The sequence below is a fragment of the Proteiniclasticum sediminis genome (assembly GCF_018128025.1).
Lineage (GTDB): Bacteria > Bacillota > Clostridia > Clostridiales > Clostridiaceae > Proteiniclasticum > Proteiniclasticum sediminis.
Genome location: NZ_JAGSCS010000001.1, coordinates 1 through 115343 on the forward strand (window position 1 = coordinate 1; position 115343 = coordinate 115343).

The following is a 115343-nucleotide window of genomic DNA, read 5'->3' on the forward strand; positions in this document are numbered from 1 at the left end:
ATTTCGACGGGTTCATCATCCAAGTCCGTCTCAAAATAGTAATTGGTGACATCATAGAAGACCAAGGCCCCTGTGCGGCCGATCTGCTTCGCGATCGCATGGTGCATCTGCAGCTGGATCTCTTCACTGAGCACACAAAGGGTGTCCAGGGAACGGTAAATCTCTTGCGGGGACAACGCAAAGTCGCCGAAAAGATCGCCTTGGGTTTGCACGCTCTTCCACTTGCTTTGCGGATCCAGGATTCTCTTCACCGTCAAGAGCCGCAAGGCCTCGTTCAGGTCGATTTTTGATTTGGTCTTCTTCTGGTGCCGGCTCAGCACGTTCGAGATGCCCAGACTTTTGTATACCTCGTCCAGGAGAAGCCAACCATAGTTTTGGAGAGGAGCAGAGATTTTTTGGTTTAAATCCAGGGTAAGGAACAGAGTTTCTGGTTCCGGTTGAAATTTTCCTTCCTTGACGCTCTCCTTTAGTTCCGCAAGATAATTAGGATTTCCGGCTTCCAGATCGGTTAGCTTTCCCAGGGATTTTACGGTTCGGTGTTTGACCTTGTCTTTGTCGCGGTAGCCTTCCACAATCGAAACATACTGAATGCCTTCGCGATTCTTGGTTACTTTTACAAACATACCTTATTATATCATATACAACCGTATACAACAATAGAAATAATAAAAAAACCCCTGATTTTCTTTGGGATATCAGGGGGTTTGTCGCAGATGTCTTAAAGAAACTGTCAAAGTCGGGAGGGGGCCACAGACTCGCCAACAGTAGTCCAGGCCTGTAAATATTCCAAAAAATACGTCTCATCCAGTTCGTTGATCCCGATCAGCTTAATTTTAATCACCCTGTTTTTGTTGATAGGAGTTATTATAACAAATAATACGGGAGATGAAATCCGGCGTAATCCATTTCAGAAAAATTTCATTTTTCTTGGGCAATCTTTGTTATAATATTCATTAGGCAATGATCCCCCGAAAAGGACATCATGATGCCCCAATCCATGGTGAAGGAAATGTGAATACTATGCGTAAAATTGTCATGACCGGCGGAGGTACAGCGGGACATGTGAACCCGAATTTAGCCCTCATGCCGAAATTGGAAAAATTGAAATATGAAATTGTCTATATCGGGTCGAAAACCGGCATTGAACGGGAGATCATCGGCAAGACGGCCATACCCTATCATGCCATCTCCTCCGGAAAGCTTCGGCGTTATCTGGACGTGAAGAACTTCACGGATCCCTTTAAAGTGGGGGCAGGATTTTTCCAGGCCCTGGGTATTCTTCGAAAGGAAAAGCCCGATATCGTCTTTTCCAAGGGGGGGTTTGTCAGCGTCCCCGTGGTGGCTGCAGCCCGCGTGCTGAAAATTCCGGTCCTGGCCCATGAATCGGATCTGACGCCGGGACTGGCCAACAAAATTGCCGCCCGATTTGCAGACAAACTTCTGGTCACCTTCCCGGAAACCCTGCCCCATGTGGGGGAGAAGGGGATCCTGGTGGGCAGTCCCATCCGAGAGGAACTCTTCACCGGGGATGGGGAAAAAGCCAGGACCCAGGCGGGATTCTCCGCCGAAAAGCCGGTGATCCTCGTCATGGGCGGCAGCATCGGTTCCGTGAAGATTAATGAGGCCCTGCGCAGTCTGCTGCCGGAACTTCTCGAAAAGTACAGCGTCTTCCATCTCTGCGGCAAGGGAAACCTCCAGGAGGAGCTGGGGGATCTCCCGGGATACGTCCAGATGGAGTACGCGGGAAAAGAAATGCGGGATCTTCTTCAGGCAGCGGATCTCATCGTCTCCCGGGCGGGAGCCAATGCCATCTTTGAATTTCTCGCCCTGCGCAAGCCCAATCTCCTGATTCCCCTGTCCCTGGCGTCCAGCCGGGGGGATCAGATCCTCAATGCCGAAAGCTTTGAAAAGAAAGGGTATTCCAAGGTGTTGAAGGAGGAGCTCATGACCCCTCAAACTCTAAAGGCCTCCCTGGAGGATTTGTACCTTCACCGGGCAGACTATGTGAGGGTCATGGAAAAATCCGGGCTGGACAATGCCACAGACAAGATTGTGGAGCTCATCGAACGCTATGCGGCGCAAAAGCGCTGAAGGAGTGAAGGGTATGCGTGACTGGAAAAAATCTCTAAAACTTCGTCCCTGGGATCTTTTCATCCTGACGTTTTTTGTCCTCCTTAGCTTTCTTCCCACCATTCTTTTTCGCCAGTTTGCGGGAGGGACCACGGGGCAGAAGATGGTGAGCATTGTCAAAGATGGTGTGGAAATCTTCCGGACGGAGCTGCGGGATGACCGCACCGAAACCTTGTCCTTTCCCTTCGTCCATGAGGGAAAGTCCTATACGGGGATATTGGAGATGAAGGATGGGGCGGTGAGGCTTCACCGGCTGCCGGAAGACATCGTCCCCCTAGGCATCCATGAGGATATGGGGTGGATTCGGGAGCCCTTTGAGATCATTGTGGCTTTGCCGATTAAGCTCTATGTTTCGGTGGAATCCGAAGCCCCCAGCGATGTGGATATTATGGTTCAATAAGTATTTCACCCGGCAGGCCATGGCCTGCCGTTTTCTTTTCGAAAAAACATGGCGAATGTTAACAAAAAGTTCTGTCAATTCTTGGTATAATAGGAGAAAGAAGATTTTTCAAGGGAGGGGTATTATGAGGATCGAATTTTCAGGCGCTGCGGGAACGGTCACCGGCTCCAGCCATCTGCTTCGGGTGAGGGACCAGCGGGTCCTTTTGGACTGCGGCCTCTATCAGGGCAAGGATGAAAAGGATCGGGGCAATGACGTGTTTGCCTATATTCCCAGCACGGTGGATTATCTGCTTCTATCCCACGCCCACATCGATCACAGCGGCCGGATTCCGCTTCTCTACAAACGGGGATTCCGGGGAAAAGTCATGGCCACACCGCCCACGGTGGCCCTTTGCAAAATCCTGCTCACCGATTCCGCCTATATCCAGGAACAGGATGCCGAATGGGAGAACAAGAAACGGGAACGAAAGGGACTGGATCCCGTGGAACCCCTCTACACCGTGAAGGATGCGGAGGAAGCGCTGAAACATTTCGTGGCCGTGGACTTTGATGTGGAGACCACGCTCTTTGAGGGATTCCGCTTTGTGTTTCGGGAAGCCGGGCACATGCTGGGGGCAGCCATAACGGAGATGTTCATCAGCGAAGAGGAGCGAAACTTCAAATTGGTGTACACCGGCGATTTAGGCAATCAGGGGATCCCCCTCATGAAGGAGCCAAAAACCGTCAGTGAAGCGGATTTTCTGATTATGGAATCCACCTACGGCAATCGCCTTCACCCCGACAGCAGCAGCGAGCATGATGAACTGATCAAAATCATCAATGACACCTATCGACGGGGCGGAAATGTCATCATTCCTTCCTTTGCCGTGGGAAGGACCCAGGAACTGCTCTATGTGCTCAATGAGTACCGGGAATCCGGGAAACTGGAAAGAGGGGTGAAAGTGTATGTGGACTCGCCCATGGCGGCCCAGTCCACCACAGTTTTCAAGGAGTATTCCCGCTATTTTGATGAGGAAAGCCAGGAACGCATGCGCAAGGGCGATGATGTGCTGGATTTCCCCAATCTGTTCTTCACGGAATCCGTGGCCGATTCCCAGGAACTGAACCATACCCGGAAGGGCTGTGTCATCATCTCCGCCTCCGGCATGGCCACCGCTGGCCGAGTCCGGCATCATCTGAAGCACAATCTCTGGAGAGGGGAGTGCAGCATCGTCTTTGTGGGGTATCAGGCGGAAGGTTCCTTAGGACGGATCATCCAGGAAGGGGCGAAAACCGTGAACCTTTTTGGGGAAGAAATCGCCGTTCAGGCCAAAGTATTCAGCTTCAGCGGTCTTTCCGGACATGCAGACCGCAAGGGACTCTACAATTGGGTCAAAGCCATCAAGAAAGGACCCAAGGAAATTTTTCTCACCCACGGGGATGCGGAGGCAGCAGGGGCCATGAAAGAGCTTCTTCAGCAGGATGGGTATAACGTTCGCATCGCCAAGAGCGGGGACATTGTTCCCATCAAGGATTATGTGAAGCTGACGCACAGAGTCGATGAATTCCAGATGGAAAAAAGTACAGTTGAGGCAGCTCTGCGCAAGCTGAAAAAGAAGGAAGAGCTCATCCGATGCATTGAAACCCTTGATTTTGATGGGGAAAGCGAGGATCAGATCCTCCAGAAGCTCGCCACCATCGTAAAAAAACAGTGAAGACGTTTTTTTGCTAAAATGTGCTATTTCGATTGGTAAAAACGGTCTCAGTATTGTATAATATTCCTGTGTCGTTTGAGTATAGTGAATGAAATGAGTTCTCTATACTCAAATTCATGCGCTGAACCCCTCTACGGAAACGTAGGGATCCCCTGGAAGATCTTTAGGCCGGATTTTTCGGGAAATATATTGTAAGGAGAGGTATAGACATGAGAAAAACAAAAACCATGGATGGAAATATGGCTGCATCCTACATCTCGTATGCATTTACAGATGTATCAGCGATATTCCCCATCACACCCTCGACCACGATGGGTGAGAACGTTGACGAATGGGCATCCAAAGGTGTCAAGAACATCTTCGGACAGCCAGTGAAAGTCGTCGAAATGCAATCGGAGGCTGGCGCTGCCGGTGCGGTTCACGGATCACTCCAAGGCGGAGCCCTGACCACCACCTACACGGCATCCCAGGGACTCCTGCTCATGCTCCCGAACATGTACAAGATCGCCGGCGAGCTTCTTCCCGGAGTTCTCCATGTCAGTGCACGAGCTATCGCAGCCCATGCACTGTCCATCTTCGGAGACCATCAGGACGTCATGTCCGCACGTTCCACCGGTTTTGCCATGCTGGCAGAGTCCAATGTTCAGCAGGTCATGGACCTGGCTGGTGTTGCGCACTTGGCCGCCATCAAGGGAAGAGTTCCGTTCCTCAACTTCTTTGACGGATTCCGAACATCTTCTGAAATTCAGAAAGTGGAAGTCCTCGAGTACGATGAACTGGAAAAGCTCATCGACCAGGAAGCTCTGGCTGAATTCCGTAATCGCTCCCTCAACTCTGAGCGCCCCGTAACTCGCGGAACCGCACAGAACCCCGATATATACTTCCAGGGAAGAGAAGCCTCCAACCGTTTCTATCTGGCTATCCCAGAGATCGTTGAAGGTTACATGGAAGAAATCAACAAGCTGACCGGCAGAAACTATCAGCTGTTCAACTACTATGGCGCACCGGATGCTGAGCATCTCATCATCGCCATGGGCTCCGTTTGCGACACCACCGAAGAAGTGGTTGACTTCCTGAACGCCAAGGGTGAGAAGGTTGGTTTGGTGAATGTTCACCTGTACAGACCGTTTTCCACCAAGCATTTCCTGAATGCCATCCCCAAGAGCGTCAAGAAGATTGCCGTTCTGGACAGAACCAAGGAACCCGGATCTGCCGGAGAACCGCTGTACCAGGATGTCCGCAATGCCTTCTACGATGTGGCTGATCGTCCCGTCATCGTGGGCGGAAGATATGGTCTGGGATCCAAGGATGTTACTCCTGGACAGATCCTGGCCGTTTACGAGAACCTGAAGTACAACGAAGTCAAGAATGGCTTCACCATCGGTATCGAAGACGATGTGACCTACACCTCCCTGCCTAAGCATGAGGAGATTGACACCACAGCAGCTGGAACCGTACAGTGCCAGTTCTGGGGACTGGGTTCCGACGGAACCGTAGGCGCCAACAAGTCTGCCATCAAGATCATCGGTGACAACACCGACATGTATGCTCAGGGCTACTTCTCCTATGACTCCAAGAAGTCTGGCGGAATTACCGTTTCCCATCTGCGATTCGGTAAGAGCAAGATCAGAAGCCCATATCTCATTCTGAACCCTGATTTCGTGGCTTGCCATAATCCTTCTTATGTCAAGAAGTATGACATGACCAAGAACCTGAAGGAGAATGGAACCTTCCTTCTGAACTGCAGCTGGAACCTGGAAGAGCTCGGCGAGCACCTGCCTGCCAAGATGAAGAGAGACCTGGCCAAGAAGAACATCAAGTTCTACACTGTGGATGCCCAGGCCATCGCATCAGAGATCGGACTCGGAACCAGAATCAACATGATCATGCAGTCTGCCTTCTTCAAACTGGCGAACATCATCCCTGTGGAAGATGCCGTGAAGTACCTGAAGGACTCCGTAGTTAAGTCCTACGGCAAGAAGGGCGAAAAGGTCATCAACATGAACAATGAAGCCATCGACCGCGGAGTCAACGCTCTGCACAAGGTGGAAGTTCCTGCAGAGTGGGCCAACGCTGAAGATGTGGCTGCAGCTGCTGGAAAGAATGTTCCGGACTTCATCAAGAATATTCTGGAACCCATGAACGCTCAGGAAGGAGATTCCCTGCCGGTATCCGCATTCCTCGGAAGAGAAGACGGAACCTTCCCCATGGGAACTTCAGCCTTTGAAAAGCGCGGTATTGCCGTGAACGTTCCCGAGTGGAATATCGACAACTGTATCCAGTGTAACCAGTGTTCCTTTGTCTGCCCCCACGCTGTTATCCGTCCCTTCCTGATCAACGAGGAAGAAATGGCTAACGCTCCTGAAGGGTTCCAGGCGAAGAAGGCACTTGGTGGAAAGGCCTTCGGTGACATGCAGTACAAGATTCAGGTTTCTGTCCTTGACTGTACCGGATGCGGAAACTGTGCACAGGTTTGTCCTGCACCCAAGAAGGCTCTCGTCATGAAGCCCATCGAGACACAGATGACCGAGACTGCCAACTGGGATTACGCTCTGACCCTTTCCCACAAGATCAACCCCATGAACAAGAACACCCTGAAGGGCAGCCAGTTCGAGCAGCCTCTCCTGGAGTTCTCCGGAGCATGCGCAGGCTGTGGAGAAACCCCCTATGCCAAGCTTGTGACCCAGCTGTTCGGTGACCGCATGATGATCGCCAACGCTACCGGATGCTCATCCATCTGGGGCGGATCCGCACCGGCCTCCGTATACACCACCAACCATCTCGGACAGGGTCCGGCATGGGCTAACTCCCTCTTCGAGGACAATGCCGAGTTCGGTCTGGGCATCTACCTGGGCCACAAGGCACAGCGTGCGAAGCTCCTGCCTGTAGCCGAAGCCCTCGTGGCCAACGCTGAAGCATCAGAAGAGCTGAAGGCTGCCGTCCAGAACTGGATCGACAACTATGACAAGGGCGAAGAGTCCAAGGCTGCTCGAGCCGCACTGGTTCCGCTGCTGAAGAACTCCGAGCTGGCAGAAGCCAAGACCCTCTACGCTGAAAGAGACTTCCTCACCAAGAAGAGCCAGTGGATCTTCGGTGGAGACGGATGGGCTTACGACATCGGTTACGGCGGACTGGACCACGTGCTGGCCACCGGCGAAAACATCAACGTTCTCGTCATGGACACCGAAGTTTACTCCAACACCGGCGGACAGTCCTCCAAGTCCACACCGACTGCGGCCATCGCGAAGTTTGCCGCTTCCGGCAAGCGAACCAAGAAGAAGGACCTGGGCATGATGGCCATGAGCTATGGCTATGTCTATGTCGCTCAGATTGGTATGGGTGCAGACAAGAACCAGGCCATCAAGGCCATTTCCGAAGCCGAAGCTTACGATGGACCATCCCTGGTCATCGCTTACGCTCCGTGCATCAACCAGGGCCTCAAGCTCGGTATGGGCTTCAGCCAGGAACAGACCAAGCGCGCAGTGGAAGCCGGATACTGGCAGCTGTACAGATTCAACCCCGAACTCAAGGCTCAGGGCAAGAATCCGTTCACGCTGGATTCCAAGGAACCCACCAGAAGCTTCAGAGAGTTCCTCGAGAGCGAAGTACGTTATGCTTCCCTCCTCAAGGCTTACCCAGATCATGCTGAAGAGCTCTTCGCCAAGACTGAGCAGGATGCGAAGGAAAGACTGGAATCTTACAAGAGACTGGCTTCCTACGAGTACGCCAAGACTGAAGAGTAAAAATAGACCTGAAAATGCCGCCATGGTTTCATGGCGGCATTTCCTATTGGCGCTGATTTTTTAGGACCTACATCTTGAAGAGGGTCCACTGATCCGTGTCCTTCTCATACTTCAGCTCAAAGAGAACCTCCTGATCATTCACCATTCCCCGGCAGAGGAAAATCTGCATATGGTTGCCCGCCAGCTTTTCCCGCTTCCGGGCCTGAATGCTCCGGATATGGATGGTTTGGTATTTCCCCTCCTCATTGATGAGCCGAAATCGGATGGGGTGGATGAGGCCTTTGAAATCAAACCAGGCAATCATTTCGATGGGTTTGGCAAGAACTTTCATCGGTGTTGCGAAGGACGCTTCCTTCGCTTTCCCTCCTTTAGACTAAAGATAACTGTTCATGAACACATAGTCCTTTTCCTCCACGCCTCCGGAAAAAGCCTTCACCGGAGAATTGACAAAGGTGGCCCGGATCACCGCATCTCGGCCAAAATCCGTTCGCAGACGGTCAATGAGAGCATCCAGGCGTTTTCCCTTTTCCAGCCGGGGATCCTGAAAGAGGGAAAGCTGCTGGACATCCTTTTCCTCTAGCTGGGCAAAGGAAATGCCCAGGTGACGGACGGGATCGCCATTCCAGAGCTCATCAAAGAGCTGGCAGGAAACTTCCATGAGGACACTGGTGGAGTCCGTGGCAAAGGACAGGGTGGTCTGGGTGCTGGTGGTGGCGAAATCACTGGTTCGGATGTGAATCGAAATGGTTCGGGCCAGTTTCCGGGCTTCCCGGAGACGGGGCACCAGAGTTTCTCCCAGGGAAAGCAGCACATTGTGGCAGGAGATCCGATCGGTGAAATCAAAGGGAAGGGTGGTGGAGTTTCCCATGCCCTTCATCCCCACGGTGCCTTCATTGCGAACCAAAGAGGAATCCATGCCCCGGGCGTAGGCAAAGATGACGTAGCCGTGCTTTTTCAGCCGCTGGTGGAGAAATTCCGGATCGCTCCGGGCCAGATCTCCGATGGTGCGGATGTTCATGTCGCGGAGTTTTTTGGCGGTCTGGGGCCCCACCATGAAGAGTTCCTCCACGGGCAAGGGCCACATTTTTTTCTCAATTTCCTCCCGGTACAGCGTATGGACCCGGTCAGGCTTTTGGAAATCGGAACTCATCTTGGCCAAAAGCTTTCCCGTGGAAATTCCGATGTTCACCGTGAAGCCCAGTTCATCCCGGATGCGCTCCCGGATGCGGTTGGCTGTTTCCCAGGCATCCTCCCGAGTGCGCTGCCCCATATCCATGAAGCACTCGTCGATGGAATAGCGCTCGATGATGGGGGAGTATTCCCGGAGGATCTCCAGCATGGCATCACTGGCCTTCAGGTACATGCTGTAACGCGGAGGCACAATTTTGAGATCCGGGCATTTCATCAGCGCCGAAAAGAGGGTTTCTCCGGTCTTGATCCCAAACTTCTTGCTGGGAATGGATTTTGCCAGGACGATGCCGTGGCGGCTTTCCGGATCGCCGCCCACAATGGAGGGAACCGTGCGCAGGTCCAGAGTTTTCCCATGCTGCAGATCCCAGACGGCATTCCAGGAAAGATAGGCGGAGTTCACATCCACATGAAATATGATTTTTTCCATCTTCATAGCACCTGACTTTCATGTTAAAAAAGAACATGCATTCTCTTTTCAGCTTCATTATAACAGAACACACGTTCGAAGTAAAGGCGGAAGAAAAAGCGTCCTTCCGACGAAGGACGCTTCTCAAAATGCAGAGACTAAGAAGGGGGCAGATTCCCCGGGGTAAAATGCATGCGGGGATAAACGATATTGAGGAACCGGGTGATCTCTTCGTCATAGCGCTGGGGATCTACGGCCATGGCCGTGCTGTGCTCTCCACCTTCCGCCAAGTACAGGAATTTGTTTTCCACTTTGAAGGCGTACATGGCTTTGGCCATCATGGGGGGGATATAGGTATCCTGGGTTCCATGAATGAAGAGAATGGGTTTTTTAATCGAGGGCACTTCCTTCACCGGGGACACATCCTCGATGCTGAAGCCTGATTTTGATTTGATAAACTGATTCACCAGCTGCAGCAGTTTTTTGCTCTTAATTCCGCTGTCCTGCTTCAGTTTCAGGAGCAAAAGCTCCGATAGGTCCGAAAATGCGCAGTCGATGATCCCAAACTCCACCCGGGGATCCATCCCCATATGGAGAATGGAAATGGCGCCGCCCATGGATTCGCCGTGGACGCCGATATGGATGTCCTGGCCGTAGGTGGTGTAGAGGTAATCCGTCACTGCGGAAAGATCCCACTTTTCAAAATGACCGTAGGTGGTGTTGGGGCCTCCCGTTTGTCCATGATTGCGGAGGTCAAAGACCACCACGTTGAACCCTTTGGAATAAAAGAAGGGGAGGTATTTCAGGGCACCATAGATGTTCATGGTGATGCCGTGGACCAGGATCACAAAGTTTTTCGAGGGAGCGGGATAGACCCGGCCATAGAGCAAATAGCCGTAAGGCGAGGGGATTCGAAATTCGTTATAGGTGAGGGATTCCAGATAAGCTTCCGGGAAATAACCCTGCCGGCGGATCTTCTCTTTGGCCGATTCGTAGGTACGGGTTTTGGGATAGAGGATCCGGTTCACGTAACGGATGCTGATATAGACCAGTACCAGAAACAGCGCAGCCAAAAGACCCAGGAGGATGTATAGCCAGTCATTCATGAAAAATACCTCCATTCATGGATTATATTTTTATTATACGGGATAAACCGTGAAATCTCAGTGAACGAATCTGTGGAAATGATGCTAAACTGCAAAAAATATATTAACAATTCATAGCGTCACTGCATATCAAAATTATTGAAGGTATAATATTCTCAAGACACTGACAAATGTCAATGGAGGAGGGAATCACCATGAAAATTGAAGTGGACAACCTGGTTAAAAAAGGAGAAGAACTACGTAAAAAAGGTGAGGAACTGGCCAAAGAAGTCCTTCCGAAAGTCAAGGACGCCACCCAGGATTTAAAGGAATCCGTGGTTAATCTCGTGGAAAAAGGAACACAAGGGGCTCATAACCTATTCGAGAAAAAGGAAGAGTCGAAAAATGAAGTGGTCCAGCTTGTGTCCGATCATAAGGAAAATTTGAAAGGGGATGCAGGCAAAGTGCTAAAACCAAACAGCAGCAAGAAGAACACCGGCAAAATCGTCGCAGGTGTGGCTGCGGCTTCCTTGGCCGCCACCGCTTATGCGATCTACCAGAAGAACAAAATGAAGAATGAAAAGCTGAAAGCCGAGTATGCCGAAAAGCTCACCCGCTGGGCTGATCTTGATCCGACGCAGCTGGAGACGGAAACGGGTGACTTTGGGGAACCCGTAAAAATCACCCCGAAGAAAATCTATAAGGAAGGCGCCAATGCCAGCATCGATAATTTGGTGATCCAGATCACCCAGCCTTCCGAAGCCTTTGCCTTTGACCCGGAGGAAACCTCCAAGCCTTTGGCAGAGCTGGATTTCAAGAAAAAACTGAAGGAGAAGACCGCCACCATTCGGGAGAAGATTCTCAGCCGTCTGGAGGAAGGGAAACTTCAGACAAAACTGGGCACCATGGAAGCCAAGGACAAATATGTGGAGATCAAGGATCTGGCCGAAGAAAAGGTGGAGGAGCTGAAATCCAAAGTGGAAACAGAGCTGACCCCTAACATCAAGGAGGCCGTCCAGGAAGCCAAAAAACACACCGAAGAGAAATTTGAGACCGTAAAGAAGAATCTCACCGAAGATCTGGGTGAGCTGAAGAGCAATGACATGGCCTTCGAGGATCTGAAGAAAAAGCTCACGGACCTGAAAGACAAAGCCGAAGACAAGCTGGAGGACCTGGGCGAGGATGCCAAGGAAGCCTTCGGCAAGGTCAAGGACAAGGTAGAGGATGCCGCAGAAGACCTGAAGGACAGCGACCTCAAGGAAAAAGCCGAAGGCTGGAAAGAGAAGATCACGGAGAAAGCCCAGGATCTGAAAGAAGATGCGGAGGAAGCCGTGGACAAGCTGAAAGACAAATTCGGGGAGCTGAAGAAGAACGACATGGCTTTTGAAGACCTGAAAAAGAAACTCACGGATCTGAAAGACAAAGCCGAAGACAAGCTGGAGGATCTGGGCGAGGATGCCAAGGAAGCCTTCGGGAAGGTCAAAGACAAGGTGGAGGATGCTGCAGAGGACCTGAAGGACAGCGACCTCAAGGAAAAAGCCGAAGGCTGGAAAGAGAAGATCACGGAGAAAGCCCAGGATCTGAAAGAAGATGCGGGGGAAGCCGTGGAAAAGATTAAAGACAAGATTGAGGATTTGAAGAGCAACGACATGGCCTTTGAGGATCCAGAGGAACCGGATGAACCCTTTGGGGTGGAAGAGCTCATCGAGGATGCCAAGGAAGGCGGCGAAGGCCTGAAGGAAAAGGTCAAACATCTGGCAGAAACCGCCAAAGCCAAGGTCATTCCGGGAGAAAAGCCTCCCCACGACGAAGAGCTGGTGGAATTTGTGGTGACCATTCACAATAAGGGCGAAGAGGACTATCTCTTCAATCCCATGCAGCTGCAGCTCTATGATCTGAACCGCCGTTCAGTGCAGATCCGAGCCAAGCATGAAGACGGAACCACTTTGGGCAAGATTCTCCTGAAGCCCGGAGAGACCTATACAGGAAAACTCTTCGTCAAGAAGGATCAGAACCGCAATGAAGGGATCATGTTCTTCAAGGATCTATCCCTGGAGTATGGCGTGCTCTTTCTGGTGGACAAGGGAGACCCCGTGAAGGCGGATCCCGAACCGCACCTGGAAGAGGACTATCTCTACGGGGATGAGGAAGTGCTGGCGGAACAGATGGACTATAAACGGCAGTAAAACAGAAAAAAGAAGCAGGGGATGGCGAAAGCCATCCCCTGTATATTGCAGATTTCAGATTCTATTTCTTGATTTTCTTATAGGCCAGGACAACGGGCACGCTGATGAGCACAGAAAGCACAGCCTCGGGAATTCCGTTGGTGGCGGCTATGGACAGGAGGCCTAGGGTGGCCGCTTCCCGGGTAAAGCCCAGGGCCTTGGCGAAGGCCTCAAAGTAGATGAGATAAGCTAAGCCCAGCACTCCGACGGTGTTGGTCATGGAGCCCAGAAAGGCGGAAACCGCAATGCCGCTTTTTCGATTTTTCAGCGCCCGGTACAGGTAACCTGAAACTACACCGATGAGGATTCGAACACCCACGGAAATCAGCGGATTCCAGAAGATAAAGCTCGTCACGGTGGGCGTGGTGAAGGCGCGGATCATGCTGGTGAGACCGAAGATGGCTCCAATGAGGGCACCCACAAGAGGCCCTTCGATGAGTGCGCCGATGATGACGGGGATGTGCATGATGGTGGGGCTGATGGGGGGGATGGGAATGAACCCCAGGGGGGTCACCGACAGCAGAATGGAGATCCCGGAAAGGAGTCCCACCATCGTCAGTTGACGAGTTTGAAGACGTCGTTTAGGTGTAGCGGTTTGCATAGATTTTTCCTCCGTTCTTATTCCTGATGGGGATATAATTCGGAACCGGTATGGTTTTGAATTATGTTCAGTTTCGCATCGAATACTGACAAACTAATTTTAGCATGTGCCGTTGAAAAGTAAAGAGCAACGGGCCAAAGGACCCGCAAGAATTCGTGGGGAAGGAGCACGGGATAAGAGGAAGGAAGCTGGGGCAAGATGTGGTAAAATGGAAACAAGTATACCAAGATTGGAGGAGTCGGTTATGAAGGTGATAATTATTGGTGCTGTGGCCACAGGGCTCAGCGCCGCATATCAGGTCCGGCGTCATCTTCCGGAGGCGGTGGTGACCGTGCTGGAAAAGCAGGAGGACATCTCCTATGGCGCCTGCGGATTTCCCTATTTCATCGAAGGACTCATCCGGGAAGAAAAATCCCTCATTGCCCGGGACAAGGCCCGGGTGCTTCAGGACGGCATCGATCTTCGGACGGGATGGGAAGTGACGGCGGTAGATGTGCAGAAGAAAACCGTCACGGCAAAAGTGGCGGGGGAAGATGCGCTGCAGCAGCTGCCCTATGATCGCCTGGTCATTGCCGTGGGCGGAAAAAGCAAAAGAATTGCCGGACTGGCGGGGATGAAAGGCGTTTTTCCCCTGAATACCCTTCAAGATGCCCGGGAAATCAAGGCCTTTATCGAAACCCGAAAACCCAAGAGTGCCGTGGTCATCGGCGGGGGCAATAAAGGGGTGGAGCTGCTGGAAGCCCTGATCCACCGGAAAATCAGCGCCCGGCTGGTGGAGTACCTTCCCCGGATTCTGGGATTCTACGATGAGGAGGTGAGCCGTCTTTTACTGGAAAGACTCCAAAAAGAAGGTCACGCCCTCCATACAGGAGAAAAAGTGCTCCAGGGGAAAACAGACCAAGAGGGGTATGTCACCGCCATCCTCACCGATCGGGGAGAATACCCTGCGGAGCTGGTCATCGAAACTGTGGGGGTGGAACCCAACACGGATTTCCTCGAAGGAACGGGAATCAACCGGGAAAAAGGGGCCATCATCACCGATCTCTATGGTCGGACCAATGTGAAGGATGTGTATGCCGGGGGTGACTGCGCTATGATCTACAATGCCCTGGAAGGGCGAAACATCTATATGCCCCTGGGAACCAATGCCAATAAGGCCGGAAAGCTCATCGGCCTCGCTATCGCTGGAATCGAACCGGGATTTCGGGGGAGTCAGGTCAGCTCCATGGTCCGCTGCTTTGGTTATGAACTGGGCCGAAGCGGCGTCAACGACGATGCGGCGGCAGCTTTGGGCTGGGTCACGGACAGCGTATTGGTTCGGACAAAGAATAAATCCAGTTACTATCCCGGAAGTCAGGAAATGTACGTGAAGCTCACCTATCTGAAGGAGGACGGAAAGCTCGTGGGGGCCCAGGTTTTCGGTCCGGAAGGGACTGCCCTCAGGATCCAGGGGCTGGCGGTGGCCATATATGCCGGCCTCAAGGTCCAGGACCTGGAATATCTCGATTTTGGCTATATCCCGCCGCTGAACAGTCCCTGGGACTCCATCAATGTGGCCGCAGGGAAAGCCACCGCAAAAATGAAAAGGAAGTGACCTATGGAACGTCAGCATTCATCCATCGTTGAAACTCCAGGAAGCCCGGAAGAAATCCAAACCCAGCTCCAGATCATGGACCGGTTCCTGGCCACGGGACGAACTCGCAATTTGAATTTTCGGGTGGCGATGCTGGAACGTCTCTCGCGAAGCATCCGCCGTCATGAGGAGGAGATCCTGGAGGCCCTACGCAAGGACCTGGGAAAATCCACCGCAGAGGGGTATACCACGGAAGTGGGGATCCTCTATGAGAACATCCGGCATTTCCAGAAGAATCTCCATTTCTATGCCCGAAGAAAACCCCTGCGCCGTCATAAGACCAACTTCCTTTCCCAGGGGTATCTCTACAAAGAACCCTATGGCAAGGTCCTCGTCATCTCCTCCTTCAACTATCCCTTCCAGCTGGCGCTGGAGCCCCTCATCGGCGCCATTGCTGCAGGAAATACAGTGGTACTGAAACCTTCGGACCAGGCGGGGTATACGGAGGCTGTTCTTCAAAAAGTTCTGGCCGAAGCCTTTCCCCCCAGCTATGTGCGCGTCCTCACGGGAGGGCCGGAAGTGGTGGAAGCCCTGACCCAGGCGCCCTTTGACTATATCTTTTTCACGGGGAGCACGCGAACGGGAAAGCGGATTATGGAGAATGCGGCCCGGAATCTCATTCCGGTGACCCTGGAACTGGGCGGAAAGAGTCCAGCCATCGTGGGTCTTCGGGCGAATCTTAAAAACGCTGCCCGGAAGATCGCCTATGGGAAATTCATCAATGCGGGGCAGACCTGTATTGCCCCGGACTATGTCTTTGTCCACGAAAAAGTTCAGGAAGAGTTCCAGGAGGAGCTGAAGAAAACCCTGAAACGGTTCTATGGGGAAGACCCCCGGCTGTCGCCGGATTACTCCCGCATTATCAACCGAAGGGCATTTCAGCGGCTGGAGAAGATTTTGGAAGCCGATGGGGCTCATCTTATTTATGGCGGAGCCACGGAGGTGAAGGAAAACTATATTTCGCCCACGCTGCTGACGGGAAACTTCCATGAGCTGACCTCCATGGAGGAGGAAATCTTTGGACCGATTTTGCCCATCATCCCGTATCGGGAGATTCAGGAGGTACTTCGGCTCATCCAATCCAGGGAAAAACCCCTGGCACTCTATGTCTTTACGGAAGACCGGCCCCTGGCCGATGCCATCATTCGACGCCTGTCCTTTGGCGGGGGATGCATCAACGATACCCTCTTCCACATCACCTCGCCCTACATGCACTTCGGCGGTGTAGGAAGTTCAGGCATGGGACGATATCACGGGAAGGCGTCCTTTGACACCTTCACCCATGAAAAATCCGTGCTGAAATCCAGCAGTGCGCTGAATATGCGCCTGAATGAACCTCCCATCGGGAAACTCAAAGAAAAAATCATCCGGAAAGTTCTGCGCTGAGAATGGACAGGGAGAGTCTGAAGTCCCCATTGGCAGCCTACAGTTGACATCAAGGAGGAAACATGGAGATCTACAAGGTTCTCAAGAAATATTTTGGTCTGGATTCCTTTAAGAAGGAACAGGCGGAGCTCATCAAGGAGATCCTCCGCGGAAAAGATGTGCTGGGCATTCTGCCCACGGGCTATGGGAAATCCCTTTGCTATCAGGTGCCGGCGCTGATGATGCGGGGCTCAACGCTGGTCATTTCGCCCCTGATCTCCCTCATGAAGGATCAGGTGGATGGGCTTCTGGATCGGGGGATTCCCGCCACCTTCCTGAACTCCTCCCTGGATCTGGAAGAGTCTCGCCGCCGCCGTCAGGACATTCAGCGGGGGATGTACAAACTGATTTATATTTCGCCGGAGTCTCTGAAATCTCCGCGGATCGCCGGAATCCTCCGGAACTTGGGGTTAGCCCAGGTGGCCGTGGATGAAGCCCACTGCATCAGTATCTGGGGCCATGATTTCCGGCCTTCATACCTGGACATCCGGCATTTCATCGACACTTTGCCCAAGCGGCCCGTGGTCACCGCCTTCACGGCCACGGCCACCGAGGCGGTCATCGAGGATATTCTCATGCTATCGGGCCTTCAGGACCCTTTTCAGATTCGGGGGAATCTGGATCGCCCCAACATCTTTTTCAGCGTGGTGAAGCCCCAGGATGATCTGGAAGAGCTGATTCGGATCATGGACAAGCGCCGGGGCCATCAGGGCATCATCTACTGCCAGCGGAAGAAAGAAGCGGAGGCGCTATCGAGAATTCTAGAGCATCGGGGCCACAGAACGGGACTTTACCATGGGGGCATGGACGATGCCCAGCGGCATAAGGTCCAGGAGGATTTTGCCTTTGACCGCATTCAGGTGGTGGTGGGAACCAGCGCCTTCGGCATGGGCATCGACAAGTCCAATGTGCGCTTTGTTATCCATATGGGCATTCCCATGAACCTGGAGTCTTTCTACCAGGAAGCCGGCCGGGCCGGCCGCGACCAGGGTTACAGCGAAAGCTACCTGATTTATCGGGAACCGGACTTCCAGCGCCAGCTGGGCCTCCTGCAGCATAATCTTCAATCGGAGGATCGGCTCCTCATTGAACGGGACAAGCTCGTCACGATGGACCGCTATGGCCGAGGGCGGAAGTGTCTGCGCAGTTATCTTCTGGATTACTTCCACTCCAATCCCAGGCAAGGAATGCTGGGGGAGAAGGAGGAAAGCGTTCCCTGCGGAAGCTGCTCCGTCTGTGCCCAGCAGGGGATACTCCCTTCAAAAGTCCTGGATCCGCTCATCCTACAGAGCATGGAAACTCTCCCGCAGCCGGTATCCCGGGAAAGGCTCCTGCTGCTCTTCCAGGAGGAAGAACTCCAGACTGGAGGACTTAATCCCCTGGCCCGTTATCCGCAGGAAAAACTTGCGGAACACCTGGAGGAACTGGTGGTCCAGGGACAGCTTCTCGCCTCTCCCCAGGGCTATGCCCTGACCGCAGAGGGGAAACGATGGGCGGAGAGAATGCTGCCGGAAGACGAGCAGGCGCCGGAGGAAACTCAACCCGAAACTCCCACCCAAGAGCTCTTCCAACAGCTCAAGGAGATCCGGAAGGAAATCTCCTGGATGGAGAACATTGCGCCCTATATTATTTTCCATGATGAAACCTTAAAGGACATCATCCGCCGCTATCCCCGAAACCGCAGTGAATTTATGGAAATTCGCGGAGTGGGGCGGACCAAGGCCATGAAATATGGGGAGATCTTCATTGAAGCTCTTCGGGCCTTTGAAGAGAAGAACCCCCAGGTGAGAAAGAAGCCCCTGGTTCTGCCTGAAGCTTCCCCGGAAGGGGAGGAGGGTTTTGTGGATGCCTTTGAACTCCATCAGGAAGGCAAGACCGTGGAGGAAATGGCCCGCATTCTCGGGGTGGTCCCGGGGACTGTGGTGGACCGGCTCATTCGGGACCATGCCAAAGAGCGCCCCGTGGATCTTCAAAGGATCTTCAACGCCGCGCTGGAAAAGGATATACTGGACAGCATCCGCCGCCATGGACCGGAGAAGCTGAAACCCCTGAAGGATGACCTGGAAGCCCAGGGGAAATCCGTGGAGTATCTGGATCTCAAAGTAGTGCTCTACAAGCATTTTGGGATCCGAAAAAAATAACACAAAAATCGGGAGCCGAATGAAGAAACGGCTCCCTTTCAGGTGAAGGAGGAACGGAAGGTCTAGCCTTCCAAGTATTTGTAGCCTTTTCCCCAGACGGTTTTCACCAGTCCGCGGTAGGGCCCGAGTTTGCGCCGCAGAGACTTGATATGGGTATCGATGGTACGGGAATCCCCCAGGAAAGAATACCCCCATACTGCTCGGATAAGCTCATCCCGGGACAGGGAAATTCCTTCGTGAAATTTCATGTAGATGAGGAGGTCGTACTCCATGGGGGTAAGGGAAAGCAGATTTTTCTTCAGATAAACCACCTTATTCCGATAATCAATGGACATGTCTTTGTATACGGAGGTGGCGGAAAGGTCGGTGGAAATCCGGACCAGACTGGAAAGAAAACTGACAGTCAGGGGATGTTCCCGGATGACGTATCCATTGAAGGGAACTTGCTCGATTTTCTCCAGAAACTTGGATCGGGTATCTTTTTTCATCATAAATATATTCAGGTCTTTATCATTTCGAAATAAATCATTCAACTCGGTCTGATGTCTTCGATAAAAGCTCTCATGGACAATGACGACATTCGCCGGTGTCTGAAGGCTGGACCGGATGAACTCGGGGGTCGTGGAAAACGATAATTCGAAATCCTCCCAGATGGCGGGAAGTTCGTCCACGACGGCGTCATGGGGGAAACCCGCTAAGATTATCCTGTGCATCTCATCACCTCAACCTGTATCTTAGCATTTAGATTTGAAGTAGATTTAAAGAAAAGCCAGAAAAACCGTGAATTAAGAAAATCTTCATGAATGGAATTTCCCCGAGGAAAAAGGATAATTGTACACCTTATACGCCGGGTGTGCTATAATATAGAAGAATAGAAGAGAAATCATAGGCAAGGAGGAACGCAAATGAAGTGCTGCAAGCTTTTGGTCGTGTCAGCGGTTTCCCTGGTGGCAGGAGCGCTGATTTACAAGACCGTTGTGGACCATAAGGAAGAGATTGATTCTTTTGTCAACGAATACGGCGAGTTCATCGAAGATGATGTCATCGAGCCGGAACTACTGGAAGAGGAATAAAAACAAACGACGGCTGCTGAGCAGCCGTCATTTTTTTGAATTAAATTTAGTTTTAGATTCAAATAAATTTCGAGTAAAATTCAATATTTTTTCAGAGAACGGAGAAACGCTCTCTTTTCTGTTTCTCAGTCGTAAATGGTGATGGAACCGTCATCCTCGAGATAGAAGACGATCTTGTGGGCCTTCAGGGTATCCACCGTATGCTGGTAGAGGGCCTGTTTGCCTTCCAGAATTTGCTCCGCTTTTTCATTCAGCTGCTCCCGCTGGGTTGTGGTCCAGGGGATGTCCTTGATTTCCTGGGTATAGAGAACCCAAGCCACCAGCTGGGTTTTCAGGTTTCCATAATCCCCATAAAGCGGTTCCAGAAGTTTATGATGGTATTTGGGGGGAGTATCCAGGTCCTGCACCTTCACTTCCAGGAGGTTCAAGGGGATGCTGATGTCTTCTCCCGCCATTTTGCGGTCCAGGAGCTGCAGCAGTTCCTTTTCGGACTCTTCGAAGGGGATGAGGCATTCCGTGACAAAGAAGGTGTAATAAAAGGAGGTTTTGCTTCGGACGTGAGGGGGTCCAAAGGGAAGATTTTGGCTGCTTCCGGTGACCCAGCCCAGGAGACTCCCGGCCATCCCGGGCACCAGGGTGAACAGGAAGGTGACGAGAAGCAGCAGCGAGAGAAATCCGATCAGCAGTTTTTTCATCCTCTTCCTCCTTTCGCGCCAATCAGCGGTGTTCGTCCTGATAACGCTGGATCTTATCCTCGTAACATCGGCGAATTTTTTGGATTACCGGATTTTCCGTACTGGAGAGCGTCCGGTCGTCAATGCTTCGTATGGGCAGGACCTTGGGGGAGGTGCCGGAAATGAAGGCCCCATCCCAGGTGGGAAGATCCGTCAGGGGGACGGGAACTTCCTCCACGGGAATCCCGTTTTCCTTGCACAGGTCGAGAATCCGCTGCCGGGTAACACCGCCCAGGACATCCTTCAGGGGAGGGGTCAGCACCTTGGCTCCCCGGACAAAGAAGAGGTTGGATTTGGAGCCTTCCGTAATGCATCCTTCAGGATTCACCAGGAGTGCCTCATAAATGTTTTTCTCTTCGATGAAGGCGGTCACCGCCGCTTTATACCGGGCATCAATGACCTTGGCGTTGGGGTTGTGGCGCACAATGGCCATGGTCGCCGTGTCCACGCCTGATTCATACAGTGCGTCCCCAGGATAGGCATGGGGGATGAAATAGAGATAAATATCCGGCGCAGCACCGTTGATGAGAAGCTTGATGTTTCCATTTTCCACTTCATTCTTCTTGATCAGAAGGAGGAGCAGATTTCGGATCTTTTCCGGGGTTTCCGTAAGTCGCATGCCCTGCAGAGCGAGGGAGGAGGTCATGCGGGAAAGGTGGTCCTCCAGAAAAAGAGGGATTCCGTCAATGACGCGAATGACTTCGTAGACATTCTGCGGGTTCAAGGTGAAGGAGAAGTCGGCGGCATCCGCGAACTTTCCGTTCTTCATAAAAAAACGGCCAACGATTTTTTCCATAGTTACCTCCAGAATAATACCGGGTATTTGGGGTTTCGCTTGCGGTAGTTAATGAGGAAAGGTTTCCCCACAATCTTTAACAGGGGTTCATCGCTCATGGAGTCGGAAAACATATAGGACTCGGCATAATCCACATCCTGTCCTTCCAGCGCCGTATAGAGCCTCAGCACTTTCTCCGCGCCTTTATTGTTTTCGCCCTCCATGATCCCCGTGAAGCGGCCCTCTTTTACCTGAAAACGGGTGCCCATGACAAGATCTGCCTGGCAGATGGTCTTCAGCTTGGTGATATAGAATTCAGGCGATGCGGACGTTAGGATGATGGTGTACCCTTTTTCCTTGAGCTCGGCAATTTTCTCCAAGCCATCGGCATAGAGAAGGGGAATGAGACGCTTTTCGAGAAACTCCTCACAGAGGGCATCCAGGCGCTCCATGGGCATGTCCTGCAAAAATGCAAGAAACATTTCCTTTGTTTCTTTTTCCTTGATCATCCCCAACTGATACAGCCCACCGCTGGCAGCGGCCTTGGGCAGATGCCGGAGATAGGCGGGGTGTTTGCGAACGAGAAAAGCATAAAAGGCGATGAGAGTTTCTTTTCGGGTTAGGGTGAAATCCACATCGAATAATGCCAGTTTCATGGAAATACCTCCAATAAAGAAAGCCTTGAGTGGTCCCCAAGGCTTTCAAGTGTGTGGTGTCTTACTGAAGTTCTTCGGAATCTTCCAGGGCTGCATAAGCCTCGGATACCTTTTCGAACTCATCCTCACCGAGGAATACCAGTTCTCCGTCTTCGCCTTCCACTCTCAAGGGGGTGACGGACTCATCGTCGTTCATGACGAGGACATAGACATTTCCTTCAAATTCAAATTCATCCACAATGGGATATTCTTCCGTGGTGCCATCTTCATTTTCGAAGGTGACGACGGGGGTGTGCTCATGGTCATGCTCGTGGTCATGGTCATGATGATGATGCTCGTGGCCGCAGCCGCATCCTTCCTCTTCAGTCTCGTTGTCTGCGCAGCAGCAGGCCTTGGTGTCCTTTTCCTCGGCGGTGTTTTCACAGCAGCAGCTGTTGTCTTCGCAGCACTTGTTGTTTTCATTTATTGTGTTTGTCATGTTGTTCCTCCAGAATTTATTTCAATACATCTTATTCTATCACATTTTCCTTGAGAAGGAAGTTAATTTTGCACTTGGAGATTACCGGGTAATCACCGCGGAAATGGGCGGAATGACCTGCTTTTTACGGGAGAGGATTCCGGGGATGTACACGGAATTGTCTGTGAGTTCCACGTTAAAGGCTTTGCTGACCAGATCCTTGTGTTTACCCACCACAATGAGTTCAGAGCCTTCTTTGTAGATGTCCGTGACAATGAGGAGCTGCAGGCTGAAGTTATGCTCCGCGGTCATGTCTTCCATGGCGGCGAGAATGGGGGCCTTCAGATCCTTCAGGGACTGGGCATCCATGGTGTACACCTGGGATACGCCGATGCGGGCATTGTCATAGGTGAAGATCTTGAAGTCCTGCTTCAGGATTTCCTCCGGGGTCTTGCCGGCGAGGGATGTGCCGTAACGGAACATTTCCAGGGCGAAATCTTCCACATCGATGTCGGCGATCTGGGCCAGCCGGTCCAGGACAATCCGGTCGATGTTGGTGGAGGTGGGGGATTTGAAGAGCAGGGTGTCGGAAATGATGGCTCCAGCCAGGATCCCAGCAGTCTTCTTCGAAGGTCGGATTCCATTTTCAAAGAAAATGTTCGCCACGATGGTGGAAGTGCTCCCCACGGGTTCGTTGCGGAAGAAGATGGGGGTGGTGGTGGCCACATCAGCCACGCGGTGATGATCGATAATTTCGGTGATCTCCGCTTCATTGAGTCCTTCCACGGACTGACCCTTTTCGTTGTGATCCACCAGGATAACCTTTTTCTTCTTGCCGGAAATCAGGTGGAAACGGGAGATGGTGCCGATGACCTTGGAATCGTCATTGACCACGGGGTAGCTTCGGTAACGGGTTTCCGCCATGATTCCGCGGATGTCGCCGATGTAGTCATCGGAGGAGAAATACACGATCTTCTCCTTGCTCATGACGTACTTCACCGGCACCGCCTGGGTGATGAGCCGCGAGGTGGTGTAGGTGTCGTAGGGCGTATTGATGACGGTAATTCCATTCTCCTTGGCTTTGGCCAGAAGATCCTCGTCCATCTTGCCGTTGCCGGTGATGATGATGAGGGAGACTTTCTTCTCCACCGCCACTTCCAGGAACTCTTTCCGGTCCCCGGAGATGACTACATCGCCTTCCTCAAGGGTTACGCCGATCTCCTCCGGCGCGGCGGAGAGGGAATAGATCTTGCCGTAAAAATGGCGTCGGTCTTTGACGCTGTTGATCATCTGTCCTGTCAGCGTGTCCAGGATATTATTCACCGTCACTTTGGATTTTCCCAGAATCATGTTGTCCCAGACATCCATGTAGCTTTCCGTGACATTGGAAACAGAAACGACGCCGCAGAGGCGCTCATTTTCATCCACCACGGGAAGGCTCTTGACGTTGTTCATCCGCATGATGTTCCACGCCATTTTCAAGGTGATGTCCGAGGAAATGGGGGCGATTTTATCAATATTGAGGTCGCTGACCTGCAAGCGGACGTTTTCGATATACTGGGGAGGCTCCACCCCGAAATACGCCAGGATGAATTGCGTTTCCCGGTTGATGTCCCCCAGCCGAACAGGAATGTAATCTCCGTTGCCGGTTTTGTTTTTGAACTCCGCATAGCCTAAAGCTGCGCAGATGGAATCGGAATCAGGATTCCGGTGGCCGGTGATGTAAACTGTATCCTTCATAGTTGCCTCCAATCACATATTATTTTCGTAGGAAAGGGCGTTCCTTGCCCTTGGAATCCATGACTTCACCTTAAATAAGAAACAAGTCTGCAACACGAAGAAGCAGACTTTGAGGATTTACTTTCTTTTATACTGAACCTGACGCTTGGGCATAGGGGCATCGATCTTGAAGAGATCCTTGCGGGTGGTGGTGTTGCGGATATTCTTGATTTCCAGAACATCGCTGTTTTCTTTTCCCTTCTTGCCCTTCAGTGCCTGAAGCAGAATGACATTGCCCTGGCTCACCGCGATAAACTCGGGTTTCTTAAACCATCTTCGGGCTTTGTACTCTGAACGGACGACATTTTTGGACCCTTCCGGCTTCAAAATGATCGTGGCTTTCAGAATATGGAAGATCCAGAGAATTTTCTTCTCTTCCACCTTTACGGAAAGAACCGTACCGTAGGCTTGTGTGATGCGGTCTCCGTACTTTTTGAGATAATTGTCTGCATAAAATTTCTGCAATTTATCCTTAAAACCCATTCCATAAACTCCTTTATAATCCAATGATTGCTACACAATATTATAACATAAACCCTCGAAAAGTATACTTGAAATTCCCGGACCAGCCGGGAGAAATAAAGGTTTACCGTGAACGATTTTATCATGAAGGCGAGAAAGTGAAAAGTCTTTTTTCTGTCTTGGATTTCGGATGGATTTCCGCAACCTGGCGCTGGGGGGAAAGTGGGCTTTATCCTGGACGGAGAAATCCGGGCAGATGGTTATCAGCGCCGGGGAAATATGGTAAAATGAGGGGGAAAAAGAGGAGGTTGAATTATGAATAAAAAGACACTCGCCCAGTATATCGACCATACCCTGCTGAAACCCGACGCCACGGAGGCCGAACTGGTGAAGCTTTGTGAAGAGGCCCGGGAACATGGGTTCTTCAGTGTTTGCATCAATCCCTGCAACATCGCCAAGGCCAAGGAACTCTTAGCCGGCACGGAGACCAAGGTCTGCACCGTGGTAGGATTCCCCCTGGGGCAGATGACCACCGAAGCGAAAAGCTACGAGACCAAGGAAGCCGTTTTCCTCGGTGCCGATGAAATTGATATGGTCATCAATGTGGGCAAACTCAAGGATCAGGATTACGAGTATGTGCTGGAGGATATCCGCGCAGTGGTCCTGGCCGCTTCCGGTACGCTGACGAAGGTCATCATTGAAACCTGTCTTCTCACTGATGAGGAAAAGGTGAAGGCCTGCGAACTGTCCGTGGATGCCGGAGCTGATTTCGTGAAGACCTCCACCGGCTTCTCCAAGAGTGGAGCCAAGAAAGAGGATATCGCCCTCATGCGTAAAACCGTGGGTCCCGATCTCGGGGTGAAGGCTTCCGGTGGAATTCGCACCCTGGCCGATGCCATGACCATGATCGAGAATGGGGCAACCCGTCTGGGACTTTCGGCCAGCGTGGCCATTCTGGGCGAACTGGACCAGTAGAATCTGGATTCCAGGGAGAAAGGGAGAACGCCATGTATCGTGACATCATCGACGGAAAGGACTTAAGCCGTCTTCTGCCCGACCTCCCGGAAGAGTTCCGAAGCATTCGGTTGGAGATCTTCATTCGGGAGTATGCCGATGAATATGCCAAAATCGAAGAAGCCCTGCAGAAGATCAAAAAAAAGGTGTCCCGTTCCGCATATCTGGGAAAAGAACAGGAAGTGTTTTTCTTTGAGGGGGACGAGCTGGAGGAAGACTTTCGAAAGCCTCTGCTGTCGAAACTCAAGGAACAGGGATATCAGTGCGACATGAAAGACGGTGCCCGGGGTACCGTGGTGATCACCGTCCACTGGAAAAACGCATAAAAGACTTGGAAGCACAAGACCTTCAAGGGTCCTGGCAGCTTCCAAGTCTTTCCTTTTCCCGCAAAGTTATGCGGTTTTCTTCCTTTGTCGGCGATCAAAGAGCAGGTTGGCCAGCACATTTCCCACCATGACCGCAAAGACCGTCAAGGCGAAAATGAAGTAGGCCAGTGGAAGAAAGCCCTCCAGGTTGCCGAAATACATGTTATAGACCAAATAAGGGATCAGAAGGAGAGAAATCAGCGAGGGCAGATACCGGAGAACCCAGTTCTTGGTAAAATAAGATAAAAGCAAACTGTAGGCTGCACCTCCGGCCAAGAAGAGCAGGAGATAAAGAAATAGTCTCAGCGTTCCGTTGTCCATATGATCAACTCCTGTTCGTGTGAGAGCTTAATGCTTCTCTACTTTCATTATACGCAAAGAGTATTCCGGATTCATTTTTAACGCAAACTATTCATATAATATTAAACAATTCGCTAAACCAGGCATGAATCTGTAGGGTAAAATGTAACGTAACAAAGGACAGGGGAGGTGGCGGGATGAACGACAAAGAACTGAAACGGATGGAAGGACGGTGGTATCTGCAGTATTCGGGATGTCCCCTCTGGAAGAGAGGAAGCATCGACACAATCTCCTTTAACTATGATGTCCAGCATAAGGGCGAGGAGCTGGTGCTTCATGAACAGGTGGAATACCGGAAGAATGGAAAAATGAAAATGAAACGGGGCTTTGAAATCCCGGTGGAAGGGACGGAAAGCTTCAGCTGGAAAGGCGCAGGGATGAACCGGATCTTCCGGAACGGTTCCCGGGTGCTTCATCTGCAGGAAGGGATTCTTGTCCTATGGTTTGAACGGACCATGTCCACCCCGGAATCCATCGACGTCCTCACCCGAAAAAAGCATCTCAATGCCCAGGAAAGCACCCATATCCTTCAGCTGGTGGCGAACTTGCCTGATGCAGCACCGTATCTGGCAGATTTGGAATCGGTGAATATCCTGTAAAGGCTTACAGAGTCCTGGAATGAAATTTGCGCTACTAAAATAGAGTGAAAATTTAGTTAATTGAGCGCCAGGGCTTGAAAAGCCTAGGTGCATCCTTTAAAATAGAATTAACACAAGATCAATACAACAAGGGGGCATAAACCATGAAAACCTATATTTATGCAAGAAACATTACTCTTACACCGGGATTAAAGGAGGCTGTAGAGAATAAGTTAAGCAAACTTGATAAATATTTTGGACTCCCCGTGGAAGCCCGCGCCACCCTCAGCGTCACGAAAACCGATCAGATTTTCGAAGTGACCATTCCCTTTGGAAATGTTCTCCTAAGAGCTGAGGAGTCCAGCGATGACATGTACAAATCCATCGATCTGGTCCAGGACAAACTGGAACGACAGATCCGCAAATACAAGACAAAGATCGAACGAAAGCAGGGGGAGGAATCCATCAGGTTTAACGAAAGCGCCTTTGTTAAAGCTCCGGAAGGAGAAGAAGAGCTTCTTGGTGAAGAAGCCCCAAGAATTGTCCGCACCAAGAAGATCCCCATGAAGCCCATGTCCAAGGAAGAAGCCGTGCTTCAAATGGAGCTTCTGGGTCACAGCTTCTATGTCTTCGAAGATGAAGATGGAGAAACCGGTGTCGTCTACAAACGACGAGACGGAAACTATGGTCTCCTGGAGCGTGAAGAAGAATAACCGATTTTGGGAATAAAGACTGGGAGCATCGGAGGATGCTCCCTCTTTTAATTGGGAGGGATTTTGGACTAGGCTCTTCAGTTAATGGGATTTTAAAGAAAGTCCGGTAATCTGATTACGGACAGAACCAGAAATCCCCGTCTTCCCGGTTGTTGATATCAAAGCGCCAACAGTGCTATAATGATATTTGTGCAAATCTATCCTGACGGCGCTTCAGGCTCGTCCTGGCCTGTCATGGGGAACATCCCCGGAAGAATGAACGGAAATAATGATTTGGAGTTGAAAAGATGGGAATATTTGACAAGGTTTTCGGAACCTACAGCGAGAGAGAAGTAAAACGGGTCATGCCTCTCGTGGACAAGGTGGAGGCATTGGATGAAGCTTATCAGAAGCTCACCGATGATGAACTGAAAGCAAAAACCGCAGAATTTAAAGAACGATTGAAAAATGGAGAAACCCTTGACGATCTTCTGCCGGAGGCTTTTGCCACCGTGCGAGAGGCTTCCTGGCGCGTCCTGGGCATGAAGCACTTTAAGGTGCAGCTCATCGGCGGCGTGGTGCTGCATCAGGGCAGAATCGCCGAGATGAAGACCGGTGAAGGAAAAACCCTGGTAGCCACCCTGCCTTGTTATCTCAATGCCCTGGAGGGGAACGGCGTCCATGTGGTCACCGTCAATGACTATCTGGCTTCCCGTGACCGGGACTGGATGGGACAGATCTATGAGTTCCTGGGCCTCACCTGCGGAGTGATCATCCACGGGCTCACCAATGAGCAGAGAAAGGATGCCTATGCTTCCGACATCACCTATGGAACAAACAATGAGTTCGGCTTTGACTACCTCCGAGACAACATGGTGGTGTACAAAGAACGACGGGTACAGCGGGAGCTGAACTTCGCCATCGTGGACGAGGTGGACTCCATCCTCATCGATGAAGCCCGAACACCGCTGATCATTTCCGGTCAGGGGGAGAAATCCACAGAATTCTATAAAGTGGCGGATTTCTTTGTAAAAGGCCTCCAGAAGGAAGAGCACTTCACCGTGGATGAGAAGGCCAAGTCCGTGGTTCTCACGGAAGAAGGCGTTAAGCGCGCGGAAAATACTTTCCACTTGGACAACTTCGCCGATCCCAAGCACATGGAGCTCCAGCATCATGTGACCCAGGCCCTGAAGGCCAACTTCCTCTTTAAGGTGGACAAGGACTACATGCTCAAGGATGGAGAAGTCGTCATTGTTGACGAGTTCACCGGACGACTCATGGAAGGACGCCGCTATTCCGACGGACTTCACCAGGCCATTGAAGCCAAGGAAGGGGTCAAAGTGGAGCGGGAATCCAAAACCCTCGCCACCATCACCTATCAGAACTATTTCCGTATGTACAAGAAGCTATCGGGTATGACCGGTACCGCCCAGACCGAAGAAGCGGAGTTCCGCCACACCTACGGACTGGACGTCATCGTCATCCCCACCAATATGCCGGTGCGCCGGGAAGACAATCCGGATCTCATCTACCGTACGGTCCAGGCCAAGTACAAGGCCGTTGTCCAGGAGATCAAGGAATCCTATGCAAGACGCCAGCCGGTCCTTGTGGGCACCACCTCCATTGAGAAGTCGGAATATCTGTCCGCGCTGCTCAAGAAGAACGGGGTTCCCCATGAAGTGCTTAACGCCAAGTACCACGACAAGGAAGCAGAAATTGTTGCCCTCGCCGGAGAACTCGGTGCCGTCACCATCGCCACCAATATGGCCGGTCGAGGAACGGACATTAAGCTGGCCGAAGGCGTGGTGGATTTGGGCGGTCTTCGCATCATCGGCACCGAGCGCCATGAGTCCCGTCGTATCGACAATCAGCTCCGTGGACGTTCCGGCCGTCAGGGCGATCCGGGAGAGTCCCGTTTCTATCTGTCTCTGGAAGATGACCTCATGCGGATCTTCGGCTCTGAGCGTCTCTTCGGCATGATCGACAACATGGGCCTGGGTGATGATGCCATTGAGTCCAAGATGGTCACCAAGTCCATCGAGAGCGCCCAGAAGAAAGTGGAAGGCAATAACTTTGACACCCGTAAAACTCTGCTGGGGTATGACGATGTCATGAACATGCAGCGTGAAGTCATCTACGGCCAGCGCTCCATGGTGCTGGAAGGCAAAGACCTGAAGGAAAATATCCGGGCCATGATGAACAACGTGGTCACCCGGGCGGTGGAAATGCACCTGGCCAACGGCAATGACCGGGAAGAAGGCCTGGAAGCCCTCATCACCTACATGGAAGATGTCTATGTTCCCCATGGTCAGGTGACCTTGGAGGACATCCAGGGACTGTCCAACGAGAAGCTCATCGATTTCTTCTATGAGATTGGTGTCGAGCTCCATGAGGCCAAGGAACGGGAAATCGGCGAGCAGATGCGTGAAATCGAACGCGTTATCCTCCTGAAGGTCGTGGACACCAAGTGGATGGACCATATCGACAACATGGACCACTTGAAGCGAGGCATTGGACTGCGCGCCTACAAGCAGCAGGATCCGGTCCAGGCTTATCAGTTCGAAGGTTCGGAAATGTTCGATGAGATGATCGAGTCCATCAATGTGGACACCATCAAGTACATTCTCCACATTGTCATCCGTCAGGAAGAGAACATCGAGCGGGAACAGGTGGCCAAGGAAACCGCTACCAATTCCGACAACACCCTGAAGCGCAAGCCAGCGGTGAAAGACACCCGCATCGGACGCAACTCTCCCTGTCCCTGCGGCAGCGGCAAAAAATATAAGAACTGCCACGGCATTGGCCAATAATATGCTGAACAATAGACTTGGGCGACCAAGTCTATTTTCCCCTGAAGATGAAAATTTACTTTAAAGGAGTGATGACCATGTTGCCAAAACTTATGGAAGCAGCCAACGAGCTCAAGGGCTTCAACGAATCACTGGAAGAAATCCGGGTGTCTCTTTGACATCGCCAGTTTGGAGCGCAAGCGGGAAGAGCTGATCTACAAAATGCAGGCTCAGGATTTCTGGAATGACCCGCAAAAAGCCAAGGAAGTGACCCAGGAAGAAAAGTTCATCGAGAACACCATCGCAGAATACAAATCCCTGGTGAGCCGGGTTGCCGACACCCAGGAGATGATGGATCTGGTGGAGGAAGATGAGTCCCTGGAAGAAGAGGTTCTCCAGGAGGTTCGAAGCCTTCAGAAAGAAGTGGAGGCCATGCATCTTCGGGTGCTTCTCTCTGGGAAATATGATGGCAACGATGTGATCCTGACGCTGAAAAGCGGCGTAGGCGGCACCGATGCCATGGACTGGACGTCCATGCTGCTGCGCATGTACACCCGATGGGCAGAGAAAAAGGGATATCAGGTGGAGCTCATGGAGCTCAATGAAGGGGACGAAGCAGGTATCCGGGATGCCTCCCTGAAGATCGCCGGCCCCTATGCCTATGGTTACCTCAAGGCGGAGAAGGGGATCCACCGGCTGGTCCGGATCTCTCCCTTCAACTCCAGCGGCAAGCGGCAGACGAGCTTTGCGTCTGTGGAAGTCATCCCCATGCTGAAGGATGAGGAAGAAGTGGTCATCAAGGATGAGGACCTGAAGATCGATACCTACCGAAGCACCGGTGCGGGCGGACAGCACGTGAATACCACGGACAGCGCCGTCCGGATCACCCATCTGCCCACGGGCATCGTGGTTACCTGCCAGAATGAGCGAAGCCAAATTCAGAACCGGGAAACGGCCATGAAGGTGCTGAAAGCCAAGCTGGTGGAAATCAAGGAAAGACTGAACAAGGAAAAGATCGAGGACATCACCGGAGAGATGAAGGATGTGGGCTGGGGAAGCCAGATCCGCAGCTATGTGTTCAATCCCTACAATCTGGTGAAGGATCACCGTACCCTGGCGGAGGATGCCAATGTGGGCAGCGTCATGGACGGCGATCTGGACCTCTTTATCAGCGCTTATCTGAAGACATTCGGACAGGGCGCGAAGGAATAGGAGAAAGTATGAACATCAATGAAAAGTTAGCCCAAGAACTCAAGATCACCGCTGCTCAGGTGGAAGGCACCGTGAAGCTCCTGGATGAAGGCGCCACGGTTCCCTTCATCGCCCGTTACCGAAAGGAAGCCACGGGCTCCCTGGAAGATCAGGTGATCCGCCAACTGGCGGAACGGCTGGAGTATCTTCGGGGACTGGAAACCCGTAAAGCAGATATTCTGCGTCTTCTCCTGGAGCAGGAAAAGCTGACGCCGGAACTGGAAAAAGATATCCAGAGGGCGGAGACCCTCACCCGGCTGGAGGATATCTATCTGCCCTTTCGGCCGAAAAAAAGAACCCGGGCCACCATTGCCCGGGAAAAAGGCGTGGAGCCCCTGGCGCTGCATCTTCTCAGCGGGAAAGGCCAGCTGAAGGAAGAAGCCCAGAAGTACATCACCGAAGAGGTTCTAAGTGCCGACGAGGCCTTGAAACTCGCCGGCGACATCATTGCCGAGACCATGGCGGAGGATGCTGACCTGAAGGGGATGCTTCGAAATGTGGCCGTCCAGACGGCGGTGATCAAAACCACCGGCGAGCAGGAAAACACCCCCTATGAGATGTATTACGACCGCAGTGAGGAGGCTTTGAGAATGGCTTCTCACCGGGTGCTGGCTATTAACCGCGGAGAAAAGGAAGGCATTTTGAAAGTAACGGTGACCATGGATGAAGACCGGGCCCTCCGGGCCATCCTCGGCAAATACCGCACCGGCAGAGAGGAAAATGATGCGCTGATTGATCTTGTGGCTCAGGATGCCTACAAGCGCCTGATTTTCCCGGCGCTGGAACGGGAGCTTCGCTCCACCCTCACTGAGCGGGCCGAGGATTCCTCCATCCATGTGTTCAAGGAAAACCTCAAGTCCATCCTCATGCAGCCCCCCATCAAGGGTTACCATGTCATGGGTTATGATCCGGGTTTTCGAACGGGCTGCAAAGTGGCGGTGCTGGATGATACGGGAAAATACCTGGAAAACGCCACAGTCTATCCTACGGTACCCCGGCAGGATATCGCGGGAACGAAACGGGTTCTGAAAAACCTGGTGAAGAAGCATCAGGTGGGGGTCATTTCCCTGGGCAACGGCACCGCCTCCCGGGAGTCGGAGCTGGTCCTCATGGAGATGATTGAGGAGCTCAAGGCCGAAGGCGTGGAGCTTTCCTACGTCATCACCAATGAGGCAGGCGCCTCTGTATACAGTGCATCGAAGCTGGCCAGCGAAGAGTATCCGGATCTGGATGTGACCATCCGGGGCGCAATTTCCATCGCAAGGCGACTTCAGGATCCCATGGCGGAACTGGTAAAAATCGAACCCCGATCCATCGGTGTGGGACAGTACCAGCACGATATCAGCAAAAAGAAGCTGGATGAATCCCTATCCGGTGTGGTGGAGGATGCGGTGAACAAGGTTGGCGTGGATCTCAATGTGGCCACTCCGGCTCTGCTGGCCTATGTGTCCGGAATCAACAAGACCTTAGCCGAAAACATTGTGGCTTACCGGGATGAGGCCGGGAAGTTCACTTCCCGAAAAGAGCTGAAAAAAGTTAAGCGCCTCGGGGACAAAGCCTACGAGCAGTGTGCCGGATTTCTTCGGATCCGGGACGGGAAGGAACTTCTGGACAATACGGGCATTCATCCCGAATCTTATGACATGGCCCATGTGCTCCTGAAAGAGCTGGGCTATGACCGGAAAAAGCTGACGACAACGGATCTCGAGGACATCGAAGAACGGGCAAAGGCCTATGGCATCGATAAGCTGATGACCATCACGGGTCTGGGCAAGCCCACCATCCAGGATATTCTAAAAGAGCTGAAGAAACCCGGACGGGATCCCCGAGAAGAGCTGCAGAAGCCCATGTTCCGCAAGGGAGTCATGGAACTGAAGGACTTGGCCGAGGGGATGATTCTCACGGGCGTGGTCCGCAATGTGGCAGACTTCGGCGCCTTCGTGGACATCGGCGTCCATCAGGACGGTCTGGTCCATAAGAGCGAGCTCAGCAACACCTACGTGCGAAATCCTTTGGATTACGTTCGATCGGGGGATGTGGTGGAGGTCCAGGTGCTCAGCGTGGATCTGAAGCGCAAACGCATCAGCCTCACCATGAAGGGGCTCAATAAGGATAAAAAACAGTAGAAAAAGTAAAGGCCGGGAAATCCCGGCCTTTACGGCGTTTACTGTATTTCGTTGCCTTTATACCGCTCCAACTCGGAGAGGATATGGAGAAATTCGGTTTTGTCGATGTTTCCCAGTTTTCCGCGAAAACTGTTCAGGTATCCCACAAACTCTGCCGAGGACGGTTCCTTATCCGCCTTCATAAAGGTGATGAGGGAGCGGAGCCATTTGGAAAGATCGTCGTAGGTGCTGGAGTAGACGGATTCTTTGTAGATTCCGTGGGGATAGCGGATGGTGAAGGTCTCCAGGAGCTCTTGGCCATCGCGAAGAAAGCTGTCGTACGTTGTGGATCTCATGAAAATTCCCCCTTAAACGGCATAAACACATCAATTGAAAACCGTTTCTTCTCTTGATTTCTTACTTTATTGTAGCATATCTCCAAACATATTGACAGAATATTAACGGTGTGCTACGATGAATTTGTAATTAAATAGCATCTTCAGGGCGGGGTGTGATTCCCCACCGGTGGTATAGCCCACGAGCCGCAAGGTTGATTCGGTGTAACTCCGAGGCCGACAGTATAGTCTGGATGGAAGAAGATAGATTGTTTTAGCGTTCACGCCCTGATTTCTTTGAAGTCAGGGCTATTTTACTAGGCAATCTTCTGGAGATGACAAATCTTTAGGAGGGTTTACAATGGTAAACGTATCAAAAAAAACCAACACACTCGTCAAGGCGGCATTTCTTCTGACTTTGGGATTTCTTCTCACCTACTTTGAGTTCCCCGTGCTTCCCGCCTTTCCCTGGCTGAAAGTGGACCTCTCGGCAGTGCCTGTGCTTCTTTCCGGCTTTGCCTTCGGACCTTTAGTGGGCGTCGGTGTGGAAGTGCTGAAGAATCTCCTGATTTTTACCTTGAAGGGCAGCTCTTCCGGCGGTGTTGGTGAAATAGCCAACATCATCATCGTGGGCTCTTATGTGTTTACCGCTTCCCTGATCTTCAAGAAGATGAAGACTATGAAGGGTGCAATCATCGGAACGCTGGCAGGCGCTGTGCTGATGATTCCTTTAGCCATGCTGGCCAATCACTTCATCCTCATTCCCCTGTATTTCCCGGAAGGATTGGGCGACTTCTATGCCCCCTACATGTTCCAGGGTATTCCGCTGTTTAACCTGATCAAGGGTCTCCTGATCTCCGCTGTGGGAATTCTCTTCTACAGCAAGGTATCCGTTCTCATCAACAAGGAAGCCGGATTTCGACCAGGATACCGCAAAACTTCCAAAATCGCCGGATAAACGGTAAATTTGATGGTTTAAGACCGCAGTAGATAAAAAGACTCATCCCGTGAGGGGTGAGTCTTTTCGCTTAAATCTGCAGATTCATGACTAGGGCATCTTCTCCGTTAATGTAGTACCGGGGCCGTCGGCTCAAGGTGATGAAACCCAGGGAACGGTAGAGAAGCTGAGCGGGGAGATTGGACACTCGCACCTCGAGAAATACATTCTCCACATCCTTCTTCTTTAGAAGGTCAATGAGGTGGAGAAGTAGTGCCCGGGCCAAATGCCGCCGGCGAAAATCCGGGTGCACGGCAATGTTGATAAGATCGGCGTCCTCGTAGGAATACCAGCATTGAAGATATCCCGCCACCTGGTCATCCGCCAGGATCACCAGGTTAATCGCCATATGGTTTTGGATTTCCCGGCGCAGGTCCTCCTTGGACCAGGGGAGGGGAAAGGCAGCACAGCTGATGTCATAGACGGCGTCCAAGTGTTTTTCCTGCAGGGGTTCGATGATGAAATTCTCCATCATGATCGCAGTCCCTTCTTTTTCTCGTACTCATGCTCGGCTTGGCTTTTTCGAAGATATAGGGGAACCAGGGTATGGATATCCTCACTTTCTCCCCGGGCAATGCGCTCCTTTAGTAGGTAGGCCAGATTGGCGGCCTTAGGGATATTCAGCACAGGGGGAGCCAGGAGGACGTTCTCCTGGAAGCGGAGCACCTCCGGTGAAAGTTTTGTCTGGGCTTCTCCCAGGATCAGGATAGGCTGAGTTTCGTCCTTCAGCCTTTCCTTGAGTTCATCAAAGGTGAGAATCACCGGCTCCTGGTGCGTCTCTAGGTGTTCTTTATTGAAGCGGTAAATGCCGGTATAAAATCCGCCGCGGAGGGCGTCCACCATGGGAACAATGAGCCCCTGGAAGCCGAAAGCCCCATAAGCCAGCACCTTCAGGCTGTCCGCCGCATAGAGCGGCACCTGGAGGCCCGTGGCGATGCCCTTCATGGCCGCCAGTCCAATGCGAAGACCGGTGAAAGATCCCGGGCCAGTGGATACAGCCAAGGCATTGATGTCCTTCGCTTCCATGTCCAGCCGCTGCAACAGCTCCTCGATGAGGGGCATGAGGAGGGTGGAGTGCTGCAGGTTGTAGTTGATGTTGACTTCTCCCAGAAGGGCGTCTTCCGTAACCACCGCCAGGGAGCAGTTATTGGAGGAGGTATCGACGCAGAGTATTTTCAATTATTCCAGCTCCTTTAAATAGTCGTATTCTTGGCCTACCCCGCGGATGGTAATCTTACGTTCATCGGGATTTTCCGTTTTCTCCAGGTTCACATGGATAAAACTGTCGGGGAGGATGGATTCGATGAGATCGGCCCACTCGATAAGGGTGACGCCCTGACCAAAGACGTACTCCTCAAAACCGATATCCAGGATTTCATCAGCATCATGGACCCGGTACACGTCAAAATGATAAAAGGGGAGACGTCCCTCGTGATATTCATTGACGATGGTAAATGTAGGGGAGGTGATGTGGTCGCGGATGCCCATGCCTAAGGCAAAGCCTTTGGCAAAATGGGTTTTCCCGGTGCCCAGATCTCCGGTGAGGCAAATGGTGGTGCCTTTTTCCACGCGTTTCCCCAGAGCTTCTCCCAGGTGCATGGTTTCAGCCACGCTGGCGGTATATTTAATCATAAGTATCCCTCTTTTAGTTCCTTTATTATCCTGTTATTATAACGCAACCAAGGCGTTCTGAAAAGCGCGTCAGCCAATGGATGGCCTGGCTAGACAAGAAAACAGATAACGCCCGCAGCTCTGAAGGCAGAACAGCGGGCGCCGATGACGTTCGATATAGAGAAGATCCTTATTATGCAGCCTTCTTCAGATACGCGGTCAGATTCATGGTGAAATGAAGGTTGTCCGCATAGGGATCCAGCGGGAGGAAGCCCACATGCTCAAAGAGATTCACCGAGCGGTGGTTTTCCGTTTTAATTTTCGCATTAACCGTATTGAAACGGTGGGTGAAGAAAGCTTCCTGCAGCGCCAAAGTCAGCGCTCTTTTCCCAAAGCCTTTTCCCCAAAGGGATTTATCGCCGATGGTGATGACAATTTCATGGAAGCCGGACTTACGGATGAACTTCACATAGCCGATGGGGGCATTGTCATGACAGATGAGATAGAAGGGTCCTCGGTTATTAAAGGTTTGATTATAAAGGGGCATACGGGTCGTCAAGACCAGATTGCGGATGGAATGGCTAATTCCGAGATCCTCATTCAGATAGCGGAGAACATCTTCATCTTCCAGCCAGTCTGCGATGCATAAGGCATCGTCCAGAGAGATGTCCTGTCGTAGTGTGATCATGGCTCCTCCTCAAGGGGTTTTTTCCGAAATGAAGATAGCGCTTCAGCCGGAATATCTCTCCGTATTTTAAGATGAAACGCCAAATACTTCAAAGGCCAAAACGAGCGGTTTCCGGGGGAAAAGCACTTTACCTGAGTTTCCCTCGGTTTCCCTCGACTTTTGGATGTTTTACTGTAGAATCCCCATAGATTTTGATATTTCGGCAATAAAAAGAGGATATTTTTGCTTAACATCAGAAATATTGAAGAAACTTCGGAAAACGGGATTTTAAGTGAGGTTTAATTGGGAAAAGGGAAATTCGCTTTAGCGCTTCTCGTGAAATAACAAGGAAAAGAAAAAGCCCTGCACATCGTGCAGGACCTTGTTGGCAGGGGTACAAGGATTCGAACCTTGATTTACGGTTTTGGAGACCGTTGCTCTGCCGTTGAACTATACCCCTAGAGTATTTGATTGCCCTCAACTGGGCTACATTGCTCATTTTAGCATCTTCCGAAAGGAGTGTCAACTGTTTGTTCACATGTTTCCTCGGGGTCTTTGGGTAAGCCAATTGCAAAACAAAATTCTACCCCTAATGGCATATTTCAGTCCAAGAGTCTGCGTCCACCGTCGAAGATCTGTTAAAGCAGGACAAACCGAGGGGGCCGAGGGAAATAAATAGCTCTTTCCGGAGAAGATATGATAAAATCAAGTTGAATACAAATTTGTCCTCAAGGGCCAGGAAAGGAGGTGCGCGGATGCTGCAGGAAATGCTAAAGATGGATAAGTTTCGGAATTATGCCCTGGTGGGTGCCGGTGGAAAAACCACCTTGATCCGCCGTCTCACGGAAGGTCTTCGGAAAAAGAAGAAAATCTTGGTGTCCAGTACCACCACTTTCCTCAAACCGGGATTCCGGGTCTACGATTTTTTGGACTATTCCTATGTCCGGGATTATGACCTAGCTTCTGTGGATCATCCCGGCGTCTACATCATCGGCAAAGGCAAGAATCAGGAGGATTTGATGCTGGGCCTGGAAAGCGAAGACATTGCGGCGATTTCCGAAGCCTTTGACAACAGCATCATCGAGTGTGATTTCTCCAATGGCAGGCGACTGAAGGGATTCCGGGATTTTGAACCGAGAATTCCCCCTTCCACGGATGTGACCATCGGGATTGTGGACATCCAGTCCCTGGGGCTTCAAGTCAATGCCGCCAACATCCACCATCTGGATAAATTCATTGAACTCACGGGAAGTTCCATCGGCTCTTTGGTCACCATCGATAATCTCACCCGGATCATCGATGACCCCCGGGCGCTGTTTAAGGATGCCCAGGGAAAAAGAGTGCTTTTCATCAATAAAGTGGAGAAGGAGCTGGATGAAGCCCTTTCGGCAAAACTACTGGAGTCCATCGATCTTCAGCGGCTGCATCTGGTCATTGAGGGAAGCCTCATTGAGAATCGCTACCTTGTTCTCTACGAAGAGGGATTTATTCAAGATGGAGGAGTCGACCATGATTTATCTGATCGTCAGTGATATCCATTCCAATCAGCCGGCTCTGGATCAGGTGCTGGCGACGGAAAAAGCCGATGAGGTGCTTTTTCTCGGGGACATCATCGGGTATGGCGCTTCGCCGGAATACTGCTACCAAAAGTTCAGAGACCTGGGGGGTAAAGGGGTCATGGGTAACCATGAATATGGGGCCGTCCGACCGGACACCCTGGTTCATTTCAGTGAAAACGCCATGCTGGGGGTTCTTCACAGCATGAAGGTTTTGTCCAAAGAAAATCTGGACCATATGCAGCGATTGCCGGAAACCCTTAAAATCGGGGATCTTCTTTTGTGCCATACGATGCTGGGCCATCCCCTGGAGTTTCCCTACGTGTTCCCCCAGGACAAGGATTCCCTGTATCTAAAGGAGAGCTTCCAGCGCATGGCGAAGGAGGAGATCCAGGTCATTTTCACCGGCCATACCCACAAGCCCTGTATTTTCAAACAGCTTCCCGACGGCAGCATCGAAACTTATAAAACCGCCCAGGGGGAGCTTTTTCTCGATGAACAGCGCTATGTTATCAATGCGGGAAGCGTAGGACAGCCGCGCAACGGGAGCCCTTTAGCCCACTATGTTCTCTATGACACCAAGCTCCGAAAGGTTACCTTCCGCTCGGTTTCCTATGATGTGGATTTAGCGGCAAAGAAAATCCGAGAGGCGGGGCTGCCTGATTTTCTGGCAGATCGTCTCTACCGGGGGATCTGAAAAATTGCTGCATTGACAGAATCCATTGACTTATGATACAATTCGATTGAATACAATAGGATGAGAGGTACTAAAGATGATCGATGAACTGAAACTTGAAAATCAGCTCTGTTTTGCAGTGTACGCATTCTCAAGGGAAATCACAAAAATATACCGCCCATTTTTGGAACCGCTGAACCTGACCTACACCCAGTATCTGGTCATGATCGTGCTTTGGGAAAAGGACGGCATCTCGCTGAAGGAACTGGGCAGCAAGCTCAAGCTGGATTCGGGAACCCTGACACCACTCCTCAAAAAACTGGAACTGGATGGGAACATCGAACGAACGCGGGACAAGCGAGACGAGCGCAATCTCATCATCTATTTGAGCCCCAAAGGCCGAAAACTCATGGAAGAGGCCGAGAAGGTACCCAATAACATCGCCTGCAGTCTTCCCTTGGATCTGGATGGCATCGTGGGTCTGCGGGAGCAGATCAAGCTCATCCTGGATCAGCTGGAAAACCAGTCCAAGGATAATATCATCAAGAGTGAATAATACGCATTAAACAGCAGCGCCTGGATTGTAAAATCCAGGCGCTTTATTTCTTACGTGTCTTTCGATGGGGGCTGATCATCGCTCTCGTCATACTCCCGACCGTCGGTGAAGGTGAGGGGAAAGTCCATTTCCTCTTCCAGCTCCGTGGCGGCAAAATCCGTGGAAGGCTGATAGAGGGCAAACTTGACGGTGAACGTGGAACCCTTGCCCAAATTGCTGGTCACATCGATGGTACCGCCATTGAGCTTGACAAAGTTCTTCACAATGGTGAGGCCGATGCCGTTGCCTTCCACCAGTTCCCGGGACTTGTCCACCCGGTAGAACCGTTCAAAGACGTTGGGCAGATCCTCCTTGGGAATCCCGATGCCTGTGTCCTTCACCCGAATGTAGCAATAATCGTCGTCATTGCTGAGCCGAAGGGTAATGGACCCGTTGCGCGGGGTAAACTTGATGGCATTGTGCAGCAGATTTGAAATGACCTGATAGAAGGAGTGTTTGTCCGCTAAAATATGGACGGGGGTATTCTTGGAAAAGATGTACTTAAATTTAATGGCCTTCTCTTTGGTGAGGCCCTGGAAATTGTGGTAGATATCCTGGAGCACCTGACGCACATCCAGCACAACGATTTTGGCCACCATGCTTTCCGCTTCGAACTGTTTCAGGATATTCAGATTGTCGATGAGCTTTCCAAAACGGATGACCTCTGAGTTAAGTCCCTGGAGACGCTCCGGGGTGGCGGGAAGAATCCCGTCGATGATGGCCTCCAGATTGGTCTGCAGGACGTTTAGAGGATTTCTGAGCTCATGGGAGACATCGGTGATGAGCCGTTTTCGAAGCATATCCTGCCGGTCGAGTTTTTCGCCCAGGGAGTTGATGCTCTTTCGGAGGATCTCGATTTCCTTCACATCCACCGTGTCATTGCCCCGGGCGGACAGATCACCCATGGACAGACTGTAGGCCGTCTGGGAAATCTTCTCGATGGGATCTGACAGCTGCCGGGCCACAAAGAGGGCAATGAGGAGAATCACAAACACCGCAATGAAGGCACTGATGAGAATTCCCACGGTGATGGAATTCAGGAAGTTTTCGTCATCCTGGGAGATGACCAAAGGGGAAAACTGTCCGATGACCACATAACCCAGGATTTCATTCTCACTCTTGATGGGAAGCTCATAGGCCACATACTGATCCATGCTGAGGGTGGAATCGGGATTGATTTCCCGGTCCCGGGTCACCAAATTTAAGGGATCCATGGTCCAGATGGGGGTTTTGTCCCAGTTGAGGAGAGAGATGGTAAAGTTGGCGGATTCCGCTTCCCGTTCCACGGCTTTCCCTGATGTCCTTGTCCAGCGGTCATCCTTAATGTAGCTTTCCCGGAAATTGCTGATGATCCGTTCATCCCGTTTTTCCTGATTGATCTTGAGATAATCATTGAATCGGGTATTCAGGGAAAGGTTAATGACGACATAGGCGATGAGCAGGGACAAAAGGGCGCTGATGGCGATGGCAATGGTCAGTTTATACTTAATGGATCTCAACTATTGACCACCACCAAACTTGTACCCCAGCTTAAAGACCGTAATGATATAGGCGGGATTCTTCGTGTCCGCCTCGATTTTTTTGCGGATATTCTTAATATGGACGTCAATGGTCCGGTCCACGCCTTCAAAATCCGGGCCCAGAACCCGATCAATGAGGGTTTCTCGGGAAAGGACAATCCCGGGATTGCTGGAAAGGATGTTGAGGATATCAAACTCGATGGGGGTCATGGCCACTTCCTCGTTGCGCAGCTTCACTTCCCGCTTGTCCCGGTCGATGATCAGTTCGCCATTGTTGAAGGACACGACATTGGTGCTCTCGCTGGTATCCTTGATTCGTCGGAACAGCGCGTTGACGCGGGCCACGATTTCCCGGGGAGAAAAGGGCTTGACCAGATACTCGTCTGCGCCCAGATCCAGACCCTTGATCCGCTCTTCCAGGCTGGATTTTGCCGTGAGCATAAAGATATAGGTGCTGGAGGTTTTTCGGATGCGTTTGCAGATTTCTTCTCCGGAAATATCAGGAAGCATCAGATCCAGAATGACGAGATCAAAAGGGATTTCTTCAAAATACTCCAGGCCCCGGTAACCCCGTTCTGCCGTGTAGACTTCATAGCCTTCCTTGCGCAGATAAGCGGAGATGGCTTCCAGAACGGAGGGTTCATCTTCGATGATCAGGATCTTATTCAATGGATTCACCTCATTTCTTATGAAGTGATTATATCATTACGGCCCTGAGGAATGCAAAACATACGCACTTCTTTTGCCTTGTACCGATGATCTTCAGGAATTTGAATGGAAAATTCATCAATTTCAGCCACCATTCAACAATCCTCCCGGAAGGCGCAAAATATCGTGTTTACCTTGGGAGAATTACTCCGAGCAGATGCCATTTTGGGGAGAAGTTCGCAGAATCTTTAATGAACGATTAACTCCCTTCACAATTCTTTATAACTTCTTCATAAGTAATCGATATAATCCAATCTGTAATTAGTTTGTCATATGTTTATCCGAAACGATAAAACCTTCGGGAGGATGCCATGAAGATTGTAAAGAGCAAAGTGATCGCCGCAGTGCTGGCCACAACCCTATTGTATGGTACAGCCATGCCGGTATTTGCTTCCCCGCTGACCACCGCTCAGCAGGCTGAATTGGAAACTGTTCAGAGTCAGTATGACGCCATCCAGCAGAAAATGGGCGAGATCGATATGGAAATCTCCCTCATTGCCGATGACATCACCAACATCATGATTAAGATTCAAGAGAACGACAGCAATATCGCCCGCATTCAGAGTGAAATTGATGCCAAGGTCAGCGAAATCGCGGCCACCCAGACTCGGCTTCTGGAAAAGGAAGAGGAGTACGGCGACCGGCTGAGAGCCATGTACAAACAGGGCAATTCAGGACTCCTGGATACACTGCTGGGGGCCGAGAGCTTTGCGGATTTTATCGCCCGCACCGACGCCATCATTCAGATCGCCAAGCTTGACCGCCAGATGCTCGATGAGATCGAAGCCATCAAGAACGAACTGGAAACTCAGAAAGCCCAAATGGACGCCTCCATGGCTGAAGTTGTGGCGCTGAAAGAACAGAATGAAGCCAGCCTCAAGGAATTTGAGGGCAAGCAGGCGGAAGCCGATGTGCTCATGGGGCAGCTGGAAGCGGAAGAAGCCAAGATTGTCTCCAACCTTGCCATGGCCGAACTCTACTACATTGGCGACAACGATGACATCATCAATAACTCCTCCAGTTCCGACGAAGCCATTCAGGCAGCTGTCAACGCGCTGCGCGATATCCGAGGAAAGATCATCACCTCCACCACGGATCAAAAAGTCGTGGACCTCATCGAGAAAGGCAAGACCATCCTGAGACAGCGAGAGAGCGCTCGGCAGGCAGAAGCCTCCAAGAACAACAACTCTGGTTCCGTGAACCTTTCCGGTACCGGTGGCGCCGTGGTCTCCTATGCCTACAAGTTCCTGGGCGTGCCCTACGTATGGGGCGGAACTACTCCCAGCGGCTTTGACTGCTCCGGATTCACTTCCTATGTGTACCGTCACTTCGGTGTGAGCCTTCCCCGCACCACAGGCGGACAGGCCACCATGGGCACCAAGGTTTCCTACAATGATCTGAAACCCGGGGATCTGCTCTTCTTCGGAAGCGGAAGAATTTCCCATGTGGGCATCTATGTGGGCGGAGGCAATATGATCCATTCCCCACGCCCAGGTAAGAGCGTCAATGTAATTTCCATCAAGTATTTCAACTTCATCACCGCCCGCAGAATCTTCAATAATTAGTACGCAAGCCCGGTTACCCGGGCTTTTTCATGCAAATTTCAGAAATCTGCGGTATGATGGGAAAAATGAATGGAGAGAGAAGGAGAGATAGCCCGTGCTGGACGTGATGGATGTGGTCAAGGAAATTGTGAATAAGACGGAAGAGGAGATTAAAGCCATGGATCCCATCAATATTCTCCTCATCGGAAAAACCGGAGTGGGGAAAAGCACCCTGATCAACAACATCTTCCGGGAAAATCTCGCCATGACCGGTGTGGGACGACCGGTGACGGAGCATCTGGAAAAGATCTCCAAGGAGGGTATCCCCATTAATCTCTACGACACCCGGGGACTGGAGCTGGACCCTGCGGTCCAGAAAGCCGTTCGCAGCGAAGTGGATGAAGAGCTGGCCCAGATGGCGAAATATGGCGCAGAACGGGACCGGATTCATCTGGTCTGGTACTGCGTCAATACCGGAACCAACCGGCTGGAGTCCTTCGAGGAGGAATGGATCCGGGATTTGACGGCGAAGCTTCCGGTCATTGTGGTCCTGACCCAATCTTTGCAGCAGGAGAACATGGAGCAGCTGAAGACCTACATCGGCTCCCGAAATCTTCCCATCCAGGGGATTGTTCCCGTCATCGCCTCACCCTATGTCATCGGCGGCTTCAGTGTGCCGTCCTTTGGCCTGTCCGAGCTGGTGGATCTCACCCTCCGGGTGATCCCGGAAAATGCGGAACGGGCTTTTATCAACGCCCAGAAGGTGGATGTGCTGAAGAAGGCTGAGTATGCCAAAAAGTGGGCAAAGGGCTTCATTGCAGAAACCTTCATGGTGGGCTTTACCCCCATCCCCTTTGCCGATGCGCCTATTCTGGCCTCCAGCCAGATCGCCATGATCGCCAAGATCACCAGCATCTTCGGCGTTTCCGTGAACAAAGCATTCATCACGTCGGTGGTCTCTTCGGCCGCCGGGGTCAGCGGAGCCGTATACACCGGGCGTACCATCGTGTCCAACCTCCTAAAGCTGGTTCCCGGCGCGGGCACCGTGGTGGGCGGAATCATCTCGGGAGGTACGGCGGCGCTCATCACCACGGCCCTGGCCTATGCCTACATCAATGTCATGGTCCGGGTGGCCACGGCGGAATATCAGGCCCTTCCCATGAAAAACAGCGAAGTCATGGATCTCATGCGCAGTGAACTGAAAAAGCAGATTCAGCGGCTGGAGAAGGAAAAGAAAGAACCGAAAAACGAATAACCTGGACGGGGGGAAGGATATCCCCTATAATAGGTGAATGAACAGACCTGGATCCAAATCCAGGAAAAAGGGGACTAAAATCATGGCAATTACCGCAGAACAAAAGAAGAAACTACAGGAAATTATCGATCAGAAGAAAGCCAAGGGCCAGAAGAAAACAGCGCTGGACCGGCCGGACACCCAGATGGGTTCCACCCGTAAAGCTTTCAAGAATAAGAAGCACGGCGGTGTCTTCGACAAGTAAAAAAAATTCCCCGCAAGGAACCGGAAGCAGTGTAGCCTGCCTGGCCTTCGCGGGGCTTTTTTATGGAATGGATTCGAAATCTTCCACGGGAACTGCCGGTTCCTGGGTGAGCTTGACCACCTCGATCTGGTTGATGTTCATGAGCTCCAGGGCATAGTCGTCCAGGCGGTAATCGTCCAGATAGTAGATGGTCCGGATCCCGGACTGGATGAGGGCCTTGGTACAGTTAAGGCAGGGGAAATGGGTCACATAGATTTTGGAGTCCTTCAGGGAAATGCCTTCCCGGGCACAGTAGGCGATGCAGTTGATCTCCGCATGGAGGGTGGCGATGCAGTGACCATCCCGCATGACGTGGCCGATGTCATCGCACTGGGGAGTTTTGCTTCCCACACTGCCGTTGTAGCCCGTGGCGATGATCCGGTTATCCTTGTTCACGATGACCGCCCCCACATAGGCTCGGTCACAGGAGGAACGCTCCGCCAGCACCTGGGCGATGTTCATAAAATAAGCATTCCAGGACTGACGGATTCGGCGGGGTTTGGTGGACTTAACAATTTCATAGCTTTTACTCATTTACTTCACCTCTTCTTGCAGGATCATTTCCAAATGGGGGATATTGTCTTCCAGGTAGGGCGCTTTTGCCGTGGGCACAAAGCCATGCCGCGCATAGAATCCCTGGGCATAGCGCTGGGCAGAGATGCGGATGGGCATTTCCCCCAGGGAGCTTAGCACCCGGATGCTTTCTCCCATGAGCACATCCCCATAGCCCTGGGAACGATGGCGAGGACTGGTGATGACGCGGCCGATGGAGGCTTCCTCTCCCTTGATGCCCCGCGCAAAGAGACGGGCATAGGCGGCAAGATTTCCCTGATCATCATAAACGAGCACGTGGCGGGCCTTGGGATCATCGCCATCCAGTTCCTGATAAAGGCACTGCTGTTCCAGGATGAATACTTCAATGCGGAGCTGCACCAAATCGTGGAACTCGCCGAGGGTCAGGTCTTCAAAGGGTTTTACGGTAATTTTCATGGGTTTCCTCCCGATTGTTCGTCTAAAATTAATATATCATGTTTTGAATGTTGACAGAATCAAAATGTATCCGAGAAGCGGATATGGTAAAATAAAGCAAAGATTGAGGAGGTGTCCCATGGAAGAAGGCAACAAGGTAAAAAAGTACCTGAAAGAGAAGGAGGGCCTGGTGACCCGGCTGGGTTATCTGCAGCGGATCCTGAAAGAGTACAAGGTGCCGGTGATGATTCTTTTTGAAGGCGTCCATGCGTCAGGAAAAGGACGGCTGGCCAATGAACTTCTTCTGGCCCTGGATCCCCGGTACACGAGGTTCTATGCCACCCATAACCCCACGGAAACGGAGCTTCGCAAACCGTTCTTCTGGCAGTACTTCATCAACACCCCAAGCAATACGGAATTTGCCATCTATTACCGAAGCTGGTACTCCCTCTATATCGCCATGAAAAACAAAATGGTGGAAAACGAGCGCTACAACGGCAACAAAGTCCTCCTGAAGGAAATTCAGGCGTTTGAGAAGACCATGAAAGAGGATGGGGCAGTGCTCCTGAAGTTCTATGTGGAAATCAAGCCGGAAAAACAGAAGGAGAGGCTCCAGCGGATGTATGACAATCCCCGGACCATGTGGAAAGCCCAGGAGTATGACAAGGCCAATGACAAGCGTTACCAGAAGGACATGGAGGAGATCGTGGCTGAGGATGACTCCTGGCATAAAATCCCCTATGAACTCCGGGAAAAGGCCATTAACGATGTGCTTCGCATCGTGGTGGCCCAGTTGGAAGAACGGCTGAAGGAAGAGGAGAAAAAACGGGCAGAAACGCCTCCGCCCAACGACGGATTCTTTGATGGGAGTTTCCCGGATATTCTGACGAAGTATGAGACTTCGGGGGATATCTCCAAGGCGGAATACAAGGATAGACTGGAAATTCTCCAGAAAGAGATGCGGGATATCCAATATACCCTCTATGAAAAGAAAATCCCCCTTCTCATCGTCTACGAAGGCTGGGATGCAGCCGGAAAAGGGGGAAACATCAAGCGACTGGTGCAGCAGCTGGATCCCACAGGGTACGAGATTCACACCACCGCTGCCCCCACGGACATCGAAATCCGTCATCACTACCTCTGGCGATTCTGGCAGAATATCCCTAAAACCGGGCACATCGCCATCTACGACCGTTCCTGGTACGGACGGCTCATGGTGGAGAGGGTGGAAGGCTTTGCGAAAAACAAGGATGTGAAACGAGCCTACGAGGAGATCAATGATTTTGAAGAATCTCTGACCAACTTTGGAGCCATCGTCATCAAGTTCTTCATCCACATCTCCAAGGAGGAGCAGTTGAAACGCTTCCAGGAGCGCCAGGAAGACGAAAACAAGCTCTGGAAGATCACCGATGAGGACTGGCGCAATCGGGAGAAATGGGACCAGTATGTGGAGTCCATCAGCGACATGATCAACAAAACGGACACCGGAAAAGCCCCTTGGGTCATCATCAACGGAAACAACAAGCGCTATGCCCGGATCAAAGCCTTGGAAACCATTCGGGATCTCTGTTACAAGGAGTTTCTCAATGTTCCCTAAGGAAAATCACAAAAAAACAGATTTTAACAGAAGTTAAATTTTTCTGTCGAAAATCATGAACATTGAGAATTTCTAGCTTATTTTCCGAGAAGTCTTGCCATTTATTTTCTGTTCCCTTTATAATGGGACAAGAAATTCAGCAAGGGGCCGATGGTGCATCGAAAGGTTCTGCATCGGCCGAGGAGGAAAAGATGGAAAAAAACCGGGGGACCTGGTCCTCAAGATTTGGTTTTCTCATGGCAGCCGTGGGGTCTGCTGTGGGACTGGGAAACTTATGGAAGTTTCCTTATTTGGCAGGGGAAAACGGCGGTGGAGCCTTTGTGCTGGTGTATATCGTGCTGGTGGTCCTCTTGGGCTTCACCCTCATGCTGGCAGAAATGACCATCGGTCGTCGTGCCCAGTCTGACGCCTATGGCTCCTATCACAAAATCCGCAAGGGATGGGGATTTATCGGCGCGTTGGGGATCCTGGCCGGTTTCCTCATCTTATCCTACTACAGTGTGGTGGGCGGTTGGGTAATTAAGTATATCGTGGCCAGCTTCACCGGCACCGGCGCGGACAAAGCCGTTTATTTCGAGTCCTTCATTGGCGCTCCTGTGGAGCCGGTGATCTATCACCTGATCTTCATGGGGCTCACGGCCATCATCGTCATCCGGGGAATTTCCGGCGGCATCGAAAAGGCGTCCAAAATCGTCATGCCGGCTCTTTTTGGGCTGCTCCTCGTCGTCGTGTTCCGATCCGTGACGCTGGACGGGGCGAGTGTGGGCCTGGAATATTATCTTCGCCCCGATTTTTCCCAGATTACCCTGAAGGTGGTCATCGCGGCCCTGGGGCAGGTGTTCTTTTCCCTCAGCCTGGGCATGGGCATCATGGTGACCTATGGCAGTTATCTCAGCTCCCATGAGGATATGGAGAAGGATGCCTTCATCATCCCTAGCCTGGACTCTCTCGTGGCCATTCTCGCCGGGTTTGCCATCCTGCCTGCAGTCTTTGCCTTCGGCTTTAAACCGACCCAGGGACCCGGGCTTATGTTTGTAACCCTTCCTGCAGTCTTTGACCATATGCCCCTGGGCAGTCTGTTTTCCGGTCTCTTCTTCCTGCTGGTCTTCTTTGCCGCCATCTCGTCCTCCATCTCCCTGATGGAGGTCACCGTATCCTTCGGCATAGATCAGTTCAAGTGGAGCCGAAAAAAGGCTGTGCTCATCTTCACCACCCTCATGTTCCTCATCGGCATCGGGGCATCCCTGTCCCTCGGGGCATGGAAGGGCTTCCAGATTCCCTGGATCGACGGGAAAGCCTACGGGATTTTTGATTTCCTCGATGTGACCACCTCCTACTATCTTCTTCCCTTGGGCGGAATTCTCTGCGCCGTGTTCATCGGCTTTGTCTGGGGCATTCCTGCTGTGGTGCAGGAGATTAAAAAAGGCAGCGCTTTCCGCACAGAAAAATTTTGGACCGTGCTCATCAAGTATGTCGTTCCGGTCCTGGTTTTCCTCATTCTCCTGTCCACCACAGGACTTCTGGAGATAATTCTCAAGTAATTCCTTGTTTCGGATGAAAATGAAGTCCCCGCAAGTTTTGCCATAGTCTGGCAACTTGCGGGGACTGCTGTTTTAGGGAAGAAAGCGGACATCCAGGGTCAGCTTGAAGATGCTGCGGAATTTGGGGAGATAGCCCTTCAGCTCCTCCATCTTGAAGATGGGGTCGGAGGGAGTCTTGCATTCCATGAGCATTCCCGTATCCGTAAGGGTGATGCTCACAATCTCCGTGGCACCGGAAACCCCATGATTCAGGGCTTCGGCGATTTTTATGAGGATCCCCAGCATTTCGATGATGCGCATATCCCGGGTGGAGAGGATCTTTTTGTGGAAAAACTCTTTGAGCAGATCGTTGGCGGAAAATACCGAAGCCGAGGAGGCCGCCATGAGAATCTGCTTTTGGCTGAGCCCGTTGATGGGCGCATTGAGGATGCTGTAGAAGGTATTCCGGTCCCGCTGGAAATAGTTGATGTTCGTCCCGATGTCATAGAGGTACGTGGCGCATTTCAGCACCTTCCCGTTGCCCAGAAGCTGGGGGAAGGACTTACAAAGGGCGGTGTACATGACCCGGACCAGCTGGAAGAGATCCTTGCCCTCGTAGCCCTGATACATATGGTTGGTGATGATGTTGTCCAAAGAGAACTCCAGCACATCGGGGATCCGACGGTTGCGGCCTAAGATCCGCTCAAAGAGCAGGCCATCCCGAATACCGGCATTGGAAATAAAGAGCTTGCGGGAGTTCAGATGGCGCATGAGGGTGTTCAGGGTGGCTAAAGAGCCAATGAAGATATCCTCCCGGTCCCGGCTGAGGCCGTTCACCCGTTTCACGGTGCCTTCCAGGTACTCCCGGATGAGATCGTAGATCTCTGACACGTCCTTCTGGTCCATGCTGTAGTTATGGGAGATGAACATGGCATTGTCCTTGCGGAACCGGTCAATTTTTCCCAAGGTGCGAACGGAGCCGCCAATGCCCACCACGGGATAGTTTCGGGCCCGCTTCAGCCAGGGGATGGCCTTGAAGTTGTCCTTCAGATAACTGATGAGGGCCTCTTCCTGGGAAGGGTTTTCTTTGATGTTGAACTGCTCCGTGAGGACGATGCTGCCAAAGGGAATGGAAATGGCTTCCTGGAGAACCCGATTCTCAATGAGGACAATTTCCGTGCTGCTGCCGCCGATATCCACCATGAGACACTTTTCCAGATCCAGGGTGTTCACCGTGGCATAATAATCGTAAAAGGCTTCCTCTTCCCCGGAAAGGACCCGGATCTCATTGCCTAATGCGGCCTTGGCCCGGGACAGGAACTCATCTTTGTTGGCCGCCTTGCGAACGGCTTCTGTGGCCACGGCGATGACTTCCGTGACATTTTTGGATTCCATGTATTCTTTGAAGTCCTTGAGGACTTTGATTCCGTATTCGATCCGGCCCCGGTGCAAAGAGCCATGGACCATATTCTGGCCGAGTCTTGCGGAATGCCTTACTTGACCCACGACAAAATAGCTTTTTCCCTGGACTTCGTAGATGACAAGCCGCATGGAGTTGGAGCCGATATCAATAATTCCTACTCTCATAGCTCCTCCTTTCAATAAATTTGATTTCTTCTATACCCATTATACAAGTGAAGTTTCCATACCACAATAAAGACGAAGGGGCGGGGAGAAAGAGAAGGCAATAAGAACGGGGAAAAAACATAGGGACCGCGGGGAATAGCGCTGTAAGTTGTACGAATATTAAGATATAATGGATGAAAGCAGAGAGGTAAAGAAGGTGATTTTATGGAAACCTATAAATATGCCCCGAAGGATTTCATCAATCGGGAGCTGAGTTTTTTGGAGTTTAATCATCGGGTGCTGGAAGAGGCCCGGGACAAGAGCAATCCGCTCCTGGAGCGGCTGAAGTTTGCCGCCATCGTGGTGTCCAATCTCGATGAGTTCTACATGATCCGGTATGGCACCCTGTCGGATCAGATCCATGCCAAGATCTACAAACGGGATTCCTCGGGGCTCACCCCCAAGGAGCAAACCCTGGCCATCAACCGCCGCACGAGGGTTCTCCTGGAGGATCTCTACACCCATCTCAATACAGAGATGAAAAAGGATCTGGAGGCCGTGGGACTGGAATTTATCCCCGGAAACCGACTGGATGACCGGCAGCGGGCCTATGTGGATGAGCTCTATGGAAAGAGCATTTATCCGGTGCTCACCCCCATGGTGGTGGATTCTACCCGGCCCTTTCCACTGGTGACGTCGGATACCCTGAACATCGCGGTGCTTCTGGAGGAAAAGCTTTCGCCCGAAAAGCATCACGTGGGCACCATTCAGGTGCCCAAGGTACTGGACCGCTTCCACTATGTCCCCAGCAGCAGTCCCACCAAGCGACAGTTTATCCTGCTGGAGGAGATCTTAAAGCTGAAAATCCCGGAGCTCTTCAATGCCTTCAACATCCTGGGCATGGCCTGCTACCGGGTGAGCCGCAACGCGGACCTGGAGTACAACGAAGACGAGGCGGATGATCTTCTGGAAGTGATTAAAGAGACCATCAAGCTACGGAAATGGGGCAATGTGATCAAGCTGGAGGTGGAAACGGCGGTGAGTGCCGAGCTTCTGGAATACCTCATGGACGAGTTTGAGATCACCCTGGACAATGTTTTTCGCATCAGCGGTCCTTTGGATCTGTCCTTTCTCCATAAGCTCAATCGGGTGCCCGGCAATGAGGAGCATCGCTTCAAAGAGATTGTGCCGCTGCCGGTACCGGAGCTTCTGGCCTATGAGGATCTTTTCCAGGCCATGAGTCATAAGGATTTTCTTCTCCATCATCCCTATGACAGCTTCAGCACCATCATCAAGCTGGTGAAGGATGCCGCAGCAGATCCCCAGGTGCTGGCCATTAAGCAGACCCTGTACCGGGTATCCGGAAATTCGCCCATCGTCAAGGCTTTGGCTGAAGCAGCGGAAAATGGGAAACAGGTAACTGTACTGGTGGAACTGAAGGCGCGCTTTGATGAGGAAAACAACATCAACTGGGCCCTACGGCTGGAAAAAGCCGGCTGCCATGTGATCTACGGTGTTTCGGGACTGAAAACCCACTGTAAGGCCCTCCTCATCGTCCGCCGGGAGAATAACGAAATCAAGCGCTATTTCCATGTGGGCACCGGAAACTATAACGACGTCACGGCGAAGCTCTACACGGATGTCTCCCTCATGAGCAGCAACAAGGATCTGGCCGATGACATCTCGGACATCTTTAACCGCCTTTCGGGGCATTACCGCTATGACCGCATGCGGCTGGCCACCCTGGCCCCCGATGAGATGCGGGGCAAGTTCACCCAGCTCATCGAAAATGAACGCCTCCATGCAAAAAGTGGCAAGAAAGCCCTGATCATCGCCAAGATGAACTCCCTGGTGGATAAGGACATTATTGAAAAACTCTATAGCGCTTCTAGGGATGGGGTAGAGATTCAGCTCATCATTCGGGGAATCTGCTGCCTCCGTCCGGAGGTTAAGGGGCTCAGCGAAAACATCCATGTGCGGTCCATCGTGGGTCGCTTCCTGGAACATTCCCGGATCTTCTATTTCTACAATGAAGGGAAAGAAGATATCTTTATCGGCAGTGCCGACTGGATGGAACGGAACCTGAACACCCGCATTGAGCTCCTGATCCCCATTCTGGATGAGGACTGCAAACACAAAGTAAAAACCATTCTGGATTACAATCTAAAAGATAACGTCAAATCCCGCATTCTGGGCGGAAATGGAATCTATCGCCGTCCTTCGGCAAAAGACGGTCACTTCAATGGTCAAGAGGAACTTCTGGCCAGAACCCGCAAAAAGTTCGACAAATACAAAAAGCGCCTGGCCAAGGCCAAGACGCAGGAGCTCTAAGGAAAAGGGGGAAATATCCATGAAGATTAAGGTGAACTCAGAATATCCCGAGTTTGAACGTCTAAAGCAGCAGCTGGAAGGAGCTCATCCCGATCTGGTGCTCAAGGCCAAAGAGCGAAAATGGGGCTTGGAGCGCCCCTCGTTCAAATGGAAGAAAACCCTGTATGAGTTTGAAACCCTGGAGGAGCTTCTGGCGGAAGTGGCGAAGCTTTTCGCGGATTCCGGGGCAAAGGGCGAGGAAGAGGAAGAACTGGTACTGGAAATCCCTGTGGAGAAGTACCATCTCCACGATCTCAATATCCAAATTCGGCTGGGAAAGCACGGCGAGAAAAACAGCACTTATGAAGCGGAGGAACAGACCCTTTATCCGGAGCCGACGGAAGGAGAGGAAGCCGAGCCCGATTCGGACTTCCCCGACGAGGATGAGGAAATCGGACTCACCAGCTATAACGATGATATTGTGCTGAATCTTCCTGCCGAAAAATACAGTCTTCAGGATTTGCGGCTGAAAATCAAGTTCACGGACTTTGGAGACAGCAACTCCACCTATGAAGTCCGCAATACCCCGGAGGAATCCCCGGAGAGGGAAGCCGCCGAGGAGGAGCCCGTGGACCGGGGAACGGAAATGGGCCCGGAAGAAGGCATCTAAATCCCATAAATCACAAAAGCTGCCCCAAAGGCAGCTTTTTCACGGGCTAAATCCGGTCAGCGGAAGGCATTTCGAAGAGCGACAAGGTTTTCGGGATCATCGGTGATGATGCCATAAACCCCGGACCGCAGGAACATCCGTGCTCGTCGGGGATCATTGACGGTCCACACATGGACCTTGACGCCGGTGGCCTGAACTTCCCGGATTTGGCCGCGGGTCAGTACCGTATGGCGCACATGGAGATATGCTGCCCCGCTTCGCCGAGCAAAAGCCCCAGGGCGAAACAGGATTCGGCGGGTGAGAAGGGCGGTGGGAATCTCCGGGGCCATTAGGCGGCATTTCTCCAGGGATGGACCGTGAAAGGAAGAGAGAATGATCCGGTGGGTCAGTTCGTATTTCCGGACAAGGGCAATGACCTTTTCTTCCATGCCGACATAGGGAAGCACGTTGTTTTTCAGCTCCAGGATGGCATAGATCCCCGAAGACTGCACCAGCTCCAGGCATTGGGCAAGAAGCGGGACCGGCACAAATCCATACTGGGGAAAGAGCTTTCCCGCATTGAGGATTTTCACACGATCTGCCACCTGATCCTGAAGCAGTCCCTGCCCATTGGTAGTCCGCTCCAGGGTCTCATCGTGGAGAACCACCAGTTCCCCGTCCTTCGTCATTTGCACGTCCAGCTCAATGCCATCACACCCCGCTTCGATGGCTTTTTGAAAAGCCAGCAGGGTATTTTCCGGATAGTGCCTGCTGTATCCCCGATGGGCGACGATCATCGTCATGGATCCACCTCCTTCCGTTCTTTCTCCCATGGTACCATAGGCGGCTCCCCGGGGAAAGGGGACCCCAAAACCAAGCCCTGTGGGATTTCCCGCCGAGGACATCTGTGTTATAATAAAAACGAACTGCAGTTCGAGGAGGGGTTTTATGCGTTCGGTAAAAATCGTGCAGAGCGGAGATTTTCATCTCGACAGTCCGCTGGTGCTCCATCATCTGTCTTTTCGCCAGCAGCGCCGTGAAGAGCTGCTTTTGGCGGTCCGCCGTCTCGTGGATTACGCCCTGAGTGTTCAGGCGGATTTGCTCCTCCTGACGGGGGATCTCTTCGATTCTGCCCGGGTTACCCGGAATACCTTGGATTTTCTTCATCGGGAGTTTTCCCGATTCTCCGGAAGAATCTTCATTACCCCCGGAAATCATGATCCCTATACGCTGGAGAGCCCCTATACCACTGATCCTTTTCCTCCCAACACCCATGTTTTTGGGGACTATGAGGAGGTTTATCTGCCGGAGCTTCACTGTGTGGTCTGCGGGGAAGGTTTCCGGGAAGCGGTGGTGACCCGGAATCTTCTGGAGAGAATCTCTGCGCCTTCCACTGCCCCCATTAAAATTCTTCTGCTCCACGGAGAAGTGACCACAGGGGCCAGCCGCTACAACCCCATGACCCGGGAAAGCCTCCGCAGCAGCGGATTCAGCTATGTGGCCTTGGGTCATCGGCACGAGTACAGCGGCATCCAGCGGGAAGGCACCGTTTCCTATGCCTATGCGGGAATCCCCGAAGGCCGGGGGTTTGACGAGCTGGGCGAAAAGGGCGTCATCACGGGAGAAGTCTTTGCCGATGGGGTGAATCTGAAGTTCCAGAAGCTGGCCCAGCGAACCTACGAAGAGGTCCCCGTGGACCTCACCGGCTGCCTGACCCATCAGGAAATGCTGGACCGGATCCTCATCGCCGGGAAGAGGGCGGATACCATTCCGAAAATCCTGCTTCGTGGGGAACTTCCTCCCTATGCCATCCTGGACGAAGCTCGGCTGGAAGGGGAGCTCTCGCGCCATCTGGAGGAGTTTTCCCTGGTGGATCTCACCCAGGTGGAAAAAGAGCAGGATCCCGTCATGGCCGGGTCTTTGAAAGGGATCTTTCTCTCGGTCATTAAGGAGCGCCAGGCTAAAGGGGAAGGGAATCCCCGGCACTGGGAGGAAGCCCGAAAGATGGGGCTTCGGATCTTGAGTCAGGAGGAGTTTTAAATGCAGATCAAAAAGATTCATATTGACCGCTTCGGAAAGCTCCGTGATCAGTCATTTACCTTCAGCAGCGGCCTTAATGTGATTTACGGCCCCAACGAAGCGGGAAAGAGCACCCTGCAGAATTTCCTCTTTTCCATGTTCTATGGGGCCAGTGCCAGTAAAAAGGCTCAGGTGGAGGGGGTTCGAAAGAAGTATCTCCCCCGGGGCGAAGAATATACCTTTGGGAGCATGACCCTGGAGCTGGACGACAAGACGTTCATTCTCGAACGGAAAATCGGGGCCAAGCGTAAAGATGACTTCTTTCGCGCTTATGAGGGGGACAGCTACACCCAGACACCTTTGGCGGAGACCTTGGGAAAGGAGCTTTTTCAGCTGGACCATGAAGGTTTTCTGAAGACCCTGTGCATCGGTCAGAGCCGGACCGTGTTTTCGCCAGAGAAAGACGAAGGACTTACCACCAAGCTCACCAATCTCTTGGAAAGCGGGGATGAGGAAGTTTCCTATACCAAAGCCATGGAGAAGATCCGGGAAGAAATGAAGCTCATCCAGGGTGTCCGGAAGACGGGCCGGCTGGAAGAAGTCCATGCCCAGCTGGCAGCACTCCACGAAGAGCTGGGGGAGAGCCGAAACATGGAGAGACGAAAGACCGAGCTTCTCCAAACCGAAAAGAAACTGGAGGAATCCCTGGGGAAGCTTCGCCACCGGCGGGCAGAACTTCACCAGCTGAAAGACAAAATTCAGCTCTACCAGGTGAAGGATGAATTTTTAAGGCTGAAAAAGAATCTGGACGAGCTCCATCGCCTAGGGGAAGAGCGGCAGCAGGATTTTCATCCGCTGTCCACAGAAAAGATCGCAGAGCTGGATCATCTGGCCGATGATATGGAGGATCTGCAGGAAGAAATGGCGGAACAGGAAGAAACGTTAGCTTCCCTGAAGCGAGAAATCCAGGAGCTGGACCTGCTTTTGGATACGCAAAAAGGGTACAGCGAAGTTTCCCGGGCAGAAATTCTGGCCCTGATTTCCCTCCAAAGCGAAGAACTGCTTCTGGAGGAAAAACTGCGCTATTTCGGAGATTCTTCCCCCCGCGAGGAGCGGCTCCTGCTAAGGCGGGACGAATTGAAGGCTGTACTGGGCCGGTATGAACGGCTTTTGCGAAAGCTGAAGCCGAAGAAAACGGGACTTCTGCTGGGGATGCTTCTGTTCCTGGCTGGAACCCTCTACAGCTTCATCGTGGTGAAGGAAAGCCTTCTGGCTGTTTTGGGGGTGGCCCTGGCCCTGGTCTATGGGGCCCTTTACAGCGCGCTTCAGAAAAAAATGCTGCGCCGCAACTTGAAGAAGGCCGATGAAATGGAGGTTCAGGTGGCGGCGTTAGCCCGGGAACTGGGCATGGACCCTGAAGAGATCGTCCGTTCCAAAAAGCTCATCGATGCCATCCCAGAGGATCAGGAAAAGGAACGATGGGAGACTCGGCTTCGGGAACTTCGCGGGAAGAAGGATCGCCTCTTTCGCCTCACGGGAACAGGCTCCGTGGAAGAGCTTCTTCAAGGGGAAGAAGGCTATCGGCGAACCCGGGATCAAAAAAACGAAAAGCTCACGCTCTCCGCATCAAAGCGGGAGCACCTGAACCATTTGGAGCAGGCGATGGCGCAGAAGTCAAATCTTCTGCGCCAGCATCTGGAAAATCTTGGTTATGGCGATGCGTCCAGGGATCCCGTGGAGGATCTTTTACACTACAAAGGCCAAGCGGAGAGGATGCGGGATCTGCAGGTGAAGGAAGAGGCGCTGCGCTTTTCCCTGGCGGGGATCATCGGGGATCGGTCCGAGGAGGAAGTGAAGCGAGAACTGAAACTTCTGGAAGAACTGGGCTGGGATTCCCCACGGGATCAGCGGGATCTGGAACAGGAGGAACGCCAGCTGAGCGAAGGGGAGCGGGAAATTCTGGAACAGCAGCACGAACTTCGGATGGAACTGGCTTCCTTCAAGTTTCGGGATTCCCTCTATGTGGAGGATGCCATCCTCAGCCTTCAGGCGGAGGAGGCCGAGCTGGAAGACCGCCTGGCCATCCTGTCTTTAACCATGGAGCTGATGCAGGAATCCTATGACCGCCTGCGCCTAGGGTATTCCGCTTCGCTCAACGCCAAGGTCACCGGGATTTATGAGGCCATCACGGGCATGGATCGCACGGTGAAGGTCACGGACCTTTTTTCCATGAACTTTGAGGAAAAGGGGGCTCTCTGGCGGGAAGATCTTTTATCCACCGGTGCCCTGGATCAGCTGTATCTGTCCCTTCGCTTGGCCATGGCTGAGCAGATGTTTGGAGAAGAAAGGGTTCCGCTTCTCTTTGATGAACCCTTTGCCGGATTTGACCGGATGCGACTGGAGCGAACCCTGGATTACCTGGTGGAGCTCAGCAGCCGGTTCCAGATCTTCCTCTTCACCTGCCACGAGCGGGAGATGGAGCTCTTGGGCGAGCGGGCCCATGTGCTTCATCTGGAAGGTCCACGGTAATCCAAGAGTTGTGAAGTCAGGGGGTTTTCCTCCTGAATACGGTTACACTTTCCGAAATTGTGTTATAATAAAAGTGGAACAAGAATACTGGAAAAGGGGTACTGTGAATATGAACATTGCTTTTTTTCTTACACCAAAGTCCGAACTGATCTATGAAATGGCCGATTCGACCATGAGACAGGTTCTGGAAAGAATGGAGCACCACGGCTATTCGGCGATTCCCATCATCGATAATTATGGGAAATACATCGGAACGCTCACCGAGGGTGACCTGCTTTGGAAGATTAAGAATACTCCCGGACTGTCCTTTCGGAACACCAGCAAAGTCCTGGTCCGGGATATCGAACGGAGAAAAAAACACGAGGTTGTGACCATCAACGCAGACATCAACAACATCATCATCCTGGCACAGTCCCAGAACTTTGTGCCGGTGGTGGACGATGAGGGCATCTTCATCGGAATCATCAAACGGGGCGACATCATCGATTACTGCTACAATCTCATTGCAGACAAGAAAATGATTATCTAGTGCTGAAGTCTCGGAAAGCTGAAGAAACTTCAGCTTTTTTATGCTAAAATGTCGATAATGGAGTGCTGCAAGGCACCGAAAGGAGTAACGACGCTTACGTCGTGTGAGAATTATGGATGAAAATAAATTTCAAGACATCTCCATGGAAGAAGCCATGGAGAAATTTGCGCTAAACAAAGTCAAGGATGGCGATATTCTGGAAGGAACGGTCATCAAATCCAGCAAGGATGAGGTGATTGTCAATATCAACTACTTCGCCGATGGCGTAATTCCCCGGGAAGAACTGACCCAGGACCATCACGAGGACATCACCGAAACCTTCCAGCCTGGAGACAAACTGAAGGTCATCGTCCTCAAGGCAGACGACGGCGAGGGCAATGTCCTCTTGTCCAAGCTGCAGGCCGAGGCCATGGTTTCCCGGGAAGATGTGGAGAAGGCTTTCGAAGAAAAAACTCCGCTGAAGGTGAAGCTCACGGAAGTGGTCAAAGGCGGGCTGCGGGTGGCCTATCATGGTTTGTCCGGATTTATGCCGGCTTCCATGGTTTCCGATAGTTATGTGGAGGATCTCCAGGCTTTCGTGGGGAAGACGCTGGATGCCTTAGTGGAAGAATATGATGAAAACGACCGAAAACTCATCTTTTCCCGTCGGGCGTATTTGAAGAAGATTCAGGAAGGGCAAAAAAAGACCCTTTTGGCAGAAATCCGCGAGGGACAGACCCTGGAGGGAACTGTGGCCAATCTGGCTTCCTATGGCGCCTTCATAGATTTGGGCGGTCTTGTGGGACTGGCGCATATTTCGGATCTTTCCTATGGCCGAATCAATCATCCCAGTGAAGTTCTGGCCATCGGCGATACCGTGAAGGTCCATGTGCTGAAAGTGGATCGGAAGAAAGAGAAGGTCTCCCTGTCCTTAAAGAGCACCGAGGATGATCCCTGGAAGCGAATCCGGGAAATGGAAGTGGGCAAGATTTATGATGCCACGGTGAAAAAAGTCATCGACGCCGGTGCCATCGTCCAGATCGACGGGGGTGTGGATGGACTGGTACACCTTTCAGAGCTGTCCAGCGAACCCGTGACCCAGGCTTCAGAGGTGGTGAAAGAAGGACAGAAGGTTCGCGTCAAGCTGCTGAATATTGACGAAGACCGCAAGCGTGTAAGTTTTTCCATGCGCGATGCCAAAGAAGAGTCCGCAGGATATTTCGAAGAGGACACCGTGACTCTGGGCGATCTGTTCCAGGGACTCATGGACAAGTTCAAGGAGGATTAAGATGGGTGTACTGAGCAACCATGAACCAAAAAATGTACTGAAGTTTTTTGAAGAACTCTGCCAAATTCCCCATGGATCGGGGAATGAAAAGGCTGTGTCGGATTACCTGAAAGCCTTTGCGCTGGAGCGGGGTCTTTCCGTCGTCCAGGATGAGGTCCTGAATATTCTCATCAAAAAACCGGGCACACCGGGCTATGAGAGTAGCCCCCCGGTGATCCTCCAGGGTCACATGGACATGGTGGAAGAAAAAAATGCCGACACGGATCATGTCTTTGGCCAGGATCCCCTGAAGCTGAGACTTCTGGGCGATGATCTCTACGCCACGGGAACCACCCTGGGCGCAGATAACGGCATTGCCGTGGCCTATGCGTTGGCTATTCTCGATGCCCAGGATCTGGCGCATCCTCCGCTGGAAGTGCTGATCACCGTGGAAGAAGAAACGGGCATGCTGGGGGCGTCCTCCGTGGATGGACGACTCTTTGCAGGCAAGCGGCTGGTGAACATCGATTCCGAAGAGGAAGGGGCATTTTTAGTCAGCTGTGCCGGTGGGGCGAGGCAGACAGTGAAGCTTCCCTTAACTCGCCAGACACCTTCAGGAGAGGCTTTTGAGCTGAAGGTACGGGGACTGAAAGGCGGCCACTCCGGCATGGATATCATTAAGGAACGGGGAAACTCCATCGTTCTTCTGGGTCGTGCCCTGATGCTGCTTCGGCGGAACTTTGACTTTACCTTGGCTTCCATTTCAGGCGGATCGAAGAATAATGCCATTCCCCGAGAAGCCCAGGCGGTTATTCTCCTGACCTCCTCTGCGGAAGGGCTGGCGGAAAAGGTGAACAGCATCGGCAAAATCCTGGGACGGGAAATTGAGACTCAGGATGAGAACTTTGCCCTGAACCTCGAAGAAGCCAACATGCCGGACACGGCCTTTGATGCCGCCACCACCCAGAGTGTTCTGGAACTTCTCAATCTTCTGCCCAATGGGGTCGTGAGCATGAGCCAGGATATTCCCGGTTTGGTGGAGACATCCCTGAATCTGGGGGTTCTTCATGAAAAGGAAGAGATCCTCCACTTTGACTTTGCAGTGCGCAGCAGCGTGGGTTCCCGAAAAGAAATGCTCCTGGATAAGGTGCAGATTCTGGGCGAAAAGTACGGTGCTGAAGTGGTGACCACCTCCTCATATCCGGAATGGACCTATGCCAAAGAATCTCCGCTTCGCGAAATGTTTGTGAAGAAGTTCGAGGAAATGTATGGCCATGCCCCGAAGATTGAAGCGATCCATGCAGGCCTGGAATGCGGCATTCTGGCCGGACGAATTCCTGGACTGGATATGATTTCCCTGGGGCCGAACCTCTACGATGTTCATACCCCCAATGAGCACATGAATTTGGAGTCTGTCCGCAACGTTTATGGATTCCTCCTCGAGGTGCTGGCCAGTCTGAAGTCCTAAATCCAATAACTTGAGCAGAGGTGATTTTGTTGAAAAACTTTAAGGACCGGCAATTTTTACTGGAGAATCCAGATCTTGTCCGCATCGATGTGCGTTATGACATGCACCGCCCGGAATACGGCCCCGAAGCCTATGCCCTATGCCACTTGAAGAATGCGGCATTTCTCCACATGGACCGGGATTTGGCTGCCCCGGCAAAGGCCCATGGCGGCCGTCATCCGCTTCCGGATCTCCACATGATTCAGGAAAAGCTCCGCAGCATCGGTCTTTCCGATCATTCCCGGGTCATCATCTACGATGACGGGGATAATAATGCTGCGGGAAGGCTGTGGTGGATGCTGAAATACTATGGCCTCCAGGATGTTTATGTGCTGGAAGGGGGATTCTCCGCCCTTTTGGAAGAGGATCTCACCTCAGCGCAGAGCGAGTTTTCCCGAGGCGACATCACCCTGAATCCCCAGGAAACCATGACCGCATCCTATGAAGAAGTGCTCGCCTATGCCCAGGGGGATATCCCTCAGGATCAGGTCCTCATTGATTCCCGAAGCGCCGAGAGGTGGCGGGGAGAGGTGGAACCGGTGGATCCGGTGGCAGGTCATATTCCCCATACCCGGAATGTGTTTTTCCGCCAGCATTTTGACGGACAGAACCGTCTGCTTCCCCTGGAACAGGTGAAATCCCATTTTGGCGATCTTTTGGAGAAGGAGATCATCCTCCATTGCGGCTCGGGAGTCACCGCCTGCACCAACACCATGGTGCTGGATGAGCTGGGGAAACCCTCCCGTCTCTATGTGGGCAGCTACAGTGACTATGTCAGCTACCCCGAAAATACGGTGGTGAAGGAGTGAGTTTATGAAAAACCCGCTCATTGGCATGCGGACGGTGAAGACGGCTCTGGTTGTCATCCTGGCCTATGCCGTATCCCTACTCCTCAATCAAGAGCCGTCCTTTGCCCTGATCTATGCCGCCGTCATCTGTATTGAAACCTCCGTGGTCACCAGTTTCAACACGGGCTTCAATCGGGTGCTGGGTACCGTGGTGGGGGGTGTTATTGGACTTATTGTCTCCTACATCCCTCTTTATGGGGGATTCACCATGGCCTTGGGCATTGCCATCACCATCATTTTCTGCAATCTGCTCCACATTAAGAAGGCCACGGGCATTGCCATTACGCTGGTCATCATCATCGTCACGGGTTCCGATTCGGTGGCTCCCGGGGTCTACGCCATGCATCGTACCCTGGACACGGTGATCGGGATTGTTCTGGCCACCATGGTCAACCTGCTGGTCTTCCCTCCGGATCCCATGAAGCGGGTCCGGGAGAGTTTTCATCAGTTCACCCATTCCGCCAAACAGGTGGTGGGGGACATGATGGAGTTTAACCTCAGTGAAGGCCTGAGTGATCTGGGAAAACGCCTCGACGATCTCAAAGAAAAGTTTGACAACATGAATACGGAAATTCCGGTGCTCAAACGTTATGAGCAGGAAGAGTACGATTACGTGGTGCAAATGCTGGAAGCCTCGGAACGGGTCTATATTTACGCCGAAGCCATTGCGCTGACAGACCCTGATGTGAAAATGACCCGGGACAATCATCTGAAACTCACCAAACTTCTGGCCCGGGACATCCAGCGGACCGAATTTGTGGATCTGGAGCAGTCCACCCGCGAAGACATGATCTTCAACTATACCCTGGCTAAACTCATCTCCGCTCTGGAAAAAGTTCTCAAAGAAAGCCCCCGGTTCAAGGAGTAAAGAAAAACCTGCGCAAAAAACGCAGGTTTTTTGACTGAAAGGGTGAAAATTCGTCATAATGACAGGGGAGTGCACCCCTCGAATTTCCTTTGATTCTGAAAGTTTACCCGGGGCTTAAATTAAGTTTAATTCGACCGGTGTCCCTTGTGGAAAAAAACACGAGATGGTAAACTATAAAGTAGGAATTTTTCAGGAAGCGAAAGTTCCTCAGAATGCAAGCTTTTGGAGGTGTTTTCTTGAAATTTATTCTGGCATCCGGGTCCCTCCGGCGACAGGAGCTGTTAAGCCGACTGCTATCCGACTACGCCATTGTTGTCTCGGATTTTGACGAAGACAGCATTCCCTACGAAGGAGATCCTGAAGAGTATGTCATGACCCTGGCCCTGCAAAAAGCCCGGACCGTGCAAGCTCAGTTTCCGGACAATCCGGTGGTACTGGGTTCTGATACTGTGGTATGCCAGGATGGTGAAATTCTGGGAAAACCGCGGAATCGGGAGGATGCTTACCGCATGCTCCAAAATCTGTCGGGAAAAAGCCATCAGGTGTATTCAGGGATCGCCCTGCTCCTGGATTCCCAGAAAGGGGAAGAACTCACCTGCACCAAAACCAGCGTAAAATTCTCTGAACTGTCCCATGAGGAAATCGAGGCTTATCTCGATGCCGAGGAATGGCAGGACAAGGCTGGTGCCTATGGCATCCAGGGTTACGCTGCACGATTCGTCGAAGAAATCCATGGCGACTACTACAATGTCATGGGACTTCCGCTGAGCACCCTTTATCAGCTGCTAAAGAAACACCAGATTATCCTGTAATGGAATGGGCAAATCTGGAGGATTGTATGGATCAACGAATCATGGATATGCCCCAAAACGAACGACCCCAGGAGAGGCTGCTCCGCTATGGCGCAGATAGTCTTTCCAACAGCGAACTCTTGGCCGTGATTCTCCGAACGGGAACCCGGGACGAGAACATTCTGAACCTGGCTCAGCGCACGCTGACCCTCTTCAACGGCATCAATGGCCTGTTGGAAGCCTCTCAGGATGACCTGATGAAAATTGAGGGAATCAAAGAAGCCAAGGCTTCACAAATTTTATCGGTGGCGGAGCTGGCCAAACGCTATAAAAGCTATCGAAGCGGGGACAGTTACAAGATCGGATCCCCCGGCGATGCCGCGGACCTGGTTATGGTGGAACTGCGCGAGTTCAAGCAGGAAGTGCTGAAAGTACTGCTGCTGAATACGAAGAATGTGGTCATCGGAGTTCACAATGCTTCCATGGGAAGCCTGAATTCCAGTATCGTCCATCCTCGGGAGATTTTTAAGGAAGCCATCCGAAAAAGCGCGGCATCCATCATCATGGTGCACAATCATCCCTCGGGAGACCCCACCCCCAGCAGCGAGGACATCGCAGCCACAGGGCGGATCCGGGAAGCCGGGAAGCTCATCGGCATCGATCTTCTGGATCATGTCATCGTGGGGAACGGCCGATACATCAGTTTACGAGAAAAAAACCTATTGTAGAAAAGATCAAAAGTACAGAGAAAAAAATTAGTGTAATGTTGAAAGGAGTTATCATCAATGCGTCTATTTGGAATGAGCAAAGATATGGGGATTGACCTGGGTACAGCCAATACCCTGGTATATGTAAAAGGGAAGGGGATCGTTCTTCGTGAGCCCTCCGTGGTGGCTTTCAATACCCAGACCAACAAACCCCTGGCCGTGGGCGAAGAAGCCAAGCGGATGATCGGCAGAACCCCAGGCAACATCGTGGCGGTTCGTCCGCTGAAGGATGGTGTCATTGCAGACTTTGACATCACCCAGACCATGCTTCGTCAGTTCATCGAGAAGACCGCTTCCAAGTCCGCTTTCACTTCCCCACGGATCATCGTGTGCTTCCCCTCTGGAGTCACCGAAGTGGAACGACGGGCAATTCTGGAAGCTACCAAGCAGGCGGGCGCTCGAGATGTCATCCTCATGGAAGAGCCCATGGCCGCAGCCATCGGGGCCGGACTTCCCGTGGATGAGCCTACCGGTTCCATGATCGTGGACATCGGCGGCGGTACCACTGAAGTTGCCGTGGTTTCTTTGGGCGGCATCGTTGTGGCAAAATCCCTGCGCGTGGGCGGAGACGAGATGGATCAAGCCATCGCGGCCTACATTAAGCGAGAATACAACCTCATGATCGGTGAGCGTACCTCAGAAGCCATCAAGATGACCATCGGATCTGCTTTCCGCGTGGAAGGCAGCGAAGAAGGCTATATGGATGTCAAGGGCCGCGATCTGGTTACGGGACTGCCCAAGGTCATCACCGTTTCCGAGACGCAAATTCGAGAAGCGCTCCATGAGCCCATTTCCGATATTATCGAAGCCATCAAGACCACCCTGGAGAAGACTCCCCCGGAGCTTTCTGCAGATATCATGGACAAGGGAATCATGCTGGCCGGCGGCGGAGCACTGCTCAAGGGTCTGGGTGAACTGATCACGCATGAAACCCATATGCCCGTGGAAATTGCAGAAGCACCCCTGGACTGTGTCGTCTTGGGTGCAGGAAAGGCACTGGACAACTTTGACAAGATTGCCCGAAGCTATTAGGGATGTGGGGGCTGTTTAAAAACAAGCTGTCAAGAACCATTGTGATCTTGGCTGCTGTTCTTGTGGTGCTCATGGGGATCACCGTCTATCGAGACAATAAGTCCCTGGTGGAAAGCGGAGCCGGTGCTGCGCTGAATCCGGTTCAAAAGGTACTCTATTCGGTCAATAAGCGAGTGGAAAGCTTCATCGACTTCTTTCTTCGCTATGAAGATGTGAAGGCAGAAAACACCAAGCTCATCCTGGAGAACCTGGAACTGGAGGATAAACTGCGCGCTTACGAGACTATGCGTCAAGAAAACGAACAGTTGAGAGCCATGTTTGACATCAAAGACCGCCGAACGGAATACGACTATCTCGGGGTGAACATCATCGGCAGTTCCGGTGGCGGAATCCTCACCTCTTATACCATTGACCGAGGAAGCGACGCGGGAATCAAGGCCGGCATGGCCGTCATGACCCCCGCGGGCATTGTGGGACAGGTCACGGAAGTGGCCTCCACCTGGGCACTGGTGGAGACCCTATCCAGTGAAAATGTATCGATCCATGTGACCACCGTGGAAAATAAAGCCAACAGTGGAATCCTGCGGGGACATACGGGCGCAGGACAGGCCCAACAGGCGAAAATCACCTACCTTCCCTTGGACGCGGATATTGCCCCCGGCAACCAGGTGGTAACTTCCGGTCTGGGCGGGTTCTATCCGCCGGATATTTTCGTAGGTAAAGTGATCAAGATTCTGGAAGACAAAGGGGAACTGATGAAGACCGCCATCATTGAGCCTGCCGCAGATTTCAAGTCTGCTCAGCAGCTCTTTGTGATCATTCCGAAAAACAGCGAGGAAGTGCAGTACTGATGCGAAAAATCCTAATCATCCTGGTCGCGCTGGTCCTTCTGGTCCTGGATCAGACCGTGATGCCCTTTCTGGCCGTCTATGACAGTTATGCCAGTCTGGTCTTCACCTTCTTTGGACTGTATGCTGTGACCACCGATGCCGAGGATGCTGTGTTTCTCGCTTTGGTCACGGGAATACTTCAGGACCTCCTTTTTCCCTACATCTTTGGACTCCATACCTTCCTTAATCTGTTTCTTTTTCTGGCCATGAGCCGATTGGGGAATTCCCTGAAAGAAGGGAAGAAGACCCTCCCGGTCTTTTTTGTCACCGTGGCTCAAGGGATCAAAACATTGCTTTTCCTTGGGATTCTCTATCTCTTGGGGATCCGGGGAAACCCTCTGGCTCTTATGATCATGCCGGCTTACACCTTCTTGCTCGCCATAGTTCTCTACAAGCGAATGATCGCCTTTGGCCGAATTCCCATCATTAAGCGGGAATGGAAATTTTAGAACCCGAAACCGGGTTCTTTTTTTATGCTGTGCGTCCAGCTAAGCTGGACCATACTGCCGGTGAAAGTCCGGACGGGGTAATTGCCAAGAAGCCCCAGTAGCCAATCCCCATGCGTAACAGAAATGGTGCGTGTGAAGCGGGAGGGTGATGTAACTCGAGAAGAGTGCTAGCAAGGATACAGGTCGTAACATGAAGTGAATTCTGCCGTATCGTCAAAAAGGCCACGCAAGTGGAAAGATGGGAAGTCGAGCCCCGGGCATATGGGCGAAGACCATGGAAGACAGGAAGAGCTTGGACGCGCACTGTCGAAGAATCCCACGGTATAAAGGAAGCGACATGTATCCAAAGTATGGTCTGGAACTGGAGAGACCTTCCTCTGCACGGCGTACGCCGTAGAGCAGAGGCATATAAGCCCAAGTGGTGAAATTGCCCTCTGGCAGAGAAGGAGTCGGAGGAGCTCATAGTACCGGTGACGTCATGAAAACACAAACATGGCCAGGGAAGGGGCTCTGCTTTGTTCAAGTCCCCCAAGGAGGTAAGCGCGAGTGAATGCGAAAGCTAACAACACCATAGACAAAGTACGAGAACTCCAGCGGGGACTATACCAGTGCGCCAAAAACAACAGGCAGCGAAGGTTCCATGCCCTCTATGACAAGGTCCACAGGATGGATGTCCTATGGAAAGCCTGGGACATTGTCAGGAAGAACAAGGGAGCCGGAGGTGTAGACGAGATGACCATCGGTGAGATTGAAGACGCCGGCGTGGAAGTGTTCCTCCTGGAGATAAGTGAAGCGCTTGAAGGGGGCGACTACAGGCCCAGGCCTGTGAAGCGCACCTATATCCCAATGAAGGACGGCAAGAAGAGGCCTCTCGGGCTGCCTACCGTAAAGGACAAGGTGGTCCAGACCGCGGCGAAAATCGTCATGGAACCCATCTTCGAAGCGGACTTCAGGGACTGTTCCTTCGGGTTTAGGCCCAAAAGGAACCAGTATCAGGCGTTGGAGGTCATCAGAAAGAAATGCAACAACAAAGGCTGGTGGGTGCTGGACGCGGATATCAAAGGATACTTCGACAACATCGACCACGAGAAGCTCATGAAGCTGGTGGAGAAAAGGATATGTGACAGGAGGATGACGAAGCTCATCCGGCTATGGCTGAAGGCAGGTGTGATGGAGGATGGCCACGTGATAGAGACCGAAACGGGCTCCGCACAGGGCGCTTCCATCAGCCCGCTCCTCTCCAACATCTACCTCAACGTGCTGGACTGCTACTGGGAGAAGAACTACAGCCACCTCGGTACCCTGGTCCGCTTTGCCGATGACTTCGTCATCATCGCAAAGACAAAGAAGGATATCGGCCACGCCTATAAGGCGGTGGCGTATGTGATGGCGAAGCTTGGCCTCCAGCTCAACTTGGAGAAGACGAGGTTCGTGAACATGTATGACGGCAAGGACGGGTTCGACTTCCTGGGCTTCCATCATAGGCGAAGCCAGATGGAGACCAGAAAAGGCAGACGCTACACGACGACGGCACAGGTGCCGTCGAAGAAAGCGAAGAAAGCGATGAGGGAAAAGATCAAAGAGGTGTTCCAGTCAAGGAGCAGCCTGCTCCTCGAAGTGCAGGAGGTCGTCAGAATCCTGAACCCCAAGATTGTGGGACTCAGGAACTACTACGGCCTGAAACATGCGAAGAAGGCACTAAATACCCTCGACTGGTACGTCACGAAACGTCTCATCCTCTGGTATAACATGAAAAATCAGAAAAAGAGGAGGCTTGGCGGGTACCGTAAAATCGTGCACTTGCTGGACTCCGCCGGACTGAAGAAACTCGGGGCCTGACGTTATGATGCGCATGGAAGAAGAACATCGGAAAGCCGTGTGCGGGAAAACCGCATGCACGGTTTGATGAGGGGAAGGAGGAAGAAATTCCTCCGACCTACTCTACCTTTATTCAACACTACTTTCATACAGAGCCAAATGAAAAGGCGGCGTCTCCAGATGGAGTCGGCGCCTTTTAGAATAAATGGGTTTTTTTGGATATACTGAAAAACATGGAGTTTAGAAGAATATTTAGTCTCATTGGCCAGAAGCCTGGTCAGTTTGAAGCATAAACAGAAGAGACTAGCCCCTTAGTACCTTAAGATCAGGACCTCTTCCCTCAAGGATGTCCTTCACTCGTCTACCTACCAGGGTGTTATAGATCGGGTGAGTCAGGATGTAGAACTGATTTTCTTCGATGCCGTTCATCACACTCATGCCTATGCTGTCAATGGGCATTCCTGTTGTGATGACAAACTCGGCTCTCTTAAGTCCTGCCGCATATTGAGGAGAACTGTAGTATGGATCGCTCTTGTCCGAGAATCTTTCAGGACGATGGTTCTCATGATGATGAAGGTCTGTCTGAACAAATCCGGGACAAAATACGGACATCTGGATATTGGCATTTATGGCTTGAAGATCAAAGCTTGTACTCTCACTTAGCGCCACACTTGCATGCTTTGTAGTGTGATAAGCGGGCATGCCGTTTGTTGTGATCAGTCCTGCAATGGATGCCACATTCAGGATATGACACTCAGAACCCTGCTTAAGCATGATGGGGATAACCCGTTTCATGGCGTAAATCTGACTCATGAGATTTGCACCCACAATCCAGTCCCAGTCTTGAAGAGGGAGCTCCCATACGGGACCTGAGATGGCGACACCAGCATTATTGACAAGAAAATCAATGCTTCCATAGGTGTTCATAGCGGTATCCACCATTTTCCCGATTTCACTGTCGAGGGTGACGTCACAGTGGACACCGGTAACCTCAGCACCCTTATGTTTAAAATAGGACACAGCAGCGGTTAAACTTTCTTCATCAATGTCAGCAAGAACCAGTTTCATTTCCCGGCTTGCACATTCTTTGGCAATTTCAAATCCGAATCCATTACCTGCTCCGGTAATAACGGCAACCTTATTTTTAAAATCTTTCATGGTAAAAATCCCCCTTCTTACTTAGTGGTGAAAGCAAAGGCCTGGCTGTATCCTTCTTTAATGGCTTCCTGAATACGCCCAGCTTTCTCTGCATCGCCGATGACCCGGATATTCTCGAATGCGTCCAAGAACTCATTCACCATAGAGCGCCTTGGTGCTACTCCTAGGGCAAGAACGACGGTATCCGCCTCTATCTGCATAACCTGATTGTTCATCTGATTCATAATGGTGATGCCGTTTTCTGATATCCCCATCAGGCGATGATTGGGAATAATTACAGGTTCATGTTTCTGGAATCTCATCATCAAGTCCACTAAAATGGTGCGGTTAATGCCAGGGCCGATGTTTTTCTGCATCTCCACAAGGGTAATGGGATGACCCTTGTCAGCAAGAAGCTCTGCGGTCTCAAGACCTGTAAGTCCTGAACCGATTACGGCAACTCTGCCTGTGGCCACGGACTTCCCAGTGAGTACATCTTCTGCAAGCATGACATTTTTCCCTTGAATTCCTGGGATAGGTGGAATGGCAGGCGTGGCACCTACTGCAACGAAAATGCCATCAGGATTCAGTTCCTTCACCATTTCTACAGTAGCCTTCGTATTCATTCTCACATCAACGCCGCTCTCTTCAATCTCACGGATCATTCCGTTATTCATGGCAGCCACTTTCTCCTTGATGGGGGCCTTGTCAGCTACATTGAGCGTTCCGCCAAGTTTCTCTCTCTCATCAATGAGGATGGTTCTGTACTTTCTCTGATCAAGAAGTAAGGCAGCCTGCATCCCGGCAGGTCCACCACCGATTACCACAACAGTCTTTCCTTCTCCATCTATATTAGGGTCTGAAAATTCGATTTCCCGCCCTACTCTGGCATTAACCGTACACTTCATGTGTCTTCCCTGATTGAGCTCGGCAAAACAGTTTAGGCAGCCGATACATTTTCTGATCTGATCGCTTTTTCCGTCTCTTGCTTTATTTACCCAGTTGGGGTCAGCCAGATGACCACGAGCCACTCCAACAAAGTCGCAGACACCATCTTTTAAAAGCTGCTCAGCAGTTTGAGGGTCTTTAATATTGTTTACTGCGATGACAGGGATCTTAACATTTTTGCGGATCTCTGTAGCCAAATGCTTTTTCCATCCCTGTGGATAGGATCCAGGCTCAATGATGGTGGTGGCACTTTCGTAGGTTCCACTGCTGACATTGATTGCATCTATGCCCAGGCTCTCTAAGGTTCTGGCGATCTTGACCGACTCAGGAAGCTTTAAGCCGCCCTCAACGAATTCATCAGCGCTGATCCTTACTGAAACAGGAAAGTCCGCTCCACACATGTATTTGATTCCAGTTATGATCTCTGAAAGAATTCTTAATCTGTTCTGGAAACTTCCACCATATTTATCTGTCCTGACGTTGGTGTAAGGGGAGAGAAACTGATTAAGAAGGTAACCATGAGCGGCATGAATCTCTACTCCGTCTGCACCGGCAGTTTTGGAGATGACTGCACCTTTGATGAAGCTCTTCACAAGGCCCTCACACTCTTCGGTGGTCAGGGCACGCGGCATTTCCTGAGTCACCTTGCACATGATGGCAGAAGGCGCAACAATCTGTTTTCCGCCTATGAGACTGCTTTTGGTTTCTCTGCCGGGGTGATGAAGCTGAATAAACACTTTTGTGCCATGCTTCTGAATGGTTTCAATCATTCTCTCCAAATGGGGAATATGACGCCCTTCAGTGACTGAAAGCTGATTCGGTGTACCGACACCATATTCATCATCAATACGAGCAATCTCCGTGATGATCAGACCAACTCCACCTTTGGCTCTTTCTTCGTAGTACCTGGTGATCACATCTGTAGCTTCTCCTTGGGAATTGGCAAGGTTAACGCCCATGGCAGGCATAACCACACGGTTTTTCAGGTTAAGTTTTCCGATTCTACCTCTTTCAAATAACTTTTCGTATTCCATAACAATCTCCTCTTAAGATATTCATAAAATATATTTTGGGATTTTGAACAAAACCCTGATTTTAAAGACTTGAAAAATCATTGTACTCAGCATATATTTTTCAGTTTTTACTCAGGATTCAAAAGTTCAGGCATTGAAGCGATATGTAGATTTATGACAATTCATGAAGAGTCTGTTATAATAATAACAAATGAATTCAGAAGGCGATAGATGAGGAGTGCATGAATATCAGAGGAGTATTTGTGCGTCTTGCCCAAGTGGTGTCAATATAAGAATCTGTATGATTGAAAGAGGGGAAAGTGATGGATTTCAGAAGCGTCTTAAGGGTACTTAAGCAGGAAAACAGACTGGAGATTTTAAGATCAGAAATTACAGTAGAGGATGAAATCAGTGAGATTTGTCTTTTTGAGAATGGAGCTCAAAATATCAGGAAAAAGCTCTATATTGGAAATATAGAGGAGATCATATCATGGATTAAAGCCGAAGCGGACAGCCCTGAGAAAGGGGCTGGCCTGTCTGCCATTATCGGAATAAAAGAGAGAGATTTTGAGGATGAATCCGTTAGCAGACATTTGGCGTATTCACTGGAGAACGGCATGATATCAAACTATGCCCTGATACGAGAAGAGCACACTTTGAAAGCGCTTCAGGCAGTGAATAATATTATGCAGAAAAAACTTAAGACCAGTTATCAGGTGACTGAGCTTATGGCTCTTGCCATGAGAGGGGCTGATCTTAAGAGCATACTAAAGGTTTCGGAAAAGACACTTGAAAATCCAGTCATTATTATTGATGCCGGGTTTAAAATTCTTGACGTATCCTCCATGGAAGATATTGATGATGACATATGGAAAGCGAATATCAGGAGGGGTTACTGCTCCTATGAGTTTATCAAAGAAGTACACAAGATAGACCAGATCAGACCTTTCCCTCATAACTCCGATGTCTATGAGGTGAACTGCAGTTTTTCTGCCTATGTAAAGTTATGCAGTAAAATTTTTCACAAGGACCGACTTGTCGGCTACGTCATTATGCTGAAGAAAAGAGAAATCGAGAATGCCTTAATTGAAGAGTATCTTCCAATGGTGGGCAGCTCAGTGTGTGAGGTTCTTCTTCGGACAAAAGAGCATAAGGGGGTATTTGGATCTCAGGAAGAAAATCTGATTCATGAACTGATCCATGGGGGAGATGAAGAACTCATTAAGATCAGGTTCAAAATCAATCAGATTGAACTTCCTGAAAAGATGAGCTGCTTGATGATGAAGACAAATGAATACTTAAACAGTATTCAAGCCACAACATTCTTGAAGGAGCAGATTAAGTATATTCTCCCTGGTGCCTTCTGTCTGGAAGAACAAGGGAATCTACTTGTCATCTGCAGGCTTTCTCAAGATGGAAGGCTTACTTCGGAGGAAGAGAGAAGACTTCTTGGTCTTTTCCAGCAAGGTGTCATCCACATGGGCATGAGCAGTCCGTGCACGGATATTATGGCGTTAAAGGATGCTTATGGGCAAAGCGCTCAGCTTTATAAGATCTCAAAAAGACTTCAGATTGAAAAAGAGATAATGTATTTCTCTGATTACAGTTTCTACATTATGCTCAGCAATCTTAACGAGAAAGATCTTCTGCAGTATGCTCATCCTGCCTTGAATATTCTTAGAAAATACGATCAGATCCATAATGGAGAACTCTATAAAACCCTTCAGGTTTTAGTGGACCACCAGTCTCAAATGGTCAAAACGGCAGAAGCGCTGTCCATACACAGAAACAGTCTTTCCTACAGAATCAATAAGATCATTGAGTTGACTGGACTGGATCTGTCGAGTAATGAAGATATTTTCAGGCTCAGCTACGGATTTAAAGTGGAGAAGTACTGCAGGGTAGCAGTTTAGGCATTGCTATATAGAAAGAAGCAGGGGATGAAAACAAAACCGTTTAAATGAATGTGAATCATGACAAAAAGAGCTTTTTCCTCGAAGCTTATGACAGGCAAATTGATGTTCTTCTGATCATCACATAATATTCTTCACAGATTCAGCAAATTTATTTAATATCTTGTGTAACAGATCACACCCTCTAATTGTTTATATTATGTAGGGTGTGATTTCTGCTTTTCATTGGATCAATTAGAAAAGCATCATTTAGATAGCTGATTAGGGGGAAACGAAATGACAGAAGGATATAAGAAAATGTTTTGGGACGCCATGTTCGTTAGTTTTGGCGGCGTAAGCGGGTTAGTGGCGCTTCTGATGACCCTTGCAGGATGGGTTATTATCGTGGCAGGTCTGGGTAACAATGACAAAAAATCACTTTTTGGTGATTTTTCAAAGCTCAGGCTTCTTACAATAAAACTGGCTGCAGTGTCAGTAACAGGAGGAGTTCTCTATCTGCTTAACCATAGTGAGATGATCAGCTTTGCACAACTGAGGTATTATCCTCTTATTCATATCATCATTCAATTAATCGTGTTCCATAAAATTCTGGAGGAGACGGTTCTTAATTTTGACTGGATGGACCGAATAGATGCTGCAAGAAAATATGCATCTAAAGACAGAAACTTTACTTTACTCATGGGCATAACCATAGCAGCTTTTTTGCTTTTCTACATATTTAATCAGCCACTTATGAGAGCTGAGGGTATTGCAGCTTTTGCAGCATCAAAAATTTATCTCCTTTGGATCATATATTCTCTATGTCATGAAAACCATGAAGAAATGCTTAATGATGGAGAGTGCTCCTTTACCCTTAAATAACTTGAAAGTATAGTCACCAAGAGTTTTTCATTAAGCTCTTGATGAAATGAGTGTTCTTTGTATGAAGTCAATGCTGAGTATAGATTCATTTTAATTGAATCAGATAGATGATATTTATATATAAAAATGATTAAGCTATGATCATCTAGTTATGTCATATTATTATGATGATTTATATGGGATTTTACACTTGGAGAAGGAGGAGTAAAAAATGAAAGCAGTAATTGGAGTAATAATAATTTTCTTGTTGGCAATGACAGTTGGTGGCGGTATATCCGCAATGTTTTTCACCTCAATTGTTGGTGGGGGTGTGTCAGAATCGTATCTTTATCCGATATATGGTGGCATTGTCTTATTGGCGGGGCTGATCGCGATTTGCACTGCTGTTATTCTTGAAAAGATAAAAGAACTAATGGATTCTCTGAATAAAAATGAAAAAGAAGATTTAAACAAATAGTAATACTCTGTTTTCCAACACTACTTTCATAAAGAGCTAAATTATGGAGTTCGAAAGAATTCCTTTTTTTTATACCGTGCGTCCAGCTAAGCTGGACCATACTGCCGGTGAAAGTCCGGACGGGGTAATTGCCAAGAAGCCCCAGTAGCCAATCCCCATGCGTAACAGAAATGGTGCGTGTGAAGCGGGAGGGTGATGTAACTCGAGAAGAGTGCTAGCAAGGATACAGGTCGTAACATGAAGTGAATTCTGCCGTATCGTCAAAAAGGCCACGCAAGTGGAAAGATGGGAAGTCGAGCCCCGGGCATATGGGCGAAGACCATGGAAGACAGGAAGAGCTTGGACGCGCACTGTCGAAGAATCCCACGGTATAAAGGAAGCGACATGTATCCAAAGTATGGTCTGGAACTGGAGAGACCTTCCTCTGCACGGCGTACGCCGTAGAGCAGAGGCATATAAGCCCAAGTGGTGAAATTGCCCTCTGGCAGAGAAGGAGTCGGAGGAGCTCATAGTACCGGTGACGTCATGAAAACACAAACATGGCCAGGGAAGGGGCTCTGCTTTGTTCAAGTCCCCCAAGGAGGTAAGCGCGAGTGAATGCGAAAGCTAACAACACCATAGACAAAGTACGAGAACTCCAGCGGGGACTATACCAGTGCGCCAAAAACAACAGGCAGCGAAGGTTCCATGCCCTCTATGACAAGGTCCACAGGATGGATGTCCTATGGAAAGCCTGGGACATTGTCAGGAAGAACAAGGGAGCCGGAGGTGTAGACGAGATGACCATCGGTGAGATTGAAGACGCCGGCGTGGAAGTGTTCCTCCTGGAGATAAGTGAAGCGCTTGAAGGGGGCGACTACAGGCCCAGGCCTGTGAAGCGCACCTATATCCCAATGAAGGACGGCAAGAAGAGGCCTCTCGGGCTGCCTACCGTAAAGGACAAGGTGGTCCAGACCGCGGCGAAAATCGTCATGGAACCCATCTTCGAAGCGGACTTCAGGGACTGTTCCTTCGGGTTTAGGCCCAAAAGGAACCAGTATCAGGCGTTGGAGGTCATCAGAAAGAAATGCAACAACAAAGGCTGGTGGGTGCTGGACGCGGATATCAAAGGATACTTCGACAACATCGACCACGAGAAGCTCATGAAGCTGGTGGAGAAAAGGATATGTGACAGGAGGATGACGAAGCTCATCCGGCTATGGCTGAAGGCAGGTGTGATGGAGGATGGCCACGTGATAGAGACCGAAACGGGCTCCGCACAGGGCGCTTCCATCAGCCCGCTCCTCTCCAACATCTACCTCAACGTGCTGGACTGCTACTGGGAGAAGAACTACAGCCACCTCGGTACCCTGGTCCGCTTTGCCGATGACTTCGTCATCATCGCAAAGACAAAGAAGGATATCGGCCACGCCTATAAGGCGGTGGCGTATGTGATGGCGAAGCTTGGCCTCCAGCTCAACTTGGAGAAGACGAGGTTCGTGAACATGTATGACGGCAAGGACGGGTTCGACTTCCTGGGCTTCCATCATAGGCGAAGCCAGATGGAGACCAGAAAAGGCAGACGCTACACGACGACGGCACAGGTGCCGTCGAAGAAAGCGAAGAAAGCGATGAGGGAAAAGATCAAAGAGGTGTTCCAGTCAAGGAGCAGCCTGCTCCTCGAAGTGCAGGAGGTCGTCAGAATCCTGAACCCCAAGATTGTGGGACTCAGGAACTACTACGGCCTGAAACATGCGAAGAAGGCACTAAATACCCTCGACTGGTACGTCACGAAACGTCTCATCCTCTGGTATAACATGAAAAATCAGAAAAAGAGGAGGCTTGGCGGGTACCGTAAAATCGTGCACTTGCTGGACTCCGCCGGACTGAAGAAACTCGGGGCCTGACGTTATGATGCGCATGGAAGAAGAACATCGGAAAGCCGTGTGCGGGAAAACCGCATGCACGGTTTGATGAGGGGAAGGAGGAAGAAATTCCTCCGACCTACTCTACTCTTTTGCTGAATTTCGCCGGGAAATGTGAATCTTTTACCGAGGATTCCGGGGAAATCGCCTTAATTCCTGTAGACTGTAGAATTCTTAGCATAAATCCGATAAAATAGATTTTAGGTGTTATTTTTTTCATTGAGACGGAGGAAACTATGAGTACAATCGACAGGATTCAGGTCAAGGGCAATCGAAAAGGGCTGAACCTCGTGATCAACCTGCTGGAATTTCAAACCACAGAAGAGCTGATTGAGGCCTTGCGGAGCAAACTGGAACCGTTGAAAAACTTTTACAGCGGCAACGCCATGTATGTGACCACATACCCCATGCGATTAAAGGAAGAAGACCGCCAGACCCTGGAACGGATCCTCTCGGAAACCATCCAGCTTTCCAGCATCAATTTTGAAGAGTCCAACCGAAAAGAAGATCTTCCCACGGTCTTCTCGGGTACGGAGGAAGGTCCCACCAAGTTCATCATGAAGAGTCTCCGGGGAGGTCAGCTGGTGGACTTCAAGGGAAATGTCGTGGTCGTGGGGGACGTACATATCGGCGCCGAGATCTTTGCCGAAGGAAACATCATCGTCCTGGGTCAACTGAAGGGGAGGGCTTTTGCCGGCACCTCCGGTAATGAAAATGCCGTGGTGGCCGCACTAAGACTCATCCCCTCGCTTCTTTCCATCGCCGGTAACTTTGCCCGACCTGCGGAAAGTGAAACCAGCTTCCCGGAAGTGGCGAAACTCAAAGACGGCAGCATTTATGTGGAACCTTATATTCCAACCAAATTTGAATATTAAGTAAGAGGTACAAAGGAGAAAACAAATGGCAGAATCGATTGTAATTACTTCCGGCAAAGGTGGAGTGGGAAAAACCACCACCACAGCCAACATCGGCACCGCCCTTGCACAGCTGGGCCACAAAGTCGTCGTCATCGACGGAGATACGGGACTTCGCAATCTGGACGTGCTCATGGGCTTGGAAAACCGCATCGTCTATACGCTGCTGGATTATTTTGAAGGCCGCTGCAAGCTGAAGCAGGCACTGATCAAAGACAAGCGACTTCCCAATCTTTGCCTCCTGCCTACAGCGCAGACCCGGGACAAGAACGACATCAATACGGATCAAATGATCGAACTGGTTCAGGAATTGAAGAAGGAGTTCGATTACATCCTCATTGACAGTCCTGCCGGCATTGAACAGGGGTTTGAAAACTCCATCGCTGCTGCGGATAGCGCCATCATCGTGGTCAACCCTGAAGTCACCTCCGTTCGGGATGCGGACCGGGTCATCGGTAAGCTGGATTCCAAAGGGGTAGAGGATCATAAAGTCATCATCAATCGTTTAAATCATGAAATGACGGAAAGCGGAGACATGCTTAATGTGGACGACATTCTGGAAATTTTGTCCATCAAGCTTCTAGGCATCGTACCCGATGACCGAAACATCACTATTTCCACCAACAAGGGCGAACCCATCGTCACCGTGGAAGGAACCATGGCGGGAACGGCGTTCATCAACATTGCCCGACGGATCACCGGAGAAGAGGTACCTCTTCTTGATCTGAAACCGGAAGAAGAATCCTTCTTCGGAAAATTGTCGAAGCTGCTGTTCAACAAGAAGAAGTAAGGGGGTACGGAATGGATATTTTCGGATTTTTGAAGAAAAAAAGCGGATCAAAGGATACGGCAAAGGATCGGCTGAAGCTCATCCTCATGCATGACCGAGGGGATGTTTCCCCTGAACTTCTGGAGAATATCAAAAACGACATCCTGGATGTTCTTCGCAAATATGTGGAAGTGGACCCGGATCAGGAACTGGATCTCCAGGTCACCCAGACCGATACCGAGTACGGCTCCGTACCGGCCCTGGTGGCGAATATTCCTATCCGAAAGAAGCGTTAGCCGGGGAAAAACTCAGGAAATGTTAAATTGAAAGATGGAGCTGTATGGAGTACCATGAGGTTACCTACAGCTTTTTCTTTTTATGCCGTAGAAAAAACCGGAAGAAAGGTTACGAACACAATGAAATGGATCAAAGGACTGCTCCTGGAGCGCAAAGACCTGAAAGAACTGGATTTTGGCATTTTACTCAGTGCCATGGCCATACTTTTTTATGGCACCTTTAATATTTATATGGCCACCCGGGTCAATGCCGGCGGGTACTATGCAAGGCTGCAGCTCACTTGGCTGGTGCTTTCCCTGGGTGTGGTCTATGTCATCCTTCTCATGGATTACCGCAAGGTTTACAAAATCGTTGATGTCCTGTACTGGGTGGTGATCCTGCTCCTGGTCGTCGTTCTATTCACCACCAAGGTGAAAGGCGCTGCAGGATGGTTCAGCATCGGCACCCGAGGACTCCAGCCTGCGGAATTCGCCAAGCTCACCACCATGCTCATGGTGGGCAAGCAGCTGCAGAAGGTAGATGGTCAGATCAACCATGCGCAGAACTTCCTCAAGGTTACGGCTTATGCTGCCTTGCCCATGATTCTCATGATGCTGCAGCCGGAAATGGGCCTCACCATGGTGACGTTCTTCATCGTACTTGGCATCTACTTCATCGTGGGACTCTCCATGAAGGTCATCCTTACAGGCTTCGGCTTTGTGGCCGCCGCCGTTGTGGTGGTGCTGAACACCAACTTCCTGCCCGCCCACTGGAGCGACCGGCTCACCAGCTTTCTGTTCAACGAGGGAAGTGAGCTGGGTATCAACTACCAGCTAAGTCGAAGCATCATCAGCATCGGTTCCGGACAGATGACGGGAAACCTGGACTGGGCGAACTTTTTCCAGAAAAGCTCCGGTTTTTATGACCGGGTTCCGGAAAATCATACGGACTTTATCTTTTCCGTTCTATCGGAAAACTTCGGCCTCATCGGCGGCATCGCGCTCCTCGTCCTCTATGGGTTCCTGCTCTACCGGATGCTTCGCATTGCGAAAAAATCCGAAGATCTCTTCGGCCGCTGTATCGCCGTGGGTGTCTTTTCGTCTTTCCTCTTTTCTGTTCTGCAGAATGTGGGGATGACCATGGGCATGATGCCGATTTCCGGCATTACCCTTCCCCTGGTGTCCTACGGAGGAAGCTCCGTGCTCACCACCTTCATCGCCATTGGAATGGTGCTCAACGTGGGCATGAAGAAAAAGACCACGCTGTTTTAGCGGATTATGATCGTAAGAGAAGGAGAGCGTCCATGTTAGAACTGTTTATCGAAGAAGATGTGCACCGGCGCCTGGTTCTGAAAAAAGACGGCCAGATGGCGGAGTGCTATATTGAAGATCGGGAGAATCCTGCCCGCTCTGGGGACATCTTCCTGGGGATCATCAAAAAGAAAGTGAAAGCCCTGAACTCTGTCTTTGTGGATATCGGACTGGGGAAAAACGCCTATCTGTATGTGACGGACAAAGGACGGTTTGAGGACTACCGGGAAGGCCAGAGCCTTCTGGTGGAAGTCCTCAAAGAGGAAGAGGGGTCCAAGGGGGCCAAAGTCACGGAGAAAGTCTCCTTGGGCGGAAAGTATGTGGTTCTTTTCCCGGGAAAAGGATTCAGTTTTTCGAAGAAAATACAGCGGGAAGCCTTCCTGGAGCGCCACGGGAGCCAAAAACCCCTGGCCGGATACCAGGTGCTCTTCCGGGAAGCCTCTTTTCTGGCGCAGCAGGATCTGGTGCAAGAAGAGATGGAGACCCTGAAAACTGAGTTCGATCATATTTTCCAGCGGGCTGAAACTGGGGTGGGACCCCGTCGTCTCTATGGGGAGATTTCCTTTTTGGATCGTATCCTGCGAGACCGCTTCCAGGAACTGCAGATGATCTATGCCGATTCCCCGGAAACTGTCCAATACCTGAAGCTGAACTATGGGCTGCCGGCCATCGTCAGTCCCGCAGGGCGGCGACTCTTTGATTTCTACGGCATCGAAGCGGAGCTTCAGAAGCTTCGGGATCCCAAGGTGAGGCTCAAAAACGGCGGCAATCTCGTCATTGAGCAGACGGAAGCCATGGTGGTCATCGACATCAACAGCGCAAAATACACGGGAAAAGGGGACAAGGAAGCCACGGCGCTGCACATGAATCTGCAGGCAGCGGAAGAAATTGCCCGCCAGGTTCGTCTTCGAAACCTTTCCGGGATTATTCTCATCGATTTCATCGACATGCAGCGGCCGGAAAACCGGGCAGCCCTTCAAAAAGCCATGGATCAGGCTTTTGCGGAAGATCCGCTCTTTTCCAAAAGTTATCCGCTGACCGAGCTCAACCTCATGCAGCTGACCCGAAAGAAAAAAGGATATCCCCTGCGGCACTATTTGGAGGAGCCTTGCCGGCATTGCCACGGCATGGGTCAGATTCTCCTCTATGCCTATCTTCTGAAGCAGGTGGCCGGGGAAATTGGCCGTCACGTGGACAATGTAGAAATCCTGGACTATCATGTGGAACTGGATGAGAGCTATCGCAGTGATGCGGAGCAGGATCTGGGCGCCTTTCTCCAGGCCATTGGCGGAGAACAGAAACGGATATACCTTCAGTTTACCCAGGGAAAAGGCCCTTACCGGGTCCAGCCCCTGGTATTTAAAAATCAAATCGCGGAACTGGAGGAGTTTCTCCTGAAATCCTGAAGATTTCTTTGACAACCGGATTCCAGGTTGTTATAATACTATGTAGGCCGCACGAAAGAGGTTTTCAAACGGAGCATTCCGTGCCTCGACGGCGAGTACTGATATGAGGAGGTGTATCATATGTATGCAGTTTTAAACACTGGTGGTAAGCAGTATAAAGTTTCCGTCGGCGATGTTCTGAAGGTGGAGAAGCTGGCTGCTGAAGTCAATTCCATGGTTGAACTGACTGATGTTCTGGCCGTTTCCAACGATGAAGGCGAGCTGACCATCGGAACTCCGGTTGTTGCTGGAGCCAAGGTTGTTGCCAAAGTCATCGCACAGGACAAGGCGAAGAAGGTTATTGTCTTCAAGTTCAAGCCCAAGAAGGACTACCGCAAGAAGCAGGGCCATCGTCAGCCGTTCACGAAGATCGTGATCGAAAAGATCGAAGCTTAGTCATGATTGAAGTTAAGTTTATTCGAAAATCCGGTCTTTTGGAGGCTTTCATTTATGACGGCCATGCCGATTTTGATGACTACGGGAAAGATATCGTATGCGCGGCGGTAACGGCGCAGTGTATGATGGCTTACAACGGCCTGAACGAAGTGATGAAAATCAAGAACAGGATTGAACTGAACGAGGATGGCGGCTATCTGGCCGTAAGTCTTGACGGTGCAAGCACCGAAGAGAAGAAATCAGCCCAAGTGCTGATGGAAACCTTGCTTCTGGGCATAAAAGCCATTGAAGTTCAGTATGGAAATTTTATTCAGCTAATTGAAGAGGAGGTGTAACAATATGCTTATATTAAACCTTCAGTTCTTCTCATCCAAGAAGGGTGTGGGAAGTACCAAGAACGGTAGAGACTCTGAGTCCAAGAGACTGGGTGTTAAGTCTGCTGACGGACAGTTTGTTCTCGCAGGAAACATTCTGGTTAGACAGAGAGGCACAAAGATCCACCCGGGAACCAACGTGGGCAGGGGCAGTGATGATACATTGTTCGCCAAGGTTGATGGAGTCGTAAGATTCGAGAGACTGGGACGGGACAAGAAAAAAGCAAGTGTATACCCAGCTGAGCTGGCTACAGCAATTGCAGAATAGCGTATAAAGTATGGGCCTGCTAACACAGCAGGTCCTATTTTTTGAAACGAAAGAATATTTCCCCATGGAAATTCCCGTTTTATTGTATAATAGACGTAAAAAAGGGAGGGCGCCGCAGCCCTGACGAGATTTTAGCGGCGCAGGGTACAGGCTTTAAACATGGCCTGCCCGAAAATCGAAAACCTGAGGCAGGTGAAATCTATGAACATGTTTATTGATATCGCGGATATTCTCATCCGCAGCGGCGACGGCGGCGATGGCGCCATTGCTTTCCGTCGGGAAAAGTACGTTTCCCATGGCGGCCCAGAAGGCGGCGACGGCGGAAAAGGCGGCGATGTGGTATTTGTGGTGAATCCCGATATGACCACTTTGCTGGACTTTAAATACAAGCGCAAGTTTGTGGCCCAGGACGGGGAAAAGGGCGGCGAAAGCCGATGCTACGGGGCCAATGCGCCCACGCTGGAAATTCAGGTTCCCCTGGGCACCATCATTAAGGATAAAGAGACCGGAAAGATCATCGCAGATCTCTCCCAGCGCGGGGACAAAGTTGTGGTCCTTCGCGGCGGTAAAGGGGGCAAAGGCAACGCCAAGTTTGCCACACCAACCCGCCAGGCTCCTGATTTTGCGGAACCCGGAATGCCCGGCGAAGAGCGCCAGGTGACCCTGGAACTGAAACTTCTGGCTGATGTGGGCCTTCTTGGCTTCCCCAACGTGGGCAAGTCTACCCTGCTCTCCAAAGCCACCAAAGCAACCCCAAAGATTGCCAACTACCACTTTACTACCCTGGAACCAAACCTCGGCGTCGTTTCCCTTCCGGGAATCAATCCCTTTGTCATCGCCGATATTCCGGGAATCATTGAAGGGGCATCCGAAGGCGTGGGTCTGGGAATTCAGTTCCTCCGCCACATTGAGCGTACCCGTGTACTGCTTCACATCGTGGATATCTCCGCCATGGAAGGCCGGGACCCCTATGAGGATTTCCTGCTCATCAATGAGGAACTGAAGAAATACAAGCTGGATCTCACGGACAGACCGCAGATCGTGGTCATGAACAAAGTGGATCTTGTCTATGAAAAGGAAGCCCTGGACGACTTCCGCAAGAAGGTCAATGCCCTGGGGTATGAGGATGTCTATGAGATGTCTGCAGCCACCGGTGAAGGGGTTACCGAGGTCATCAAGGCCTGTGCGGAAAAGCTCCAGTCTATTCCCGTCATGGACACCCTCTATCAGGATGATGATTTCTATGTGCCGGAAGCCAAACGCTTCACCTATGAGATTCACGTCGACGAAGACGGCGTCTTTGTCGTATCCGGATCCTTCGTGGACCGTCTCCTGAACGCCGTGAACATCAACAATCCCGGCCATCTTCGCTACTTCCACAAGGTTCTGGGCAACAAGGGTGTGCTCCAGGCGCTGAAGGATATGGGCATCGAGGACGGCGACATGATCCGGCTGAACAACTTTGAATTTGAATACTATGCATAGGAGTCGATAGTGATGATAACAACGAAACAACGGGCCTATCTTCGAAGTCTGGCCAACTCCATCGACCCAATTTTCCAGATCGGGAAGGGCGGAATCGAAGCCGCCTTCATCAAACAGGTGGAAGACGCGCTGGAAAAGCGGGAACTGATCAAGATCAATGTCCTGGAAAACAGCGGCCTGGGAACCCGTGAAGCCCATGATCAGCTCGTGGGAGCCATTGGATGTGAAGGAATCCAGATCATCGGTTCCAAGATTGTCCTCTATAAAGAAAGTAAAAACCACAAGAAGATCGAACTGCCGCGCAAATGAGAACCGGCATTCTCGGGGGGACCTTCAACCCTGTACACAATGGACATTTGTACATGGCCTTTGAAGCAAAGGAGAGGCTGAAGCTGGATCGTCTGATTCTCTTGCCCAACTATCAGCCTCCCCATAAAGATGCCCAGGGCCGGGATCCTCAGGATGCCCTGGCCATGCTGAACCTGATTTTTTCGGGGGAGGAGGGCTTCCTCATCTCCCGTTTTGAACTGGAGAAAAAGGGGCTCTCCTACACCGTGGATACCCTGGAACATTTTTCAAAAATCTACCCCGAGGACGAGCTGTTTCTCCTCATGGGTGAGGATTCCTACGTGGAGTTTTCCCGGTGGCGCAATCCTCAGCGGATTCTTGAACTGGCCACGTTGGTGGTTTTTGAACGCAAATTCTATCCCGAGGCCATGCGCAAAGAGGCTATGGCCTTCATTGCCGGCCATGGGGGGAAGGTTCATCTCGTGGATTCCCGGATTCTGGAAATTTCCAGCAGTGACATTCGGGCGAGAGTGAAGAACGGCTTGGAAATCCGCTACCTGGTGCCGGAGGAAGTGAGGACCTACATTGAGAAACATGGACTATACCAAGAACAGTCCCTGGACGGAGGAACAGATTAAATCCTCGCTCCAGGAAAACCTAAATCCCCATCGGTACCAGCATGTGCTGGGCGTCGTGAAGGCCAGCGAAATGCTGGCCCTTTGCCATGGCGCAGATCCGGAAAAAGCCCGCATCGCCGCCCTGTATCATGATGTGCTGAAATCCCAGAAGCCCCAGTGGCTCACGGATTATCTTAAGGCCCATGGGGAAGTTCCGGGAGAACTGGCCTTGGCCCCCAGTGTGCTCCATGCCCCGGCAGGAGCCCTCTATGCCGAGCATACCGGCGGGGTCACAGATCCGGAGATCCTGTTCGCCATCCGGTACCACACCACGGGACGTCCCCAAATGGGAACTTTGGAGAAGATCATCTATTTGGCGGATCTCATTGAGGAAAACCGAAGTTATGATGGGGTAGAGGTCCTGCGCAGCCTGGCCAGGGATGACTTAGACCGGGCCATGCTGGCCGCTCTGGAACAGAGCATCCGATATCTCCTGCATAGGAAGGAGCATATCCTGCTCATTTCCGTGGAAGCCCGCAATGCCTTTCTTAATCAGCTCAAAGAACGAATGACAGGAGAAAAATCCCATGACGAAAAACTTGCAGAGAATTGAGAAGGATGTGCCACTAACCTGTGTGGGGCTGAAGCTGCGGGAGTACCTCAAGGAGGAACTGGAGCTTTCCACCCGGTTTATGCGCAAGTCTGCCTTGGATAAACGCATCTTTATCAATGAAAAGCCCGTCAAACTGGACTATATCCTTCGGGAAGGAGACCGAATCCGCATCCTGCTGGTCACCGAAGAAACGCAGTACATGGACCCGGAAGAGCTGCCCCTGGATGTCCTCTATGAGGACGATGCCCTGCTTATTGTAAATAAGGATGCCCATATGGTGGTGCATCCTACCCCTACCCATAAGACAGGCACCCTGTCCAATGCCGTGCTGCATCATTACCGGGCAAAAGGGGAAGCCACCATCATTCGGCTGGTTTCTCGCCTGGACATGAACACTTCCGGGCTGATCATTCTGGCAAAAAATCAGTATGTCCATTCCCGAATCTCCAAGGATATGCAGGATGAGGCCTATGACAAGTATTATGTGGCCCTGGTCAAAGGGGATTTTCCGGAGGATGTTCACCTCATTGATCTGCCCATCTATCGGGTGGGAGAGGGTGTCCTGAACCGGATCATCGACGAGCGGGGACAGGAATCCCGGACAAAAGTCCGTGTGTTGGAGAAGAAGGAGGGGTATTCACTGCTCCTTCTTAAACTCCTCACGGGACGCACGCACCAGATCCGGGTACACCTCAGTCATTTGGGTTATCCCATTCTGGGTGATGAACTCTACGGGGGAGAAATGGATCGCATAGACCGCCAGGCGCTTCATGCGCTTTACGTATCCTTTATCCATCCGGTCAGTGAGAAACCCATGACGGCTTTTGCCCCGCTGAAACCGGATCTCCTGGCGTTGGGTAATGCCCTGGGATTCCAGATGGAACGCATAAAACCTGAATTAATGACCGAAGACCGAAATCGCTGATTTCGGTCTTTTTCTTTGAGCTAAACCTTTCTGCAGCGTGGAAACGGCCTCAGCTTCTGCCTTGGGGGCTATTTGAATCAGGTAAAATATGGTATATTGTAAATAGAAAATAGTTAATATTCTTACATTGTGCCGGCGTTTCTGGTCGACCCCGATGAAGGTTTTAGCCCAGATGCTCTCGGCTCCAAGGCCTCACCCTTCCAACCCGAAAAGGGCTTTGCCCTTTCATCATGTAATATAGGAGGATCGTATGGCAACGAAAAAGGAAGACCCCAAAAAATCATGGAATACGGAGCTCAATCATTATCTCTTCAACACTGGTGCCCATCACCGAAGTTATGAGTTCATGGGTGCCCAAGTCATGGAGTTTGAAGGGAAACAGGGCGTGCAGTTCACGGTCTGGGCGCCCCATGCCAAAGAGGTGTTTCTCGCTGGCGATTTCAACGACTGGGGCTATGGCCAAATGTTTCCTCAGGGAACCACAGGGATCTGGACGGCATTTATCGAAGGCATCGGGGAAGGTGCCCTCTATAAGTACCGCATCCGTCGTCATGACGGGCATGAGTTCTTAAAGTCCGACCCCTACGCCTTTGGTTCGGAACTTCGCCCGAAAACGGCCTCCGTCGTCCGGGATCTTCGCGGATTCACCTGGACGGACAGCACCTGGCGGGCCAAGAGCAAGCGGCGCAACGCCCTAAGCGCACCCATGAACATCTATGAGGTTCACCTGGGCTCCTGGAAGCGCCACTGGGATGGTCGGTTCTTCAGTTTTACCGAATATATGGCGGAACTGATTCCCTATGTCAAAGACATGGGCTACACCCATATCGAACTGCTTCCCATTATGGAGCATCCCCTGGATGACTCCTGGGGGTACCAGATCACCGGATACTACAGTGTCACCTCTCGTTATGGACAGCCCAAAGAACTCATGGCCTTTATCAACGAGTGCCACAACCAGGATCTCGGCGTGATTCTGGACTGGGTACCTGCCCATTTTTGCCGAGATGCCCATGGCCTTTATCAGTTCGACGGCACACCAACCTTTGAATATCAGGATCCCAACAAAGCAACCAACAATCGCTGGGGAACCACCCATTTTGATTTCGGCAAGCCCCAGGTGCACAGTTTCCTGATCTCCAATGCCCTGTTCTGGCTGGAGATATTCCATGCTGACGGTCTCCGGGTGGATGCGGTCTCTTCCATGCTGTACCTGGATTATGACGATGGTCCCTGGACACCCAACATCTATGGCGGCAACACCAACCTGGAAGGGGTAGATTTCCTGAAAAAGCTCAATCAGGCTGTGGCCGCGAATCGCCCCGATGCTTTGATGATTGCCGAGGAAAGCACGGCGTTTCCCCTCATCACCCATCCGGTGGAGAAGGGTGGCCTGGGCTTTACCTTTAAATGGAATATGGGCTGGATGAATGACATCCTCCGCTACTTTGCTCTGGATCCGCTGTATCGGAAGAATCATCATAACCTCATCACCTTCTCCTTCATGTACGTATTCAGCGAACGCTACATTCTCCCCATGTCCCATGATGAAGTGGTCCATGGAAAGAGTTCACTCCTGAATAAGATGCCCGGCGATGAGAAAATGAAGTTCCAGGGTCTTCGCACCCTCATGGCCTACATGATGACCCATCCGGGGAAAAAGATCAGCTTCATGGGCAACGAACTGGCCCAATGGATGGAGTGGCGATTCCGTGAGGGCCTCGAGTGGGTGGGACTCCAGCACGAATCCCACCGCAAACATCAGCAGTATATAAAGACCCTCAACGAGATTTACCAGAACTACAAATGCTTCAGCGAAGTGGATACGTCCTATGACGGAATTGATATCCTCGATGCGGACAATAAGAATGAATCGCTCTTTACCTTCATCCGAAAGGGGAAGAATCCCCGGGACTTTGCCGTCGTCATCTGCAACTTCACCCCCGTTCAGCGGGATCATGTGCGGGTAGGCGTCCCCTATGAAGGACAGTATGAAGAACTGCTGAATACCGAGCTTCAGGAGTATGGTGGAAGCTGGGCGTATTCGGAGAAAACCTACCAGTCCATTCCCGAACCTGTGAATCATCAGGACCATGCGCTAGAGGTCATTGCTCCGCCGCTGTCCGTTTTGATCATAAAACCAAAGAGAATCAAGGGGGTTAAATCATGAAAAAAGAAATCATTGCCATGATCCTCGCCGGAGGGCAAGGCACCCGACTGGGGAAATTCACGAAAAACATCGCCAAACCTGCAGTACCCTTTGGCGGGAAGTACCGAATCATTGATTTTGTACTGTCCAACTGCGCCAACTCCGGGATGAATACCGTGGGTGTGCTGACGCAGTATCAGCCGCTGATCTTAAATACCCACATTGGCATTGGATCCCCATGGGACATGGACCGCAATGACGGCGGTGTCACCATCCTGCAGCCCTACGCCAGCGCCACGGAAGAAAAATGGTTCCGGGGTACGGCCCATGCCATCTATCAGAACTTCTCCTATATTGATGATTATGATCCGGATTTTGTCCTGATTTTATCCGGAGACCATATCTATAAGATGAACTATGAATCCATGCTGGATTTTCATAAAGAACAGGAAGCTGCACTGACCATTGCTGTGCTGGAAGTACCCTGGGATGAGGCACCGCGCTTTGGTATCATGAACACGGACAGCGAACTGAGAATTGTGGAGTTCGAAGAAAAACCCAAGAATCCAAAATCAAACCTGGCTTCCATGGGAATCTACATTTTCAACTGGAAGCTTCTGAAAAAGTATATGAATGAAAAGATCAATGCCGGGCAGGATATGGACGATTTCGGTAAAAACGTCATCCCTGCTTTCCTGGATGGGGGAGAACGGGTCTATGCTTATCGTTTCAAAGGTTACTGGAAGGATGTCGGGACCCTGGAGTCCCTCTGGGAAGCCAACATGGATCTTCTGGACCAGAATTCTGAGCTGCAGATCAATGACCGCAGCTGGAAGATTTACTCCAAAAATCCCTCCATGCCGCCTCACTATCTCACGAAAACAGCCGATGTGAAGGACTCCCTCCTGGTGGAAGGCTGCATCGTTCACGGGAAAATACGCCGCTCCATCCTTTCGCCCAAAGTCACAGTAGGAGAGGGCACAGAAATCTATGACTCTGTAATCATGGAGAATGTCCGGATCGGTAAAAACTGCATCATCCGAAAAGCCATGATCGGTTCCGGAGCCGTGATTCCCGATGACTCCGTCATCGATGAGAACGGTGAAATTGCTGTGGTGGGCGAATATGAGATCTACAAGGAGGAGAAGTAAGATGGCCAGAAATAAACTCTTCGGGGTAGTAAACCTCACCGAAAATGACGTCTATATGAAACAGCTCACCTTCAATCGGCCCATAGCTTCCGTACCCTTTTTAGGCCGCTATCGAATGATTGACTTCACCCTGTCCAACATGGTCAATGCTGGAATTACCACCGTGGGAATCTTTCTCAACGACCGCTACCGATCCCTCATGGACCATATCAGCAGCGGCAAGGAATGGGATCTGGACCGAAAGCAGGGCGGTGTCTTCTATTTTTCGCCTTATGCCACCCCGGATCTTCACAGTCAGCAAAGAGGGGATATTTCCACCTATTTCTCCAATATTGACTATCTGACGGAAGCTTCCGCAGATTATGCCGTGATCATGGGCACCACCATGGTCTGCAATATTGATCTCAAGAAGGTCTTTAAAGAGCATCTGGAGAGTAAAGCAGACATCACTGTGGTCTACAAGACCATCATGGAAGATGACTTTAGCTTCGAGCGATGCAATACCGTAACCCTAAACGAGTATGGCGGTGTGGTGACCTTTGGGAAGAATCTGCGCCGACCGGACATGCAGTCGGGGAAGAAGAAGATTTCCGCCGAGATCTACATTGTCCGCAAAGAGCTCCTGGTGGATATGATCACCAACGCCATCACCACGGGAGAGAATGTCTTCCTCACCGATGTGCTTCATGATTCCGTCGCCCGGTACAAGGTACGGGGTTATGAGTTTGATGGGCTTCTGAAAAACGTAAGCTCAGTCCAGAGCTACTATGAAGCCAGCATGTTCATGCTGGACGAGGACCACATCAAGGATGTCTTCTTCGGCGAGAACCGGATCCGCACCAAGGTCAAGGACGAAACACCCACTTATTACAGTGAGGACAGTGACGTACAGAACTCCCTCATCGCCAACGGCTGCAAGATTGAAGGAACAGTCATCAACTCCATTATCTTCCGCCGCGTAACGGTGGAAAAGGGCGCCGTGGTGAAGGATTCCATCATTATGCAAAATGGTGAGATTCGCGCCAACTGCAAAATTTCCCATGTCATCACCGACAAGCAGGTGGTACTCACCGAAGGGACAGAGCTTCAGGGAAGTCCGAAGAATCCCGTGGTGGTTGGCAAAGGATCCGTCCTATAGGAGGTAATATCATGAAAATTCTCTTTGCCACATCCGAGTGCTATCCATTTTTAAAAACCGGCGGACTGGCCGATGTGGCCTATGCTCTGCCCAAGGCTCTGAAGGAGAAAGGCGAGGATTGCCGCGTGATCCTCCCCAATTACGGCACGATAAAAGAAGAGTATCGAAATCAGATGGAGCATCTCTTTGACACCACCATAAAGGTGGGCTGGCGGGAACAGTATCTGGGGGTTAAGCATCTGAACCATGAAGGGGTAGACTTCTATTTCATCGACAACATGTACTATTTCTTCCGAGAAACCCCTTACGGATATTTTGACGACGGGGAACGGTTCTCCTTCTTTTCCCAGGCGATTTTGGAAGTCCTCCATCGCATTGGTTTCGTTCCCGATATCCTGCACTGCAATGACTGGCATACGGCGGTCATCCCGGTGCTCATCCGCACAAAATATCGCTGGGATAAGGCCTTTGAAAAGGTGAAGACCGTTTTGACCATCCACAACATGCGATTTCAAGGGATCTTCCCTCCTGATGTTTTGGGAAACCTCTTGGGCCTAGGCACGGAGCTGCTCCAGGATTTCTGCTTCGAATACTACGGAAATGTCAACTTCCTGAAAGGCGGCATCAACTATGCCGACCTGGTGACCACCGTCAGCCCCACCTATGCGGAGGAGATTAAATCCGAGTTCTATGGCGAAGGTCTCCACGGCGTGATGCAGAAGGTGAGTTACAAACTTAAGGGGATCCTCAATGGTGTGGACTACACCCTCAACGATCCGGAAACGGATAAGGACATTCCGTTCCACTTCTCCCGGGAGGATCTGGAGGGGAAGTTGAAGGATAAGCTCGCGCTGCAAAAGGAGCTCGGTCTGGAAGTTCGGGGGGATGTGCCCATGTTTGGCATCATTTCCCGGCTCACGGATCAGAAAGGGCTGGATATCCTGGCGGAGGCCATCGAAGAGTTCCTGCAGCAGGATCTGCAGCTGGTGGTCCTGGGGACTGGCGAACGGCGCTACGAGGATATGTTCCGCTATTTCTCGTATAAGTATCCGGGCAAGGTCTCGGCCAATCTTCGTTACAACGGGGAACTGGCACAGAAGATCTATGCCGCCACAGATTTCTTCCTCATGCCTTCGCTGTTTGAACCCTGCGGCATTTCCCAGCTCCTGGCCCTGCGCTACGGCAGTGTCCCCATTGTTCGGGAGACCGGTGGTCTGAAGGATACCGTGCTTCCCTATAACAAGTACACCGGGGAGGGAATTGGCTTTACCTTTTCAAATTACGATAGTTATGATATGCTACAAGCAGTCTACCGCGCACTGGATGCGTACCGAGACAAAACGGCATTCAGGAACATCGTAAAGCAAGGAATGGCAACGGATTACAGTTGGACAGCCTCCGCTGAAATCTATCTGACCCTGTTCCGTGAGATCCTGACCCGATAAAGGAGCTAAACTAGATGATATTAACAAAAGATCAGTTTAAGAAGGACTTCGTCAAGAAAATGATGAAGCTGTATGCCCAGGACGTGGAGAACTCCACCACCCACATGCAGTACTTCACCCTCGGCTACCTTCTCAAAGAGTACATCTCCGAAGGATGGGCAAAAACCACCAGCCGCTACAAGAAGTATGGGGAGAAGCAGGTTTACTACTTTTCCATCGAGTTTCTTTTGGGCCGTCTCTTGGCCAGCAATCTCTTAAATCTGGGGATTCGGGAAACCGCAAAGGAAGCTCTGGCTGAAATGGGCATTCGATTGACCGACATCGAAGATGTGGAAGTGGATGCCGGCCTTGGCAATGGCGGTCTGGGAAGACTGGCGGCCTGTTTCATGGACTCCATGGCTTCCTCGGGTATTCCCGGAAACGGCAATGGAATCCGTTATAAGTATGGGCTGTTTCAGCAGAAGATCGTTGATGGCTATCAGGTGGAACTGCCGGAAAACTGGCTTCGGGACGACAATGTCTGGGAAGTCCGCAAAAGCGACAAGGCCGTTCGGGTCCGTTTCTACGGCGATGCCTGGATGAAACCCCTGGAGAACGGCTCCTTGGCCCCGATCCATACGGGATATCAGGAGGTGCTGGCCGTACCCTATGACACCGCATTGGTCGGTTACGAAAACAAGACCGTCAACACGCTGCGGCTCTGGAATGCCGAAGTTCCTCCCTATGAAGGCGAAATTCAGGAAGATCTGAACTTTAATAACGTGCTGAAGAACAAGCGGGAGATTGAAAGCATCACCGAAGTTCTCTACCCCGATGATTCTAATCATGAAGGGCGAGTCCTGCGACTGAAGCAGGAGTATTTCTTTGTCTCTGCCGGACTTCAAAGCATCGTTCAGCAGCACAAGGAAGCCGGCCATCCCATGAGCACGCTCCATGATCTGGTGGCGGTGCATATCAATGACACGCATCCTGCCGTGGCCATTCCGGAGCTCATGCGCATCCTCATGGATGAGGAAGGGCTGGAATGGGATGAAGCCTGGCATATCACCCAAAATACCATGAGTTATACAAACCATACCATCATGAGCGAAGCTCTGGAAAAATGGCCTGTGGAGCTGTTCAAGGACCTTCTGCCCCGAATCTACCTCATTGTGGAGGAGATTGACCGTCGCTTCCGACAGATACTGGTGAATAAATTCCAGGGGAATGGCGATATGGTGGAAAAACTGGCCATCATATCCGGCGGCTATGTCCGCATGGCGCATTTGTGCATCCATGGAACCCACAGCGTCAACGGCGTGGCCAAGCTCCACACGGAAATCCTGAAGACTCAGGAATTGAGAGATTTCTACATGCTCTATCCCTATAAGTTCAATAACAAGACCAACGGGATCACCCATCGGCGATGGCTCATGCTGGCCAATCCCGAGCTGACTTCTCTCTTGGATGAAACCATTGGCGACTCCTGGCGCAGAAACCCCCAGGACTTGAAGCTCTTCAAGAAGTACAAACGCGATGCAGAAGTGCAGCGTCGGGTCGAGGAGACCAAGCTCCACAATAAGGAGCGTCTGGCCGCCTACATCAAGGAGAAGAATAATATCATCGTGGATCCCAACAGCATCTTCGATGTCCACGTGAAGCGACTCCATGCCTATAAGCGTCAGCTGCTCAATGCCTTGCATATCCTCCACCAGTATCATGAAATCCTGGAAAACCCTAATTTTGACATGCTGCCAAAAACCTATATCTTTGCCGCCAAGGCGGCTCCGGGGTACTACTATGCCAAGGAGATCATCAAGTTTATCAACGCCCTGGCGGATCAGGTGAATAATGATCCCCGGGTGAAGGGACGGATCAAGATGGTCTTCCTGGAAAACTATGGCGTTTCCCTGGCCGAGAAAATCATCCCGGCATCGGAAGTCTCCGAGCAGATTTCCACCACCACCAAGGAAGCCTCCGGCACCAGCAACATGAAGTTCATGATGAACGGAGCCATTACCCTGGCAACCTTGGACGGAGCCAATGTGGAAATCCTGGAAGAAGTGGGAAACCCCAACATTGTCATTTTTGGCATGACCGAAAAGGAAGTTTTGGATTACTATCGCAGCGGAAACTATGTTTCCCGGGACTTCTACAACACGGATCCTCGGATCAAACGCGTGCTGGACAGCCTGACCAACGGGATGATCAAGGGTATCAGCGTCGAAGGTCGGGACATTTTCAAGAGCCTCATCGACTACAATGATGAGTTCTTTGTCCTGAAGGACTTCGACTCTTACTTGAACGCCCATGTGAAAATCGAGGACTTGTACAAAGACCGGTTCACCTGGAACAAGATGTCCATCGAGAACATTTCCTCCTCGGGAGTTTTCTCCTCCGATGTCACGGTTATGCAGTATGCCTCGGGAATTTGGGATACCCGAATGATCGAGCGTTAAAACTGAATCCCCAAGATGCAGATAAGCCTCAGATCCAGAGGCTTATCTGTAATTTTATGAAAAAGGATGGTAGGACCACCACACCTTGAGGGCAGGTCCGTGAATGCATGTATTATCGAAATCTTTACATTGACTATAATTCCTTCTATGAAGGTTTTAAAAAGCCCTTTGGGGCCATCGTCACGGGTCAGGAAATCCTGTTTCGGCTGAAGGCCACGGGGTCAGACCATATCGAAGTCACCTTGGTCATGGCTCAGGAAGGAAAAAGCGAGCAGTTCCTGAAAATGGCTCCGGAAGGGGATGGCTTCTACAAAGTCGTGTCCACAGGCGCTGAGCCTGGACTTCTTTTCTACTACTTCATCATCAGCTTTTCGGAGAAGCTTGTGACCCACACCATTTACGTGGGGGCTCAAGCGCCGGGGATTGGCGGAGAAGCGGTCCTCCGGGAAAATCGCTGGGATGTGGTGCCTTACCAAATCACCCTGCACCAGTTTGTGGAGCCGGCACCGTCTTGGTACAAAGATGCCGTCTTCTACCAGATCTTTGTGGACCGTTTCTATAACGGCCATCCGGAAGGCAAGGTCCTCAATCCCAAGAAAAACTCCTTTGTCTATGCCACCTGGGAAGATACCCCCATGTACATCAAAGACTGTCAGGGAAGCATCACCCGCTGGGACTTCTTTGGGGGAAACCTGGAAGGGGTGTTGAAGAAACTGGACTACCTCCAGGAGCTGGGGATCGGCGGAATTTATCTCAATCCCATTTTCAAATCCCGCAGCAACCATAAATATGATACGGGGGATTTCCTCGCCATAGACGAAATGTTCGGCTCCGAGGAGATTTTCCAGGAGCTGGTTTTGGAAGCCCAAAAACGGGGGATTCGCATTGTGCTGGACGGCGTCTTCAACCATGTGGGGGCAGACTCCCGTTATTTTAACAGTTTCGGAAGCTATCCCGAGCTGGGCGCAGCCCAAAGTCCCGACTCGCCTTACTACTCCTGGTTTAACTTCTTCCAGTACCCCACGGATTACGAATGCTGGTGGGGGGTCAAGGATCTCCCCAATGTCAACGAGAATAATCCCACCTATCGCAACTTCATCGTGGGACCGGAAGGGGTCATTGAAAAGTGGACCCGCATGGGCATTGGGGGCTGGCGCTTGGATGTGGCGGATGAGCTTCCCGATGACTTCATTGCCGATATTCGCTCCAGCATGCAGAAAGCCAATCCCGATACGGTGCTCCTGGGCGAAGTCTGGGAAGATGCATCCAACAAAATCGCCTATGGTCAGCGTCGCCGCTATCTTCTAGGCAAAGAGATCCATGGGACGATGAACTATCCCTTTAAGAATGGGGTCATCGACTATCTCAAGGGACATCTTAAAGCCCGGGAACTGTATCATCGGCTCATGGCCTTGAAGGAAAACTATCCCCGGGAAGCCTTCTACAGTGCCTTAAACAGCTTAGGTACCCATGACACCAAACGGATCTTCACAGAAATCAGCGACAAAGAACATTTAAAAATTGCCGTGGGCATGCTCTTTACGTTCCCCGGCGTACCCTGCATCTATTACGGTGATGAAGCCGGGATGAAGGGGGAAGCTGATCCGGACAACCGAGGGCCCTATCCTTGGGGAAAAGAAGACCCGGAAATCATGGAGATGTACCGATCCATGATCGCCCTGCGCAAATCAAGCCCAGTCTTTGTGGGAGGGGAACTACATCCCTTCTACCAGGAGAATACCTTTGGGTATCTTCGTCTACAGGGGGAAGAAGCCAGTCTTATCATCATCAACCGGGAACCGGAAGATGTCCGCCTGGTACTCAATGATGCCCTGGGACTCGATGAGGTTCCGGAGCAGTTCCGTCATATCCTCACGGGTGAATACCATCTAAAGGCGAAGTCCTTCAACGTTTATCAGCTTTAAAGCAAAAAACAGGCCGAACCGGCCTGTTTTCTTGCGTAAGAAATGAAAATAACGGGATAATAAGCGTTGAAATGAAGTAGATCGAGGAGGGGATTACCATTGAGGTATGTGAGCATATTTGGGGGGATAATTCTCTTTTCCCTGATGATCCTCCTTACCGGCTGTTCGGGGAAGGGAGGGGAACCCATCTTTGAAGAGGAGAAGGAAATTGTGGTAAACGTCGAAGAGGATCCATTCCCCCAGAAATTAGTGGCGGAAGTGAAAGGTCAAGTCCTGCGGCCTGGGGTGTACACGCTGCCCGAAGGTTCCCGGCTCTATGAGCTGGTGGCCCTGGCAGGAGGTACCACCAGCGTAGCTGAGCTTCGGCAGGTCAATCTTGCCCTCCGCGTCCTGGACGGTGATTCCTTCTACATACCGGCCGTGGGGGAGGAACCCCTGCTGCCGGCGTCATCGACCGAAGGGAAATCCGGCTCTCCAGCCCCCATGGACCTCAACCGGGCCTCCAAGGAAGACCTGATGAAGGTGCCGGGGATCGGGCCAGCCACCGCAGACAACATTCTGAAGTACCGGGAGGAGAAGGGACGATTTTCCTCCGTGGAAGAACTCTTGGAGGTTCCCCGCATCGGGGAGAAAACCCTGGAGAAGATCCGGGAGTATTTCATCCTCCGGTAATCACCCTAAGAATAAATAAGCCGATCTTCTGCCCCAGTGCATGGGGAGAAGATCGGCTTTTGCCTTACTGCAGGAGACGGATGCCTTCGCGAATTCTTTCCAGAGATTCGGTTTTTCCCAGGATCTCTGCCATTTCAAAGGCTCCACCAGGGGTGAACTGCTTTCCGGAAAGGGCGGTGCGGATGGGCCAGAGCATCTGCCCATTCTTGAGACCCAGTTCTGCCACTTTCGCCAGCACGGTGTCATGGAGTTTGTCCAAGGTCCAGTCTTCCTCCGGCATGGCTTCCAGGACCGGCAGGATGACTTCCAGGGAAGTTCGGGCAATCTCCGCATTGGTTTTCATTTTTTTATGGGTATACATTTCAATGTCGTAGGCTGGAAGGGCATAGAAGAAGTCCAGCTGTCCGGGAATATCCCCCAGGACCTCCACGCGGTTATGCAGAAGCTCGGCAATCTTCATGGTGTTCAGAGGCTTGTCCTTCAGATCCTGTAGGATGTAGGGGAGGGCTAAGGCGTGGAACTCCTCCAGGGACATCTTTTTCAGATACTCGCCATTCATCCAGCGAAGTTTTTCGGAATCGAAAATCGCCGGGCTCTTGTTGATGTTGCGATAGTTGAAAATCTTTACCAGTTCTTCCAGGGAGAAGATTTCCTGGGTGGTACCCGGATTCCAGCCCAGAAGGGTAATGTAGTTCATGACCGCTTCCTTCAGGTATCCTTTTTCCAGAAGATCCTGGAAGGAGGCATCTCCGGTGCGCTTGGAGAGCTTATGCTGCGCATCCTTCATAATGGGCGGGCAATGGATATAGATGGGCACATTCCATCCAAAAGCCTCATAGAGGCGGTTATACTTGGGGGAGGAAGAAAGGTACTCACTGCCTCGAACCACATGGGTGATGGCCATGAGATGATCATCCACCACATTGGCGAAGTTGTAGGTGGGGAGTCCGTCGCTCTTCAGAAGCACCATGTCTTCCAGTTCCTCATTATCCACGGCGATGGTTCCGTAAATGACATCCTCGAACTTGGTGACACCCTCCGTGGGGTTGTTCTGACGGATGACATAGGGCAGTCCCTGACGGAGATTTTCCTCGATTTCTGCCGAGGAGAGGGAACAGCAGTGCTTGTCATATTTAAAAGGTTTCTTCTGCAACTCAGCGTTTTCCCGAAGCAGATCCAAACGTTCCTTCGTGCAGAAGCAGTAGTAAGCTTCCTTCTTTTCGACCAGCTCCAGGGCATACTTCTTGTAGACTTCCCGACGCTCGCTCTGAACATAGGGACCATACTCACCGCCCACATCGGGACCTTCATCGTGGATAAGGCCGGTCTGCTTGAGGGTTTCAAAAATAACATCCACAGCACCTTCCACATAACGCTCCTGGTCCGTGTCTTCAATTCTTAAAATAAAATCCCCATCTTCGTGTTTGGCGATGAGGTAAGCGTATAGGGCGGTTCTCAGATTTCCAACATGCATATAGCCTGTGGGACTTGGGGCGAACCGGGTTCGTATTTTACTCATAAAAGCCTCCTTGCACATGAAAGAAGTTTCGGCCCGAGACCAAAACTTCCTGTTTATCCTTATTATACTATCATGAAAATTTCTGTCAATCGCTTAGGAACCGCACTTCCTTGCCGTTGGAGGAAAAAACCACCGTGCCTTTTTCTTCCGTGAGCACCACGCTGGCGCCCATGGCGCTATAGCGCTCCAGAATCGCCGGAGTGGGGAGATTGTGGTCGTTCCCCTGTTCCGAGGTGACCACCACAAACCGGGGCGCCACCCGGTCCAGGAAAGCCTGAGTGCTGCTGGTGGCGGATCCGTGATGGGGAGCTTTCAATACATCGGCCTTTAGGTCCTTGCCCGTCTTCAGAGCTTCCGTTTCGGCGACTTCTTCCGCATCACCGGTGAACAGGAACGCACTGTTCCCATAGGATAGCCGCATAATGGGGGAGTAGTTGTTGGGATTTAGATAACTGGAGCGGGAAGGGGTCAGGACTTCCAGGAGGATCCCGTCGCCAAAGTCAAAGGACATGCCGGCCTTCAGCACATTCCGGGCTTTACCCGCCTTTTCCAGGGCCTTTTCCAGCCGCTCATAGGACTGGGTAACCACGGTCTTATCGGGGGTGTAGAACTCCTCAAAAGGGACCTTCTGGAGCACTTCCCCCATCCCTCCCACATGATCCTCATGGGGATGGGTGAGAAACACCAAATCCAGCTTTTCGACTCCGTAGGTTTTCAGGTAGGCCAGAATGGTGGGGGCAGCTTCTTCGGTGCCCGCATCCAACAGGATGTTTTTTGTTTTGACTTGAATCAGAATGGCGTCACCCTGGCCCACATCGATGAAATGAACCTTCACCGGGTCGGAGACGCTGCGGATCCGGTCCACGGTGGAGGATGTTTCCACCCCGACGATGCCATAATCCAAAAGGACGTAGATTCCCACCAGACCGAGAATCAGGACCAGAACCAGCACCATGGGTGCATATCTCATCTTTTTCATGGAATACCTCCGCGTTAACTTAGGTTCATTCTACCATTTTTCTCTCCCGTCTGAAAGCGCAGTACGCCTAAATTCGAGACTTCCGTAAAGAAAGAAGACCATTCCAAACCTTATGTTTCTTCGCTTTAACTCCAGCTCAAGATGCTTTATAATAAAGAGAAGTAGACAAAGGAGTGTTAGACCGCATGATTTTTGATATCGTCAGCAAAATCCGATTCGGCCTTTCCCTGATCGCCCTGTGGTTCCGCCTGATTTTTGCGGAAATCCAAAAAAAGCGGATGTCAGAGGAAGCTTATTTCTTTAAAATTCTCAGCATTGCCAAAAAACACACCCGAAAAATCATTGCGGTTACCCGCATGGATCTCGTGGTGGAGGGACTCGAGAACATCCCCGATGAACCGGTGGTGTACATGGGGAACCATCAGTCCTACATCGACATCTATGTCACCGTGAATGCGCTGCAGCGAAAGCTCTGCCTCATCGGAAAGAAGGAGATTGAAAAGATCCCCATTGTGGCCTATCTAGCTCGGGAGATGAGCGTGCTCTTCCTGGACCGGGAGAACTCCCGGGAAGGCCTCAAGACGATTCTCGAAGCGATTCGGCGGATGAAAGAGGAGCGTTTTGACGTGCTCATCTATCCGGAAGGGACCAGGAGCAAACGTCTGGAAATGGGTGAGTTCCACAAAGGCAGCTTCAAAATTCCTCAAAAAGCCCATGCTCCCATCATTCCCATGGTGGTGAACAATGCTTATCGGGTCTTTGAGGATAATTACCGGGTCACCCCGCATATACCGGTTCAATTAGCCTTTCTCCCCCCGGTGCGCTTTGAGGAGCTCTCCGAGGAGGAAGCCAAAAACATTGATGAACTGGTAAAAGGGCAGATCGCCGAAAAACTGAAGGAGTTCAACAAATAAGGATTTCCAAAAGAAAGAGACAGCCATGGGCTGTCTCTTTCTTTTCAGATCCCCGCTGAAGGGGAGTCGGGATTAAAGCTTAATGTTCCGGTCCAGAGGCTGTGATAGGGAAATAAAGGTATCGGTGCGCTGAACCCCGTTAATGACATTGATGCTGTTCAGCAAAAGATCCTGCAGATGGGCAATGTTTTTGCACACCAGCTTCGTGAAAATGGAGTAATCTCCAGTGGTATAGTGGAGTTCGACGATTTCATTGATCTTGGACAGCTCGTCAATGGCTACGGAGAAGGAAGAACTTTTGTCTAAGTAGATTCCCACGAAACAGCAGACATCGTACCCGAGTTTTGGCATATCTAAAAGAATTTTCGTTCCTTTGATAATTCCCATATCTTCCATTTTCTTCATTCTGACATGGATCGTTCCCCCGGATACATGACAGACGCGGGCAATTTCAAGATATGGTGTTCTGGCGTCCTTAATGAGGATCTCCAGAATCTGGAGATCGAGGTCATCCAGGTTAATATTGGCATGACTGGCCATAAATGCACCCCCAAAATAGATATAACTCATTATATCAAATTTCCAAAGACAAAATAAGAATATCGCAAAAAAAACTTTCATTTACCATGGATTTTATAATGTTTTAAGAACTTTCCGACGCTCCAAGGTCAAGAAAGGCCTGGTATTGCTGATTTGCTTGATTTCTTCCCGGTGATGGCATAAAATGGAAGAATATCGAGGGAGGTTTTAACTTGAATTGGGATAATCTGCTGCTAATTTTCGTCTTGTCCATCGCGATCTTCATCGTGTATTCCTTGACGAATCTCTATTTCCTGTCCAAGCTCAAAGTGAGCAAATGGGTGGTCCTGGGCGCATCCTTGGTGTTTCTCGCCATCGGTCTTGTCCTTCCCGCCTTCTCCAATAACATGATCTTAAACTACATCCCCACGGCAATCTTTGTCTTCCTGTTCCTCTGGTATGCTGATCTTTCCGGTCTTTCCAACATCGGCGCACCCAAGAAGAAGGGCCCTGTGGGACCCGCCATCAAACCGAAGGCGAAACCCAACAAGCTCAAGTACACCGACGAGAAGGATATCCTGAAAACGTCGGGAAAAGAAGAAAAGAACCGCTTGTTTAAAAAGAAAAAGTAGCATTCTTTCCAACGAAAGAGTGGAGAATGAGCCTCCTCTGCATAACGCAGAGGAGGCTCATTCGATTTCTTGGGGAACCGCCACTGTCCTGGACCCATGAAAAGAGGCTGCAAATCTGCAGCCTCTTTTGGATATGGATTCTTTTTTATGAGCAACCGGTGGTGGTGCCGCAATCCAGACAAACCTTACAGGTGCCATTTTTCACCATGCGGGTGCTGGAGCAGGTGGGGCAGACGGAATCATACAGCTTCTCGCCGTTCTTTTCCGCATCGCGGATCAGTTCCTTCAGATCCTCCTCATCCACGGTGAGGAAAAGCTGCTTTACCTTTTCCGGTTCAAAGGCAGTATTGGAGAACCGAGATTTGGAGCGGGCCAGGATGTCATCTTCCTCGGGCTTGATCTGTACCCGAGAGTAATCGCCCAGCTCAATGTCGATGACCTTGGAAATCAGGTCGGAGATGGAGCTGACATTCTTGATGTAGGGGTGTTTGGAGACGAAGCCATAGGGCTCGTACTTTTGTCCCCGCAGCATTTTGGAAATGTCCTTGGGCGGAATATGGTACTGGAGCATCACGGAAATCGTCTTGGACAGGGAATTGAGAAGTCCTGTGATCAGGGTACCTTCCCGGTCAGTGGTCATGTAGATTTCGGAGATCTCTCCCCGAGCGTTGCGGTTGACGGTGATGTAGACTTTCACGTCATCAATCTGGGCAGGATGGGTATGGCCAGCACGAATTCCGGAGATCTTCTCCCGACGGAATGCCACGGGGGCAGTGACGGTTTCCTTCTGAAGGCCCTTGGCGTATTCCAGGAGAGCTCCATAGGTGAGGTTCTCCAGATCCGTGGTTTTCTCTACGCTGTCAATGCGGGTATTCAGCGGCTGGGCGAACTTGGAGCCATCGCGGTAAAGGGAAATCCCCTTGACGCCAGTCTGCCAGGAGCGGATATGGACTTCCTTGAAGTCTTCCACCGTGGCATCCTTGGGCAGGTTAACAGTCTTGGAAATGGCGCCGGAGACCAAAGGAGTCAAGGCAGCCACCATGAGCACATGGCCATAGTGCTGGATGAATCGCTTGCCGGTTCCGCAGACGTTGGCCGTATCAAAGATGGGATAGTGTTCTTCCTTCAAATGAGGAGCGCCTTCAATTTTGCCATCCACCACCATACCCTTTTCTTCCTTGCCGATGTAGGCCATGATGTCCGCAATCTGTTCCCGGGTATACCCCAGATTTTTCAGAGCCACTTCAATGATGGGATTGGCAATGGTCATGTAGCCGCCGCCCACAAGCTTCTTGTACACCACATGGGAGAAGAAGGGCTCGATGCTGGTGGCTGCACAGTCCATGGCAAAGGAAATCGTTCCGGTGGGGGCAATGACGGAAACCTGGGCATTGCGGTATCCGTGGGCAGCGCCCAGCTCCACAGCATCCTTCCAGGAGGACTTCAACGTCTCGGAGAGGGAGGTGAGGCCCAGTTCCATGAGCAGGCCATGATTTACCATCATGGGCTCATAATGGAGCTCTTCCAGCTCACTGTCCAGAGCGCCTGCCACGCGAGCGTGGTTACGGATGACTCGGTTCATGTACTTGGCGTTGAGGTCATACTTTTCGAAGGGACCAGCAGCCTGGGCCATGAGAGCCGAGACACGGTAGCTTTCTCCGGTGATGAGTCCCATGATGGCTGCAGAGAGGGTTCTGGCCTCGTCGGAGTCATAGGGGATCGCCATGGCCATGAGTACGGAAGCGATGTTGGCAATACCCAGTCCCGTGGTACGGAACATGTAGGTCTTGCGGGCAATGTCCACCGTGGGGAACTGTCCCCAATGGATGGAAGCCTCCAGGAGAAGCTGGTTCAGGCCAATCATATGTTTTAATCCCGCCACATCCAGATGGTTGGTTTCGGGATCGTAGAAACGGTAGATATTGAGCGATGCGAGATTGCAGCTGGTATCATCCAGGAAAGCATATTCTCCGCAGGGGTTGGTGGAGTTCAGGCGGTTGTGGGGAGCCCAAAGATCGCCATCTTCTCCCGCCGGGCAGGTATGCCAGGCATTGAAGGTATCGGTGAACTGGGGAGCCGGGTCTGCGGATTTGCAGGCTGCATCATTGAACTCATCCCAGAGCTTGCTGACTTTCACTTCACGGTTCACGCGATCATCCACGCGTCCCCGAAGCATGATGGTCTCCTCCGGATTCTGATCCAGTTCCACGACTTTACGCATGAACTCATCGCTGATGCGCAGGGAATTGTTGGAGTTCTGACCGGATACGGTCTCATAGGCTTCGCCGTCAATATCAGCATCATACCCCATCTTGGCCAGAGCCCGAACCTTGTCCTCTTCCTTGGCTTTCCACAGGATGAACTCTTCAATTTCCGGATGGTCAATATCCAGACAAACCATCTTGGCGGCTCGCCGTGTGGTTCCGCCGGACTTGATGGCTCCGGCGTTGCGGTCCAGTCCCTTGAGGAAGCTCATGAGGCCGGAGGAAACGCCACCGCCGGTGAGCTGCTCGCCCACTGCGCGGATGCTGGAGAAGTTGGTACCCGTGCCGGAACCGCCCTTGAAGAGCTTGGTTTCCGTCACATACTGCTCAGAGATGGAGTGGTCTCCCAGAAGCTTGTCTTCGATGGAGAGGATAAAGCAGGCTGAAGCCTGGGTTCTCGTGTAAGTATCTTCGGACTTAACGACCTTCTTCGCCACAGGATCATAGTAGAAGAGGTCATTCTGACCGCCCTTGATGCCATAGCTCTTCTCCAGACCCGTGTTGAACCACTGGGGGGAGTTGGGCGCATACATCTGATTCAGAAGGCCAAAGACCATTTCATCATAGTAGACATCCTTATCTTCCTGAGTCTTGATGATCCCCTCATCCACAAGTGCCTCTGTCCAGAAGTTCACCAGACGGTGGGCCACCTGCTTCATGGAGTTTTCATAGCCCAGTTCGTTGTTCACGCCGGCTTTGCGGAAATACTTCGAGGCAATAATATCAATGGCATTCTGGGAGTAATGGGTAGGGAACTCCAGGTCATGCATTTCTGTGATTACTTTTCCGGTTTTGTGGTTTTTCAGCACCACATCCCGCTTAGTCCAGTCAAACAAATCATATACAGTTTTGTCTTTATTATTCTCCAGCTCTTTAGTATAATAACGGGAGAAGAGATTTTTGATGTCTTTCATGGGGTACCTCCTGTTTCTCGTTCGATAGTCTTAGTATAATACCATATCTTGTGCCTGGCAAGCGACAAAACCACAAGATATGGTGCTTTCTATGAACATTCTGTATCGAAAGCTCGGAGCGACACCCCATAGTGAAATAGTCTAATTACGAACGGATCGGTAAGGTATCCGTTTTTTCTTGACGTTTTGAAGAAAGGAGAAGAAAGGATGATCAAAAGAATTGGAACCCTTGTTCCCCAGATCGATGCCCATGCCTTCATCGCGGAAAATGCTTCAGTCATCGGCGATGTGACGGTGGGCGAAGATTCTTCCATATGGTACGGCACCGTAATCCGGGGAGATGTGAGCCCCATCCGCATCGGAAAGCACTCCAATATCCAGGACAACTCCGTTCTTCATACGGACTTGGGCTTAACCCTGTTCATCGGGGATCATGTGACCGTAGGCCATAGCTGCATCATTCACGGAGCGGTGATTCAGGGATATTCCATCATCGGGATGGGCAGTATCCTCCTCAATGGCTCCACCATCGAAAAAAACACCATCCTCGGTGCAGGAAGCCTGGTGACGGAAGGGAAGACCATTCCGGCAGGGGAGCTCTGGATGGGGAGACCCGCGAAATTTGTCCGGAAACTCACCGAGGAAGAAATCCAGCGGATTTCCTGGTCCTCGGAACACTATGTTGATTATGCGAAGAAGCATAAAGGAGAAAATCATGATTAAATTTGGAGACTACAACAACCTGGAGGTTAAACGCGAAGCTGCCTTTGGGCTTTTCCTCGATGGAGGTACCGGAAACACCTCCGATGACATCCTCTTGCCCACGGGTAGTATCCTGGGACAGAAACCTAAAATTGGAGAGACCGTTCGGGTGTTCATCTATCGGGATTCCAAAGACCGTCTGGTCGCCACCATGAAGGAACCCCTCGTCACCGTGGATCACCTGGCCGTATTGAAGGTCAATTCCATCACCGACTTCGGCGCATTCCTGGAAATCGGCCTGGAGCGCGATGTCCTGGTTCCCCGGGGAGAGATGAAGTATCCCCTCATCGCAGGAAAGTCCTACCTGGTCTTTGTGTACGAAGACAAGACCGGCCGTCTGGCTGCTTCCACGGAAGTAGGCCGCTACCTGGATACCCCGGAAAGCGGCGAGTTCAAGGCCGGCGATACTGTCAGTGGAATCATCTACGGCAAACAGACCAATGGTACCCTGGAAGTGGCCCTGGGCGGCAAATATCTGGGCATTATCCTGAAGAATGAGTATTTCACCGATCTTCAGCCAGGAGATGAGGTTACGGGCTCCGTGAAGAAAATTCTGGAAGATGGCCGCATCAGCTTTACCCCCCGAAAGAAAATGGTGGAAGAGAAACTGGAGCTTTCCGAACAGATTCTTCAGTATCTGGAGGCCCATGGCGGCTTTATGCCCTACAACGACAAATCCACGCCGGAGGAAATCCGTCGGCAGTTCCACTGCAGCAAAAACTACTTCAAGATTGCCTTGGGCAATCTCATGAAGAACGGAAAAATCACCCAGGATGAAAAGGGTACCCACCTGAAATAAAGGAGAAACCGATGATCGAAACTGTAAACCCCAAGGGCCTCAGCCCGGCAAAACGCATGGAGAGCATTCTGCTCTTTAGCCGCGCTCAGCTGCGAAACGAAAAGAATCTCACCGCCAACCTGGCGAATCTTAGCGCCATCATCGCGCTGTACATGGAAGATCTGAACTGGGCAGGCTTCTACCTCATGAATGAAGGTGAACTGGTTCTGGGACCCTTCCAGGGCAAACCTGCCTGCAACCGCATCGCCATAGGCAGCGGCGTCTGCGGCACCGCCGTGGCCGAGGGTAAAACCCAGCGGGTGGACGATGTCCTGGCCTTGGATAACCACATCGCCTGCGATGCGGCCTCCCGGTCTGAGCTGGTGGTCCCCATCCGTCAGGATGGAGAGATCCTGGGCGTCCTGGACCTGGACAGCCCCTCCCTGGCCCGCTTCACGGATCTGGAGCAAAGCGCCATGGAAGAGCTGGTCCGTCTCCTGGAAGAAACCCTCTAAGGCGGTTTATCCCAAGACAGACAAAAACTCCTGCACGAAAATGTGCAGGAGTTTTATTATGCGGAAAATTTCTTGATATTCGCTGTGATGTTTCGATATTCCTGCAGCATCACGGAAATGCTGCTTTGTCTTCGGGATTCATAAGCTTGTTCTTCCTCGTCTTCCTTCTGGCCTATCCCTGAATCTGCAAAGGAGGAGAGGTGAAGGAAGCTCGCGCGTTCCAGCTGCTCGATGAGGAGCTGAAGCTGCATCAGGTCCCTGTCCCCGGGAAGAAGGGCTTCCTTTCGGGTGTAGCAGAGATCATAGGCCATATGGACGATGGCTTTCAGGCTTTTCACGATACTTTCTGCCACCAGGAGGTTGTTCATTTGGGCAGTACTAAAGGGAAGGGAAGACTCCTGGCGGATGGCCTTCAGCTGGGACCAGACCGTGTCCACGTCATTGAAGATCAGGGGGAAGGGGAGATCCTCTCCCTGGGAGGTATCCCCAGGGGAAGTCAGATACTGGGCTGTCTGTTTGAGCATGGAGACACACTGACCCTTGGTGTATTCCAGTCGGCGCACGGCGATTTTTCGGTAATAGAAGAAGGAAAACCCGTAATTGTAGACCAGAGCGATGATGACGCCCAGCCCCAAAGCCAGCACCCGGAGTCGGATGGTGAGAAGAATGCTGGGATTTCCCAGCGCATCACTTTGGATGTACTGGGTCATGTAGATGCTGGTGAAGATCGCCACGGGAGGGATGGAACGGTAATCGATTTTTAGGGCGATGAACATGGTGAGCCCCATGCCCAGCATGACCGTGAACACATGGACCCCCAGAAGGGCCACCAGAATTCCTGTGGTTACAGCCCCAAGTACCGAGGCCAACAGCTGATTCACCCCGCTCTTAAAGGCGGTGAGATTTGTGGGTTCGAGATTGTACATGACTCCCAGGAGCACGGAAATCATGTCCAGGCGGGTCACGGTGAAGGCTCGGCCCAGGAGATAGCCTGTACCGATGGCCAGCATGGCTTTCAGAATATACAGCCGGGAATCCAGAAGCACCGCTTCTTTTTTCAAACGAAAAATCTGCAGTATAGATTTCATTGTTCAACCCCATTTCAACGCATTATCTTGTACCTTTTCAACTCCTATATTATCATAAAGGCAGAAGATCAAGGAAGGGGGACCCCCCCTTGAAAGGAGCCTAGTATGGGAAAAATCGTCTGCTACATCACCCAGAGTCTGGACGGGTATCTGGCCCGGCCCGATGGTGCCATCGACTGGCTGGTCAAGTACAATTCAGCGGAAGTCATGGCCTGGTACGAGGAGTTTTATGCCCGCGTCGGCACGGTGATTCTGGGTCGGCGAACCTATGATCAGCTGGTGACGGAGCTCTCTCCAGAGGAGTGGCCCTACGAAGGGAAGGAAACCCTGGTCTATACCTCCACTTTGCTGCCTCCCAAGGAAGGCCTTCACCCAAAGCTTAGCGTGGATAAGGAGGAACTGGCAAAGCTCCGGGATTCGGCCGACAAGGATCTTTGGCTGGTGGGTGGGGCACACCTGTTGAACGCTTTTCTGGAAGAGGATCTTGTGGATGAACTGATCCTCACCGTGATCCCGGAACTTCTGGGTGAGGGGATTCCGCTCTTTCTGCCTGGTTTTCCCGCCAAGATCTTCGATCTTCAAAACGTGCGATGGGCGGATTATCTGGTGGAACTTCACTATGTCCGGCCATAGGCCAAGGATCTTACAAGAAGTCGTTTTTTCATGAAAAAGGATGCCCAGTAAAAACTGAGCATCCTTTTTTTATGGCTTTATGGGGCTTAATCGACGATGTTGTTTTTTCGACGGTAGGCTCGCATGAATATCTTAATGATCTCATTCACAAAGAGGGGAATGAGCGCCAGGCCGAAGACCACACTCCAGTCAAAGGTGGAAAGAGGTCTCACCTTGAAGGCTTCTGCCAGGAAAGGTACATTGATCACGCCCACCTGCAGGAGAATGCCCGCGATGATGGAGAGGATCAGGTAGCGGTTCTTAAAGAGGCCCACCTGGAAGATGGATTTCGTTTCACTGCGCATGGTCAGGGAGTAGAACAGCTGAGAGGTGGCCAGGACCACGAAGGCCATGGTGCGGCCATGGTTCTGGATTTTCTCTGTGGCCGTGGCAGAGTTGAAGAGGGTATAACCTTCCTCATGGAGACCGATGGCAAAGGCCACCAGCGTGAGGATACCAATGAGGACACCGCCGATGAGCGCACGAGTTCCCGCACCGTTGGCGAAGAAGCTTTCTTTGGGATTACGGGGTTTCTTCTTCATCACGTCATGATCGCCAGGATCCACGCCCAGGGAAATGGCGGGCAGGGTATCCGTCACCAGGTTTACCCAGAGGATCTGGGTGGGGAGAAGCGGAATGGCGAAGGAGAAGAGTACGGAGATGAAGATGGCGATGATTTCGCCCAAGTTGCAGGACAGAAGGAAGATGACGGCTTTTTTGATGTTGTTGTAGATATTTCGTCCTTCCTCGATGGCTGCCACGATGGTGGTGAAATTATCATCGGTGAGAATCATGTCCGCAGCACCCTTGGAAACGTCGGTGCCGGTGATTCCCATGGCTACACCGATGTCCGCATGCTTCAGGGAAGGGGCATCGTTGACACCGTCACCGGTCATGGACACGATATTGCCGTGGGCTTTGTAGGCCTTAACGATTTTCACCTTATGTTCCGGGGAGACCCGGGCAAAGACGCGGTACTGGCCGATGCGGGAAGCAAACTCTTCGTCGGTGAGTTCGTCGATCTCCGCTCCCGTCAGGGCTTCGCTGATGTTCCGGGCAATGCCCAGATCCTTGGCGATGGCCACGGCGGTATTTTTATGGTCGCCGGTGATCATGATGGAGGTGATGCCCGCGCCATGGGCTGCGGCAATGGAGTCCTTCACTTCCAGGCGCGGCGGGTCAATCATGGCCACAAAGCCGACCACGGTCAGGTCCTTCTCCATCTCTTCTGGAGCCAGGGGCTCCTTCGTGTCTTTAAAGGCCACCCCAAGCACGCGAAGAGCCTGATCGGACATTTTCTCCGCTTCCGCCAGAAATGCGGCTTTCATGGTCTCGGTCAGTGGAACGACTTGTCCATCCACCAAGGCGCTGGAGGAGATCTTCAGAATGTTGTCAATGGCACCCTTTGTATGGACCCGATAACCGGTTCCTTCCACATTCAGCGTGGACATGAGCTTGCGGTCGGAGTCGAAGGGACGTTCATCCTGACGGGGGAAGGTGGTATTCAGGGTATCCTTAGTCATGCCATGACGGTTGCCCAGCACGATGAGAGCCACTTCTGTGGGATCTCCCGTGGACTCCTGGCCATTGGCCGTGGCGTCGCTGCAGAGCACAAAGGATTTGATCAGCTCCTTCGCATCGCCCTCGGCTTCTGCCTTGTCCGCAGTGATATCCACATCGACCAAACCCTTTAAGGTAAAGTATTTCAGGACGGTCATTTTGTTCTGGGTGAGGGTTCCGGTTTTATCCGAACAGATAATGTTCACAGATCCCAGGGTTTCCACAGCGGGAAGCTTCTTGACGATGGCGTTGATCTTGCTCATGCGGGTGACGCCCAGGGCAAGAACGATGGCTACAATAGCAGGAAGTCCTTCCGGAATGGCAGCCACAGCTAAGCTGATGGCGGTGAGAAGCATTTCCAGAAGATCACGCCTCTGGAAGATTCCGATGAGAAACATCACGATGGTGATGATGAGGGCTAGCTTACCCAAGGTTTTTCCCAACTCATCCATACGTTTCTGCAGTGGGGTCATGCCTTCTACATTCTCATTGAGACTCTTGGCGATGCTTCCCACCACGGTCTCCATTCCCGTATGTACGACGACGCCTTCGCCACGGCCATAGGTGACGAGGGTGGACATGAAGGCCATGTTGGCCTGATCGCCGATGGGCATGCTCTCGCTGTCAAACATCTTGTCGGCAAATTTATCCGAGGGGACGGATTCTCCCGTGAGGGCAGATTCTTCAATCTGCAGGTTGGAGCTGACGATGAGCCGGAGGTCCGCAGGGACATAGCGTCCAGCATCCAGGATGACGATGTCGCCGGGGACAATCTCTGTAGAACTGATTTCCACCACTTCTCCGTTTCGCCGAACCAGGGATCGGGGGGTGGTGAGTTTGTTCAGAGCTTCAATGGCTTTTTCCGCCTTGGCCTCCTGGATCACACCGATGGTGGCGTTAAGGATGACAACAGCCACAATGATCACCGCATCGGCATATTCATGGACGAGCACCGTGACAAAGGCCGCCGCCAAAAGAACATAGATCAGTGCATCATTGAGCTGGGAGAAAAACAGCGAAAGCAGAGACTTCTTTTTTGCTTCCTGAAGTTTGTTGGGGCCGTACTTTTCCTGCCGGGTCTTTACTTCCGCCTCGGTGAGACCGGTTTCTAATTTGACATCAAGCTCCTCAAGAACCTGATTTTGTGATTTACTGAACCACATGGCATACACCTCGTTTATTTCTTAATTTCGCAATGATTAAACAGAAGGGAACTCCTCCTCCAGCTGGGCCAGATAAAGGGCTGCGGAGGCATCGGAAGGCATTCGCAAATCTCCGCGGGGAGAAAGGGAAATGCTTCCCACTTTGGGGCCGTCCGGCATGGCCGAACGTTTAAACTGCTGGCTGTAGAAGCGCTTAATGAATACCCGGAGCCAGCGAAGAATGACTTCTCGCGGATAAACACCCTGGAAGGCAATTTCCGCCAGGAAAAGAATCTTCCGATAATCAGCACCGTACTTTACGGCGTGATAGAGGAAGAAGTCGTGGAGTTCATAGGGGCCCACCAGATCTTCCGTTTTCTGGAGCAGCTCGTCATTGTCTCCCTTGGGCAAAAGCTCGGGACTGACGGGCGTATCGAGAACATCCTGTAGCGCTTCCGCCAGGCGTCCGGTGAACTCTTCCTCCAGGAAATACCGGATGAGATACCGGACCAGGGTCTTCGGTACGGAGGCATTCACCCCGTACATGGACATCTGATCCCCGTTGTAGGTGCACCAGCCCAGGGCAAGCTCTGAAAGATCGCCCGTACCCACGACAATGCCGCCTTCTTTGTTGGCAATGTCCATGAGGATCTGGGTCCGTTCCCGCGCCTGGACATTCTCATAGGTGGCATCGTGGGTGGACGGATCATGGCCGATATCCCGGAAATGAAGAAGCGCAGCATCCACAATGGATATTTCCCGAAGATCCGTACCCAATTCCTGGCAGAGAATGATGGCGTTCTGATAGGTGCGATCCGTGGTGCCGAAGCCCGGCATGGTGACCGTAATGATGTTTTCCAGCGGCAGCTGAAGAATTTTGTACGCCTTGACGATGACCAGGAGAGCCAGGGTGGAATCCAGTCCTCCGGAAATTCCGATGACGGTCTTCGTCATCTGGAGATGGCGAAGCCGTTTGACCAGTCCGTGACTTTGGATCTGAAGAATTTCCCGGGCACGAAGCTTTCGCTCCTGGTCATCCCGGGGAACAAAGGGATGGGGATCCACCAGCCGATCAAAGCCCGAAAGATCATAGGCGCGGTGGACAAACTCCACCAGCCCAGCCTCCTGTCCGCTGGTCCTCCCGCGGAAGGTGCTGTTTCGTCGCCGCTCACCCCGAATGCGGGAGAGATCCACATAAGCGCTTACTTCATCGGATTCCAGAGCAAATCGCTGATTTTCCTGGAGAACAGTGCCGTATTCGGCCACCAGCAGATGCCCGCTGAACACCAGATCCGTCGTGGACTCGCCGGTGCCTGCCGAAGCATAGATATAGGCGCCCATATTCTTGGCACTGGCCATCTTCACCAGGTCACGGCGATACTCCCGTTTTCCCACCAGTTCGTTGGAGGCGGAAAGATTGAAAATCAGTTCGGCTCCCTGGAGGGAGAGGTGGGCGGAAGGAGATATGGGCGCAAAGAGATCTTCGCAGATTTCCACGCCAAAGGTATACTCTGGTGTGCGGAAAAGAAGATTTCCAAAGGGCAGCTCTCCGGCATGGGATACCCGGACGCTGTTTCCCCAGGCCGGGGAATAGGGGGTAAACCAGCGGCTTTCATAGAACTCATTGTAGTTGGGGATGTGCGTCTTGGGGACGATGCCAAGAATTTCGCCTTCAAAGATCACTGCCGCCACATTGAAGAGACGGTTTTGGTGTTCCAGGGGCAGGCCCACGATGACGACCAGATCCAGCTCACGGGAAGCTTCCTGCACCTTTCTCAGGCCTTTTTCAGCGCCGCGCAGGAGATCTTCGGTTAAAAAGAGATCCTGGGCGGTGTACCCCGTGAGGGACAGTTCGGGAAAAACCACAACCTTCGTCTTCGCTTCGCTCTGGCTTTTCATGATTTTGATGATCTCCTGGGTGTTGAACTCCACATCCGCCACCCGAAGCTGTGGGGAAACTGCAGAAACCTTGATAAAATCCATGGCCAAATCCTCTCATCACTTCATAGTTTTCCTGCGTGTGCAGGATAGATTACCGCTATTATAACACCTAAATCCCGGCGAAGAAATGTCCTGGGTTTCCTCCAGGGCATGAACAGGACCTTTATCCAGTGTACCAGAACTTCCTTAAAAAGGGTATACATTACTGCATTATCATGTTTAGTTTACGATTGAAATAGTCATTGTTTGTACCTGTACGAATATTAACAGTTTGTTTTCGGGTTATTATTGACTTTTGACGTTTAAATGCTATGATCATGGTATGAATCGTTCGGGGAGGAAAACATGAATACTGTAAAAAATGTCTATGTTGAGAAGAAAATCGGGTATCGGGATGAGGCTAAAGCGCTGGATCGGACCTTGGGCGAGATGCTAAAAATCAAAACTCAGTCCCGTTTAATTCAGGTTTATGCTCTTCAGGGGGTGGCTCCTCAGGATCTGTCCACTGTCATAGACCAGGTACTCCGGGAAGTCTCCATGGATGATGTTCATCCCAATGAAGAGTTTTTAAATGGGCATCCTTACTTTGTCCTGGAACTTCTTCCGGGGCAGTTTGACCAGCGGGCCAAAGCCACGGAGGAATGCATCCAGCTGATCCTGGGCAATTTCAGCGCTCGGGTTCACTGCAAGAAAATCTATCTCTTTCCGGGGGCAACGGCGGAAGAATTACGTCGAATTCGCAACTTCCTCTTAAACCCTGTGGAAATGCAGGAAGGCTCCCTCCACGAGGAGGAAAAGATCGCTCCTCCAAAAGCTTCCACGGAAGGCATCCTCGAGGGATTTGTCACCTGGTCACCCGATGCCCTGGAGGCATTCCGGGAAACTGCCGGTCTGGC

The 115343-nt window shown here is 51.3% G+C and carries 103 protein-coding genes, 1 tRNA gene, 1 pseudogene and 1 riboswitch (1 of these 106 running past the window's edge); of the genes and pseudogenes, 71 read left to right on the forward strand and 34 right to left on the reverse strand.

What is annotated here, in order from left to right; all coding sequences use genetic code 11:
* Positions 1–623 (reverse strand): annotated as a pseudogene (locus KCG48_RS00005) (IS1634 family transposase); the annotation flags it as partial.
* Positions 624–1020: 397 nt separating this feature from the next.
* On the opposite strand from KCG48_RS00005, the gene KCG48_RS00010 reads away from it, so the two are divergent.
* The 4 genes from KCG48_RS00010 (at position 1021) to nifJ (ending at position 7969) form a co-directional block, all read left to right on the forward strand.
* On the forward strand, positions 1021–2091 hold the full coding sequence (locus KCG48_RS00010; protein WP_211799238.1) for an undecaprenyldiphospho-muramoylpentapeptide beta-N-acetylglucosaminyltransferase: 1071 nt from the start codon (positions 1021–1023) through the stop codon (positions 2089–2091).
* A 13-nt stretch (positions 2092–2104) separates the two neighbouring features.
* Complete coding sequence (locus KCG48_RS00015) at positions 2105–2530, forward strand: NusG domain II-containing protein (RefSeq protein WP_211799239.1); 426 nt, start codon at positions 2105–2107, stop codon at positions 2528–2530.
* Between the two features lie 124 nt (positions 2531–2654).
* Entirely contained in the window at positions 2655–4226 is a 1572-nt protein-coding gene (locus KCG48_RS00020; RefSeq protein WP_211799240.1) for an MBL fold metallo-hydrolase RNA specificity domain-containing protein, read from the forward strand.
* Between the two features lie 209 nt (positions 4227–4435).
* A complete protein-coding gene (gene nifJ / locus KCG48_RS00025; RefSeq protein WP_211799241.1) occupies positions 4436–7969 on the forward strand; it encodes a pyruvate:ferredoxin (flavodoxin) oxidoreductase in 3534 nt (1177 codons plus the stop codon).
* 67 nt (positions 7970–8036) lie between these two features.
* Here the strand turns inward: nifJ and KCG48_RS00030 are convergent, their stop codons facing one another.
* The 3 genes from KCG48_RS00030 to KCG48_RS00040 all read right to left on the reverse strand — a co-directional run bounded on the left by KCG48_RS00030 (position 8037) and on the right by KCG48_RS00040 (position 10672).
* Positions 8037–8300: a hypothetical protein gene (locus KCG48_RS00030; RefSeq protein WP_211799242.1), complete on the reverse strand. Its 264-nt coding sequence runs from the start codon at positions 8298–8300 to the stop codon at positions 8037–8039.
* 42 nt (positions 8301–8342) lie between these two features.
* Positions 8343–9587 (reverse strand): DNA polymerase Y family protein, encoded by a 1245-nt coding sequence (locus KCG48_RS00035; protein ID WP_211799243.1) that lies wholly within the window; start codon positions 9585–9587, stop codon positions 8343–8345.
* Between the two features lie 137 nt (positions 9588–9724).
* Entirely contained in the window at positions 9725–10672 is a 948-nt protein-coding gene (locus KCG48_RS00040; protein ID WP_211799244.1) for an alpha/beta hydrolase, read from the reverse strand.
* Between the two features lie 194 nt (positions 10673–10866).
* Between KCG48_RS00040 and KCG48_RS00045 the strand changes: the two genes are divergently transcribed.
* Positions 10867–12837 (forward strand): DUF4352 domain-containing protein, encoded by a 1971-nt coding sequence (locus KCG48_RS00045; RefSeq protein ID WP_211799245.1) that lies wholly within the window; start codon positions 10867–10869, stop codon positions 12835–12837.
* A 61-nt stretch (positions 12838–12898) separates the two neighbouring features.
* Here the strand turns inward: KCG48_RS00045 and KCG48_RS00050 are convergent, their stop codons facing one another.
* Positions 12899–13477 (reverse strand): ECF transporter S component, encoded by a 579-nt coding sequence (locus tag KCG48_RS00050; RefSeq protein WP_211799246.1) that lies wholly within the window; start codon positions 13475–13477, stop codon positions 12899–12901.
* A gap of 244 nt (positions 13478–13721) precedes the next feature.
* Between KCG48_RS00050 and KCG48_RS00055 the strand changes: the two genes are divergently transcribed.
* The 3 genes from KCG48_RS00055 (at position 13722) to KCG48_RS00065 (ending at position 18676) form a co-directional block, all read left to right on the forward strand.
* On the forward strand, positions 13722–15071 hold the full coding sequence (locus tag KCG48_RS00055) for an FAD-dependent oxidoreductase (protein WP_211799247.1): 1350 nt from the start codon (positions 13722–13724) through the stop codon (positions 15069–15071).
* A gap of 3 nt (positions 15072–15074) precedes the next feature.
* Positions 15075–16496: an aldehyde dehydrogenase family protein gene (locus KCG48_RS00060; protein ID WP_230976923.1), complete on the forward strand. Its 1422-nt coding sequence runs from the start codon at positions 15075–15077 to the stop codon at positions 16494–16496.
* A gap of 62 nt (positions 16497–16558) precedes the next feature.
* Entirely contained in the window at positions 16559–18676 is a 2118-nt protein-coding gene (locus tag KCG48_RS00065) for a RecQ family ATP-dependent DNA helicase (protein WP_211799248.1), read from the forward strand.
* 62 nt (positions 18677–18738) lie between these two features.
* On the opposite strand, the gene KCG48_RS00070 is transcribed toward KCG48_RS00065, so the two are convergent.
* On the reverse strand, positions 18739–19389 hold the full coding sequence (locus KCG48_RS00070) for a winged helix-turn-helix domain-containing protein (RefSeq protein WP_211799249.1): 651 nt from the start codon (positions 19387–19389) through the stop codon (positions 18739–18741).
* Between the two features lie 192 nt (positions 19390–19581).
* On the opposite strand from KCG48_RS00070, the gene KCG48_RS00075 reads away from it, so the two are divergent.
* Positions 19582–19749 (forward strand): hypothetical protein, encoded by a 168-nt coding sequence (locus tag KCG48_RS00075; RefSeq protein WP_211799250.1) that lies wholly within the window; start codon positions 19582–19584, stop codon positions 19747–19749.
* A gap of 125 nt (positions 19750–19874) precedes the next feature.
* On the opposite strand, the gene KCG48_RS00080 is transcribed toward KCG48_RS00075, so the two are convergent.
* From KCG48_RS00080 to KCG48_RS00105, 6 genes are all read right to left on the reverse strand, one after another.
* Positions 19875–20444 carry a hypothetical protein gene (locus tag KCG48_RS00080; RefSeq protein ID WP_211799251.1) on the reverse strand — a complete coding sequence of 190 codons (570 nt, stop codon included), beginning with the start codon at positions 20442–20444 and terminating at the stop codon, positions 19875–19877.
* A gap of 22 nt (positions 20445–20466) precedes the next feature.
* Positions 20467–21279, reverse strand: a complete 813-nt coding sequence (locus KCG48_RS00085; RefSeq protein WP_211799252.1) for an aminotransferase class IV — start codon at positions 21277–21279, stop codon at positions 20467–20469.
* A 2-nt stretch (positions 21280–21281) separates the two neighbouring features.
* Complete coding sequence (locus KCG48_RS00090) at positions 21282–21914, reverse strand: HAD-IB family hydrolase (protein WP_211799253.1); 633 nt, start codon at positions 21912–21914, stop codon at positions 21282–21284.
* A 61-nt stretch (positions 21915–21975) separates the two neighbouring features.
* Positions 21976–22392 carry a DUF1292 domain-containing protein gene (locus KCG48_RS00095; protein ID WP_211799254.1) on the reverse strand — a complete coding sequence of 139 codons (417 nt, stop codon included), beginning with the start codon at positions 22390–22392 and terminating at the stop codon, positions 21976–21978.
* An 81-nt stretch (positions 22393–22473) separates the two neighbouring features.
* Positions 22474–24111 (reverse strand): putative manganese-dependent inorganic diphosphatase, encoded by a 1638-nt coding sequence (locus tag KCG48_RS00100; RefSeq protein ID WP_211799255.1) that lies wholly within the window; start codon positions 24109–24111, stop codon positions 22474–22476.
* 117 nt (positions 24112–24228) lie between these two features.
* On the reverse strand, positions 24229–24633 hold the full coding sequence (locus KCG48_RS00105) for a hypothetical protein (RefSeq protein WP_211799256.1): 405 nt from the start codon (positions 24631–24633) through the stop codon (positions 24229–24231).
* Positions 24634–24927: 294 nt separating this feature from the next.
* Between KCG48_RS00105 and deoC the strand changes: the two genes are divergently transcribed.
* Positions 24928–25587, forward strand: coding sequence for a deoxyribose-phosphate aldolase (gene deoC / locus KCG48_RS00110; RefSeq protein ID WP_211799257.1), 660 nt, complete (start codon positions 24928–24930; stop codon positions 25585–25587).
* A 32-nt stretch (positions 25588–25619) separates the two neighbouring features.
* A complete protein-coding gene (locus tag KCG48_RS00115; RefSeq protein ID WP_211799258.1) occupies positions 25620–25952 on the forward strand; it encodes a hypothetical protein in 333 nt (110 codons plus the stop codon).
* Positions 25953–26018: 66 nt separating this feature from the next.
* On the opposite strand, the gene KCG48_RS00120 is transcribed toward KCG48_RS00115, so the two are convergent.
* The gene (locus KCG48_RS00120) at positions 26019–26312 is read right to left on the reverse strand and encodes a hypothetical protein (RefSeq protein ID WP_211799259.1); all 294 of its coding nucleotides are present in this window, start codon (positions 26310–26312) and stop codon (positions 26019–26021) included.
* A gap of 176 nt (positions 26313–26488) precedes the next feature.
* Here KCG48_RS00120 and KCG48_RS00125 point away from each other — a divergent pair, with 176 nt between their 5' ends.
* The 5 genes from KCG48_RS00125 to KCG48_RS00145 all read left to right on the forward strand — a co-directional run bounded on the left by KCG48_RS00125 (position 26489) and on the right by KCG48_RS00145 (position 33787).
* Positions 26489–26950 (forward strand): hypothetical protein, encoded by a 462-nt coding sequence (locus tag KCG48_RS00125; RefSeq protein ID WP_211799260.1) that lies wholly within the window; start codon positions 26489–26491, stop codon positions 26948–26950.
* Between the two features lie 143 nt (positions 26951–27093).
* Positions 27094–27642, forward strand: coding sequence for a ribosome hibernation-promoting factor, HPF/YfiA family (gene hpf, locus KCG48_RS00130; RefSeq protein ID WP_211799261.1), 549 nt, complete (start codon positions 27094–27096; stop codon positions 27640–27642).
* A gap of 287 nt (positions 27643–27929) precedes the next feature.
* Positions 27930–30431 (forward strand): preprotein translocase subunit SecA, encoded by a 2502-nt coding sequence (secA, locus tag KCG48_RS00135; RefSeq protein WP_211799262.1) that lies wholly within the window; start codon positions 27930–27932, stop codon positions 30429–30431.
* 77 nt (positions 30432–30508) lie between these two features.
* Positions 30509–31622 (forward strand): peptide chain release factor 2 gene (prfB, locus tag KCG48_RS00140; RefSeq protein WP_408004678.1). Its coding sequence is split into 2 segments (ribosomal slippage): positions 30509–30586 and positions 30588–31622, totalling 1113 coding nucleotides; the frame shifts between segments, so codons are not numbered across the junction.
* A gap of 8 nt (positions 31623–31630) precedes the next feature.
* Complete coding sequence (locus KCG48_RS00145) at positions 31631–33787, forward strand: Tex family protein (protein WP_211799263.1); 2157 nt, start codon at positions 31631–31633, stop codon at positions 33785–33787.
* A 38-nt stretch (positions 33788–33825) separates the two neighbouring features.
* Here the strand turns inward: KCG48_RS00145 and KCG48_RS00150 are convergent, their stop codons facing one another.
* Positions 33826–34122 (reverse strand): hypothetical protein, encoded by a 297-nt coding sequence (locus KCG48_RS00150; protein ID WP_211799264.1) that lies wholly within the window; start codon positions 34120–34122, stop codon positions 33826–33828.
* A gap of 135 nt (positions 34123–34257) precedes the next feature.
* A riboswitch (FMN riboswitch) is annotated at positions 34258–34371 on the forward strand.
* Positions 34372–34462: 91 nt separating this feature from the next.
* On the opposite strand from KCG48_RS00150, the gene KCG48_RS00155 reads away from it, so the two are divergent.
* A complete protein-coding gene (locus tag KCG48_RS00155) occupies positions 34463–35059 on the forward strand; it encodes an ECF transporter S component (protein ID WP_211799265.1) in 597 nt (198 codons plus the stop codon).
* Positions 35060–35129: 70 nt separating this feature from the next.
* Here KCG48_RS00155 and rimI read toward each other — a convergent pair whose 3' ends face one another.
* From rimI to KCG48_RS00180, 5 genes are all read right to left on the reverse strand, one after another.
* Positions 35130–35573, reverse strand: coding sequence for a ribosomal protein S18-alanine N-acetyltransferase (gene rimI, locus KCG48_RS00160; RefSeq protein WP_211799266.1), 444 nt, complete (start codon positions 35571–35573; stop codon positions 35130–35132).
* A complete protein-coding gene (gene tsaB, locus KCG48_RS00165; RefSeq protein WP_211799267.1) occupies positions 35570–36277 on the reverse strand; it encodes a tRNA (adenosine(37)-N6)-threonylcarbamoyltransferase complex dimerization subunit type 1 TsaB in 708 nt (235 codons plus the stop codon). Before tsaB ends, rimI begins: the two co-directional genes overlap by 4 nt.
* On the reverse strand, positions 36278–36730 hold the full coding sequence (gene tsaE, locus KCG48_RS00170; RefSeq protein WP_211799268.1) for a tRNA (adenosine(37)-N6)-threonylcarbamoyltransferase complex ATPase subunit type 1 TsaE: 453 nt from the start codon (positions 36728–36730) through the stop codon (positions 36278–36280).
* A 172-nt stretch (positions 36731–36902) separates the two neighbouring features.
* Positions 36903–37397, reverse strand: a complete 495-nt coding sequence (locus KCG48_RS00175; protein ID WP_211799269.1) for a GNAT family N-acetyltransferase — start codon at positions 37395–37397, stop codon at positions 36903–36905.
* 365 nt (positions 37398–37762) lie between these two features.
* A tRNA-Trp gene (locus KCG48_RS00180) sits at positions 37763–37836 on the reverse strand.
* Positions 37837–38131: 295 nt separating this feature from the next.
* Between KCG48_RS00180 and yqeC the strand changes: the two genes are divergently transcribed.
* The 3 genes from yqeC (at position 38132) to KCG48_RS00195 (ending at position 40164) form a co-directional block, all read left to right on the forward strand.
* On the forward strand, positions 38132–38908 hold the full coding sequence (gene yqeC / locus KCG48_RS00185) for a selenium cofactor biosynthesis protein YqeC (protein WP_211799270.1): 777 nt from the start codon (positions 38132–38134) through the stop codon (positions 38906–38908).
* The gene (locus tag KCG48_RS00190; protein ID WP_211799271.1) at positions 38886–39629 is read left to right on the forward strand and encodes a metallophosphoesterase family protein; all 744 of its coding nucleotides are present in this window, start codon (positions 38886–38888) and stop codon (positions 39627–39629) included. Before yqeC ends, KCG48_RS00190 begins: the two co-directional genes overlap by 23 nt.
* A 76-nt stretch (positions 39630–39705) precedes the next feature.
* Positions 39706–40164 carry a MarR family winged helix-turn-helix transcriptional regulator gene (locus tag KCG48_RS00195; protein ID WP_211799272.1) on the forward strand — a complete coding sequence of 153 codons (459 nt, stop codon included), beginning with the start codon at positions 39706–39708 and terminating at the stop codon, positions 40162–40164.
* 50 nt (positions 40165–40214) lie between these two features.
* Here the strand turns inward: KCG48_RS00195 and KCG48_RS00200 are convergent, their stop codons facing one another.
* Positions 40215–41702, reverse strand: coding sequence for a sensor histidine kinase (locus KCG48_RS00200; RefSeq protein WP_211799273.1), 1488 nt, complete (start codon positions 41700–41702; stop codon positions 40215–40217).
* Complete coding sequence (locus tag KCG48_RS00205) at positions 41703–42392, reverse strand: response regulator transcription factor (protein WP_211799274.1); 690 nt, start codon at positions 42390–42392, stop codon at positions 41703–41705.
* Between the two features lie 350 nt (positions 42393–42742).
* Here KCG48_RS00205 and KCG48_RS00210 point away from each other — a divergent pair, with 350 nt between their 5' ends.
* From KCG48_RS00210 to KCG48_RS00220, 3 genes are all read left to right on the forward strand, one after another.
* Positions 42743–43996, forward strand: a complete 1254-nt coding sequence (locus tag KCG48_RS00210) for a C40 family peptidase (RefSeq protein WP_211799275.1) — start codon at positions 42743–42745, stop codon at positions 43994–43996.
* A gap of 94 nt (positions 43997–44090) precedes the next feature.
* Positions 44091–45230: a GTPase gene (locus KCG48_RS00215; protein ID WP_331000361.1), complete on the forward strand. Its 1140-nt coding sequence runs from the start codon at positions 44091–44093 to the stop codon at positions 45228–45230.
* 82 nt (positions 45231–45312) lie between these two features.
* A complete protein-coding gene (locus tag KCG48_RS00220; protein ID WP_211799276.1) occupies positions 45313–45474 on the forward strand; it encodes a hypothetical protein in 162 nt (53 codons plus the stop codon).
* A 60-nt stretch (positions 45475–45534) separates the two neighbouring features.
* On the opposite strand, the gene KCG48_RS00225 is transcribed toward KCG48_RS00220, so the two are convergent.
* Both KCG48_RS00225 and KCG48_RS00230 read right to left on the reverse strand, forming a co-directional pair.
* Positions 45535–46047 carry a deoxycytidylate deaminase gene (locus KCG48_RS00225; protein ID WP_211799277.1) on the reverse strand — a complete coding sequence of 171 codons (513 nt, stop codon included), beginning with the start codon at positions 46045–46047 and terminating at the stop codon, positions 45535–45537.
* Positions 46048–46503: a GNAT family N-acetyltransferase gene (locus KCG48_RS00230; RefSeq protein WP_211799278.1), complete on the reverse strand. Its 456-nt coding sequence runs from the start codon at positions 46501–46503 to the stop codon at positions 46048–46050. It abuts the gene before it with no gap.
* 118 nt (positions 46504–46621) lie between these two features.
* Here KCG48_RS00230 and KCG48_RS00235 point away from each other — a divergent pair, with 118 nt between their 5' ends.
* Complete coding sequence (locus tag KCG48_RS00235; RefSeq protein ID WP_211799279.1) at positions 46622–48079, forward strand: phosphate--AMP phosphotransferase; 1458 nt, start codon at positions 46622–46624, stop codon at positions 48077–48079.
* A 191-nt stretch (positions 48080–48270) separates the two neighbouring features.
* Positions 48271–49620 (forward strand): sodium-dependent transporter, encoded by a 1350-nt coding sequence (locus tag KCG48_RS00240; protein WP_211799280.1) that lies wholly within the window; start codon positions 48271–48273, stop codon positions 49618–49620.
* 72 nt (positions 49621–49692) lie between these two features.
* On the opposite strand, the gene KCG48_RS00245 is transcribed toward KCG48_RS00240, so the two are convergent.
* Entirely contained in the window at positions 49693–51186 is a 1494-nt protein-coding gene (locus KCG48_RS00245; protein ID WP_211799281.1) for a Ppx/GppA family phosphatase, read from the reverse strand.
* Between the two features lie 204 nt (positions 51187–51390).
* Here KCG48_RS00245 and ppk1 point away from each other — a divergent pair, with 204 nt between their 5' ends.
* Complete coding sequence (gene ppk1, locus KCG48_RS00250) at positions 51391–53496, forward strand: polyphosphate kinase 1 (protein WP_211799282.1); 2106 nt, start codon at positions 51391–51393, stop codon at positions 53494–53496.
* A 19-nt stretch (positions 53497–53515) separates the two neighbouring features.
* Entirely contained in the window at positions 53516–54145 is a 630-nt protein-coding gene (locus KCG48_RS00255; protein WP_211799283.1) for a hypothetical protein, read from the forward strand.
* A 56-nt stretch (positions 54146–54201) separates the two neighbouring features.
* Here the strand turns inward: KCG48_RS00255 and KCG48_RS00260 are convergent, their stop codons facing one another.
* Positions 54202–54927 carry a glycerophosphodiester phosphodiesterase gene (locus KCG48_RS00260; protein ID WP_211799284.1) on the reverse strand — a complete coding sequence of 242 codons (726 nt, stop codon included), beginning with the start codon at positions 54925–54927 and terminating at the stop codon, positions 54202–54204.
* Between the two features lie 145 nt (positions 54928–55072).
* On the opposite strand from KCG48_RS00260, the gene KCG48_RS00265 reads away from it, so the two are divergent.
* From KCG48_RS00265 to ltrA (KCG48_RS00325), 13 genes are all read left to right on the forward strand, one after another.
* On the forward strand, positions 55073–56164 hold the full coding sequence (locus tag KCG48_RS00265; RefSeq protein ID WP_211799285.1) for a metallophosphoesterase family protein: 1092 nt from the start codon (positions 55073–55075) through the stop codon (positions 56162–56164).
* Positions 56165–58672 (forward strand): ATP-binding protein, encoded by a 2508-nt coding sequence (locus tag KCG48_RS00270; RefSeq protein ID WP_211799286.1) that lies wholly within the window; start codon positions 56165–56167, stop codon positions 58670–58672.
* A gap of 109 nt (positions 58673–58781) precedes the next feature.
* The gene (locus KCG48_RS00275) at positions 58782–59201 is read left to right on the forward strand and encodes a CBS domain-containing protein (protein ID WP_211799287.1); all 420 of its coding nucleotides are present in this window, start codon (positions 58782–58784) and stop codon (positions 59199–59201) included.
* A 112-nt stretch (positions 59202–59313) separates the two neighbouring features.
* Entirely contained in the window at positions 59314–60468 is a 1155-nt protein-coding gene (rpsA, locus tag KCG48_RS00280; protein WP_211799288.1) for a 30S ribosomal protein S1, read from the forward strand.
* A gap of 1 nt (position 60469) precedes the next feature.
* Positions 60470–61915, forward strand: a complete 1446-nt coding sequence (locus KCG48_RS00285; protein ID WP_211799289.1) for an aminoacyl-histidine dipeptidase — start codon at positions 60470–60472, stop codon at positions 61913–61915.
* A 29-nt stretch (positions 61916–61944) separates the two neighbouring features.
* The gene (locus tag KCG48_RS00290) at positions 61945–62763 is read left to right on the forward strand and encodes a sulfurtransferase (protein WP_211799290.1); all 819 of its coding nucleotides are present in this window, start codon (positions 61945–61947) and stop codon (positions 62761–62763) included.
* A gap of 4 nt (positions 62764–62767) precedes the next feature.
* A complete protein-coding gene (locus tag KCG48_RS00295) occupies positions 62768–63670 on the forward strand; it encodes an FUSC family protein (RefSeq protein WP_211799291.1) in 903 nt (300 codons plus the stop codon).
* Positions 63671–63906: 236 nt separating this feature from the next.
* Positions 63907–64482, forward strand: coding sequence for a Maf family protein (locus tag KCG48_RS00300; RefSeq protein ID WP_211799292.1), 576 nt, complete (start codon positions 63907–63909; stop codon positions 64480–64482).
* Positions 64483–64508: 26 nt separating this feature from the next.
* Positions 64509–65189, forward strand: a complete 681-nt coding sequence (gene radC / locus KCG48_RS00305) for a RadC family protein (protein ID WP_211799293.1) — start codon at positions 64509–64511, stop codon at positions 65187–65189.
* Between the two features lie 57 nt (positions 65190–65246).
* Positions 65247–66260, forward strand: a complete 1014-nt coding sequence (locus KCG48_RS00310) for a rod shape-determining protein (protein ID WP_211799294.1) — start codon at positions 65247–65249, stop codon at positions 66258–66260.
* A 2-nt stretch (positions 66261–66262) separates the two neighbouring features.
* Positions 66263–67111, forward strand: a complete 849-nt coding sequence (gene mreC, locus KCG48_RS00315) for a rod shape-determining protein MreC (RefSeq protein ID WP_269142381.1) — start codon at positions 66263–66265, stop codon at positions 67109–67111.
* Positions 67111–67599 carry a rod shape-determining protein MreD gene (gene mreD / locus KCG48_RS00320; protein ID WP_211799296.1) on the forward strand — a complete coding sequence of 163 codons (489 nt, stop codon included), beginning with the start codon at positions 67111–67113 and terminating at the stop codon, positions 67597–67599. Before mreC ends, mreD begins: the two co-directional genes overlap by 1 nt.
* 546 nt (positions 67600–68145) lie before the next feature.
* Positions 68146–69438, forward strand: coding sequence for a group II intron reverse transcriptase/maturase (gene ltrA, locus KCG48_RS00325; RefSeq protein ID WP_211799297.1), 1293 nt, complete (start codon positions 68146–68148; stop codon positions 69436–69438).
* 282 nt (positions 69439–69720) lie between these two features.
* Here the strand turns inward: ltrA (KCG48_RS00325) and KCG48_RS00330 are convergent, their stop codons facing one another.
* On the reverse strand, positions 69721–70575 hold the full coding sequence (locus KCG48_RS00330) for an SDR family NAD(P)-dependent oxidoreductase (protein ID WP_211799298.1): 855 nt from the start codon (positions 70573–70575) through the stop codon (positions 69721–69723).
* Positions 70576–70592: 17 nt separating this feature from the next.
* Positions 70593–72536, reverse strand: coding sequence for an NAD(P)/FAD-dependent oxidoreductase (locus KCG48_RS00335; protein ID WP_211799299.1), 1944 nt, complete (start codon positions 72534–72536; stop codon positions 70593–70595).
* Positions 72537–72838: 302 nt separating this feature from the next.
* Between KCG48_RS00335 and KCG48_RS00340 the strand changes: the two genes are divergently transcribed.
* The 24 genes from KCG48_RS00340 (at position 72839) to KCG48_RS00455 (ending at position 98248) form a co-directional block, all read left to right on the forward strand.
* Positions 72839–74428: a PucR family transcriptional regulator gene (locus tag KCG48_RS00340; protein WP_211799300.1), complete on the forward strand. Its 1590-nt coding sequence runs from the start codon at positions 72839–72841 to the stop codon at positions 74426–74428.
* Positions 74429–74704: 276 nt separating this feature from the next.
* A complete protein-coding gene (locus KCG48_RS00345; protein ID WP_211799301.1) occupies positions 74705–75289 on the forward strand; it encodes a hypothetical protein in 585 nt (194 codons plus the stop codon).
* A gap of 211 nt (positions 75290–75500) precedes the next feature.
* Positions 75501–75746 (forward strand): hypothetical protein, encoded by a 246-nt coding sequence (locus tag KCG48_RS00350; RefSeq protein WP_211799302.1) that lies wholly within the window; start codon positions 75501–75503, stop codon positions 75744–75746.
* Positions 75747–76339: 593 nt separating this feature from the next.
* A complete protein-coding gene (gene ltrA / locus KCG48_RS00355; RefSeq protein WP_211799297.1) occupies positions 76340–77632 on the forward strand; it encodes a group II intron reverse transcriptase/maturase in 1293 nt (430 codons plus the stop codon).
* A 254-nt stretch (positions 77633–77886) separates the two neighbouring features.
* Positions 77887–78525, forward strand: coding sequence for a septum site-determining protein MinC (gene minC / locus KCG48_RS00360; RefSeq protein ID WP_211799303.1), 639 nt, complete (start codon positions 77887–77889; stop codon positions 78523–78525).
* A gap of 25 nt (positions 78526–78550) precedes the next feature.
* Entirely contained in the window at positions 78551–79354 is an 804-nt protein-coding gene (gene minD / locus KCG48_RS00365; RefSeq protein WP_211799304.1) for a septum site-determining protein MinD, read from the forward strand.
* Positions 79355–79365: 11 nt separating this feature from the next.
* Positions 79366–79629 (forward strand): cell division topological specificity factor MinE, encoded by a 264-nt coding sequence (gene minE, locus KCG48_RS00370; RefSeq protein WP_211799305.1) that lies wholly within the window; start codon positions 79366–79368, stop codon positions 79627–79629.
* A gap of 120 nt (positions 79630–79749) precedes the next feature.
* Positions 79750–80880: an FtsW/RodA/SpoVE family cell cycle protein gene (locus KCG48_RS00375; protein ID WP_211799306.1), complete on the forward strand. Its 1131-nt coding sequence runs from the start codon at positions 79750–79752 to the stop codon at positions 80878–80880.
* A 32-nt stretch (positions 80881–80912) separates the two neighbouring features.
* Positions 80913–82325, forward strand: a complete 1413-nt coding sequence (locus KCG48_RS00380; RefSeq protein ID WP_211799307.1) for a ribonuclease E/G — start codon at positions 80913–80915, stop codon at positions 82323–82325.
* A gap of 120 nt (positions 82326–82445) precedes the next feature.
* Positions 82446–82760, forward strand: coding sequence for a 50S ribosomal protein L21 (gene rplU, locus KCG48_RS00385; RefSeq protein WP_211799308.1), 315 nt, complete (start codon positions 82446–82448; stop codon positions 82758–82760).
* A 2-nt stretch (positions 82761–82762) separates the two neighbouring features.
* Complete coding sequence (locus tag KCG48_RS00390) at positions 82763–83095, forward strand: ribosomal-processing cysteine protease Prp (RefSeq protein WP_211799309.1); 333 nt, start codon at positions 82763–82765, stop codon at positions 83093–83095.
* 4 nt (positions 83096–83099) lie between these two features.
* Positions 83100–83402, forward strand: coding sequence for a 50S ribosomal protein L27 (gene rpmA / locus KCG48_RS00395; RefSeq protein WP_211799310.1), 303 nt, complete (start codon positions 83100–83102; stop codon positions 83400–83402).
* 207 nt (positions 83403–83609) lie between these two features.
* Positions 83610–84887 (forward strand): GTPase ObgE, encoded by a 1278-nt coding sequence (gene obgE, locus KCG48_RS00400; RefSeq protein WP_211799539.1) that lies wholly within the window; start codon positions 83610–83612, stop codon positions 84885–84887.
* A 12-nt stretch (positions 84888–84899) separates the two neighbouring features.
* Positions 84900–85196: a ribosome assembly RNA-binding protein YhbY gene (yhbY, locus tag KCG48_RS00405; RefSeq protein WP_211799311.1), complete on the forward strand. Its 297-nt coding sequence runs from the start codon at positions 84900–84902 to the stop codon at positions 85194–85196.
* Positions 85193–85813 carry a nicotinate (nicotinamide) nucleotide adenylyltransferase gene (nadD, locus tag KCG48_RS00410; protein WP_211799312.1) on the forward strand — a complete coding sequence of 207 codons (621 nt, stop codon included), beginning with the start codon at positions 85193–85195 and terminating at the stop codon, positions 85811–85813. Before yhbY ends, nadD begins: the two co-directional genes overlap by 4 nt.
* Positions 85770–86405, forward strand: coding sequence for a bis(5'-nucleosyl)-tetraphosphatase (symmetrical) YqeK (gene yqeK / locus KCG48_RS00415; protein WP_230976941.1), 636 nt, complete (start codon positions 85770–85772; stop codon positions 86403–86405). Before nadD ends, yqeK begins: the two co-directional genes overlap by 44 nt.
* Positions 86380–87330: an RluA family pseudouridine synthase gene (locus KCG48_RS00420; protein WP_211799314.1), complete on the forward strand. Its 951-nt coding sequence runs from the start codon at positions 86380–86382 to the stop codon at positions 87328–87330. The genes yqeK and KCG48_RS00420 overlap by 26 nt, the downstream gene beginning before the upstream one ends.
* Positions 87331–87580: 250 nt before the next feature.
* Entirely contained in the window at positions 87581–89500 is a 1920-nt protein-coding gene (glgB, locus tag KCG48_RS00425; RefSeq protein WP_211799315.1) for a 1,4-alpha-glucan branching protein GlgB, read from the forward strand.
* Complete coding sequence (locus KCG48_RS00430; protein WP_211799540.1) at positions 89494–90630, forward strand: glucose-1-phosphate adenylyltransferase; 1137 nt, start codon at positions 89494–89496, stop codon at positions 90628–90630. The genes glgB and KCG48_RS00430 overlap by 7 nt, the downstream gene beginning before the upstream one ends.
* Position 90631: 1 nt before the next feature.
* Positions 90632–91768, forward strand: a complete 1137-nt coding sequence (gene glgD / locus KCG48_RS00435) for a glucose-1-phosphate adenylyltransferase subunit GlgD (protein WP_211799316.1) — start codon at positions 90632–90634, stop codon at positions 91766–91768.
* An 11-nt stretch (positions 91769–91779) separates the two neighbouring features.
* Positions 91780–93213 (forward strand): glycogen synthase GlgA, encoded by a 1434-nt coding sequence (gene glgA / locus KCG48_RS00440; RefSeq protein ID WP_211799317.1) that lies wholly within the window; start codon positions 91780–91782, stop codon positions 93211–93213.
* 14 nt (positions 93214–93227) lie between these two features.
* Positions 93228–95651, forward strand: a complete 2424-nt coding sequence (locus KCG48_RS00445; RefSeq protein ID WP_211799318.1) for a glycogen/starch/alpha-glucan phosphorylase — start codon at positions 93228–93230, stop codon at positions 95649–95651.
* 107 nt (positions 95652–95758) lie between these two features.
* The gene (locus KCG48_RS00450; RefSeq protein WP_211799319.1) at positions 95759–97576 is read left to right on the forward strand and encodes a glycoside hydrolase family 13 protein; all 1818 of its coding nucleotides are present in this window, start codon (positions 95759–95761) and stop codon (positions 97574–97576) included.
* Between the two features lie 210 nt (positions 97577–97786).
* A complete protein-coding gene (locus KCG48_RS00455) occupies positions 97787–98248 on the forward strand; it encodes a helix-hairpin-helix domain-containing protein (protein ID WP_211799320.1) in 462 nt (153 codons plus the stop codon).
* 64 nt (positions 98249–98312) lie between these two features.
* Here KCG48_RS00455 and gltX read toward each other — a convergent pair whose 3' ends face one another.
* The gene (gltX, locus tag KCG48_RS00460) at positions 98313–99767 is read right to left on the reverse strand and encodes a glutamate--tRNA ligase (RefSeq protein ID WP_211799321.1); all 1455 of its coding nucleotides are present in this window, start codon (positions 99765–99767) and stop codon (positions 98313–98315) included.
* 85 nt (positions 99768–99852) lie between these two features.
* The gene (locus KCG48_RS00465; protein WP_211799322.1) at positions 99853–100746 is read right to left on the reverse strand and encodes a ComEC/Rec2 family competence protein; all 894 of its coding nucleotides are present in this window, start codon (positions 100744–100746) and stop codon (positions 99853–99855) included.
* A gap of 185 nt (positions 100747–100931) precedes the next feature.
* Between KCG48_RS00465 and KCG48_RS00470 the strand changes: the two genes are divergently transcribed.
* Positions 100932–101660 (forward strand): lysophospholipid acyltransferase family protein, encoded by a 729-nt coding sequence (locus tag KCG48_RS00470; protein WP_211799323.1) that lies wholly within the window; start codon positions 100932–100934, stop codon positions 101658–101660.
* A gap of 72 nt (positions 101661–101732) precedes the next feature.
* On the opposite strand, the gene KCG48_RS00475 is transcribed toward KCG48_RS00470, so the two are convergent.
* Positions 101733–102200, reverse strand: a complete 468-nt coding sequence (locus KCG48_RS00475; RefSeq protein WP_211799541.1) for an Lrp/AsnC ligand binding domain-containing protein — start codon at positions 102198–102200, stop codon at positions 101733–101735.
* A gap of 212 nt (positions 102201–102412) precedes the next feature.
* Here KCG48_RS00475 and KCG48_RS00480 point away from each other — a divergent pair, with 212 nt between their 5' ends.
* Positions 102413–102811, forward strand: a complete 399-nt coding sequence (locus KCG48_RS00480) for a hypothetical protein (protein ID WP_211799324.1) — start codon at positions 102413–102415, stop codon at positions 102809–102811.
* 145 nt (positions 102812–102956) lie between these two features.
* Here the strand turns inward: KCG48_RS00480 and KCG48_RS00485 are convergent, their stop codons facing one another.
* The gene (locus KCG48_RS00485; protein ID WP_211799325.1) at positions 102957–105989 is read right to left on the reverse strand and encodes a vitamin B12-dependent ribonucleotide reductase; all 3033 of its coding nucleotides are present in this window, start codon (positions 105987–105989) and stop codon (positions 102957–102959) included.
* 207 nt (positions 105990–106196) lie between these two features.
* On the opposite strand from KCG48_RS00485, the gene KCG48_RS00490 reads away from it, so the two are divergent.
* The 3 genes from KCG48_RS00490 to KCG48_RS00500 are packed head-to-tail and all read left to right on the forward strand — an operon-like array spanning position 106197 to position 108044.
* Entirely contained in the window at positions 106197–106712 is a 516-nt protein-coding gene (locus KCG48_RS00490; RefSeq protein ID WP_211799326.1) for a gamma carbonic anhydrase family protein, read from the forward strand.
* Positions 106705–107550, forward strand: a complete 846-nt coding sequence (locus KCG48_RS00495) for a CvfB family protein (RefSeq protein WP_211799327.1) — start codon at positions 106705–106707, stop codon at positions 107548–107550. Before KCG48_RS00490 ends, KCG48_RS00495 begins: the two co-directional genes overlap by 8 nt.
* A gap of 11 nt (positions 107551–107561) precedes the next feature.
* The gene (locus KCG48_RS00500; protein ID WP_331000362.1) at positions 107562–108044 is read left to right on the forward strand and encodes a GAF domain-containing protein; all 483 of its coding nucleotides are present in this window, start codon (positions 107562–107564) and stop codon (positions 108042–108044) included.
* Positions 108045–108100: 56 nt separating this feature from the next.
* Here KCG48_RS00500 and KCG48_RS00505 read toward each other — a convergent pair whose 3' ends face one another.
* Positions 108101–109105, reverse strand: coding sequence for an aromatic acid exporter family protein (locus KCG48_RS00505; RefSeq protein WP_211799328.1), 1005 nt, complete (start codon positions 109103–109105; stop codon positions 108101–108103).
* A 132-nt stretch (positions 109106–109237) separates the two neighbouring features.
* Between KCG48_RS00505 and KCG48_RS00510 the strand changes: the two genes are divergently transcribed.
* The gene (locus tag KCG48_RS00510; protein WP_211799329.1) at positions 109238–109765 is read left to right on the forward strand and encodes a dihydrofolate reductase family protein; all 528 of its coding nucleotides are present in this window, start codon (positions 109238–109240) and stop codon (positions 109763–109765) included.
* An 86-nt stretch (positions 109766–109851) separates the two neighbouring features.
* Here the strand turns inward: KCG48_RS00510 and KCG48_RS00515 are convergent, their stop codons facing one another.
* The gene (locus KCG48_RS00515) at positions 109852–112527 is read right to left on the reverse strand and encodes a cation-translocating P-type ATPase (RefSeq protein WP_211799330.1); all 2676 of its coding nucleotides are present in this window, start codon (positions 112525–112527) and stop codon (positions 109852–109854) included.
* A gap of 36 nt (positions 112528–112563) precedes the next feature.
* Positions 112564–114489: an NAD(+) synthase gene (locus tag KCG48_RS00520; protein WP_211799331.1), complete on the reverse strand. Its 1926-nt coding sequence runs from the start codon at positions 114487–114489 to the stop codon at positions 112564–112566.
* Between the two features lie 303 nt (positions 114490–114792).
* On the opposite strand from KCG48_RS00520, the gene KCG48_RS00525 reads away from it, so the two are divergent.
* A protein-coding gene (locus tag KCG48_RS00525) for a phosphoribosylformylglycinamidine synthase (RefSeq protein ID WP_211799332.1) crosses the window boundary here: on the forward strand, positions 114793–115343 show its beginning. 3199 nt of this gene lie beyond the right edge of the window; only the first 551 of its 3750 coding nucleotides appear in the window; its start codon is at positions 114793–114795; its stop codon lies beyond the right edge, outside the window.

Coding starts and splice junctions, on each gene's coding strand:
- KCG48_RS00310 (WP_211799294.1), top strand. CDS start 65,247: ATGCGTCTATTTGGAATGAGCAAAGATATGGGGATTGACCTGGGTACA.
- KCG48_RS00485 (WP_211799325.1), bottom strand. CDS start 105,989: ATGAAAGACATCAAAAATCTCTTCTCCCGTTATTATACTAAAGAGCTG.
- KCG48_RS00040 (WP_211799244.1), bottom strand. CDS start 10,672: ATGAATGACTGGCTATACATCCTCCTGGGTCTTTTGGCTGCGCTGTTT.
- KCG48_RS00175 (WP_211799269.1), bottom strand. CDS start 37,397: ATGATCACACTACGACAGGACATCTCTCTGGACGATGCCTTATGCATC.
- KCG48_RS00490 (WP_211799326.1), top strand. CDS start 106,197: ATGATCAAAAGAATTGGAACCCTTGTTCCCCAGATCGATGCCCATGCC.
- KCG48_RS00120 (WP_211799259.1), bottom strand. CDS start 26,312: ATGGACAACGGAACGCTGAGACTATTTCTTTATCTCCTGCTCTTCTTG.
- KCG48_RS00390 (WP_211799309.1), top strand. CDS start 82,763: ATGATTGAAGTTAAGTTTATTCGAAAATCCGGTCTTTTGGAGGCTTTC.
- KCG48_RS00475 (WP_211799541.1), bottom strand. CDS start 102,200: ATGGCCAGTCATGCCAATATTAACCTGGATGACCTCGATCTCCAGATT.
- KCG48_RS00045 (WP_211799245.1), top strand. CDS start 10,867: ATGAAAATTGAAGTGGACAACCTGGTTAAAAAAGGAGAAGAACTACGT.
- nifJ (WP_211799241.1), top strand. CDS start 4,436: ATGAGAAAAACAAAAACCATGGATGGAAATATGGCTGCATCCTACATC.
- minD (WP_211799304.1), top strand. CDS start 78,551: ATGGCAGAATCGATTGTAATTACTTCCGGCAAAGGTGGAGTGGGAAAA.
- KCG48_RS00260 (WP_211799284.1), bottom strand. CDS start 54,927: ATGACGATGATCGTCGCCCATCGGGGATACAGCAGGCACTATCCGGAA.
- rpsA (WP_211799288.1), top strand. CDS start 59,314: ATGGATGAAAATAAATTTCAAGACATCTCCATGGAAGAAGCCATGGAG.
- rimI (WP_211799266.1), bottom strand. CDS start 35,573: ATGATGGAGAATTTCATCATCGAACCCCTGCAGGAAAAACACTTGGAC.
- KCG48_RS00155 (WP_211799265.1), top strand. CDS start 34,463: ATGGTAAACGTATCAAAAAAAACCAACACACTCGTCAAGGCGGCATTT.
- KCG48_RS00080 (WP_211799251.1), bottom strand. CDS start 20,444: ATGAAAAAACTGCTGATCGGATTTCTCTCGCTGCTGCTTCTCGTCACC.
- KCG48_RS00055 (WP_211799247.1), top strand. CDS start 13,722: ATGAAGGTGATAATTATTGGTGCTGTGGCCACAGGGCTCAGCGCCGCA.
- rpmA (WP_211799310.1), top strand. CDS start 83,100: ATGCTTATATTAAACCTTCAGTTCTTCTCATCCAAGAAGGGTGTGGGA.
- KCG48_RS00190 (WP_211799271.1), top strand. CDS start 38,886: ATGATTTATCTGATCGTCAGTGATATCCATTCCAATCAGCCGGCTCTG.
- KCG48_RS00065 (WP_211799248.1), top strand. CDS start 16,559: ATGGAGATCTACAAGGTTCTCAAGAAATATTTTGGTCTGGATTCCTTT.
- mreD (WP_211799296.1), top strand. CDS start 67,111: ATGCGAAAAATCCTAATCATCCTGGTCGCGCTGGTCCTTCTGGTCCTG.
- radC (WP_211799293.1), top strand. CDS start 64,509: ATGGATCAACGAATCATGGATATGCCCCAAAACGAACGACCCCAGGAG.
- KCG48_RS00210 (WP_211799275.1), top strand. CDS start 42,743: ATGAAGATTGTAAAGAGCAAAGTGATCGCCGCAGTGCTGGCCACAACC.
- KCG48_RS00035 (WP_211799243.1), bottom strand. CDS start 9,587: ATGGAAAAAATCATATTTCATGTGGATGTGAACTCCGCCTATCTTTCC.
- KCG48_RS00010 (WP_211799238.1), top strand. CDS start 1,021: ATGCGTAAAATTGTCATGACCGGCGGAGGTACAGCGGGACATGTGAAC.
- KCG48_RS00295 (WP_211799291.1), top strand. CDS start 62,768: ATGAAAAACCCGCTCATTGGCATGCGGACGGTGAAGACGGCTCTGGTT.
- KCG48_RS00330 (WP_211799298.1), bottom strand. CDS start 70,575: ATGAAAGATTTTAAAAATAAGGTTGCCGTTATTACCGGAGCAGGTAAT.
- KCG48_RS00265 (WP_211799285.1), top strand. CDS start 55,073: ATGCGTTCGGTAAAAATCGTGCAGAGCGGAGATTTTCATCTCGACAGT.
- KCG48_RS00220 (WP_211799276.1), top strand. CDS start 45,313: ATGGCAATTACCGCAGAACAAAAGAAGAAACTACAGGAAATTATCGAT.
- gltX (WP_211799321.1), bottom strand. CDS start 99,767: ATGAGTAAAATACGAACCCGGTTCGCCCCAAGTCCCACAGGCTATATG.
- ppk1 (WP_211799282.1), top strand. CDS start 51,391: ATGGAAACCTATAAATATGCCCCGAAGGATTTCATCAATCGGGAGCTG.
- KCG48_RS00350 (WP_211799302.1), top strand. CDS start 75,501: ATGAAAGCAGTAATTGGAGTAATAATAATTTTCTTGTTGGCAATGACA.
- KCG48_RS00445 (WP_211799318.1), top strand. CDS start 93,228: ATGATATTAACAAAAGATCAGTTTAAGAAGGACTTCGTCAAGAAAATG.
- KCG48_RS00230 (WP_211799278.1), bottom strand. CDS start 46,503: ATGAAAATTACCGTAAAACCCTTTGAAGACCTGACCCTCGGCGAGTTC.
- minC (WP_211799303.1), top strand. CDS start 77,887: ATGAGTACAATCGACAGGATTCAGGTCAAGGGCAATCGAAAAGGGCTG.
- KCG48_RS00225 (WP_211799277.1), bottom strand. CDS start 46,047: ATGAGTAAAAGCTATGAAATTGTTAAGTCCACCAAACCCCGCCGAATC.
- KCG48_RS00090 (WP_211799253.1), bottom strand. CDS start 21,914: ATGAAACTGGCATTATTCGATGTGGATTTCACCCTAACCCGAAAAGAA.
- tsaE (WP_211799268.1), bottom strand. CDS start 36,730: ATGATTAAATATACCGCCAGCGTGGCTGAAACCATGCACCTGGGAGAA.
- KCG48_RS00420 (WP_211799314.1), top strand. CDS start 86,380: ATGACGAAAAACTTGCAGAGAATTGAGAAGGATGTGCCACTAACCTGT.
- yhbY (WP_211799311.1), top strand. CDS start 84,900: ATGATAACAACGAAACAACGGGCCTATCTTCGAAGTCTGGCCAACTCC.
- KCG48_RS00500 (WP_331000362.1), top strand. CDS start 107,562: ATGATCGAAACTGTAAACCCCAAGGGCCTCAGCCCGGCAAAACGCATG.
- KCG48_RS00515 (WP_211799330.1), bottom strand. CDS start 112,527: ATGTGGTTCAGTAAATCACAAAATCAGGTTCTTGAGGAGCTTGATGTC.
- KCG48_RS00520 (WP_211799331.1), bottom strand. CDS start 114,489: ATGGATTTTATCAAGGTTTCTGCAGTTTCCCCACAGCTTCGGGTGGCG.
- rplU (WP_211799308.1), top strand. CDS start 82,446: ATGTATGCAGTTTTAAACACTGGTGGTAAGCAGTATAAAGTTTCCGTC.
- KCG48_RS00085 (WP_211799252.1), bottom strand. CDS start 21,279: ATGGAAAAAATCGTTGGCCGTTTTTTTATGAAGAACGGAAAGTTCGCG.
- KCG48_RS00105 (WP_211799256.1), bottom strand. CDS start 24,633: ATGGGTTTTAAGGATAAATTGCAGAAATTTTATGCAGACAATTATCTC.
- KCG48_RS00150 (WP_211799264.1), bottom strand. CDS start 34,122: ATGAGATCCACAACGTACGACAGCTTTCTTCGCGATGGCCAAGAGCTC.
- KCG48_RS00335 (WP_211799299.1), bottom strand. CDS start 72,536: ATGGAATACGAAAAGTTATTTGAAAGAGGTAGAATCGGAAAACTTAAC.
- KCG48_RS00340 (WP_211799300.1), top strand. CDS start 72,839: ATGGATTTCAGAAGCGTCTTAAGGGTACTTAAGCAGGAAAACAGACTG.
- KCG48_RS00195 (WP_211799272.1), top strand. CDS start 39,706: ATGATCGATGAACTGAAACTTGAAAATCAGCTCTGTTTTGCAGTGTAC.
- KCG48_RS00285 (WP_211799289.1), top strand. CDS start 60,470: ATGGGTGTACTGAGCAACCATGAACCAAAAAATGTACTGAAGTTTTTT.
- KCG48_RS00510 (WP_211799329.1), top strand. CDS start 109,238: ATGGGAAAAATCGTCTGCTACATCACCCAGAGTCTGGACGGGTATCTG.
- KCG48_RS00235 (WP_211799279.1), top strand. CDS start 46,622: ATGGAAGAAGGCAACAAGGTAAAAAAGTACCTGAAAGAGAAGGAGGGC.
- KCG48_RS00100 (WP_211799255.1), bottom strand. CDS start 24,111: ATGAAGGATACAGTTTACATCACCGGCCACCGGAATCCTGATTCCGAT.
- KCG48_RS00375 (WP_211799306.1), top strand. CDS start 79,750: ATGAAATGGATCAAAGGACTGCTCCTGGAGCGCAAAGACCTGAAAGAA.
- KCG48_RS00450 (WP_211799319.1), top strand. CDS start 95,759: ATGTATTATCGAAATCTTTACATTGACTATAATTCCTTCTATGAAGGT.
- KCG48_RS00060 (WP_230976923.1), top strand. CDS start 15,075: ATGGAACGTCAGCATTCATCCATCGTTGAAACTCCAGGAAGCCCGGAA.
- glgB (WP_211799315.1), top strand. CDS start 87,581: ATGGCAACGAAAAAGGAAGACCCCAAAAAATCATGGAATACGGAGCTC.
- glgD (WP_211799316.1), top strand. CDS start 90,632: ATGGCCAGAAATAAACTCTTCGGGGTAGTAAACCTCACCGAAAATGAC.
- KCG48_RS00495 (WP_211799327.1), top strand. CDS start 106,705: ATGATTAAATTTGGAGACTACAACAACCTGGAGGTTAAACGCGAAGCT.
- KCG48_RS00050 (WP_211799246.1), bottom strand. CDS start 13,477: ATGCAAACCGCTACACCTAAACGACGTCTTCAAACTCGTCAACTGACG.
- KCG48_RS00465 (WP_211799322.1), bottom strand. CDS start 100,746: ATGAAAAAGATGAGATATGCACCCATGGTGCTGGTTCTGGTCCTGATT.
- KCG48_RS00245 (WP_211799281.1), bottom strand. CDS start 51,186: ATGAGAGTAGGAATTATTGATATCGGCTCCAACTCCATGCGGCTTGTC.
- KCG48_RS00240 (WP_211799280.1), top strand. CDS start 48,271: ATGGAAAAAAACCGGGGGACCTGGTCCTCAAGATTTGGTTTTCTCATG.
- KCG48_RS00015 (WP_211799239.1), top strand. CDS start 2,105: ATGCGTGACTGGAAAAAATCTCTAAAACTTCGTCCCTGGGATCTTTTC.
- KCG48_RS00020 (WP_211799240.1), top strand. CDS start 2,655: ATGAGGATCGAATTTTCAGGCGCTGCGGGAACGGTCACCGGCTCCAGC.
- obgE (WP_211799539.1), top strand. CDS start 83,610: ATGTTTATTGATATCGCGGATATTCTCATCCGCAGCGGCGACGGCGGC.
- KCG48_RS00275 (WP_211799287.1), top strand. CDS start 58,782: ATGAACATTGCTTTTTTTCTTACACCAAAGTCCGAACTGATCTATGAA.
- KCG48_RS00075 (WP_211799250.1), top strand. CDS start 19,582: ATGAAGTGCTGCAAGCTTTTGGTCGTGTCAGCGGTTTCCCTGGTGGCA.
- KCG48_RS00030 (WP_211799242.1), bottom strand. CDS start 8,300: ATGAAAGTTCTTGCCAAACCCATCGAAATGATTGCCTGGTTTGATTTC.
- KCG48_RS00345 (WP_211799301.1), top strand. CDS start 74,705: ATGACAGAAGGATATAAGAAAATGTTTTGGGACGCCATGTTCGTTAGT.
- deoC (WP_211799257.1), top strand. CDS start 24,928: ATGAATAAAAAGACACTCGCCCAGTATATCGACCATACCCTGCTGAAA.
- KCG48_RS00115 (WP_211799258.1), top strand. CDS start 25,620: ATGTATCGTGACATCATCGACGGAAAGGACTTAAGCCGTCTTCTGCCC.
- mreC (WP_269142381.1), top strand. CDS start 66,263: ATGTGGGGGCTGTTTAAAAACAAGCTGTCAAGAACCATTGTGATCTTG.
- secA (WP_211799262.1), top strand. CDS start 27,930: ATGGGAATATTTGACAAGGTTTTCGGAACCTACAGCGAGAGAGAAGTA.
- KCG48_RS00470 (WP_211799323.1), top strand. CDS start 100,932: ATGATTTTTGATATCGTCAGCAAAATCCGATTCGGCCTTTCCCTGATC.
- KCG48_RS00095 (WP_211799254.1), bottom strand. CDS start 22,392: ATGACAAACACAATAAATGAAAACAACAAGTGCTGCGAAGACAACAGC.
- glgA (WP_211799317.1), top strand. CDS start 91,780: ATGAAAATTCTCTTTGCCACATCCGAGTGCTATCCATTTTTAAAAACC.
- KCG48_RS00380 (WP_211799307.1), top strand. CDS start 80,913: ATGTTAGAACTGTTTATCGAAGAAGATGTGCACCGGCGCCTGGTTCTG.
- KCG48_RS00125 (WP_211799260.1), top strand. CDS start 26,489: ATGAACGACAAAGAACTGAAACGGATGGAAGGACGGTGGTATCTGCAG.
- KCG48_RS00255 (WP_211799283.1), top strand. CDS start 53,516: ATGAAGATTAAGGTGAACTCAGAATATCCCGAGTTTGAACGTCTAAAG.
- hpf (WP_211799261.1), top strand. CDS start 27,094: ATGAAAACCTATATTTATGCAAGAAACATTACTCTTACACCGGGATTA.
- minE (WP_211799305.1), top strand. CDS start 79,366: ATGGATATTTTCGGATTTTTGAAGAAAAAAAGCGGATCAAAGGATACG.
- yqeK (WP_230976941.1), top strand. CDS start 85,770: ATGGACTATACCAAGAACAGTCCCTGGACGGAGGAACAGATTAAATCC.
- KCG48_RS00145 (WP_211799263.1), top strand. CDS start 31,631: ATGAACATCAATGAAAAGTTAGCCCAAGAACTCAAGATCACCGCTGCT.
- yqeC (WP_211799270.1), top strand. CDS start 38,132: ATGCTGCAGGAAATGCTAAAGATGGATAAGTTTCGGAATTATGCCCTG.
- KCG48_RS00070 (WP_211799249.1), bottom strand. CDS start 19,389: ATGCACAGGATAATCTTAGCGGGTTTCCCCCATGACGCCGTCGTGGAC.
- nadD (WP_211799312.1), top strand. CDS start 85,193: ATGAGAACCGGCATTCTCGGGGGGACCTTCAACCCTGTACACAATGGA.
- KCG48_RS00270 (WP_211799286.1), top strand. CDS start 56,165: ATGCAGATCAAAAAGATTCATATTGACCGCTTCGGAAAGCTCCGTGAT.